Genomic DNA, 90,947 nt, shown 5'->3' with positions numbered 1-90,947 from the left:
GCGCGGGTGTTGGCGTCGGTATCGGTGTTGGTGGTGTGGGTGTTGGTTCCGGCGCGGGTGTTGGCGTCGGTATCGGTGTTGGTGGTGTGGGTGTTGGTTCCGGCGCGGGTGTTGGCGTCGGTATCGGTTCATTAAGGGGAATGAGAGAGACAGTGGCGACTGCCGCACTGGTGGCGCCGAGGTTATCTGTAGCGCTGTAGGTGAAGTTTGCCCCTGTGAAATTGCCGGATGCCTGGAAGAACAACTGGGTAATTTGCTCGGCTGTCAGGGTTTGACCTGCCGTGACCCGCACTCCCTGGCTGGGGTCGGCCAAGAACAGCGTGCCTTCATTGGCTGGCGGCAGGGTGCTGATGGTGAATGTAACCACTGTGCCGTCTGAGTCTCTGCCTCCGAGCCCGCTAATTTGGACAACGCTGTTGGGCGCTAGCGCTGCGTTGCTGCTGTAGGCTGATGGAGGTTGGTTGGGTGTGGGCGGCGCGAGTAAAATGGCGGTGGTGACAGTGGCTCTGGACTCGGAACCGTTGTTATTGCTGGGTTGGGGATCAAAAGTGGTCGATCGACTCTGGGAAGTATTGCTAATGCTGTCCGTCGCTGGAACGACTACTGTTACCTCGCGGTTGATGTTGCTGCCGCTAGTCAAACTGGGAATTGTTGGGAAGGTGACAACCCCTGTCACGGGGTCGTAAGTGCCGCCGTCCGATGCGCTGACTCCCGTTAAACCGGGAATGATGCTGTCTGTAATCACTACGTTTTCCGCAGCATTCGGCCCATTGTTTGCGGTAGTTATAGTATAAGTCACGGAACTACCAGCAAAAGCAGATGTGAGACCGCTCTTGGACGTAACCAGGTCGGCGCGGGCGGCCTCGATCGAAGTAACAACTCGCCCCCCCGCCTGACCGGGCACTGCGACTGTCGAGCCGTTGTTATTCGTCAAGTCCGGGTCAAAAGTGTCCGATCGACTTAATACAATATTGGTGATGCTCGTCAGAGTAGGCGGCGGTACAAAAATCAGGGTGCGGGTGACGCTGCTGCCACTGGCTAAAGTCGCGATCGCTGGGAACTCGATCGCCCCTGTGTCTGGATTGTAGGTTCCGTCATCGGACACGCTGACATTAGTTAAGCCGGGAATCAAGCTGTCAGTAATGACTACGTTGGTCGCAGGACTCGGCCCGTTGTTGGTAGTAGTAATTGTATAAAGTAGCGTGTCGCCCACCTGGATGCTGGCCGGAGCTGTTTTTTGGGTGACAACATCGGCCACAGCCGAGATCGAGGTAACAACTCGCCCCCCCGCCTCACCTGCCACTGCCACTGTCGAGCCGTCGTTATTCGTCAAGTCCGGGTCAAAAGTGTCCGATCGACTTAATACAATATTGGTGATGCTCGTCAGGGTAGGCGGCGGTACAAAAATCAGGGTGCGGGTGACGCTGCTGCCGCTGGCTAAAGTCGCGATCGCTGGGAACTCGATCGCCCCTGTGTCTGGATTGTAGGTTCCGTCATCGGACACGCTGACATTAGTTAAGCCGGGAATCAAGCTGTCAGTAATGACTACGTTGGTCGCAGGACTCGGCCCGTTGTTGGTAGTAGTAATTGTATAAAGTAGCGTGTCGCCCACCTGGATGCTGGCCGGAGCTGTTTTTTGGGTGACAACATCGGCCACAGCCGAGATCGAGGTGGTGACGGTGGCGTTGGGGTTTGTACCGTTGTTGTTGGCCGGAGTGAAGTCGGGAGTGATGGAGGTACTTCTGGCCGTGTTGCTGATGGAAGTTAGAGTAGGCGGTACTGTGAAGTCGATCGTCCGGGTGACTGTCTCCGCGTTGCCTATTGCCACGGGCGCGAAGGTGACAATCCCCGTCACTGGATCGTAAACGCCACCGTTAGATGCCGTGACTCCGGTTAACCCCGGAACTATGCTGTCAGTGATGGTTACGGCTTCTGCAGGACTCGGCCCTAAGTTGACTGTGGCGATCGTATAGCTGACCGAACTACCGGCCGTAGCACTCGTAGAACCCGTTTTCGTGGTAACAATATCCGCGTTGGGCGCAATACTTGTCGTAACCGTAGAGTTAGTGGGAGTGCCGTCTTTGTTGGTTGTCGAGCCGTTGTTGTTAGTGGCGATCGGATCGAAAGTCGCCGAGCGGCTCCGGGCCGTGTTGCTGATGTCGGTACGGGTGGCTGGGGCAATGAAACTGACGGTGTGGGTCGCAGTAGCCGCATTGGCCAGCACCGTCAGTGCTGGGAAGGTGACAATGCCCGAAACTGGGTCGTAACTCCCCCCGTCCGATAGGCTGACTCCTGTTAAACCCGGAATAATGCTGTCCGTGATGGTCACATCGGCAGCGGGGTCTGGCCCCATGTTAGTCGTAGTCAATGTGTAGGCGACGCTTGAGCCAGCCGAGGTAGTCACAGGCCCACTTTTGGTAGTAACTAAATCCGCGACTGTATCGACAACTGTGGTAAACACTACACCAGGCCCCTCGATTTGCCCTGGCGCGAGTACACCGCTGTTGTTGCTGAGGTCGGGGTCGAAAGTCGAGCTAGTGCTGAATGCAACGTTGGCAAAACTGCTACCGCTGGTTAAACCGGGCGGCAAATCAATAGTCAGGGTGTAAGTCACAGTCTCGCCGGCATTGAGAACCGGAATTAACGGCCAGGTGACAGCCTTCGTTTCGTTCACGTAAGTGCCGTTGTTGGAGACAATCAGATCCGGCGGCAATCCGCCCGGACGCAGCAGTTCTAAAGGTATTTCGTCCTGAATCAGAACATTTGTAGCGGGCGCTGGCCCCTTGTTTACTGTAGTAATCGTGTAGGTAATGCTGCCTCCAGGCTTGACGAACTGCGGGCCGGTTTTAATAGTGGCAACCTCTGCGGCGATACTGGGAGGATTGATAGTTTCAACTACTACGTTTTGAAGTTCGTGAATGTTGTTGGCGCCTCCTGTGGAACTGCCAAAACCAAATTTGAAAAGTGGCGGTACTGGGCCGTTTGTGGTGACCAAGTTGGGGATGTCGATCAATGTAGTTTCGTAGATGTCGTCGAAATTTTCATCGAAGGCCACGGTGAGGCGAGAGGGATTCACCGGATCGTTAGATGGATTCAGCGTAATTTGAACGGATCTTTTGGCTAAATTGCGATCGCTCGTGAACGTATTGCTGAAATTAAAATTGTTGCCGGCAACAGGGCCACTAAAGTCAATGCTCGTAGGAATGTTATCGATGCCGAAGGGAACGATCGCATTTGTTAAAAACCGATAACCATTTGCTTGATTTCCTCTAACAGTCACCGAATCAGGTCTGAAAGAACCAATAGAAGAACCCGGAATCGGAGGTGGCTCAGGGCCAGAGCGCCCTTCTGTAGACGTTGAAAAATTGCCAAACTCGTCAAGCCCAATGCCTAAATAACCTCCCTCAATACCGGGTATATTCGTTCGTGGAGCGTAAGCCAGAGAACCGCCATAACCCCCAGTCCTGGTTGGGCTAACAGTGCCGTCAATCAAGAAGAAACCCAGCCCGTCCCCTGGCTGAGGGCTAATAAAGGGTTGCGGGGACGGAAATTGCTGGTTTGAACCGTAAGAATAAAAATCAAACTGGACTCTGATACCGTCGGTTGAAGGAATGGGGTTGTTGTAGATGACGAAGGCTTCCCGACGGTTTACTGCTGGAGTTAATAGCAGAGCGCCCTCGCCGGGACTCGCACCGCCCAAAGCCGGAAGTACGCCGGATACTGTGCCTCCGGTAATGCCGGGGATAAGTTGATTGGCTGCTGGAATCCCGCTGGTGGGATCGAACAGTGCCCCGTTGTTTCCCCCGTAAATCCAAGGCCCCCTAACTGTGGAGTTTTTGAAAGTTTCGTTAACTAATGTGCCGAGGGCGTAAGGGTAGGCTTCGAGCACTTCTTTTTCAATGGCGATTTTCGCCTTTATTTCCCCGGTCGCAAATTTTAATTCCCAGTCGCCACCGAGTGCCGCACTCCCCGTCAAGTTGTCGGAAGCTGCAATATCTGCACCCACCATCAAGCTCAGCCGCCGCACGAAGGCCTCGCCGCTTTCCCCCGCTGCGACGCTGCACCCGAATAACAAGATATCTCCTCTCTGGCTGAGGGCTTTTCCCCACTGCTGTAACAAATGGCTGTAGGTTTGTAAGTTGTCGTTGCAGAGTTCGATCGACCCTAGCTGCACTCCTGCTTCTCGACCGTGAGAAACTATCTGAAGGCTGTCTAAATCGCTGCAAACCGCCAAAATTCTAGTAATTTGCTCGACTCCATCCCGCGTCGAGTCCAGTACAAATACCTCTGTATCGGCTGTTGCTCCTCTTGCCAAGCTGTCACCGTTCTCTACTCTGGCATCGAGGAACAGTACATTTTTTATAGTCCGAGGGGGCAACCACGGGGGGTTTTCCCTTACGGTTGCTCGCAAAACTTCTCTGTGGGAATGCCCAATTCTCGTGCCGCCACGAAGTTTCTGGGACAGGAAACACTCCTCTATTTTTACTTGTTTTATTGATTTTTTATGATAATAAGTTGCTGTTGTTCGGGAGTTTGTGTCCGCAATCATTTCAGTGGAATCACATATTTGTGGGTTGAGAAAAATTGGTTTGTTGCAGATGCTTTGCATGGTCAAATTGGCTCACGAATTGTAGATGATGTACCCACTTCAAGATGATAATTATCACCTATTGACAAGGTTTAATTGCAGAGTAAGAGGCTCTGCTGCTTGACTTAGATCAAGAGCAAAAAGCAAATTTTACTCAGCACAAAGCAGTGCTATATAGATATTTGATAGCATTGCAAATATCGCCGGCAGAAGCGCTGAGGATTTGGGGTTTCAATCCCAATAATCTCTCTATCGGGTGATATTTTGCCTTCGGCTTTTTTCTTTTCTTTTAGGGAGTGTATCTGTTACACGCCTACAGCATTTCTCAATCTTGGTGAGGTATGCCCACGGAGGCCACGGAGGCCTATTCCCACGGAGGCCACGGAGGCCGCTTATCAAGCGTGCACCTCATGTTACTGAGAAAGGCTATATCTCTTACATCGCGCAGTAGATAATAACAGGAGTTCTCAAAAATTTACTTTATGAGGTTTTCTGTACATCGTCTAATGCACTTTATTTGCAGAGAAAATTCACTATTTCTGGACGTATAAACCTGGTTTGAGGGACTAAAAGACTTCTTTGTAGCCTTCGCTCCCGGTAAAAAACTCGGTTTCTTTGGTTTTGGCGCGCAAACCCTGTTCACAATAGCAACTAGACATTAATTAGGGAGTGATAGCCGTCACATAATTATGTCGGCCGTGCCCGAAGTGTCATTCAACTGAGATCTTTTACCATTCTCAATAACCCTTCTATGGGGGGTTCTCCTGCCCGGCCCATAAGAAAATTCACTGGTTGTGGAACAGGCCAGCGTCGCCTATTCTTGAAAATGGTGCAACATATGAGATTCAATTGAAATCGGCATACCCTGTATCGACGAGGCGTCTTAAAAATTCATGACTTGGAGTCTGGAGATAGCAATCTAGGTTTGAGACTGTTTCGCTACGATCGCAAAAACAGATTAGTGCCGCCCACAAGCAACTTCTCAAGTTGTCAACTTAGAGTCTTCGAGCTGGTTTCTGTTTAAGATAAATGCTCGGGACAATGTTTCGTGCAGAATTTTTCATGATGTTTTGGAGAAACTGATTGGGAGATGTGCGCCTCAGCTACTTACGATTTTTGTTGGCTAATTTTCTTAACTGCAGGAGTTACGCCCCGGAGACTAGAAACCTAATTTGTGCCTAGATTTCTCGCCGCCTAACCAAAATTTATCATCTAAACCTGGTTTTTGATCGTAAGTCCTCAACTAGAAAAACACCGATCGCAATCCGCCAGTTATGGCAACTGTAACCAAGCAATAATGCTCGATTAGGTTTTAACTGCTGAGTTTGGGCGTGGGTAGTCCAAAACAAGCTTCAACAAGAATCCTTACACGTAAGTACATCTTAACTCATTGATTATTACATCCGCAAATAGACGTAGATACAAGCACCAATATAAGCTATATCTTTTGGTCTCCAACGTCAAGAGTTTTGGCTTGGTAGTACGGACAATCTTGACAGGGCCCAGAAGGATTGACAGCGCAGCGAATGTAATGAGAGCGGGCGTTATACTCGCAAGTGATATCGCCTATCGCATAACCGAGGCTTTGTATGTAAGTGCGATCGGCAGTTGGTAGTTGAGTTCGGATTGGTCTATTCGCTACCGCAAGTCTGGCTGCTGCAATTCTATCGCGGGCTTGGCTCTGGGCATAGCGCATCACCCACAAAGACAGCAGCGACGGAGCTAAACCTATGAAAATAATCAGGAGAGCAGTTAGCACATTTTCAGAGCTGATGTGGAGAATATTTGTTTTAATTTAGGCTATGGCAACAGAAAATCCTTGCCTAAAAGACGGTTTTAAATAAGAAAAGTTCCCGATTAAGTCTCAAACTAGGCCGCCCCTGTGTTAACTGTTAGCTGGCGGCTGAGGAGGGCGAATTAAATAACTTACAATTTCAATTGTTATTGTGGGATGGGCGTCCCGCCCGTCCAAAAAAGACGGGCGGGACGCCCATCCCACAAACTTTTTGAGAAACCCCGTTGCTCTCCAAAACCAAAACTGTTAAACCTTAGCAATATCCCCCGCTAAATCCATCAAGGAACCCGCACCTTCTACCTTAGCAACATCTAACAAAGTCTTCAAAACCGAATCGGGATTCAAACTAATCGAATCAATTCCCAACTCTACCAAGAAACGAGCAAACTCAGGATAATCGCTGGGGGCTTGACCGCAAATCCCAATTTTGCGATCGTACTTCTTGGCGGCTTTAATGGCAATTGCTACCATTCGCTTGACAGCTTCATTCCGTTCGTCAAAAATGTGTGCGACTAAAGCAGAATCCCGGTCTAATCCTAATGTTAGCTGAGTTAAATCGTTAGAGCCGATCGAGAATCCGTCAAAAACTTGGGCAAATTCGTCAGCAAATATGACATTGCTGGGCAATTCGCACATCACATACACTTGCAAGCCGTTCTCGCCCTTAACTAAACCGTGTTTTGCCATCTCGGCTAACACTTTTCGCCCTTCCTCCGGGGTGCGACAAAATGGAATCATCGGAATCACATTTGTCAAGCCCATTTCGTCGCGAACTCGCTTTAATGCTTTGCATTCCAAAGCGTAAGCTTCGCGGTAATTTGGGTCGTAATAACGAGAGGCGCCGCGCCACCCGATCATCGGGTTTTCTTCCTTGGGTTCAAACTGCCGCCCTCCCAAAAGATTAGCATATTCATTGCTCTTGAAATCGCTCATCCGCACGATAACTGGGTTTGGATAAAATGCGGCGGCAATTGTGGCAATTCCGTGGGCGAGTTTGTCGGTGAAGAAATCGGGTTTGTGTGGATAAAGTGCTGTCAGTGCTGCAATTTCTTCTTTGACTGATTCATCTACCAATTCGTCAAAGTGAATCAGTGCCAGCGGGTGTGCTTTAATGTGATTGGCAATGATGAATTCCAACCGCGCTAAGCCTACGCCGTCGCAAGGAATGGCTGATAAACCAAAGGCTTCTTCTGGGTTCCCGACATTCATTAAAATTTGAGTGCGGGTGCGGGGTAAATTCTCGATCGCAGTTTCTTGAATTTCAAAAGGAAGCAAACCGGAATAAACTTTGCCTTCGTCTCCTTCCGAACAAGAAACAGTGATTTCTTGCCCGTTTTTCAAGATTTGGGTGGCATCGCCGGTGCCGACAATGGCGGGAATTCCCATTTCTCTGGCGATGATGGCGGCGTGACAAGTGCGGCCGCCGGAATTGGTGACGATCGCACTTGCTTTTTTCATAATCGGTTCCCAATCCGGGTCTGTTTTGTTGGTAACTAAAACTTCTCCTGATTGAAATTCAGCGATTTTGTGCACATCTAAAATTACGCGGGCTTTGCCTTGTCCGATTGATTCGCCAACGGCGCGTCCTTTTGCTAAAACTGCACTGGTGCCTTGCAATTTGTAGTTTCGCAAAACTTTAGCAGACTTTTGAGATTGTACTGTTTCGGGTCGCGCTTGGACAATAAACAATTCGCCCGTATTGCCGTCTTTTGCCCACTCAATGTCCATCGGGGTGTAAGTCCCGCGCACTTTAGAGTAGTGTTCTTCGATGAGTACGGCCCATTTTGCTAGTTGCAGAATTTCATCATCTTGTATGGCAAATTTATTTTTTTCGGCTGCGATCACGGAGACGTTTTTGGTGTATTTAGAACCGCCGATATCGTACACCATTTTGAGTGTTTTGGTGCCGAGTCGTTTGTCTAAAATCGGGAGAAAACCTTGTTTTAATGTTGGTTTAAAGACGAAGTATTCGTCGGGGTTGACGGTGCCTTGGACGACGTTTTCGCCTAATCCGTAGGCGGCGGTGACTAATACGGCGTTTTTGAATCCGGTTTCGGTGTCGATGCTGAACATGACGCCGGAGGATGCTAAGTCCGATCGCACCATTTTTTGGACGCCGACTGATAGGGCGACTTCAAAGTGGTCGAAACCCCGCTGTTGGCGGTAGGAAATCGCGCGATCTGTGAATATGGAAGCAAAGCATTTGTGACAGCATTCGAGGACGCCAGCGCAAGCTTGGACGTTGAGGTAGGTTTCTTGCTGTCCCGCGAAACTGGCGTCTGGTAAGTCTTCGGCCGTGGCGGAGGAACGCACTGCTACGTCTGTACTGTCGCCGTAGCGATCGCACAATTTTTCGTAAGCATCGGCGATCGCCGCTTGGAGTTCTCGCGGAAATGGTGTGTCGAGAATCAGTGCCCGCGCTTGCTTGCCTTTTTGTCGCAGGTTCTGCAGATCTTCTACGTCTAAATCGGCAAAAATTTCGCGCAATTTAGCTTCTAAACCCGCTGACTGGATGAAGTATCGGTAAGCGTGTGCTGTAGTTGCAAATCCGTTGGGAACTCTGACTCCTTGGCCAGTTAATTGTTGAATCATTTCGCCCAAAGAAGCATTTTTACCGCCTACTAATGGGATGTCGGCGATGCCGACTTCATCAAACAACAATACTAAGGCTTTTTCTTTGGGAATTAAATCGGCTTTTTGATCAATTGCTAAATTTTCGATCATTGCTTTTTTCCTCTCCACTTCATCTCAGTTCGGTCAAAGGACAGTAAACAAAAGACAGTTTATTGGAAATTGTAATTTTGTTACAAAAATTCTCAAAATTTTTCCTAGGCTGTATCAACCGAGTTTTCGATTGCCTCTATTTCAATATTATCACTTTTTGGCTAAATAGCAAGACCTGTGGAGATATTTTATTTGATTGCAAAAAGTAAAGAAATCGCAGTAATGAGTTTATGTAAGGTATTATAAAAGAAGTGGTAAAAATATGAATAGCAAAGATAGTTCCCACCGCTTTTTTGGCGTTGAGCGCTCGTTGGTGTGGGGAGATCGCTCGGATTGTGTTGGTAGCGGAATTGAAGGACAACAAAGGGTGGGGTTCGATCGCGCGATCGGCTGAACCCGCCCAAAAACCGATACTTACCTTCCGACAAGAGTCGTGAGTCGCCCAAAATTTTAGATTCTAGTTCAACCTCCCCGATTCATCTGTGGACTAAATCTAAAATCTAAAATCTAAAATTGGGTGACAGGGGCGATCGCAAAAAAAAAACACCCAGCAGCTTAGTTTCCTCCTGAAACCCAGCTTCTAAAAACCTTAAAAATTTTCCCTCTGATTGCGTTGACCTATTTAGAGCAAAAACACAGTCGCATAGATATTAGATATTGCACCATTTTCAATAACCCTTTTACGGGCGGGTTAAAATAGTGCAGCCCCAGAAAATTTACTCTTTGTGAAACGGCCCTAAAAGCCAGTTTTTGAGAATAGTCCAACCTATGACATAGAGTGCATTGTAATTCTTGAACCAAAGAGTTTTTAACTGGAAACGGCGGGATTTGTGGCTATACAATTCTTTATATGCTATAATAGTTGGCTAGACTGCCTTATGACAAAGAACAAGGTATATGATATCAGTTTTGAGCCCAGCCGCAAAGCGAAACGGCTTTAAAGTTCTTCTAGTCGAAGACAATCAAGCCGAAGCCGATCTGATCGAAGAATTATTATTAGAAACAAATGTCAGTAGAGCAGAACCCCAAAGGCTATCAGTAAGTTGTACAGACCGTCTCAGCAAAGCGCAGGAACTTTTGGTCAGCGAACATTTTGATGTGATTTTACTAGATCTTTCGCTGCCCGACAGCCAAGACTTAAGTACAATTGTCAAAATACAAGAATACAGCCTAAATACTCCGATTGTCGTATTGACCGGACGCAACGATGAAGAGCTTGCCGTGCAGTCAATCCAAGCCGGAGCTCAAGATTATCTAGTCAAGCGAAAAATCGACAGCGAAGTGTTAATTAGATCGCTTCGCTACGCAGTCGAGCGACAGCACAACCAAGAAGCTTTGCGAAAAAGCGAAGAAAAATATCGCTCGGTAGTCGAGAATTCTCTCGTCGGAATTGCCATTCTTGCTCCTCCGAGATCCCCCTCAGCACCAGAAAAATGCGAGTGGTTGGAAGTAAACGATGCTTTGTGTGATTTGCTGGGATACGATCGCCAAGATTTTTTGCACGACAATTGCCAGAGGTGGGTTTTTTCTGAAGACGTGCAGCCTAGTTTAGAGCAGTTAAATAGAATTTTGGCAGGGCAGAGTGAAGGCTATGTTTTAGACCAAAGGTGGCGCAGAAAAGATGGAAGAACCGTTTATACTAGAGTTTACCTTCGCTGTATTCGCGCCCTTGACGGCTCGATAGACCGCCTGATTAAAGTAGTCTTGGACGTGAGCGATCGCTACCGTTACGAAGCTCAATTAAAAGCATCAGAAGAGTTTTTAAATCACACGATAAATTCAACTCCTGATCCAATTTTTGTCAAAGATGATCAGCACAAATGGATCGTTGTAAACGATGCTTTTTGCAATTTGATAGGAAAAAGGCGATCGGAACTGATTGGCAAGTCAGGATACGATTTTTTACCCCCAGCACAAGCGGCTTTTTTTTGGCAACAAGACGAGCAAGTATTGCAAAGAAGTCTGGCTCAGCAAACAGAAGAAATTTTTACCGATGGCGACGGTCAAGAACGCATTATTTCTACTAAAAAAACAGTATTTAACAACGCCGATAATCGTCAAATGTTGGTGGGAACAATGCGAGATGTGACTGACTATAAACGCCAGCAAATTGCGTTGCAGGAAAGCGAAGCTCGATTTCAAATCATGACCGACAACGTGCCGGGAATGATTTATCAATATCGGCTTTATGTAGATGGTAAAACATCTTTTACTTACGTTTCTTCCGGCAGTTTGCAGCTCTACAATTTAAAACCAGAACAAATAGAAGAAAATGCCACTTTGGCTTTTGCAACAGTTCACCCAGACGACATCTCAGGCTTGCAGCGATCGATGGCAACTTCAGCGGCGACTCAGCAAGCTTGGCAACACCAGTGGCGGCAAGTTATGGGAGATCGAGTGAAATGGCTTCAAGGCGCGTCGAAGCCAGAAAAGCAAGCCAACGGCGATATAGTTTGGGACGGTTTGGTGATGGATGTTACCGAATTGAAACAAACCCAGCAAGACCGCGATCGATTTTTTAATCTCTCGCTGGATTTACTTTGCATTGCAGGTTTTGATGGCTATTTCAAACGCTTAAACCCTGCTTGGTCAAATGTATTAGGTTATAGCAGTGATGAAATGTTAGCCAAACCTTTGATAGAATTCGTGCATCCAGAAGACCTAGAAATTACTGTAGCGGAATTAGAAAAACTTAAAAAAAGCCACCCCGTTATTAGCTTAGAAAACCGCTATCTTTGCCAAGATGGTACTTATAAATGGCTGTCGTGGACAGCATCGCCGTTTGCAGAAGAAGGTTTGATTTATGCAGTTGCTCGCGACGTTACATTTAGCAAGCAAGCTGAAGCTGAATTGCGTAAGAGCGAAGCCACTAACCGCGCTCTTTTAAATGCGATACCAGATATGATATTTCGCTGTCGGGCAGACGGCACTTTTGTAGACTTCAAACCTGCCAAAGATTTCGAGAATATCTTACCACAAAAAGCACTAATTGGCAAAAAAGCACAAGACATATTGCCGGCTGCTTTTGCTGACAAAATCTTGTCGGGCAATCAACAAGCGATCGCCACCGGCGAGATTCAAGTTGTAGAATATCAAATGCCAGTTAATGATGAACTGTACGATTTTGAAGCGAGAATTGTCTTCTGCACAGAGGACGAAATTATCGCGATCGTCCGCGACATCACTAATCGTAAACGTTTTGAGTCAAAACTCCACAGGCAAGCAGCAGCAATGGCTGCTGCTTCCGAAGGTATCGCCATATTCAGTGCCGACAAAGAGGTGATTTATTGCAACGCAGCCATACTAAATATCTACGGTTACGACTCTCTCGAAGAAATCTTAGGTAAAAGTTGGAAAATATTCTACCAAGGTGCAGAACTGCAAAGGTTTGAGCAAGAATTCCTGGCGACTTTAGTGAAGAAAGGTTCTTACAGCACCGAAGCAGTAGGATGCCGTCGCGATCGCTCGGAAGTCCCTATAGATGTCTCGCTGACAATGCTGCCCGACGGGGAAATCATTTGCATTGTTCGCGATATTTCCCAAAGAAAAAAAACAGAAGCAGCACTGCGGGAAAGCCAGCGATTTATTCAACAAATTGCTGGGGCAAGTCCTAATATTTTGTATGTTTGCGACTTAATTGAAAAAAAAAATATCTATGCGAACGCTTCTATCTACCACATTCTTGGCTATACAGTAGAGGAGATTCAGGCAATGGGGCCGTGGATGATGTCAAGTTTAATCCACCCCAAAAATTTAATCAAAATGCCTGATTATTTACAGCAAGTCGAAACAGGCAGCGAAGGGGATATCTTTGAAATTGAATACCGAATTAGGCACAAGGATGGTTCTTGGCGCTGGATGGTTAGCCGAGATACTGTATTTGCGAAAACAGCAGACGGTAAGTTAAAACAAATTCTCGGCACGGCAACTGATATTACAGAAAGCAAGCAAGCAGAAGATGAAATCAAGCTGTTGCTGGCCGCAACTCAAGCTATTAGTCAGTCTGCTGATTTTCACAGCGCCCTCCCAGATATTTTGCGGTTGCTGTGCAATGCGATCGGCTGGAATTTTGCGGAAGCTTGGATACCGACTGCTAATGGTACTTTTTTGGAACACAGCGAAACTTGGTACGCTAGCGATCGCGATTTAGATAGATTCGGCCGCGAAAGTAAAAAAATTAGATTCGCAGCCGGAGTGGCAGTACCGGGACGGATTTGGTCAACCAGAAATGTAGAATGGATTGAAGATATTTCTCTAGCCAAAAATCATCTTTTTGCCCGATCGCAAATGGCGAAATCAGTCGGATTGAAAGGTTGTTTCGGAGTGCCAATTCACGCTAGCTCAGAGGTGCTGGCAGTTTTAGTATTCTGCAAGCGCGACCGCTCGATTATGGAACCGCGTATTGTAGAGTTGGTCAAGGCTGTAGCGACTCAGTTGGGCGATCATATTCAGCGCAAACAAGCCGAAGAAGAATTGCGTAAAAGTGAAGAACGCTGGCAGTTAGTTCTCAAAGGCAATCAAGACGGAATTTGGGATCTGAATCTTCAAACAAATGAAGCTTTTCGATCGGCCCGCTGGCAAGAAATTATCGGTTACGCAGAGGGCGAAATCGACAGCACCAACAGCGCATGGATCGAGCGCATCCATCCAGACGATCGCTCACGAGTGCAAGCAGCGATCCAAGGTTATCTCGATCGCCAAACCCCCAATTACGCCGCCGAATACCGCTTGCAGTGCAAAGACGGTAGCTATAAGTGGGTGCTCGCCCGCGCTCAAGCAGTGTGGGACGAAGCCGGAAACCCTCTGCGGATGGTGGGTTCGATGACGGATATTAGCGATCGCAAAGCAGCCGAATTAGCTTTACTGCAGGTCACTCAAGCCGTCGAAAGTACCAGCGATGCGATCGTGATCGCCGACTTGAAAGGGCGGTCTATTTACCACAATCAAGCCTTCATTCAGCGCTACGGCTACACGGTGGAAGAACTCAATGATATTGGCGATATGACCGCGCTTTATGTCCGGCATAAAAATTACAAACAAATCTATAAAAGCCTTCGCCAAGGTCGCTCTTGGTGTGGCGAAGTTGCGCTGCAAACTAAAAGCTACGAAGCAGTAACTGCTCTGGTGCGAGCCGACAGTATTCAAGATATTAATGGTAATTCCATCGGCTTAATTGGAGTAATTACCGACATCACAAAACGCAAAGAAGCTGAACTGATTTTGCGGCAGAAGTTAAAGCGCGAACAGTTGGCGGTAGCCATGCTGGAACGCATTAGGTCTTCTCTCAATCTGGAAGAAATTCTTACCAAAAGTGTCGAAGAAGTGCGACATTTTTTGCAAGTAGATCGCACTATTATTTACCAATTTAATCCGGATTGGAGCGGGTTTATCGCTGTTGAGTCGGTTGCCGAAAATGTCCGACCAATTGTAGGAATGGAAATTTATGACCCCTGTTTCGGGGCAGCCTACGTTCATCTTTACCAAGACGGTAGAGTTAGAGCTATAGAAGATGTTCACAATGCCGGCCTCGCCGACTGCCACTTGAGTTTGTTGACTCGGCTCGATGTGAGAGCGAATCTGGTAGTACCAATTTTGCAAGGCGAAAACTTGTGGGGGCTGTTAATTGCCCACCACTGCACGGGCCCGCGTCCCTGGCAGCAATTGGAGGGAGAGTGCCTAAAACAATTGGGGGTGCAGTTGGCGATCGCCATTCAGCAATCGGTGCTATTTGAACAAGCACAAACCGAAATTGCCGATCGCAAACTTGCAGAAGCCGCCCTGCAATTAGCTAAAGAAGCCGCCGAATCCGCCAACCGCGCTAAAAGCGACTTTCTCGCCAACATGAGCCACGAATTGCGGACGCCTTTGAACGGGATTTTGGGATACATTCAACTGCTAAAAGTCGATAAAAATTTTACCGCCGACCAACAGGAAAGTCTTAACAACATTCACCAGTGCGGCAACCACCTGTTGATGCTGATTAATGACGTTTTAGATCTCTCAAAAATCGAAGCTAGCAAAATGGAGCTGTCGCTGACAAACGTGCATTTTTCCAGTTTTGTGAAAAGTATTATTGATTTGTTCCACATGCGCTCTGCTCAAAAAGGAATTGCCTTTAATTACGATCAGGTTTCAGCGCTGCCAGACGCCATTTTGGCAGACGAAAAAAGGTTGCGTCAAGTTTTGATTAATTTGCTCAGCAATGCCGTTAAGTTTACGAACAGCGGCAGCGTTACATTCAAAGTCGGTTATGCAGAAGATTTCCCCGATAATTATCCTCAAACCAACTGCGAAAATTCTAGTTTGACAGCGGAGATTGCCACTAAAACAATTAATTTGACCGCGAATTTAGACGCGCAGCAAATGTCTAACCCGCCGCGTGGAACAACAGAAGCGCGCTCGGTGACAACAGACAATACTGGCCGTGCCCCTACCCCTAAAATTCGCTTTCAAATCGAAGATACCGGCATTGGCATTTCTCAGAATAAATTAGAAGAAATATTTTTGCCTTTTCATCAAGTCGGCGATCATAACAATTTCGTCGAAGGTACGGGACTGGGACTTTCCATCAGCCAAAAATTAGTCAAAATGATGGGCAGCCAAATTCGCGTCCAAAGTACCTCCGGCAAAGGCAGCATATTTTGGTTGGATCTAGACTTGCCAGCAGTCGCGCAGTGTTCGGAACTTCCCTCCCGACAAGAAAAAAGGCGGCTTGTAGGTTTTATCGGCCCCCAGCGGAAAGTGCTAATCGTGGACGATCACGAAGTAAATCGCGCCATGTTGCACAGGCTGCTTTTTCATTTAGGCTTTGAAATTGCAGAAGCTACAGACGGCGAAGACTGCTTGCACAAAGCACAGGAATTTCTACCGGATATAATTTTAATGGATTTGCTGATGCCCGTAATGAACGGTTGGGAAGCTACCAGGCGGCTGCGACAGTTGCCGGAATTAAAAGATACGGTTATCCTTGCTTTGTCCGCTAACGTTTACGAGACTACGAAGCAAGAGAGCATACTTGCAGGTTGCGATAATTTTCTCACCAAGCCGATTCAAACTAACGAGCTTTTAGAATTATTGCGCCTGCATTTGAGCCTAGAATGGGTTTACGAAGAAGGATCACAAACCAAAAAGCGGACAGATCAAACCGCAAAAGCATCTTCTGAGATTGCGGCTGCTGGCTCAACGATGGTGTCTCCGGCCTCAGAGTCTGTCTTGGCGTTGTTAAGATTGGCTGCAATGGGCGATATTGAAGCTATTCTGGAAGAAACTGCTAAACTCGAACATTCTGACCCGACATTAGTGCCTTTCGTTCATCACCTGCGCCAACTTGCTAAAGGATTTCAGCTCAAGCAAATTCGAGATTTTTTGAAGCAACATTTGTCCTAAAATTGACGGTAGCTAACAGACCACTCAAAATCAGTTAAATCTCGCGCCCTGGGTATCATTCTCAATCTGGGGTTCTGGCCTCCCGCGAAGCGACAACTTAATTCGCTTGGGCTGCCCGGACTCGCAGCCGGCTCCTCAAACGGTTATTGCAAATAGAAGCATCTAGGAAGCAACCGGGTTTCTAGAGCCGCCAAAAATTCATTGAATCCGATTTAACGTCACAACCCACAACTCAAAAATCAAAAATTTGAATGTTTCCATTGAATATGAACGATAAGAATTCCGAAAGAAGCATCATACTAATTGTCGATGACAACCAAACAAATCTTGACGTACTTTTCGAGTTGTTAAGGAATTACGGCTTTAAAGTATTAGTGGCTCTAGACGGCGAAAGTGCGATCGAGCAAATTGACTACATCCATCCAGACTTGATTCTTTTGGATATCATGATGCCAGGAATTGACGGTTTTGAAACTTGCCGACGTTTGAAAGCAGACCCGTCAACGCAAGATATTCCCATCATATTTATGAGCGCCCTTTCCGATACGCCTGATAAAGTAAAAGGCTTTCAGACAGGAGCCGTTGACTACATCACTAAGCCTTTCCAGCACGAAGAAGTTTTGAGCCGGATTCAAACCCACTTGACAATCCGCAGCTTGCAAAAAAAACTCGAAGAAAAAAACCTCGAGCTTGCCCACCTCAACCAAAACCTTGAAAGACTTGTTGAACAAAAAACCAAGCAATTAATAAACCAGGAAAAAACAGCCATCATCGGACGTTTGACTCAGGGCATGGTTCACAATCTCAAAAGTCCGCTGCAAGTGATCCAGACTAGCGTCGATTTGATTGAAACAAAAGCCACACAAATTCAAGAAGACTCTCTGTTTAATTATACTAAGTATATTTTTCAAGCTGTCACAAAAATTAATCAGATCATGGATACTCTGATGATGAAAAGCCGAAACGAGCAAAAGCAAGATTTGCACCCGGTGAATATCAACGATTTAGTGCAGCGAGAAATTCAGCTATTGGAAGGCAACCTGTATTTTAAAAATAAGATTAGAAAAAAATACTTTTATGACGAAGAAATTGCCAGCATTCCCTTAATTTATTCCTATCTTTCTCAAGTATTTTATAATTTAATCAATAATGCAATGGATGCTATGTGGGAAAAGAAAAGCAGAGAAATAACTATCGTGACTCGGCAAGACGACTCGAACATATACATGGATATTGCAGATACGGGATGCGGCATATCATCTGAAGATTTGTCAAAACTTTTTGACCCTTTTTACACATCAAAGCCACCTAAAGGCGAGGAAAAAACCGAAGGCGAACCGACAGGAACGGGTCTAGGACTTTATACTTGTATTGAACTTTTAAAACCTTTTAACGGTGAAATTGCTATTAGCAGCAATGTCGGTCAAGGCAGCGTGTTTACAGTTGTGCTGCCAAAACCGCAGAAAAATGGAGCGACTCAACAGAGTTAAATTGTGTCCGGTTAGACAACCGTAATTAAGTTTGTAATTAGGTTTGTAGCAAAAAATACAAGTCTTGGTTCCTCGCTCGAGAGAGGACTTGCATTGCTCAAAACAAACAGGCGCTAATTACGCGCAATTAACCGGACACAATCTCAGGCCGTATCTTGTAAATCAACGGTAATTCTCGTAGCTTAGTAGTAATACCATTTTAAAAAAATAATGCAACTTTAGGCAAGCTTTAAACGGCAATTTATAATCTAAAGTTTCAAAGGCTATCAGCAATGCAAATCCTGATTACTCCGCGCTCTTTTGACTTGCCTCTTGCTATTCCCCAGCCAAAGGTTGTAAATTAAAATAGAGTTGAGTTGCAATATGGGTAAGAGGATGATAGTTTTGGGCCACTAGGTTTGGGGCGAGGCGGAAAACTTGCAGCGAACAACTCAATTCTACAAATAAATCTGCGGGGTTTGCAAGCACACAGCGCACTCTAAAGGCTGCGCTTCAAGTTCCCCAATCATGAGCTAGGTAGCTGCATCCGCTGCTGAGATTTTATAATTACTAAAAAATAGCAAAAGGATACCAGTAAAAAAAATGCCACTGTACGCAAGAACCAAACCGCGATAGTCATCAGTCATTCCAAATCTCCAATCTCAAATCTAAAATATAAAATGGTATGACATCTGTTTTTGAGTCCACTTTAACGCCTGGTTTAAAAATTCTTTTAGTAGAAGACTGTGCAGAAGATGCAGAACTCATTCAAGAACTGCTGTCTGAGGGCCAACTAGGACAATCAATTGATGTCACCAATGTAGTCCGCCTCCGGGAAGCGATAGAAATTTTAAGCGACAAAATTTTTGATGTAATTTTATTAGATCTTTCACTTCCTGACAGCCCAAAATTTAATACTTTTTTCCGACTTCAAGATTGCGGTATAAATATTCCGATCGTCATTCTGACAGCCGCCGATGACGAAGAACTGGCTGTGGAGTTAATTGCCGCTGGGGCCCAAGATTATCTGGTGAAAAGACAGGTAGACAGTCGGCTGCTGGTGCGGACGCTTAGGTGCGCGATCGCCCGCCAGAAACGGCAAGCAGAATGGCAAAAAAGTCAAGAAAAATACCAGCAGGTTGTTGGCAATATCAAAGAAGTCGTTTTTGAAACAAATACTGCTGGCAATTGGACTTTTCTCAATCCGGCTTGGACGGAAATTACCGGATTTACCGTTGATGAAAGCTTAGGAACTTCCTGTTTGAGTTACATTCATTCTGAGGATCAATACCAATATTTAAATTCGTTTAGAGGTCAGAGACCAAATCAACAAGCCTCCTGTTGTTACCAAAGTCGATATATTACCAAAAATGGCGAAATTCGGTGGGTAGAAGTGCAAGAATTTTTTATTTTGGGCGGGAACGGCGAGGCGCAGGGGACGACAGGAACTATCAATGATATTACAGATAAAATTTTAGCACTTTCCGAACTCGAAGCTAGTAAAAAGTTTTTGAATTATACAATCGATGCAGTTGCAGACCCACTTTTTGTCAAGGATGAACAGCACCGCTGGATACTGTTAAATGATGCTTTTTGCAAGCTGATCGGGAAGCAGCGCGAGGAACTGCTGGGCAAATCGGATTATGACTTTTTCCCAAAACAAGAAGCTGAAATTTTTTGGCATACTGACCAACAAGTGTTTAGGACGGGGAAAGAAAACGAGAGTGAGGAAATATTTACGGACGCCAACGGTACAAAGCACATTCTGTCTACTAAAAAAACTGTCTTTGAAAATACCGACGGCAGTAAAATGCTCGTGGGGATAATTCGAGATATCACTGAGGATAGGCGCAAACAATTAGCGCAGCAAGAAAGCGAAGCTAGACTTCGGCAACTTGCTGCCAATTTACCGGGAATAATTTATCAATTTCGTCTCTCAACCGACGGCCAAAAAAGTTTTCCTTATATTTCTTCGGGCAGCAACTATTTATTTGAATTGGAACCAGAAAATATTCAGCAAAATCCTCAACTACTTTTTAATTTTATTCATCCCGACGACCGTCAAAAATTTGAAGAATCTATTGCTGTTTCTGCCGCCAATATGCAGCCCTGGCAGCAGGAATGGCGCGCGATTGTACCGTCGGGAAAAGTTAAGTGGATGCAAGGGGTTTCGAGACCGGAACGAGTTGATTGTCCGACGGAAATAGGGCAGGAGGGGGATATAGTTTGGGAAGGCATGGTGCTGGATATTACTGATTTAAAACAGGCCGAAGCAGCTTTGCGGGAGAGCGAAGCCAGATTTCGATCGCTCGTTGAGAATATCCCAGGCGCTATCTGCCGCAGCTTGTACGATGCTAAGTGGACGATGGTATTTATTAGCGATGAAATTGAGGTAATTAGTGGGTATCCTGCTGGGGATTTTATTCGCAATAACGGCTTGAGTTTTGCGACCATTGTTCACGAGGCAGACAAGGAAATGGTCGATCGACAAATCAGCGCAGCAGTAGAGTCGAAACAGCCGTACAATCTAGAATACCGGATTGTTCGCGATGATGGGGCGGTGCGGTGGATGTCGGAAAGAGGTAGGCCAACTTACAATCTAGAAGGGCTGGTTTTGTGGCTCGACAGAGCGATTTTTGACATTACCGATCGCAAACAAGCCGAACTGACTCTGTGCCTGGTAACTCAAGCTGTAGACAGCGCTAGTGATGCGATCGCGATCGCCGATTTGGATGGTTATTCCGTTTATCACAATCAAGCATTTATTCAGCGCTACGGCTATACAGTTGAAGAACTAAATAATGCCGGCGGCCCAGCAGTAATGTACCCCAAATCTCAAGATTTGAGAAAGTTATTTAGGGTACTGCGGAAAGGTTTTTCCTGGGAAAGTGAAATTGAAATAAAGAGTAAAAACGGCCATATTATAGAAACTTTCTTGCGAGCAAACTGCATTAAAGATAGCGCTAGTCAACCGATAGGAATGATAGCCATCATTGCCGACCTCACAGAAATAAAACGCACCGAATCGGCATTAAAACTCAGTCAAGAGCGATTGCAGTTGGCGGTTTCAGGCAGCTCTTTGGGGCTGTGGGATTGGAATATAGCTACTGGCGAAACTTATTTCGATTTTTATTGGAAATCAATGCTAGGCTATGCAGAAACCGAAATTGAAAATAACCTCAAAAGTTGGGAAAGTTTGGTGCATCCCGAAGACCGAGTGAAGGTAATGGAATGTTTAAATGCCTATGTGGAAGGTGAGACTGATATTTATGAATTTGAATTTCGGATGCTCAACAAAGCGGGCAATTGGCAGTGGATTCTGGCGATGGGCAAGGTAGTCGAGTACGACGAATGGGGTGCGCCGTTGCGGATAACAGGCACTCACAAAGATATTAGTGCCCGCGTGGCAGCAGAAGCCGAAAAAACTCAGTTGATCGCATCTTTGCAACAACTTGCCGAACAGTTGCAAGCAGCGCAAAAAATAGCCCGCATCGGCAATTGGGAATTCGATAGGGAGGCCGGAGTTATTACTTGGTCGGAAGAACTGTTTCGAGTTTACGGCCGAGAAGTGAATCGGCCACCGACAATGGAAGAACTTTTAGAGCAAATTCATCCCGATGACAAAGAAAGGTTTTCACAAGTTGTGCAAAACGCAGTGACTGAAGGGACAGCTTACGATATCGACCACCGCATCTATTTTCCATCAGGAGAAATCAGGCACGTTAACGCTAAAGGACAATCTGTTAAAAATGAGTTGGGTCAGGTGGTGCGGCTGTTTGGCACGGCAATGGACATTAGCCATCGCAAAAAAGCAGAAATTGCTTTACAAGAAAGCGAACAGCGATTTCGCGCTGTATTTGAACAAGCGGCGATTGGCATTGTTAAAGTGTGGCGCGACGGTCAATTTTTGAACGCAAATCAAGGGTTTTGCAATATTGTCGGCTACTCAGAATTAGAGCTAAAATCGCGAAATGTTGGGGATATTTCTCACCCACAAGATGTAGCTGCAGATGTCGAGTCGCGGGACAGACTGTTAGCTGGGGAAATTTTTAATTATTCTATTGAGAAACGCTTTATTCGCAAAGACGGTTCATTTGTTTGGACTAATATGACTGTATCTTTAGTGCGGGATGGGTTTGGGGAACCTAGCTATGTAATTGCTGTGATTGAAGATATTAGCACTCGCAAACTTGCCGAGGCTATCTTGCGGCAGCAATTAAAGCGAGAACGCTTGGTGGTAAAAATGCTGGAACGCATTCGCTCTTCTCTCAATTTAGAAGAAATTTTGACAAAAACTGTTGCTGAAGTACGGCAATTTTTACAGACAGATCGGACAGTAATTTATCAGTTTAATCCCGATTGGAGCGGTTTTGTAAATGTCGAGTCAGTGGGCAAAAATTGGCAGGCTATTCAGGGGATAATTATTGACGATTCCTGCTTTGAAGACCGCTATGCTTCTGCTTATGAACACGGTCGTACTGTAGCTGTGGATGATATTTACCAAGCTGATCTTTCCGAGTGCTACATTAATTTATTAAGTCAATTTCAGGTGCGAGCTAATTTGGTAGTGCCAGTTTTGCAAGGTGAGAAGTTGTGGGGCTTATTGATTGCCCACGAGTGCGCGGGCCCCCGCCACTGGCTGGAAATTGAGGTCGAGTGTCTCAAACAAATTAGCGTGCAGTTAGCGATCGCGATCCAGCAATCAATGCTGTTTGAGCAAGCACAAAGTGAAATTGCCGATCGCAAACAAGCCGAGTCAGCTTTGCAGGAATCGGAAGCGCGAGAACGTTCCAAAGCGCTAGAGTTAGAAGCAGCTATTAACAAGCTCCGAACGACTCAAGCTCAGCTCGTTCAAAATGAAAAAATGGTGAGTTTGGGTCAGTTAGTTGCTGGTGTTGCTCACGAAATTAATAACCCTGTTAGCTTTATTCACGGAAATATCAATCCGGCTCGCAATTACACTTTAGATTTGCTGGAATTGATTAAACTTTACCAGCATTACTTTCCTAATCCTCCAGTTAAAGTCTTGGAGAAAATTGATGAAATAGACTTGGATTATATTGCTGAGGATTTCCCGAAATTGTTTAATTCGATGCAAGTAGGAACCGAGCGAATTGTCGAGATTGTGAAATCGTTGCGTAATTTTTCCCGATTGGACGAGTCCGCTGGGAAGTCGGTTAACATTCACGAGGGAATTGATAGCACTTTGATGATTTTGCAAAATCGGTTAAAATCTCACAGCAGTCATGGAGAAATTAAGATAGTTAAAGATTACAAACTATTGCCACAAATTGAATGTTTTCCTGGCGAGTTGAATCAGGTATTTATGAATATTTTAATTAATGCGATCGATGCTTTGGAAGAACGGGACAAGCTGCGTTCGATCGAGGAGTGCGATCGACATCCCAGCACGATCGCTATTCGCAGTTATCAGGCGGCTGCCGGCTTCGTAGCGGTATCGATTGCCGACAACGGGGGGGGGATACCAGAGTCAGTGCGATCGAGGCTGTTTGACCCGTTTTTCACGACTAAACCTGTGGGCAAGGGTACGGGTTTGGGACTGTCGATTTCTCACTCGATTATAGTCGATCGCCACGGCGGCCGATTGAGCTGTATTTCGACACCGGGAGAGGGAGCGGAGTTTTTGATTGAAATTCCAGTGCGGCCGAATTTAACAACTACAAATTCAAATTTGGGGCAATAAATTAGCAATTGGTAATTGGAAATTAGGAAGTGGAAATGGTTACTATCTCACATCTTGCACCATTCTCAAGGACAGGCTTTTCGGCCTGTTCCACAAGAAAATTTACTCTTTGTGGAACAGGCCGAAAAGCCTGTTCCTAAACAAGTAATTGAGAATGGTGCAACATCTCAGTAATATCAAATACCGTAACATCGGAATTATACCCTGCAAGCGAGCATTATCCTTGCTCCGGGTCACTCGATCGCATCGCGCTGGCAGTGCACTCAGAAAATTATTATTCTGATGCAAAGGTCAACAATACAGGGCTGTTTCATTCTCCGTAGGGGCCGCGCCCCCGTGCCGGCCCTCTTGGTCTGATCAGCCGATCGAATCGTCTAGGTCGGGGGTAGGCACGGGGAGTAGGGGTCGCACTACCCCTACAAAATTCATGTTTTTGGTGAGAATGAAACAGCCCTGGTCAACAATATGAGTTATGAGTCGTGAGTTAAAAATCAAACACGATATTACAAATTACCAATTACCTTCAACTTTTACATAAAAATCGGGGAAGATTCCGAGTTAGTGCTGGCGTGACAAATGCGATTTTTACCTTCGGTTTTGGCTTGAAAAAGGGCGCTGTCAGCGCTGCGAATTAGGGCATTGGGAGATTCCTGGGCAGAAGGAATCGCTGTCGCAATGCCGCAACTGAGGGTAACGTAGGGGCCGATCGACGATCGCGCGTGGGGCAGTTTCAAGCTGGCGATGCCGTCGCAAATTTTCCGGGCGACAGCGTTTGCCCCTTGGGCGCTGGTGTTGGGCAGCACTAGGCCAAATTCTTCGCCACCGTAGCGGGCAGTCAAATCCCCAGGCCGGTTGGTGGCGCTGGCTATCGCCCCGGCAACTTGGCGCAAACAATCGTCCCCGCCGAGGTGTCCATAAAACTCGTTGTAAAGTTTAAAAAAGTCGATGTCAAACATAATTAAAGACAGCGGCAGTTCCTCTCTTGCCAATCTCCGCCACTCTAATCTCAAAATGCGATCGAACTGGCGGCGATTGGCAATGCCAGTCAGTCCGTCAGTAGTTGCCAGTTGCTGCAATTTTTGATTGGCTATTGCTAGCTTGCGGTAAAGTTGAGATTGTTCGATCGCGATCGCCACTTGATTTGCCAAGTGCTGTAAAAAATCTATTTCCCACTGCTGCCATTCCCGGACACCGCTGCAATTGTATGCTGTCAGCATTCCCCACAAACTATTGCCATTTTCTGCGATCGAATCCGGCAAATTTTTACTGTGCGCCTGCGGTTTGCCACTCGCGTGGTGCCAGATATAATTTTCCGCTGCATCTTGATTGTTCTCGACTTCCCAAACACTGGCTTCTTGTGTTTCTTTTGCCGTTTCCCAATCGCCTGATTGCCAAATTGGTACGCTGATAACTGCTGCAATTTCACAATCTGTCAACAATTCTTTGCAACTGCCAGCCAAGGGGGCAGTGTTGACATCTGCTATTGCTTGTACCGACTGGGATTCGACTAAAACAAAGCATGACACCGCCAAAGCAGCACTAATATTTTGGTTTTCAATATAACCTTCTGGCAAACCGTCACCGGCGACGATCGCACCTTTTTGCTCTTCCCCGTCCAATTGAGACACCCAATCCTGACAGCGATAAATTAAAACGCGGTCTGTTTGGAGAAATTGGCGCACTTCTGCGACGGTACTTTGGAGAATGCTTGCCGGATCTATTGACGATCGAATATGTTCGATCATTTTGCCCAACAGCCGCTCTCGCAGAGCCTGCTGCCGCAATTGTTCTTCGATTTGCTGGCGTTCGATCGCGTAATGGATTGCCCGCACCAGCAGAGTTCGGTGAAATCTTCCCTTTACCAAACAATCTTGAGCGCCCCAGCGCAATACCAACCGGGCAATATTTTCATCGTTGATATCTGTCAGCACCACAATTGGCAATGTGGGCCATCGCCCTTTCAAAACTGCGATCGCCTCCCTTCCCCTCAAGCTGTCTGACAGTGACAAATCTAATAGTACGGCGTCAAACTTGTCTACTTCCAGACGCCCAACTCCTATCTCCAGAGACTTAACAGTTTGGAGAAGAAATAGAGACTCGCTGAATGACCCTAGAAGGTCTTCGATCATTGTCGGATCTCCGAGGTCATCCTCAACCAACAAAATTTTCAGACATTGGTTACGTGTTAACACAACTATAGCGTTCGGAGCGAGTCGAAGGCAACTTTTTTGTTTTGAAAGCGATACTTGCGATCGGCAAATATTTCTGCTTATCAAATTCACTATACACTCAAACTAGGCATTTAGCGCTCCCTTAATGCTTACATATCCGGCGGGAGTGAAACGATTTCAAACCAATACTCACATAAAGTCTTCATTACTTCAAGCAAGCCTTCAAAAGTGACTGGTTTGGATATGAAAGAATTGGCTCCCAAGCGGTAGCAAAGCAAGATATCTCCTCTGCGGTGGGAAGTTGTGAGCATTACAACTGGAATTTGTTGCAAATGGGGGTCAGATCTGATCGAACTTAGTGTTTCTCGTCCGTCCAGCCTCGGCATATTCAGATCCAAAAGTATCAAGTCTGGCTGATGCCAATTGCTGCTACCAAGATATTGACCGCGACGGTACAAGTAGTCTAGCACTTGTTCTCCATTTTCCACAAATTCGCTCGTAATTGCTAATCGAACTTCTTTCAGTGCTTCCTTAACCAAAAAGCGCGTGTCCTCGTCATCGTTTGCTATTAAAAGAGTAAATTTTTTCTTTTTATTATTCACGGCTTTGCCTCACTACGAACGTCTTTTGTGAGGTTGTGGGACTTTGAGCCGTGTCTGAGTACCTGCAAAGCATCTCTTGCCATCATCCGGTAAATCTGGCTGAGAACACTGAAATTGTGTTGCAGTAATTTACCGTTTTTCTCCATTTGCAAAGGTTTGCGAATCATGCTTGTTTCACTTGGCAGTCTGTCCGAGAACCTGCAAACTGCAAACACATCACAAATCCTTCTCCGCGAACTACTAGGGAAACTACTGCATCCCAAAGCAAGATGCTCTGGATACAGTTGAAAAAAATTAACAAGTCTTGCACGCACCGCTGATTTATAAGTTGTATAAGGATAGAGCTAATAGATTTATATTGATAGATTTTTAGCTCGATGTCATCAGTGAATATGCTACACTTTATAAGCCTTTTTGTAAAGAAAAGATAAAGATATTTAAAGCTTAAGTAAAGGACGGGTGACAATCAAGTAATTGGGTGACAAGCCCCCGGATTCATCCGTGGATCGAGAAAAAAGCTCCGAATCCTCATCACAAGCCCCCGGATTTATCAGTGGAGTCGCTTTCTTCAATTCTAAAATCTAAAATCTAAAACCTCAAATATAAAATCTACAATCTAAAATCTAAAACCTAAAATCTGCAATCTAAAACCTAAAATCTAAAATCTAAAATCTAAAATCTAAAATCTAAAATCGATTGACTTCACTTTGGTATAGGAATAGAAAAATAAAAAGTCGAGCCTCGATTGGGTTCTGATTCTACCCACAGGCTGCCACCATGCCGATCGACAATTCTTTGACAAATAGCTAAACCGATACCAGTTCCCGAATACTGTTTTTGGGTGTGCAAGCGCTGAAAAATCTGAAAAATTCGCGGATGGTACTGTGAGGCAATCCCAATACCGTTATCCTGCACTGAAAAAACCCAGCTATCCCCCTGATGCGAAGCGTCCACCTGCACCACCGGCGTCTCACTGCTGCGGTACTTAATAGCGTTACCAATTAAATTTTGAAACAGTTGCAGCAGTTGAAAACAGTCACCTTTTACCCTTGGCAAATTCCCCCTAGTAACTGAAGCTTGATTCTCGCGGATGGCCAAATGCAAATTAGCACAAGCATCCTCAAAAACCCGATTGCAATCTATCATCTCAAAAGGTTTCTGGCTGCGACCTACCCGCGAATACTCCAGCAAGTCATCAATCAGCGCCTGCATCCGCTCGCAAGAATTAACAATATGGCGGATAAATTTATTCCCTTGGGCATCAAGTTGGTTGGGAAAGCGTTTTTCTAATAGTTGAGCGTAGCCGGCAATCGTGCTCAAAGGCGCTTGCAAATCGTGAGAAGCCACGTAAGCAAACTGTTCTAGTTCGGCATTAGAACGAGTTAATTCTTGAGCGTACCGGGTTTGAGTGTCTAAACTCTCTTGCAGCAGTTCTTGTACCAGCTTGCGTTCGGAAATATCCTCGATCGCACAAATCAAATACTGCAGCGTCCCCTTGACATCGCGCATTGCCGAAACAGTAACATTGGCCCAGCGCACGGCCTCATCTTTGCATAGCAAACGCTTTTCCACCGAAAAAGTTTGAATCTTCCCGGATAACAGCGATCGCAGGTATTCTCTGTCCGCTTCTCTGTCCTCTGGGTGAGTAATTGCCTCCCAATTTTGCTGTAACAATTCAGATTGTGCATAGCGGACAATTTGACAAAAGCCAGGATTTACCCGCATAAATTTACCACAAAGTGCGGTTTTAGCTATGCCGACCGCAGCTTGCTCGAATATCGCGCGGAAGCGTTCTTCGCTGTCTCGTAGGGCAATTTCTGCTCGTTTACGCTCGGTAATGTTACGAAATATTACTGCCAGACCATCGTTTAATTTGACCGCCACAATGTGCAGCCAAACAATTGTATCTCCCTCCTGTTCATAATAAAATTCTTGGTCTACAGTTTCTCCTGTTTCTACTACAGAAACATACAAATCAAATAACCTGTTATTGCTAACTTGGGAAACTTTGGCTAACAAATTCTTGCCAACTATCTCATTTAATAGCAGACCATAAAATTTTTCAGCAGCAGGGTTAATCAACAGCCACTGGAAATCTACAATATTTCCCTCACTGTTGCGGACCGCAGAATAAGCCACCACACAGTCTAAGGAACTATTTAATATGCTAGCCAGCAGCGACTGCGACTGTTGCAGTTGATAATTTTGTTCTTTTAATTGCTGTTGCAGCTTTTGCAAGCGGACTTGCTTGTCGATGCGCGCTAAAACTTCTTCTACTTGAAAGGGTTTAGTAATATAGTCAGCGCCTCCTACTCGAAAAGCTTGTAATTTATCGTTCATTTCATCTAATACGCTTAAAAAAATTACCGGAATTTGTTCAGTTTCCGGTGTCGCTTTCAGTCTCCGACAAACTTCATAACCGTTCATTTCCGGCATTCTAATGTCGAGCAAAATTAAATCCGGGCAATGGGCGATCGCAACATTCAACGCCAGTTGACCGGAAATAGCTCGGTAAACTTGATACCCCTGGGATGTTAGCAGTTTGGATAAGAACCGCAGATTGCTCGGTTGGTCATCAACCACCAATACTTTAATTTCGCTATTATCCATTTATTTTAAACTCGATTGAGTTAAATCCATTATCTTGTCGAGTCGGTAATCGGCAAGCAAATCTTTTAAAGCCTCAGCTAAAGTTGGATGACTTTCCCAAATGCGATCGACAAGTTGAATCGCCAGCTCTTCATTAACATCATTAGCTGCGTCATAGAGCTCCTGCACCCAGCTTTGAGGCATCTGAGCCAGCAGCCCTCCGAAAAATGAATCGGGTTTTTCGTTCACACAATAACGCCGTAAAGCCCCGACAGGGAGCCGGGGCAACTCTTGATAAAGATAGCGCACTCCCAAGTAGCAAGCCATCTTATCAAAAAGGATTTGTTCTTGAAAAGGTTTCCGCACAAAATCGTCGCAACCTGCGGCGAGAATTTCGCCTTTTTTTTCCTCAAAAGTGCTAGCAGTCAGAGCAATAATTATAGTTCGCCACTGAGTTTGTTTCTCTTTCGCTCTAATTTGTCGGACTGCTTCAAAACCGTCCATTACCGGCATTCGCGTATCCAGCAAAATTAAATGAGGCTGCCAACTTTCCCAAAGTTCAACCGCTTGGTAGCCATTTTCCGCTTCTCGGACTTCAAAACCAATTGGTTGCAACATTTTAACCAGCAGCAGCCGATTTTCTTGATTGTCGTCAACTGCTAAAATCCGATAAACCGGTTGATCTGCTTCTAGTCCGATCGCCCGCTGCAATGTCGCCACGGTTATTTCAGACGAAATAGCCGCAAATACTCGGATATTAAATTTAAAACTGGTTCCCTCACCTAAAACACTTTTTACCCAAATATCCCCGCCCATTATCTGCACGTATTTTTTAGTAATTGTCAAACCCAATCCCGTACCATCACCCGCTTTTCTCCCCGCTTGTGTTTGCACGAAAGCATCAAATAAAGTATCAATTTCTGCTGTTGCTATGCCAATTCCCGTGTCTTCAACTTCAAACAAAATTAACAAGGGTTCGACCGAGGTAGAGTTAGGATGACTTTCCGATTCGGCCGGCTGCTTCTGGTTACTTTCCACGCTCACCCGCAGCCAAATACTGCCCCCGTCGTGAGTAAATTTCATGGCATTTCCCAGCAGGTTAATTAAGCAGACGCGCAGCTTTTTTTCGTCACTTTTTATATATTGGGGAACATTAGCCTCGACGGAAAATTTCAGTTGCAAATTCTTAGTTTCAGCTTTGATTTGAAACATTTCCTCGATAGAATCGAGGAGTTGATAAAGGTCAAAGCTGCGTTCATCTAAGCCAATTATCCCGGCTTCTATTTTCGACAAGTCTAAAACATCATTAATTAGTTCCAGCAAATGTTGACCGCTGCTGTTAATAATTCGGAGATTTTCGAGATTTTCGTGGCTGAGCAAAGAGTCGCGGCTCATGACTTGGGTAAAACCCAGGATGGCGTTCAGGGGAGTCCGCAATTCGTGGCTCATGTTGGCAACGAATTGACTTTTTGCGAGCGATGCAGCGGCCGCTGCTTCTTCGGCTTTTTTGCGTTCTATTATTTCTTCTTGCAGTTCTTTATTGCGAGCGAGCAATTGTTTTTTCAGTCTCTGGATAGTCAGTTGGTGTTCGATTCGCGCTAAAACTTCTGCTACATGAAACGGTTTTGTGACATAATCAACCCCTCCCACTTGAAATGCGGTTAGTTTGTCCAATACTTCATCTAAAGCGCTGATAAAAATAACCGGAATTTCGGATGTCTTCGGATCTTCCTTGAGCTGTGTGCAGACTTCGTAGCCGTCCATTTCTGGCATTTTGATGTCGAGCAAAATCAAATCGGGAGAACCAGAGCGCGCCGCTCTGATTGCCATTTTGCCGTTAATTACGCCGCGGACTTTGTAGCCCCGATCGCACAGCGTTGCTGATAAAACTTGCAAATTTTCTGGAGTATCGTCAACAATTAATATGTTGCCTTTATTTTCTTCTATTTGATTGTTGGTCATCGCTGGCTATTTTTTGTTAATTTAAGAATTATTGAAATTAGGAAAACTGGTTAAATATTCATTATAGCACTCCCTCCTCAATCAACTCCTTTTATATTTACAGAACTTATCCTATTTAAGATTTGAGATGTGAGATTAAAGAATTGGGAATGACTGATGATTACCACGGTGTGGAGCTGGGCTACAAGTAAATTAGCCGATCGCCCGCAGGCGAGTTTACAAATAGGCGATCGACCTACATCATCAATAATCCTGAACCTGCCCCTATTATCTCTTCTTCTTTCATCCTTCAACAATTTCTAAACTCCTCAATCAAATCGATAATACGATCACATCGGAAGTTATTCGCCAAATCAGCGATCGCGCTGCGGAAACTAGAATTAATAGGAGGAATCGACAACAACAGCCGAAAAATTTCCTCGTTATCAACCGCATCCGCCGCAGAATATAATTCATCAATCCATTCAGCAGGCATAGCTTCCAAAAATGAAGTATTGAGCGTAAAAGCCAAATCAGCCGTTTCAGTTGCCGTGGAAACCTCGGCGGACACCGCACCATCAGAACTTAGCGAAGCTTCTCGATCGTAAACATAGCGGACTCCCAGATACTTAGCCATCTTTTCCAGAATCACTTGCTCCCGAAAAGGCTTCGCTACAAAATCATCGCAACCTGCAGACAAAATCACCGATCGCTCCTCATCAAAAGCACTTGCAGTCAAAGCAATAATCACCGTTGCTTGACCTTTCAAATGCGCTTTAATCTGTTTAGTAGCTTCGTAACCGTCCATCACCGGCATCCGCATATCCATCCAAATCAAATGAGGTTCCCAACTCGACCACATTTCCACAGCTTGAACGCCATTTTCAGCTTCCTGCACCGCAAAGCCAAGGGATGTCAGCATTCTGACCAACAGCAAGCGACTTTCCAGGCGATCGTCAACAGCTAAAATCCGGTATTCTGGCTGTCCGGGTTCCAGACCCACAACTCGGCGAGCTGTTTGAGCCACCTGAATTTCCACTGCATTAGGGAGCGAAACTTTAACATCAAATCTAAAAATGCTGCCTCGACCGAGGGTGCTTGTTACCGTCATCTTCCCTCCCATTAACTTAACGAACTGCTTGCTGATTGGCAAGCCCAAACCTGTTCCTTCTTGAGCTTTTTTCCCGCTTTCTGTTTGCGCGAAAGGTTTAAACAAATTCTCCATTTCTTCCGCAGAAATTCCTGAACCAGTGTCTTCCACTTCAAATAGCAAAGAGCAACACTCACTTGGCGGAATCTCTCCATGAGTTTTAGTTTTTAACAACTCATGTTTGATTCTCAAATTAACACCACCTTCAACCGTAAACTTAATAGCATTTCCTACGACATTTATCAATACTTGTCGCAACTTGCTTTCGTCAGTTTCTATATATTGAGGTAGAGCGGGTGGGCAATCAAAAATTAACTGCAACCCTTTTTTTTCGGCTTGCAGCTTCAGCATATTTTCAGTATTTTTTAGCATTTTATGCAAGTCAAAGGTACTGTTATTAAGTGTCACCAGCCCGACTTCGATTTTTGACATTTGCAGAATATTGTTGATCAGAACGAGCAAATGTTCCCCGCTCTGGGTAATAATTCCTAAGTATTGCTGTTGGTCGGCACCGAGGTCTGGGTCGCGGGCCAGCAGTTGGCTGAAACCGAGAATTGCGTTGAGGGGAGTTCGCAATTCGTGGCTCATATTCGAGAGAAATTCGCTTTTGGCCCTGTTCGCTCTGTCGGCTTCTTCTTTGGCTTTTTGCAGGACTATTTCAGCTTGTTTGCGTTCGGTAATATCGCTAGCAGTGCCTGTTGTGCCGATGATGTTTCCTTCAGCGTCCATGCGCGCGATCGCCTTGGTATTTACATCAATCTTTCTGCCATCTTTTCCTAATACTATATTTTCGTACTGAAACACAGTTTTTCCCGTCAGCAAGCGCTGCTGAAGTTCCCATTTCCAGTCTATTTCTCCTGGAGCCAAGAAATCGCTAAAAGAACAGCCCAGCATTTCTTCAGGCTCGTAACCGTATATTTGTTTAACTGCTTGGTTCACAAAAGTAATGTGCCCTTGAGCATTGCAAGACCAGATAATATCTTGGGAAGTTTCAACTAAATGACGGTATTTTTCTTCACTCTCTGCTAGGGCTATTTCTGCCAGCTTGCGTGGGGTAATGTCCATCAAAGTTGTGAATAGTTTTGTCACTTGCCCTTGTTGGTTGACAACTACTTCTCCTCTGGCTTCGATGTAGCGAATGAAGCCGGCTTCACTTATTTGTGACGGAGAATTATCCGCAGCAATTTTCGCTTCCGGGCGCAGAATTCGATATTCCAAAGTGTAAGATTGCCCGCTAGCAATAGCAGTGTCGATCGTTGTTTGCCACTTTTGTCGATCGTCGGGATGCACGTATTGCGAAAACTCAGTTAGTGTTGGCGCAGCCTGGGTTGGCTCGATCCCAAAAATCCGAGATAACTCTTCCGACCAAGTAGTTGTGTTGGCCGATAAATCGCATTCCCAATTACCGACACGGGCGATTCTTTGCGCTGCTGCTAAAGAAGCCGCTACAGCTCGGAGTTTTTCTTCGGCCAATTTGCGATCGCTAATATCTTGAATCACAGAAATCACGCAGGTTTCGCCATGAATGTCAATGATTTCTGCTGACAGCAGCCCGGTTCGGATTTCCCCTGTTTTAGTGCGAAAATCAAATTCGTAGTTGAGAATAATTTGTTTTTCATCTAACATTTTAAACAACTCGGATCTGGCTTGTATATTTTCCCAAAGATTCAAATCAAGCGCCGTGCGATCGAGAATTTCTGCGGCTGAATAACCGATTGTCTGGCAAAAAGCCTCATTAATTTCTAAATAACGACCGTCATTAAATCTGGTAATAGTAATCGGGTTGGGAGAAGAACGAAAAGCTTTAGCAAACTTTTCCTCAGACAAGCGCAGTTGTGCAGTCCGCTCCTCGACTAAAGTTTCCAGTTCTTGATTCAGCTTTTGGAGTTGAGCATTTTGTTCCGCTAATTGCTTCTCCATAAAATAGCTGTTGATCGCTTCTTTTACCGTCAACTTCAAATCTTCTGACTGCCAAGGCTTCGATATGTATCGGTACAATTTAGCATATTTAATAGTATTCGCCACTGCTTCTAGGTCTGCTTGCCCCGTCAGCATAATTTTGATAGTTTTTGGCGAAATTATGTGAAGCTGCTTCAGCAATTCGTCACCTTTGATATTCGGCATCAGATAGTCGGAAATTACTGCAACGATTTCGCAGCCCTCTGCCAGTAATTCCTCGATTAACTCTAAAGCATCTTCGCCCCCTTCAGCCGTTTCTAATAAGTGTTCTTCCCCCAGGGTTTTTTTTAACTCAATTTTCAAACTTTCAAGAATTATCGGTTCGTCATCCACGCAAATAATCACAGGTTTATTGTTCATATTTTTGTCAAACCAGATTTTATAGTTTCTACTAATTCTTTGCGTTCCCAGGGCTTGTACAAACAACGGTGCAAGTTTGCTTGCTCTTTCACCCGTGCTATTGCTACTTCGTCTGCTTGCCCGGTCAGCATGACTTTCACAATCTTAGGATATTTTTGGTGAACCATAATCAAAAATTCATCTCCTTTAATCCCTGGCATTAACCAGTCAGACACTATGACCAAAATATCACTTTCATCTTCTTTTTGAATTTCCTCCATAATTTCCAGAGCTTCATCTGCATTTTCTGCTACTTCATAGAGGTAAGCATCCCCAAATTCTTTTTTAAGTTGAATTTTTAAACTATTTAAGACCACAACTTCATCGTCAACGCACAAAATTACTGGTTTCGGCATAAAACTTTACTTCTATTAAATTTTAAGACTGGGTGCATTTACCTATTTCTTTAAGTGCTATCAAGGGATTCCGACAGGCAAGGATATAGTAAATTTTGTTTGACCAGGCACGCTTTCTACTTGCAGTTCACCTTGGTGTTTTTCCAGAATTTTTTGAACTATATCCAATCCCAAACCGCTGCCTTCCCCTGGAGGTTTAGTTGTGAAAAACGGTTCAAAAATTCTCGGCATAATCTCTGGAGGAATGCCGGGCCCACTGTCGGTAATACTGACTGATATTGCGTTCGCTTCGTGTTTGATATCAATTTTTAACACGCCTTTGTTGCCCATCGCTTGTAAAGCATTGTGAACTAAATTTGTCCAAACTTGATTTAGTTCATCAGGATAGCATAGCACAGAGGGCAAATTAGTACCATAGTTTCTGACTACTTCCACACCGTGTTTGATTTGGTAGTGGTAAAGCGTTAAAACAGTATCAATACCGTCGGTAATATTAGCGATTACTTTGGAGCCAGACTGGTCGTAACGAGAGTAGCTTTTCAAAGCAAAAACGATTTTTGCTGCCCTATCGGTGGCAGTAGCAATATTTTTAGTGCTTTTTTGTACCGTAGCAAATTGGTAGGCTGTTTGTACAATATTTCGACTTTTACTGTCTTTCAACAAAGGTAAAAAAGGTTCTAAATTATTGCCGATGCCGATATCTAATAAAGTACAGGCAAGACTGGCGGCGTCGTCAATCTTTTCTGATTCTAGTTGCCCCTGCAAAACTTTTTTTAACTGACGTTTTTCTTTACTAGATAATGTATCTGTTTCTTGGCTGGACTTGTGTAGCAAAGCAAAGAAATCCTGCCGCCGTTCCGGGGATAGTTGTTGAAAAAATATCGGCAACTGCTGCAATTGTTCCGTCCAGAAGTCGGCGATGTTCTGCACAGAAGAGCGAATCGCCCCTAAAGGAGAATTGATTTCATGAGCAACTCCGGCAATTAACTGTCCGAGGGCTGCCATTTTTTCAGATTGAATAAGTTCTTTTTGAGTCCGCTTCAGTTCTTCTAAGGTATGAGATAACTCTGCATTTTTTTGGCACAGCGCTGACTCGGCTATTTTGCGGTCATTGATGTTGCGGGCTACCCAAATAACTGCATCTTTTGAGAACAGAGAAATGCAGGCCGAAAACCAAATTTCGCGACCACAAACTGTTAAGCTGTAGTCAAAATTGAGAGTTTGTTGTGTTTCTAACACTTGCTCAACTAACACCCACCAATCATCCGGGTGGTCGTCGTCAAAAAAATGTTCGATGGTCAAGCTGACTATATCACAATCAGGCTCAGAAACCGCTGCCACATTTGTTGGAAGAATTTCTATGTTCCGCTGACTGTCTAGCACGAGAACGATGTCTGTCATCGCTTCAAAAACGGCGCGGACTTTCCTTTCAGAAAAGTGCAATTTTTCTTCGAGCAATTTTCTATCGCTAATTTGTTGCTGCAATTCTTCGTTACTGGCTGCTAGTTGAACCGTGCGGTCTAGAACTCGCTGTTCGAGTTCAGTGTTGAGGCGGCGAACTTCAGCTTCAGCGGTGGTGCGGTCTTGTATTTCCTTTTTTAACTGACTGTTGGCATTAATTAATTCTAAAGTTCGCTGTTTGATTTGTTCTTCCAAATTATCATTTAATAGTCGCAACTTTTCTTCTATTTCTGTTCTCCGTAACGCTTCTTTTTGCAATTCTTCGTTCATTTTGTTCAACTCCTGAATTTTGTCAGCAACTGTTTCCTGCAAAAGCTCGACATTTGCGTGCATTTCTACCGGATCTAATGCCCGCAGCAGGCTCATTTCAGTCACAATTCCAGCTAAATATCCTTCCTCGTCCACCACCACCAAGCGCCGGATGCGGTGCTGCAGCATTAACTGGTGAGCCTGCCACAAGGTGGCTTTTACCTGCAACGGTATCAGCGGAAAACTCATCGCGGCGGTGACGGGAGTACGTGCGAAATCTAGTCCAGAAGCTTGGAATTTAACAATGTCGCGTTCTGTAATTATGCCCACAGGTTTCTGATTTTTGTTGTCGCTGTCCGTGCAAATGACTATGCAGCTTTTCCGCTGGGTTCTCATCTTTTTTGCGACTTCTAAAACGGAGGCGCTGCTTGAGGTAACTATTAATTCTGTAGTTATAATTTCTTCGGCGCGCCACATTTTCAGCAAGTCGGCCGGCTTGAGGATTTGACGGATGCTTTCGCAGGTGATAGCGCCTAGCAAGTTGCCACCTTCGTCTAGAAGGGGTAAATGACGGATTCTTTTCGATCGCAATATGCTCAATACCTTGAAGATATTCCCCCCTTGATCGAGGTTCAGGGCGATCGGGTTTTCAGTCATCACCTCAGAAATTGCCACCCCTGCTAGCGGTATTTCGCTAGCAGTTATTTTCACAACATCGCGTTCTGTAAAAATTCCGAGCAATTGCTGCTCAAACGCGATTAAAATGCAACTGGCACTCGCCTGAGTCATGGCAGCAATTGCGACTTTCAACGGTGTGTCTGGAGGCAGCACCGGCGGTTTGGGGTCGAGCGCCTGTTTTAGCAAGCTTTGGGTATCAGAAACTGTTGTTGACATGGGCAAATCAAGGGGGATAGATGCAGGCGGAACCGCCAATTCATACCATTTTAGATTTCCGATTTTACAGTCGCGGTACGCTCACCGCAATCGAGATTTGACATCGGTCTAAAGTTGCATTTTAGTCGCGCAGTGGTATGATTTTTACTGCGCTCGCGCTAAACGGCGATCGGAATTGACACAATACACGTCCTTTGACCGATAACTGATGTTACTTCTATTTTACCCGAATGTTTTTCCACACTTTTTTTAACAATCTCCTGTCCCAACCCGCTGCCTTCGTCGGCGGGTTTTGTGGTAAAGAACGGATCAAATATTCGTGGTAAAATTCCCGGCTAATTCAGTTGCCACTGACGAGCAGGCTCTGATTTTCTGCTCTCACCTCTACTTTTAAAACTAGGCAATTCTCTATCGCTTGTAAAGCCTTGTGCATCAGATTTATCGAAACTTGTTTTAGTTTGTCTGGCTCAGACAACAATTTAGGCAGTGTATCTTGATAATTTCTGACAACTTCTACTCTGTGTTTTTGTTCTTTTAATCCAAAGTTAATATATTTTTAATGCTGTAAGTAATATTGGCAATTACTTTTCTTCCCTACAGTTAGAGCGAGAATATTTATTTTGCCTCAAAAATTACTTTTGCGCCTCTATGTGTAGCAGATGATCTTCTTGGCAAGCGGTGAATAAATTGCAGAGACTATCTGCCTGACCAGGAATTTCAAAGGTGGTACCCGCCACGTGATTTATCCGTGGAATCAATCCCAAATCTCAAATCGAAAATCCTCAAGAAAGAGCATTTATCTCGCGCAAGTCAATCTCAAATCTCAAATCTCAAATCTAAAATCGATTGACTCAGCAAGTTAAGCACCCTTTGATGAAATATTTGATTGCAGTTCAAGTTTATGGATTCCTTCTGTTAATCAAGCTGGTTGCTAGATTCAGAAATTTCGCGTTTTATTTCTGTAAGTTCTTGACCTACCAAATAGGAATATTGAGATTTTTGGCACAATAACCGACAACTTCCAACTCAGCTTTTTGGAGAGTAATTTAATAGCTTTATTGGAACATTGGCAGGGTTTCCCTGACATGAAACTTGCTGTGAGCAATACAAGCTGGTACTAAATATAATATCCTGCCTCAGAGGCTGTGGGCATTGAACATCGATAACTGTAGCTACGTGTTGCAGTAACTAGCAGCCCAGAAAATCACGGTGCCTGCAATTGTAAATAATAACCCTGCCTTGGCGCGCAAGCATTCAAGGCAGGGTTATTATTGAGTATTCCGAATTCTCAAGGGTGAAGCGAGGACGCTGCTGCCGACTTCGGCTGCCCAGCAGTACACTACTCGCCTAATCGAGTTATTTTAGCGCTGCGTTGGGCCAACATCAGCAGTACATAAATAGTCATTACATAGCCGGCGGCCAGAATGGGAATAATTAGAGGAATATCGCGATAAATCATAATTAGAACCAAAAGTCAAGGACGATGAGGAGGAGGACAAGTTCAAGACCTACTACATTAAGTCAGCACGCAAGACCATGCCTTGGTTCTGAAGGCTGTTTTTCCATATCAAGCCTGCGGGAACATTTAGGCGTTCCCGGTCATCAATAATGATTTACTGCTTTACAGATGCTTAAACAGCCTAAAACCATCCACTTTAGCTGCTTTGAGCTACCGTGCACATAAGATGCGCTACTCTTAACTTCTGAAAACTTTTAGTCGCGAGGAACTAAAAATCTGTCCCAGAAATTTTGGCTGCGATCGACTAACAAGGCTGGCTCTACGAAACTTTTACAGGCACCTAAAAGCTACCTGCCAGTCTGGCTGTACTTAATGTATAGAATTGTTTAAATCCTTAATACCCATAATAACACAGGGTTTCTGAGATTTAGAGATTTTTTGGCAGTGTCCTTAACAATTCGATACAATAGGGGCAACCCCTCTGGCAGCCGGCTACTGGCCTCTGGCAGGCGGGTGACTCCCATCGGGGGCAGATGACAAATAACTGCCGATCTCCTAGATTTTTCTTTTCTATTGCAGAGAATTACCTTAAAATAAAGATATGATATGTAAAATTTTGTTACTTTACGGCTTGAGTCGGCGTATCCATGATCTCTAGCACTCTCCTATTTTCCTCGGTTGAAGAAGACCTGCGACTGTTGACAGAAAACTTAAAACAGTTAGTGGGTGCCCGTCATCCCATCTTGTACGCGGCTGCAGAATACTTATTCGGCACAAAGGGAAAACGAGTGAGACCCGCAATCGTTCTGTTGATGGCCAAGGCGACTATGCCCGATCGGGAAATCACGGAAAAACACCGCCGCCTCGCTGAAATCACGGAAATGATCCACACAGCTAGTCTCGTACACGACGACGTGGTGGACGAGTCGGATCTGCGGCGGGGAGTGCCGACGGTTCACAGTCGGTTTAACAACCGAGTGGCAGTATTGGCGGGAGACTTTCTGTTTGCTCAATCTTCCTGGCATTTGGCAAATCTCGACAACCTGCCAGTAGTCAAACTGCTTTCAGAAGTGATTATGGATTTAGCTGAGGGGGAAATTCAACAGGGCCTCAATGGATTTGACACCAGCTTGTCGATCGAAGCGTACCTGGAAAAAAGTTATTACAAAACAGCGTCTTTAATTGCCAACAGTTCCAAAGCAGCGGGCTGTTTGAGCGAGGTTTCAGCGGAAATAGCAGACGATTTGTACAACTACGGTCGGAACATTGGTTTGGCATTCCAAATAGTAGATGATATATTAGATTTCACCGCTTCAACGGAAACTTTGGGGAAACCTGCAGGCTCGGATCTCAGAAGCGGTAATCTGACAGCACCAGCACTATTTGCCCTAGAAGAAAAACCTTACTTGGAAGTTCTCATAGAACGCGAATTTGCCCAAGAAGGAGATCTAGAGCAGGCCCTGGCACTGGTAGAAGATTCTAGAGGCATAGATCGATCGCGAGAACTAGCCACAAATCACGCACAGAAAGCCGTCGAATACTTAGCTGCGCTGCCCCATTCAGAGTCCCGTCAAGCTTTGATTGATTTGGCTGAATACGTTTTGAGTAGACTTTATTAGAGGCTAAAAAGTTACACTTTATTGGTAATGGGGAATTGGTAATGGGAAATTCCCAATGCCTAATGCCCTGTTACCAATTAATAAGAGAAAATTGAGTTTTTAGGCAATATCCGACGGGGGAGCCGATCGATACTGTTGCAAGTAAACGTTAATTAAACTCTGTACTTGCTCGCGAGGAATTTCCGTCCCGACTTCCTGATTTCCGGGACTTTCAAAAAAAACAATGCTGTCAAGACCTTCCAGAGCTATCATCTGAAATAAAATGTGAGTGACAGGCAAAAGCACCGGTCTGAGACGATCGCCCCCAGCAGCCGCAGCCTGCGACGCATCTTTAATACTGCTCCAAGCATAAATCACCTTCTTCTCCCGTCCCGGTTGCTTGAGATTGCTCAAAACCACGATCGCCCAACTTTGGTCTACCGCTTGCAGGATCGAGTATTTGAGGTGCTGTAGCTGTTGGGCAATTAACACCAGTGCCGGGGCGATCGCCTTTAAGATTTGTGGCGTCGAACCGTCGGGCGGAGCTTTTTCGATCAATGCTTGAATCTGTTGGTCTAAATCCATCAGTCAGTTCTTTGATATCTAAAATTAAAAATTTCAGGTTAGCAAGTCCGCCTCCAAGTATATATTACCCAGCACTGCCCTATTAAAGATAAGCTGACACCCCTCTAAATTTAATATTTAGCAGCCTAGAGCCCTTGTAGCGAGCATTTGGGCAAAAAAATTAAGTGCGTAACAGCTTACACAATGTCATCCAAAAAGTCTAACCATAGGGTGCTGAGCGCTAGCGCTGTCAAGGTGTGTTAAATCTGAGTCCCCTAAAAAGCCGAAAACTACTATTTCACGTTCGGATTTTTCAAACTTAAAGCCATAAAAACTGCTTGGGGGACCTGGGTTTCCAAATCACAACGCCCAAAGTTAGTAAATTCGTTGTGTACTGAGTCCACCGGCGCTTACGGCGCACTCATGAGCGGGGTGGGTGCTGATGGCGCACCTTACCCCAGATGGCGCCTCAAAGGATTTGTTGGCCCTACTCCTATATATCTATTGTTCATATTTATAGTGGGTCGATCGTCCTTGACCAGGAATTTCAAAGGTGGTACCCGCCACGTGATTTATCCGTGGAATCAATCTAAAATCGAAAATCAAAAATCCTCAAGCCCCCGCATTTATCCGTGGGGTCGCCTCTAAAATCTAAAATCTAAAATCTAAAATCGATTGACGCTACCCATACCTGCCGCTGCACCTCGGCCTCATCAGCTACACCCCTAACTTTTTCGTTGTTAACTGCCCCAGAGTCACCTCAAATGTAACGAAATATTACAAGATGACGCTAAAGCAGCATAGAGGCTTGACAGCAAAGAATTAAGCGGCTAATCTGATATACATACCCGGGTAAGTCAATTCACTGTCATATGCAAGAAAAGCAAAAAGTTACATTGTATCTTCCACCAGAACTGCATCGCCAGCTCAAAATCCGAGCCGCAGTCGAAACTGAACCGATGTCATCAATTGCAGAAAGGGCAATTGTCTTCTACCTAGGAAATCCCGAACTGGTTGACGAAGTAGAAGCATCCTACGGACAAACCCATCGGGTATACAACTGTCCAGAATGCACGGGTTCAGTAGTAATGCGAGATGGAGAACTGGCATCCGTAAAAAGTCAGCCGAGCGTATTGGCTGAACAGGATCTTCCAGTAAAGCAGGTGTCGGGCGTCAGTGCCAGCACGGCCAAACCTGGAGAGGAAGAATTGGTTCCCTGCTAAGAATGCCTTGCTTCCCCAAAAAGCTAAAACTGAAATTTTCAGTAAGAGGGCGAAGGGCAGCATTGAGATTCAGCAAAGATAGCACCGTCTCTAGTGGGTCGAGGACTATGCAAGAAGAGATAAGTATTCTAATCCAAGCTCAATATCCTCTGATCTACCTCGTGACATCCGAGGAAGAGCGGTGTGAGCAAGCAATTTCGACAATAGCTCAAGCGAAACCACAGCGACGAGTATTTATCTGGACTGTAACTCACGGCATTGTGGAGTATGGTCAACCCCGCACCACCACCCAACACAACACCGTCTCGCCAGAGGCAGCAATTGAATGGGTGATCAGGCAGCGAGAACCCAACAGTAACGCTAGCATCTACATTTTCAAAGATTTGCATCCTTTTATAGATTCTCCTCCGGTAACGAGGTGGTTGCGCGATGCGATCGCCAACTTCAAAGGAACGCAAAAGACAATTATACTGATGTCTCCTTTGCAGCAAATTCCGATCGAGCTAGAAAAGGAAGTAGTGGTGTTAGACTTCGCGTTGCCCGACATGAAGGAACTCAACCAAGTATTGTCTGGTCAGTTGGAGCAAACGAAATCGCGACGCATTACCACAGAAGCGCGAGAAAAACTTTTAAAAGCAGCCTTGGGATTGACCAAGGACGAAGCTGAAAAAGTTTATCGTAAAGCCCAAGTTTCGACTGGGCGCCTCACAGAAGAAGAAGTAGACATAGTTCTTTCGGAGAAAAAGCAATTAATTCGGCGCAACGGCATTCTAGAGTTCATTGAAGAAGACGAAACCCTGGATGCAGTCGGCGGTTTAGAAGAGCTGAAGCGGTGGCTGAGACAGCGTTCCAACGCCTTTACAGAAAGGGCGAGAGAATACGGCCTGCCCCAACCAAAAGGGATGTTAATTCTCGGCGTACCCGGGTGCGGAAAATCGCTGATTGCCAAGACCACCTCCCGCCTCTGGGGACTGCCCCTGCTGAGGCTAGATATGGGTAGAGTCTACGACGGCTCGATGGTGGGTCGATCGGAAGCCAATCTCCGCAATGCCCTCAAAACCGCAGAATCCATCTCTCCAGCCCTCCTCTTCATCGACGAACTAGACAAAGCCTTTGCAGGAGGCACTGGTTCGGCCGACTCAGACGGAGGCACCTCCAGCCGGATTTTCGGTTCCTTCCTCACTTGGATGCAAGAAAAGACTTCCCCAGTCTTCGTAATGGCAACAGCCAACCGAATCGAGCGGTTGCCGGGAGAATTCTTGAGGAAAGGTCGGTTCGACGAACTCTTCTTTGTTGACCTGCCTACCAAAGAAGAACGCCAAGATATATTTAAGATTCACCTGTCCAAGCGCCGTCGGGAAATTACTCGCTTCGATTTAGAGCAACTTTCCACTGTTTCCGAGGGCTTTTCAGGTGCAGAGATTGAGCAAGCGCTAGTAGCCGCAATGTACGAAGCCTTCGCTCAAGATCGAGAGTTTACGCAGCTAGACATCATCGCGGCCATTAAATCCACAATGCCACTGTCTAAAACAATGACCGAACAGGTCACCGCCCTGCGAGATTGGGCTAGACAGCGTGCACGGCCCGCTGCGTCTTCCGTCGCTGAATACCAGCGAATGGAATTCTAAAAGCTTTCTCCTGGTCCAAACAGGAGCAAAGGCTAGCAACAGCTAGCAGTTCGATTCAAGAGCCGCCCAGCGGCACCGTTAAATCCAGACCGTTGTTGTTTCTCTCTCAGTTTTATTAGGAGGAAATCCAATGTCTCACTTTAGCACTCTGCGTACCAAAATCACCGACGCCGAAATCCTGAAAGCTTCCCTGCGTGACTTGGGCATTTCAGTCAAGTCAGAAGCTGATGTTCGTGGCTATAATGGTCAGCGCGTTCGCTCCGACATCGTAGCGATTCTCGAAGGCGAATATGACCTGGGTTGGTCTCGCAATAGCGATGGTTCTTTTGACCTGATTGCCGACCTCTGGGGTGTCGCCAAAAAGCACAATCAAACTGAGTTAATCAACTCCATCAACCAGAAGTACGCAGTTAACAAGACCTTGGCAGCAGTCAAGCAGCGCGGTTTGCAAAATGCCAACGTTAAGCTGGTAGTGCAAAACTAATTGATCTGCATGTTTCCAAGCTCGCGGGTTAACCAAACAAACGGGTTAACCCGTTTTTAGCTAGCTAGGATGTAGAGGGGGGTCTTTGGGCCGCCACATACTTTTTTAGCACCCCCAAGCAGCAGCTTTCAGGTTGAAAGCTGCTGCTTTATGCTTTAATGGTCGGCTACCTAATGCTTGGGGCAATCGTGGATCGTTTGTTGATAAATTTCAAGTATTCGATCGACTTTGCGTTCCCAATCAAAATGCTGCCGGACTCGTTCCCGTCCCGCACAACCCATACTCTGCCGCAATTCTGGTGACTGGGCGAGCTTGAGCATCGCATCTGTCAGTCCCTTGACAAAGCCTTCTCTGGAAGCGGGTTCTACTAAAATACCGCAAGTGGAATTCAGATAATCTGCAGGGCCGCCCCAGTTCGTTGCTATGACGGGCAAGCCCACTGCCATTGCCTCCATCACCACAGCCCCCCCAGGCTCCCGCAAACTGGGGAAAACCATTGCATCAGCTTGTTGCATTTTGAGAGCGCACTCCTCCTGAGACAGCCAGCCACTAAATACAACGCTGCTGTCGATGCCTAAACGAGCTGTTTGAGCTTCGAGTTCCCCTCGGATGTCCCCATCACCGATGATTTCCAAGACTGCATCAGTTTGAGCCACGACGGGCGTGAAGGCTTCCAGCATCAAATCTACAGCTTTCCAGTCGATCAGCCTGCCTAAAAATATAAAATGAACCTGCCCAGTCGCGGCTCTTGATAAGCTAGAGTCCGATCGCCACACCGAGAAATCCACGCCGTTTTCCACAAGTTCAATAATTTTACCGCCCACTCCTGATGGAAGTGCCTGCTTCGTGCGATCGTTTGCCACTAACAGCGTCTCGGCTTTGATTTTACCGGGAAAAAGACGATTGAAGAAATCGACGCACTGGTGACCGATCTCGATTAAAATATCAATCGTAGGATTTTGGCGCGATCGAAAAGCCAGAGGAAATTTAACCGACGTGTTCATCGGCCCGATAACTACCGGCACTCCCAATCCGAACATCAACGAAGGAACTGTTGCCGAGACAGGTGTCGGTTCGTGTACAATATCAATCTCGTGTTCGCTCACCAGCCGCCGGACAATACGACGCTGTAGCACTTGGGTGTACAGGTGAGAGAGCAGCCCAAAAGTAAATTCATTCACTCTTGCAGGGATAAATCGCCCGCAATTGTTAAGCAGCCGGTGCAGCCAAGTGTCGGGTACAAAGTGCATTCGATCGCGCTCTTCTGGAAACAGCGCGGTGAGTTCTGCCTGGGTGCGCGCGTGCACCACTAACCATGTCTCTATTTGGCGCGAGCGAAGTATCCTGAAGTAGTTCAGTGGCAGCAATGCCTCGCCACCGAATTTAGTTGAGGCATTCTGAGCAACAATTAGAATTCGCATAACTTCTTTTGGGCCCAACTGGATTTATGTAATCTTAGATTAAATTTGTTCTTTGGAATAACTAAGGAATGAAAAATCAATAACTTGATGAATTATCAGATACAAGGAAGAACAAGGCAACAATGAACAAGGCTAGAGCGCTGAGTTTACCAAAACACCAGAGCAACTTGCAACAGTTTTTTTATTACCGTACACTATTTTACCTTTAAACCCATGTTTTACTCGATTTCAATTGAGTCGGAAATGAAGAAGTTTTATAACTCTTTCTCAGAGAAGGATAAAAGAAGGTATAGCCTTTCTCATAAAGATGAGCTACAATAACAGCAGTGAGTAAACCAATTCCAAATATTTTCGCTCTGTAACTTCATTAAATGCAAACTTTATGGCTTTTGCTAACTCTTGATAATTAGTCGTTTTGATAGAACGGAGAAGATTTTTAAGTTTTGACCATAAATTATCAATTAGGGAGAAGTCCGGCGAATAGGGCGACAAGTATATTAATTTTGCCCCTTTTTTTTGAGGGCTTTTTCTACTTCTTCTCCGGTATGAATAGTACAATTATCGTATCCCCTCAATAATCCGTGGGTAGCCAATCAAGAGAAATGCTATGACCACAACCGCTTGCGTAGGTCATCATCAAGTCAGGCAATAAATAATTGGGGTTACTTGTCCTATCCGGAATTCGGGGAAAGCGGCAATACCTGAAGCCATGACTCTCCTCGTGGGGAAGCATTAGCTTTTTCCCGAATTATTTGAGCGAGTGGTTTAATTAGGGCTTGCTGGATAAGTGCAGAAAGGTTACACGGCGCGGTTATACGATCGCGCGAGCGAGAGTAAAGTCGCCGTGATAAACAGGTAAAATAGGTCAAAACCCGTGCATCACCACCTGCGATCGTGTACAGAAAAGCTGAGCTTGCCCCAAGCCCCTCATCCGAGTTTGAACGGCCCTTCGGAGGAAGGTTGTCTGCTGACAACCGTTGGGTAAAAATGGCTCAACTAATCCCGTGGTCAGAATTTGACTCAGAATATGCCCAAAACTTCCCCACCGAAAAGGGTGCACCAGCCAAATCATTTGGGATGGCATTGGGGGCATTAATTATTAAAGAAAAATTAGGGATTAGCGATCGTCCAAGAGTAGAACAGATCCGGGAAAACCCCTATCTACAATACTTAATCGGTCAATCAAGCTACAGCAACGAACTCGCATTTCACCCATCTTTATTAGTGCACTTTCGCCAAAGAATTAGTCCCAACCTAATTAATAAAGTGAACGAACGCAGGGTCGAAAAAATGCGATAAATTACCCCAATCCAACCCGAAAAAAAAAGGATTCGGGCGCCAAAAATGAGTCAACCAATCGCGGTAAACTAATCGTAGATGCAACCTGCGCTCCCGCCGACATTACCTATCCGACCGACTTAGGACTATTAAACAGAGCCAGAGTTCATACAGAAAAAAGCCTAGACATCCTGTATAAACAAATCAAATAAAAAATCCAGAAAAAACCAATAACCTACCGTAATTTAGCAATAAAAGACTACTTAGCAGTAGCGAAACAAAGACGATCCACCCGCAACAAAAGAAGACAGGCAATTAAAAAACAACTTCAATACATCAAAAGAAACTTAGCTCATATTGAACAGCTAATTGAGGCGGGTGCGACTCTAGAATCTTTGACCAAAAAGCAATATAAAACCTTGCTAGTCCTCACAGAAGTCTATCGTCAACAGCTCTGGCTATTTGAAAATAACAAACAGAGTATTGAGGATAGAATAGTAAGTTTGAGCCAACCCCACATCCGTCCCATAGTCAGGGGAAAAGCATCTTAAAGCGTAGAGTTTGGAGCCAAAATATCAGCCAGTTGTTGTGAAGGATATGTATTTCTAGACCGAATGAGCTGGGATAGCTTTAACGAATCAGGGGACTTAAAAGCACTCATTTGAAGCATATCATAGGTTCACGGGTTACTATCCAGAGTCGGTTCATGCTGATCGCATTTACCGTAAAGCGTGAAAACCGAGCATGGTGTAAAGAAAAAGGAATTAGAATCAGTGGGCAGCCCCTAGGAATACCGCCAGCAAACGTCAGTAAATCAAAAAAGAAGCAAGCCGCTGATGATCAAAGAATTAGAAATGCGATAGAGGGAAAGTTTGGGCAAGGTAAACGAAGATTCGGTCTGAACCCTTGTGATGGCAAAACTTGATAATACATCTGGTACAGTTATTGCAATTACTTTTTTAGTCATGAACCGATGCTTCCTGGTGGCGCCGGGTTTTTTTTGTTTTTATGTCTATTTGGAAAAAGAACACCTGTTTTTAGGTTGAAGATAATCTACAATTATAACTGGGTGTAATCAATACCGAAACAACTTATCTTTAATCGAGCTTTCAGATATCGTGAGCTCCTGCTCTTGGTTGGCGAGCGATTATTCAGCAAACCCTACCTAAGTTCTTTACCAGTGGATGCTCAGCTTAATGGCCGTGCCATTCGTCAACATTGGGGGATTGAAAACCAAGTTCATTGGACTTTAGATGTCACTTTTAATGAAGACCAATGCCGCATTCGGTCGTTAAACAGCCCTCACAACTTAGCTCTTCTAAGACAAATGGCACTTAATGCCATCAATCAAGAAAGGTTCTTCCTTACTTGGTAAGTAAGGAGGTGAGAAAAAATCCAACTATGTTAAAATAAGTAAACATAGAGAATACGTCTACTAAGGTAACTCAATATATGGGCGCTAGATTAAGGGTATTTCTCAGTCAAGAGCAAGATAAAACCCTATTAAAACTGAGAACTACGGATGTTCCACAAAAAGTCAAAGATCGAGCAGAAGTAATTAGATTAAATGCACATGGCCCGTAGGTGGAAAAAATAGCTGCTCATTTTAATTGGACTCCGCAAACAGTGAGAGAGGTTTTACATAGATGGCAAAAGCTGGGCATGGAAGGGCTTTGGGAATTACCGGGTCTCAGCCGTGAAAGCCAAAGTGGAAAGAAGAAGACATAGAGTTTTTAACGGAATGCCTCAAAAATGAACCACGCACGTACAACAGCCTTCAATTAGCCCAGAAATTAGAAAAAGAGCGTTCTATTAGACCTCTTGCAAAATAATTTTATGATATAATGAGAACTTTTGCTTTACTTGATTAATACCAATTTAATATGAAGCTGCATAGAATAGGGCTTCAAGAATAAACTTGTAAGATGACAACGAACTAATTTGCTCAGGTGTGATTTTTTCAAGAACTTGTTTCAATCGCTCTCGCAATTGATCCAGTGTTGTAAAAACTTCTCCAACAAGTTGCTGTTTGATATATTCCCAGACCCTTTCAATTGGATTAAGTTCTGGACTATGTGAGGGTTGACAGACAGGAATTAAATTTTCGGGTTAGGAAAGTTCATTAGTGATGTGAGCAACTGCTCTATCCATGTGAATCATGGCAATATCTTCACCCAGTTCTAGAGAAAGAGCGTCAATAAATTGCTGAAAATCTTCTCCGTTAAGCTCAGCATATTCTTGGCAAAAATGCCAGCCACTCAATGGTTCAACTACCCCATACAACCAAAAATTTTCACGTTTCCACAGTAGGGGAGCAACTGGTTTTACCCCCCTAGCTGTAATTAATTTTCCTGTCAATGTTTTCAATCCCAAACGGGTTTCATCTTGACACAAATATCGTAGCCTTTTGCCCTTACCCAAATATTTTTGAAACGTCAATACTGCTGGAATGATGTTTTTTTAAAAAGCTCCACTGCTTCTACGTCCTGTAAAGCACTTTGCGGACGTGGCACTTTCAGTTTTGCGATGTGACGATAATGCACCCAGGCATAGACTGTTGCATAAGTAAGGAATAGATTATACTCGCTTTTGAGCCATTCCACAATTTCCCCGTAGCTTTTGAAGGGGACTCCTGTTGCCAAACGTTCTTTTAGTCCTTCTAATACATCACCTGTCAAGTGTGGTTCTTGTCCTGGGGCTTTTTTTACCAACAATAATTCCGACAATCCACAAGTCGCTACTTTTGTAACCACCTGGTTATCGTAGATTTGTCTCTCCCCAAACGATTCGCTAATTCTTGATGCTGCTGTACTTGCCCTGTTTTTAACCACCATAATACTTGTATTCGTTCTCTTTGACTGGCAGTACGAGTATTTTTTAGTTGTTTTTCTAAAAATTCTACGCTTTATTCAATTGTGATTTTTAAAATACGAGCCATAAAACGCACCATCAACGCTACCTCTCTATTATATGCAACTTCACATAAAATTGGTATAAATCCCAGATCCTAACTTAATTTTCACAAACTTTTGCTAGAAACAAGATAAAATGCTAAAAAGTCCTGTTTGTAGTTACACAATAACTAAATTATGAAAAATCAATCTTATCTAAATTTGAAAACTCATGAATTTAAACTTAGATTTGGTGTCAAAATTCCCACCTTAAAAGCAATGCTTAATGCCTTAGATAACTTCAGGTTAGAAAAGCATAAAGACAGAAGAGGACGTCGCACTATCCTAACTCTCGAAGAACAAGTCTTAGTCGCCTTGGAATATTGGCGATCATATCCAACATATTTTCATATTGGGACAAGTTGGGGAGTATCTGAATCAACTATTTCCCGAATTGTAACTAACATCGAATCAACTTTAATGAAAACAGGAAAGTTCCGTATTCCTGGGAAAAAAGCATTACTCAAAAATTCTGAGCCTCCAGAAGTCGTGGTGATGGATGTCACGGAAACAGCTATTGAACGACCCAAAAAGAAGCAGATAAAATGTTATTCAGGCAAGAAAAAACAGCAGACGATAAAAACTAAATTAGTAATTAAGCCCGAAACAAAAGAGATTATTTGCACTGCTTTTGGACAGGGGGTTTGCCACGATTTCAGCTTGTTTAAAAAAAGTAAAACTAATTTTAATCCCGAAACAGATAGCTTACAAGATAGTGGCTATCAAGGCATAAAGGATTATCACCGGAATAGTTATATTCCTAGAAATAAACCTAAAAATGGGCAACTTTCTCTCTTAGAAAAAAACTATAATTGAACTCTAGCCCAGAAACGAATTGTGATTGAACACGTTAATCGGAGTCTCAAAATTTTTAAAATTTTGTCGAGTCGTTATCGGAATCGTCGTCGCCGTTATGGTCTGCGTTGTAATTTGTTGTCAGCAATTTACAATTATGAGTTAGCTCTAGGCGATTAAATTTAAAACTTTTCATTATAACATAGATTTTTTTTGCAAGAGGTCTATTAAACGCGCGTCCGGCTCGATTAAGACGAATACTAAAAAAAAAGGGTTTATTTGGAAATTCGCTTAGGAAGAGCCACAAAGGAAAACAAGAAAGTGCAGTACGCCAAATCAAACTCTTCAGACCTAGAGATGCTGGAATGGGCTGCTGCTGCGGGAGAAATCGACTTAAAATATTTAGATGAATCAGGATTTTGAGCTCCCAAGCGAACCTGGTTACACTTATTACAAACGAGGTGAGCAAAAACGGTTAGAACAAACCAAGAGGCGTGGTCGGAGAGTAAGTATTGTAGGACTTTTTCAACATGAATTAAGCTTTTTTTACGGTTTAGTCATAGGGGGTGTCGATCGAAAAGCTTATATCAGAATAATGGAATCCGAAGCACAGGAAGCCAGTCAGAGTAAACGAATGAGAGTAATAGTACAGGATAATGGCCCAATACATCGATGTCATGAAGTTCAACAATTATGGTCGAAGTGGGAAAGCCAGGGTCTATATATCTTATTTTTACCCAAATATTGTTCAGAAATGAATCCGATAGAATTGGAGTGGCAACATATCAAAAAAGACGAGCTAGCTGCGACATTTGTTTGAGGATGAATTAGAGCTGGCTTATGCCGTAATTAATGGGGTAGAAGTTAGAGGAAAAAGAGGAGATTACCCTACACAACGTATTAAATTCAAGTCCAGTCACCCGACTTAATATTTTGTTACATACTTAGGGATTTTTCCGCCGACCTACTTAGGACAACAAGTGGTATTGTTGAAGGTATTAACAACAAGCTTAAGTTAATAAAACGTTCTGCCTATGGCTTGAGGAATTTTGAAAAATACAAAAATAGATGTTTGCTTACTTGGCATTTTAATTGTTAGTTTGGCATACCAAGTAAGGAAGAACATAAAATATTTCTGACAAGTCCTACAGTAAAATTGGCGGCGTGGAACCTGCAAATAAACGGGTTGACCGAAAATTGATAGATCCCGTATCAATACCGGTCGATTTTGATTCAATTGATCACGCCCGATGCTCGCAGTGTGGACAATTACTGTCTTTCTTAAGAAAGCGCAGTTTTAAGAAAACATCAGGCGCTTCTTGGATGCAGCTTTCAACAGTAACATCGGGTAGATTAAGCAGTCTATCAAGATGAAGATCCATACGGTAGAAATCAATTAGGAATGAAAAATCAATAACTTGCACAATTAAACCCCAGAAGCATTGATCCAAGGTAAACTATTGCTCTATTAGTCACCTTATTTATTTTTCATTCCTTAGTGGTATCTCATTATACGGCTTTCACCAAAAACCCAGAAGAACCCGTTGCCGAACTTCCTTCTTCCTTCTTCCTTCTTCCTTCTTTCTACCCCCTTCTTCCTTCTTTCTTCTTCCTTCCCAATTCCCAAATTTTACTTTTTTTGTAGCAACCAATAAGTCATCATATCCCCCTTACCTTTTACCGGAATCACGCCTCGCCTCTCAAATAAATACTTATCTTTCAGAAGCTCATAAGTAACATCAGTAACTTGAATGCTGCCTGCAAAACCCGTAGCTTCCATCCTCGCCGCCACATTCACCGTATCTCCCCACAAATCATAGGTAAACTTGCTCACACCTATCACTCCCGCAACCACCGGCCCGGAATTGATGCCAACGCGAATTGCCAGTTTTTCCCCTGTCTCGGCGCACAACTTTGCTATTTTTGCCTGCATTCCCAGGGCCATTTGGGCGATCGCCTCGGCGTGATCCTGTCTCGGCGTAGGCAACCCCCCGACTACCATGTAAGCATCGCCAATAGTCTTAATTTTCTCCACACCGTACTTTTCAGCTAACTGGTCGAAGTGCGAAAAAATTACGTTCAAGCGCTTTACCAACTCGGTGGGAGACATTCTAGCAGACAACTCAGTAAAGCCAACAATATCAGCAAATAAAACACTTACTTGGGCAAAACTGTCGGCGATCGTGCTTTGCTCTGCCTTCAAGCGTTCTGCGATTGGTTTGGGTAAAATATTTAACAGCAACTTCTCGCTTTGTTCTTGTTGAACTTTTAGCGCTTCTTGCGCTAATTTGCGTTCTGTAATATCAGAAACAGTACCCTCATAGTAGATCAGATTACCTTTTGAATCTCGAACAGCCCGAACATTTTCTGACACCCAAATCCGGCGTCCGTCTTTGCGACATACCATAGATTCAAACCCAGAAACGGCATTTTCAGCATCCATAGCAGCTACAAATTCGAGGCGGCGTTCCGGGTCAACGTACAGTTGCTGAGCAATATTTTTAATCTCGGACATCAGTTCTTCTGGCGAGTCGTAACCGTACAATTTTGCCAAAGCTGGATTAGCGCTGAGATAGCCTCCTGAAGGCGTGCTTTGAAAAATGCCTTCCATCGCATTTTCTACAATGCTGTGATATTTTTCTTGAGCAATACGCAGCAATTCTTCTGCTTGTTTGCGCTGAATCAAAGAACCTAATTGAGTGCCGACCGCATTAAAAACGTCTATAAATCGTGCGTCTTTCCCACCAGACGAAAGTTTAAAGAAAACTAGCACTGCCAATACTTCATCGCCTACCAAAATCGGCACGCCAAAACCCGCTTTGAATCCGAGTTCTAGTGCTATCTGACTTCGGAAAAAATGCGGGTAGCCCCTGGAAATATCTTCTACCCATTCCGGTTGCTTGGATGCCCAAACTCGTCCCGGCAGTCCTATATTCATGGCAAATGTCAGTTGTTGGCTTTGGGTGCGGAACGATTCCATGCTGGGGTTGCTCGCATACCAGCCCCGGGCTGATTCTAGAAGAGTTCCTTCTGCATCGGGAATCCAAGCTTCTCCCACATCCCATCCGATTGTTTCGCCCACTTGGTGCAGAATTACTTCTAAAGCTGAGTGAAAGTCTACAGCTTCGCCGATCGCCCGCGTCGTTTCCAGCAAAAACCGGATTGATTCTTGGGCCCGCTGCCGTTCTGCGATTTCTTCCTGCAATCTAGAATTGCGATCGTGCAGTTCTCTAGCTTGCAGTTGCAGTTTGGATTGCAGCGAACGAAGGGAAAGTTGGTTTTGGACGCGGGCTAAGACTTCTTCTACTTGAAACGGTTTAGTAATATAATCTACCCCTCCTACTTGAAAAGCTTTAACTTTTTCCAGCACGTCATCTAGCGCACTAATAAAAATTACCGGAATATCTTGAGTTTTTTCGCTTAACTTTAACTGCTCACAAACTTCATACCCGTTCATTTGCGGCATATTAATATCTAGTAAAATTAGATCGGGAGGAGATATTTGTGCCCCTTGTAAAGCCAAGTGTCCGTTAATAGCCTTCCTGACATGATACCCATGAGATGTCAGCATAGTCGATAAAAGTCGCAAATTATCCGGCATATCGTCAACTATCAGAATGTCTTTAGGAGTCGCTGGTAATGGATGGTCGTTCATCATAATATAATTGAGTTAAATCGATAATGATATCTATCCGAAAATTATCGACTAAATCTGTTAAAGCGTTAGCGAGATTTGCCTCAGTTTCGGGAATTTCCTTGATCAGTTCGAGGATGCGGTTGTCGTCAACACAAAGTGCTGCTCGGTGCAACTCGACCACCCAGTCTGTGGGCATTACACTCAAATCCTCGGTGGTCAAACTTTTAAGCAGCGTCGGTGTTGAAAAAGAAGTAGATAAGTTTTCTTTCTCATAAATATAACGCAGGTTGAGATGATGCGCTATCTTTTCAAAGAGTACCTCTTCCCGAAACGGTTTACATATCAAATCGTTACAACCAGCAGACAAAATTATTTGCCGCTGCTCGTCAAAAGCACTAGCCGTCAAGGCAATAATTATTGTTTTTTTACCTTCTAGAGTTTTCTTAATCTGTCTGGTCGCTTCATACCCATCCATCACGGGCATCAGCATATCCATTAATATCAAGTGCGGCTTCCAAGTTGAATTCAAAGCAATTGCTTCTTGACCGTTAGTTGCTTCCCGGACTTCAAATCCCAGGGGGATCAGCAGCTTAAGCAGCAGTTGGCGATTTTCCGCTACATCTTCAACTATTAATATCCGATAAGTGTCTTGCCCTGCTTCTAAAGCAATAACTTGTTTAACCGTCGTTTTTTCTTGTTCATCACTTTCTGTTACTAAGTTAACCCAGATATTAAAGCTGAAAGTTGTGCCTTTGCCTAGTTGACTTTCTACAGCAATATCACCTCCCATAATCCGAACAAACTGTTGGCTGATCGGCAACCCCAGACCAGTTCCCTGCATTGATTTTCGACCTGTTTCGGTTTGTACAAAGGGCTTAAATAATGTGGAAAGTTCCAAGGGAGAAATGCCGGGCCCCGTGTCGGCAATTTCAAAATACAATTGGGATTTGTTTTCTTCTGTGGCGTCTTTTTCAGCTTTGCTGCTGACGCGCAAAGTAACGGTTCCCTGTTGAGTAAATTTAATCGCATTGCCGATTAGGTTAATTAAAACTTGCCGCAATTTAGCTTCGTCTGTTTGAATGTACTGCGGCAAATCATCGGCCTTTTCAAATATTAGGTGCAAACCTTTTGAGTTGGCTTTGAGTTGCAGCATTTCTTTGAGACTGTTGAGAAGGTTGTAGAGATCGAAGCGGCTGGGATTGATGGTAATTTGACCGGCTTCTATTTTGGACATTGACAAAACATCATTGATGAGTTCTAGCAAATGTTCGCCACTGCGGTTAATAATTTCTATGTATTCTTTTTGTTCTTCCGTGATAGAACTGTTGCGGGCCATGACTTGGGAAAAACCGAGAATGGCGTTGAGAGGTGTGCGGAGTTCGTGGCTCATGGAAGCTAGAAATTGGCTTTTGGCGCGGTTGGCAACTTCGGCGTTTTCTTTGGATTTCATCAGTTCTATGGACTGCCTTTGAGTGCGGGCGAGCAATTCCGCTTGCTGTAATGCTACTCCTAGCTGAGTACCGACATCAACTGCAACGTTGATTTCTGCTTCACTCCACTGGCGGGGAGCAGAATTTTGATAGGATGCTAGTAATCCCCAGAGCTTTTTGCCAGAAAAAATTGGTACAATAATGTAGGATTTAGCTTGAAATTTTTCTAGCAATTGGATGTAACAATTATCGAAACCTTGCTTGTAAATATCTGGGACACAAAGGTAATTTTTACCTCGGCTGTAGGCTCCGCCTTTGGTTTGTTGCAAATAGGTATCGTGGACTTCTGGTGAGATACTATCTAATTTTTGGACTAGACAAAGTTCGCCGTCTAAAGCGCCTTCCGTAAGGTTAGAATCGGTATCCTGTGCTTGGATGAATGAAACCCACTTGCGGTCAAGGGATTCGGCTACAAATTCGCCACTCCAGTCTGGATTGAAACGGTAAATAGCGACTCGATCGCACTTCATGGTTTGGCGCAATTCTCGGGTTGTGGCGTGAAAAATTTCTCGGATATCTAAAGTTTGCCGCATTCTTTCAATGATGCGGGCGATCGCTCTTTGTCGTAAAGCACTTTCTTGCAGTTCGGTTTCTGCTTGCTTGCGTTCGGTAATATCTACAGCCATTAAAGCAATGCCGATTGCTGTACCGTTATCGTCAATTAGTTGAGTATTGTACCACTCGCAGATGATAATTCTGCCGTCTTTAGTCAGATTTTCGGTAGTGCCGCTGGATTTGGGGTTCAAGTCGTGATTGAAAATCTCAGATAATTGCGGGTGGTAGCTTTCAGGTACGATCAAATCGGAGGCGACTCGACCAATCGCTTCTTGCTCACTGTAGCCAAAAATAGCAACGGCTGCGGGATTCCAAGTGATAATTTCTAAATTGAGGTTTAACTCGATAACTGCGATCGGCGTTTGCTGCAATAAAAATGAGATTCTTTGCTGCGATTCTAGCAGTTTTTCTTCGCCTAATTTGCGGTCTGTGATGTCATTAGCAGTGCCGAGAATTTGTTTGGGTTTACCATCGCTTGTTCTGAGAAATACTGTATCCCAACTGTGCATCCACCGCCATTCACCGTTTTTGTGTTTCATTCGGTATTGACATTCAATGACCTCACCGTCTTTAGCTTGATCAACTTTTTTGACGCTTTCCAAAAACTCTGGCAAATCATCGGGGTTGAGCAATTGTGGCATCATTGCTGTACCCATATCTTGTATTTCTTGGGCGGTATATCCGAGCATCGTAGAAATTTGTCGGTTGCTGTAGACATTCCGCTGTTCAATTACATCGTAAACGTACAATAGGTTGGGATTGGAGTCGGCGATCGCTTGAATGAAGTGCTGGCTTTCTCTGAGTGCGGATTCTGTTTGTTTGCGAACGCTAATATCTCGCGCCACGATAATCACTGAATCTGCCGTCAGCGGAGAAACTTTTGCGTCGAGGCAAAGTTCGCGATCTACGAGTTTAAAGCTATATTCAACATTGATGGTTTGCTTCGTTTTTAGAGCTTCGTGGATAGCCTTTAATACTAAATCTGCTATAGGTTTCGGCAAGACTTCGTGGGCTGTTTTGTTAATCATTTCGCTGGGAGGTTTCACCAAATTTGTTGATGCTGTAGGGGCGATTTTGATGCAGCGCCCTTCTGCATTTCTCACTAAAACTGTGTCAGTCATGGCGGCAAAAATCGCCCGCAATTCTGTTTCCGATTCTTGCAGAGCTTGCTCGGCGCGGACACGGGTGCGAATTTCTGCTTGCAGCACTTTATTTTGCCGATCGAGCTGCTGAATTCGGTTTTTTTCTCGTTCGATCAGTTTAGCTTGAGCGATAGCGAGCCCTACTTGAGCCGCCACCGCTTCTAATAAGTCGATTTCCTCGGAAGTCCATTCCCGGTAACGATCGCACTGGTGCAAACAGATAGCACCGTTTGCCCTGCCTTGGTAGGAAGTGCGAATTGCCAGCATCGATTTTAACCCAACCTTCTGGCAAATCGGTTGAACAGCTTGCAACAGAGGGTCTGAATAAACATTGTTGGAGGCGATCGCCAGATCTTGTATCATCATTTGTATGACGTGAGGATTGCCCCAAATTGGAACAGGTACGTTCCGAATAGATTCGCACTCGGGTTCGAGATACTCAGCCGCCAGAGGAATATCGACTTGGGGAGTAGTAACGTAAGTATGAATCAAACAGCGATTGACGCAGAATGCCAGACCGATTTGAGTGGCAGCTATTTGAAATATTTGTTCTGGCTGCAAGCTTGAGCGAATTTCTTGAGTTATTTTTGCAATCAGCAATTCTCGCTGAACTTGCCGTTCTAAAGCAGCTTTAGCTCCAGCCATTTCTATTTCTGCGTGCTTGCGATCGCTGATATCAAAAAGTACGCCATACCAAACAATATCGCCATTATCGCGCATTTCTGGTCGAGAATTAGATTGCAGCCATTTGAGTTTCCCCGACGGTGTAATAATCCGCCATTCAAAGGCAAAAGGTTCTAACGTTTTGGCGCTATTCGCAATTTTTTTTACCAGATATTCTCGGTCATCTGGATGATTTTGATAGAAGCAAAAATCAGGGTTTTTTAATATTTCCTCACTCTCTAATTCGTAAATCTCCCGACAAGCATAACTAATATATTCAAACTTAAAACTTCCATCGGGCTTCTTGATAAATTGATAAAGAACTCCCGGTATATTGACCGCCAATTTCTGCAACCGCGCTTTGCTTTCCCGGAGTGATTGTTCTGTTCGCTTGCGAAATTCTACCTCTTGTTGCAGTTGGGCATTCTGCTGTTTTAATTGTTTTGATAGCTGTTGTATAGTCAATTGACTTTCGATCCGCACTAAAAATTCTTCCAGTTGAAAAGGCTTAGTAATGTAGTCAACACCGCCGACTTCAAAAGCTTTGACTTTGTGAAATATTTCATCAAAAACACTCAAGAAAATCACCGGAATTTCCCTCGTTTTCTCGTTGGATTTCAGTCGGACACAGACTTCATATCCGTTCATTTTGGGCATGGCAATATCTAGCAAAATCAAGTCTGGGAGAACGGTTAAATTAGCATTGACCGCCATTTCTCCCGAAATAGCCCGCTGAACTTTATACCCTTCTTTCGTCAATATGTTTGATATGAACCGCAGGTTGTGGGGCTGATCGTCAATAATTAAAATGTGAATACTTTCTTTGTTAAATATCATTTCTTGTCGGATTATTGTGAAGTTTTTAGTGCTAGCAGATTGATGATTTAATAAATTTAGCAAGTCTTTCCGATCATTATTTATTAAACCTTTTCAGACTCAGCAAATAGAGGATTAACTTTAGATATTAGCCATCAACTAACGCACCTTCTATTTTTTTAAATTATTGGTTGCTTGTCTTAAGTTTGCCACGCCAATTAACCGTAGTTAACCATATTTTATTGCCGAAACAAATACCCTTATTTGATGTCTAAATTAACTTTGCATAAAAACAATCCTCGCTTAGGCACTCTAGACCAAAGCAAGCGGGTTTTTTAACTTTGTTCAAGGGCTGCGACCAAGTATTTTCGTACAACCCGGTTGATGCAGGACTGTTTTTTGCTTGACTTTTGCATTGCATTAAAAGTCCCAGGAGGATAACGCAAGTTTCTTGACATTTTGCTGCCACATTCAAAGGGTTTTAGCCGAGATACACACCGGGACATACGGCGAGGCGAAGAAACCGTTTTTTTTTTACTCTTGTCGCTGCAACGAAGTATGGCTGTGAAAAACCTCGGTTTTGACGCACCCGCCCATCAGTCTTAAGATATTTATAGGGGACTAAGAGTATAGATCCATCCACCCCGCACCCAAAGCCTACCATATAAACTATTTTCTCGGTCTTTTCTATGCCAGCAATTCCTTAAGTTTAGCAATATTTTCACTGCTAAGGTAAATTTTAATTTCTAGTTCTTGGTCAGATTCCCACAGCAGCAGCATATTATCTTCGCCCAAGGCGATTTCGGGATTGTTTAATTCAAGTGTTTGATATTTAACTTCGGGAATTCCTACGCGAATTACCAGTTCCGCTTCCAACTGAGGATAGATGTACAATTGCTGTTGCAAGTTGTCAAGTTCTAATTTGTCAACAGTGTTGTTACGTTGGACAGGAGAATCGGGTTTGTACCAATAGAGAGTTTGCTCCCGAATTTCGGGATTGACTATCACAAATTTTTCGTCAAAACGCTGGGGGTGCCAGTGAATTTCGCTCAGACCGCCGATTTGCGGAATCAGTCGCTCTACCCAGCTAATTTCTTTGCCGTTCAGGTTTCCCCACCACTGACTGATATTATCGAGATTGTCAGCATTTTCGGGGTGGCTGCTGCCGGACTGCCAGACTGTTTTTAGTTGTTGCATATACAGGTTCTCCAGCGAATTTAAATTTGAGATTGCAGGCTTTCAATTGGAGATTCATTCGTTATACAATAATTTTAATGGACTTACCAATTATTTACCACGAAGATTACGTTGCACCTCTGCCACCGGATCACCGCTTCCCGATGGCAAAGTTTCGGATGCTGTACCAGATGCTGCTCGCGGACGGGGTAGCAGATAAATCGCAATTTCACGCTCCCGAACTTCCGCCTCAAGAATGGATTGAATTAGTCCACGACCGCTGCTACGTTCAAGCTTACTGCAACGGGACGCTCGATGACAAAGCGACTCGGCGAATTGGTCTGCCTTGGAGTCGGGCCCTTGCTAATCGCACTTGCACTGCGGTTGCAGGAACTGTACTAACTGCCAAGCTCGCTTTAGAATACGGTTTGGCTTGCAATACTGCGGGCGGAACTCATCACGCCTTCCCTGCTTTTGGGTCTGGTTTTTGTATTTTTAATGATTTGGCGATCGCCTCTCGCGTCTTACAAAAAAATGGTTTAGTTCGCAAAGTTTTAATTGTCGATTTAGATGTCCACCAAGGAGACGGAACCGCCGTAATATTCCAAGATGACAGCAGCGTTTTTACTTTCTCGATGCACTGCGAAGTCAATTTTCCCGGCACTAAACAAAAGGGCGATTTAGATGTACCTTTGCCTGTGGGTATGGAGGACGACGAATATTTACAAACATTGGATAAATTCTTACCAGATTTGCTGTCAAATGTCAAGCCAGATTTAGTTTTGTACGATGCTGGAGTAGACCCTCATCACGGTGACAAACTGGGAAAATTAGCTTTAACTGATACGGGCTTATTTCGCCGGGAAATGCAAGTTTTGATGGCGTGTTTGGCTGGTGGCTATCCCGTTGCCTGCGTGATTGGCGGGGGTTATTCCGATGACGCTAAGGGGTTAGTTTACCGACATTCGCTGCTGCACCGAGCCGCCAGTCAAGCCTACAGGCAGTATCGACTTTGATCCAGAGGGGCGAGACTTCGGAAATATGGCACAAAAAACAGTCTCCCTCACCCAAACAAATAAAAATACTATTAGCGATCGCTCCAGCTTGCCAGATGGGTACAAATTGAGCTAAAAAGTGGTTACACAAACAACGGTACTTATGTCGAATGCCAGCGAGTCCAATCACCCGTATCCACTGCTGGTTGTCATTGTTAACTACCGAACCCCTAGTTTGACAATTGACTGCTTGCGCTCTCTAGTTAGCGAAGTGCAATCGCTGCCCGGTATGCGGGTTGCAGTTGCCGACAATGCTTCAGGCGATCGCTCCGTCGAAGAAATTAGTAGTGCGATCGCCACAGAAGGCTGGAACGAATGGGCATCCTTCGTGCCCCTAGACTGCAACGGCGGATTTGCCTTCGGCAACAACGCCCTGATCCGTCCCGCCCTCCAATCCACCAATCCCCCCCCTTACTTCCTGCTGCTCAACCCAGACACCATAGTTCGCCCCGGTGCCCTCAAAGCCCTCGTCGATTTCATGGACACTCATCCCGAAGCCGGCATCGCCGGCAGCCGCTTGGAAGACCCCGACGGCACCCCCCAGGAGTCAGCTTTTCGGTTTCACAACCTCTTGACGGAACTCGATTTTGGTTGGCGGACAGGCTTTATATCCAAGTTATTAGCCAACTGGGCCGCAGCGCCTCCCATTTCCCAAGAAACCTGTCAAACTGATTGGGTAGCTGGAGCCAGCATGATCGTCCGTCGCGAAGTATTTGAAAAGATTGGCTTGCTGGATGAAGCTTATTTCATGTACTGCGAAGAAATGGACTTTTGTCTGCAAGCGAACAAAGCTGGCTGGAGTTGCTGGTACGTACCCGAAAGTCGCGTTGTCCACTTAGTCGGCCAAAGCTCAGGCGTCACTGACACCCAAAAGCCCGCCAAGCGGCGGCCTACCTATTGGTTTGATTCCCGGCGTAGGTACTTTATCAAAAACTACGGCTTGGTTTACACAGCATTAACTGATGTATCCTGGGCTTCGGGTTTTGCAGCCTGGAGGGTGCGCCGCGTACTTCAAGGCAAACCAGATCGCGATCCACCACAATTACTGAGGGATTTTGTATTAAATAGTGTATTTTTTAAGGGGGGTAAGATTGAAAAATCCAAAAACTTTTAAAGGGAGTTGGTAAATCGGTCAAAGCCAACTAAACCAGGTTAACCTAGGCAAGCAAAATATTTTATGATGCAGCCGAGAAATTAGTATTCTCGATCGATACAACCGGATTGCTCCTTCCTCAAAAACCTGATATACCCATTAATATCGTCGGCATCTAGCAAGAGAGTAAACAAGAAATAGTGTGAATTAGAGCTTATGGTAACTGAGCAAAACTTAATCACGAGTGAAAATCAAGTAGAAGAACCCAGGCTGGGACTGTGGCAGCAAATTAAAGAAGACTGGATTGCTCATGGTCGAGATTGGACAAAACCGGGATTTCGCGCCGTAGCAGTTCAGCGTTTTGGCGTCTGGAGAATGCAGGTAGAACCGAAATTACTTCGGGCTCCTTTGAGCATTCTTTATCGATCGCTCTACCGAAAAGTCCGCAATAGTTACGGGATAGACTTGCCTTACACTGTGAAGCTCGGTCGTCGCGTGGTGATAGAACATCAAAACGCTATTATTATTCACGGATATTGTACGATCGGCGACGACTGCATTATCCGCCAAGGTGTAACGCTGGGAAACCGCTATTTGGACAAGCCTCTAGAATCCCCTCAATTGGGCGATCGGGTTAACGTCGGCGCTGGTGCAAAAATCCTCGGAAAAGTAAACTTGGGAGACGACGTAAATATCGGTGCCAATGCTGTAGTTTTATCAGACATTCCAGCAGGTCAAACTGCCGTTGGTATCCCAGCCAAAATTATCAAATCCCGCCCTGCTGAAAACAATACTTAAATCATTGTCTTCCTTATGCCTTTTTCTTCCTCCTATAACTCTGCGGAGATTCAATAAATCAATCTACCTAGTCAAGTTATATAGCAATCCTTGCAGGAGTAGTAAATTTTTTACCCCACCCCAGCCCTCCCCGAACTCGCGGGGAGGGAGTAAGAAATTCACAAATGATGCGAGAATTGCTATAGAGCCCTGTTAATGTAAACCGCACAAATAGGCACAATTGTCTACATCATCAAAACACTGCACAAACAATGATTGAGTCAATCACTAAGCCAACAGTTTCTGCTACTGAAGCAGACTGGAGCCGCGAAAAACCCAGCAAGTGGTGGGAGCCTAGTCGCCAACTGCTCAAATCTATCCGTAACTATCAAAAGTGGCAGCAGCAGGGTGGGATTTTAGGCTATTTTTTATGCCGTTTGAACATCATCGAGTATCGATTCTGGAGCGTTGTAACTGCAACAGACATCCCTTTAAACTGCCAAATACAAGGAGGACTGGTGCTGCCTCATCCTAATGGCATTGTCATTCATCCCAGTGCTTCCATTGGCCCTAACTGTCTGATTCTTCAACAGGTGACAATTGTTGCTGATGTCAAAATCGGCGGTCACGTCGATATCGGTGCAGGAGCGAAAATTATTCGCTCCGTAACGATCGGCGATCATGCTTTAATTGGTGCCAATGCTGTGGTGACTTGTGACGTGCCACCAGGTGCAACCGCAGTAGGAATACCGGCAAAAATAATCGAAAAAAAACCCAGGGAGTCTGAAAAATAATTTCTAGAAGTCGCAGAAAAATTATGAAATTAGCTCGACTTTTATTAAAATATAAAAGGAACTGCTCAGTAGTGGAATTCAAGAGGTAAAACTTGCAACAAATTGGATTAGTGGCGATCGGACGAAACGAAGGGCAGCGCCTCCGCCAGTGCCTAGTCTCGGCCACAGACAAAGTTGCCCGCGTCGTCTATGTCGATTCCGGCTCAACAGACGGTAGCCTAGAGTTAGCCCGATCAAGCGGAGCCGATACAGTAGAACTAGACTTATCTATACCATTTACCGCAGCCCGCGCCAGAAACGAAGGCTTTGCCCGCTTGCTGAAACTAGCACCCGACATCGAATTTGTCCAATTTGTGGATGGCGACTGCGAATTGGTTGACGGATGGATCGATCGAGCCTACAGCGAACTCACAGCCAAACCCAACGTAGCAGCAGTGTGCGGGCGCAGGCGCGAACGATACCCCGAAGCCACCATCTACAACCAACTGTGCGACATCGAGTGGGATACCCCCATCGGCGAAACCAAAGCCTGCGGTGGCGATTTCATGATGCGCGCAGCAGCATTTCAGCAAGTCGGCGGTTTCAATCCGGCACTCATCGCCGGCGAAGAACCAGAAATGTGCGTGCGGTTGCGCCAAAAAGGTGGGAAAATCCTCCGCTTAGATGCAGAAATGACCCTGCACGACGCGCAAATGACCAGTTTCGCTCAGTGGTGGAAGCGGGCTCAAAGAGCGGGTCACGCCTATGCCGAGGGTTCCTGGATGCACGGAAGCGAACCAGAGCGCCATTGGGTCAAAGAAACCCGAAGCACGTGGCTGTGGGGATTAGTTTTACCAGCCCTAGCCTTGGCAATGACATGGCCGACAAAAGGCTGGAGCTTGTTACTATTGAGTGGCTACCCCTTAGCAGCCTATCGCACCTATAACTATTATATAAAGCATCGGGATCTCACAACTAAAGACGCAGCCATCTACGCTTTGTCTTGCGTATTAGCCAAATTTCCCCAGCTACAAGGTCAAATCCAGTTTCACCAGCGCCGATTGCTGGGGCAGCAGAGCAAACTAATCGAATACAAAACAACCAACTCTATTAATTCAGCCAGCTAGAATTACAGCTAACGTCCCAGAAAGTCAACCCCTGAGTAGCAAAGAAATGAGTAATAAAAGATTAAAATTTTTACTAATTGTAGATCAGTGCAATCCTGACCACGAATTTCAAAGGTGGTACCCGCCACGTGATTTATCCGTGGAATCAATCCCAAATCGAAAATCGAAAATCCTCAAGAAAGAGCATTTATCCGTGGGGTCGCCTCTAAAATCTCAAATCTCAAATCTCAAATCGATTGACTGGGCATCTGTACCTTTGGTGGGCTACTATTTTTTTCAACAAATCAACAACTTAGTTGATGCAACCCTTGTTACCCATATTAGAAATAAACCTGCTATCGAAAAACACTCGGAATACGGAAAAATTTTATACATGGAAGAAGGAAACTTAAGCAAACAATATTATAAAATAGTCGCCAATATTACCGCAAATTGGCGAGTAAATTGGCCTCTTCATAATGCTTTGAGCTACCCAATTTATGAAGAATTTAATCAGTAAGTATATCCAAAATTTAAAGGAAAGATCCTCAACGGAGATTATGACATATAGCGGTTCTCAAGCATGGTGAGGTATGCCCAGGGAGGCCACGGAGGCCACGGAGGCCTATGCCGGATAGTACCTCATATGAGAGCTCGAAAGGCTATAGTTCATGCAATTACCCCGATGATGCCACGATATCCGTTTAAGGTAGTCAGTGTTTGTCAGCAGACTCCTTTTATTCTAGGGCCTGTGAATGGGGGTATTCCCTTTCCACCCGGCTTTAAAGAAACGGCCAGACAATAATTTGCTCAATTTAACTTTTTGAGAGCAGTTGGTCGAGCATTAATTCCCGGCTATGTAGAAACTTACAAAAAAGCCGACAAAATCCTAGCCGGTTCCACCTATACTTTAAATATGCTAAAGGATTTGTTTGCAATCCCTGACCAAAGAATTGATTTGTTCTACGAAAATGGCATTTCCGAGTAATTTTTAAATCAGACAAATATCCCCAAGAAAGATGTCAATCATATCAATTTGCTTTTTTTGGGCAGATTAGTGCTTTACAAATGCGCCGATATTGTCATAGAGTCTATTGGGAAATTAGCCCAGGCCATTAAAAGTAAAATAAGCTTAAAAATAGTAGGGGAAGGCTCGGAAAGAAATAACTTGGAAAATCGAGTGAAGGAGCTTAATTTAGGCGAAATAGTCAGCTTTTTAGGATGGGTAAATCAATCAGAAACTCTGGATTATTACAGGAAAGCCGATATTTTTTATTTTCCTTCGGTCAGAAAGTTTGGCGGCGCAGTGGTAATGGAAGCTATGGCTTGCGGACTCCCCTGCATAGTTGCCAATAACGGCGGTATTGGTGAATACGTGAATGAAGATACTGGTTTTAAGATAGAGCCGATTTCTAGAGAGTATCTCACTCAGGAGTTGACAAGTAAAATTCAGATGTTGGTCGAAGATGCTCGGCTGCGGGAAAGTATGTCAGCTAAGGCGATCGAAAAAGCCCAAAAATTTGCGTGGGAAAACAAAGCCATAAAAATCTTCGATATTTACGAAAAAATGCTCGGTGAGAAAAGGGTTAGTGCATCGACATAGTAGAGGGATATTGTTGAGTTAAAAATTTGAAAGCAGGTACGAAATGAAGGCAAAAATTGGATACTTTATTCCACAATTTCCCGGACAAACACACATTTTTTTATGGTCGGAGCGAAATTTTCTTGCAGAACTTGGAATTGAAACAGATTTAGGATCAACTCAACCGCCCCGAAAGCATCTCAATGAAAGCAGCTAAGCTAGAAATTGGAGTTTTGAGGCTCTCTTGCTGCGAGGCTCTCTTGCTGCGAGGAAAGAGACAGGAGGAAAGAGACAGGAGGAAAGAGGAAGAAGGAAGGAGCCCGAAGAAGTGTTTTTACAAATATGAGATGCTCCCACCGCCCCCCTGAGCGATCGCTTTTCACGTACTGAAGTCGGTCGGATTTATTATCAGTCTTCCCCTAGTAAGTAAACTCTTAAAAAAGCATGGATATGTCAAGCGAAAAGCACAAGACAAGCCCATAATAGGAACTAATAAAAATCGTAATGCTCAATTTTAAAATATTGCTATACTCGACACACAGTATAGACAAGTAGGCAATCCCATTAGTAGTTCTGATACCAAAAAGAAATAAGTTTTAGGTAATTTGTATCGTCCCGGTACTCTTTATACAACCGAACCTGTCATTACTTTAGACGATGATTTTTGGAGTTTAGGTTACGGGAAAGTGATGACACATGGAATTTACGATAGCAAAAAAAAACGAGGGGATGGAACATTAGGTAACAGTAAGGATACCAGTGAATTTGCTTGTGAATTCATCAAACACTGGTGGAACAATTATGGAAAAGCCGCCTATCCTAATGCCAATTCGATTTTAGCTAAGTGTGATGGTGGCGGCAGCAATAATGCTAATCATTATATCTTGAAACACAATTCACAAAAGTTAGTATATAAAATCGGAATTGAGCTCAGAATAGCTCATTATTTTCCCATCTATTTAAATAGAATTCCATTGAAGATCGACCCTTTATTTCAGATTAGCAGAGCTTGTCAAGGAGTGATTTTTACAAGTGTAGATTTAGTCACAACTATCAGGAAAAAACTCACACTAACCAGGGTATGTCTGTAGTTGTAAATGTGGTAAATAAAATCTATAAAATTGGTAGAAAGGTGACTGAGGATTTCAAAAAAAGTCTGAAAATTGTTTTTGATGAATATTTACCCAAATGGAATTATCGAGCCGTACCTCAACTCACTCATTAATCATGTTATTAATTTTTCATTCCTGATTTAATGTGATATCTTCCATCCTTCTCAAGAGTTGAATGTTCGTGTGTAGCGTTGCTCCGGCGCCGCCTGTAGAGGGATTGTGCTGCTATGATGAAAGAAGTTAACGAAAATTTACATTAAGAGCCGTGACTGCACAACAGCTAGTATCTGCAACGAGTTTTGAAAAGCTAATTTGGACTTGGAAAGGTCACAAAATCCAATATACCGTCCAAGGAACCGGCCGCCCTCTGATCTTGATTCACGGATTTGGGGCTTCGATCGGACATTGGCGGCAAAATATCCCCCCACTAGCGGCAGGCGGCTATCGCGTATTTGCTCTGGACTTGCTGGGATTCGGTGCTTCCGCCAAACCGGCCCTAGATTACACTCTGGAATTGTGGGAAGAATTGCTGACTGATTTCTGGGCGGATCTGGTACAGGAACCGGCGGTATTTGTCGGGAATTCGATCGGCGCTTTGCTGAGTTTGATGGTAGTCGCCAACCATCCAGAAATATCAGCAGGTGCAGTCTTAATCAACTGTGCCGGCGGACTCAACCACCGGCCCGACGAACTGAATTTCCCGCTGCGAGTAGTGATGGGGACTTTTACTAAATTAGTTCGATCGCCCCTGATCGGCCCCTTTGTCTTCAACAACATCCGCCAAAAACACCGCATCCGCAACACCCTGCGCCAAGTCTACGGGAACCGCGAAGCCATCACTGACGAACTCGTAGAACTCCTCCACGCCCCCTCCTGCGAGCCCGGAGCTCAACAAGTGTTTGCCTCGATTCTCACGGCCCCAGCAGGCCCTCAACCCTCAGAATTGCTGCCCAAAGTCGATCGTCCGTTATTGGTACTTTGGGGCGCAGACGACCCTTGGACACCCATCGCCGGCAGCCAGATTTATCAACAATTGGCCGCCAACGATAAACCCGTGAAATTTGTTTCCATTCCCAACACAGGGCACTGCCCCCACGACGAGCGGCCGAGTGAAGTCAACGCTCTGATTTTGGACTGGCTGCTGGAATTGAAGTGAAATTTTTCTGATCGAGGCAATGCTTGGGCGATCGACCAAAACCCTTGCAATGCAAGACTTTGGCCTCGCTCCACCGCACCTGCACGGCGGCACCAGCCGACTCAAAAAACAATTTTTGGAAAAAGTATTGACACAATTTACTGAGTCAGCTATATTGATGGACGTGTGAGGAGCGAACCAGAAGAAGCACCGAGACGAAACACGGCCAGTCGTCGGTGCTTTTTCTGTTGCAAGGCATTTTTAAAAGTTTCACATTATCTGTAATTCACATCCAGAAGATATGTAAGCTCGCCCCGCTTTCTTCAATTCTTCCTTCGCGTTCTTAGCGTCTTCGCGGTTCGTTAAATAAATATTTGATGTTGCAAAAAAAGTAATTGACCGAAAGCATCCAGGATACCCGCCACGTGATTCATTCCGAAAGCAGACTCAGGACCGGTGAAATAAAAAACCTGTATCCGATGAAACTTGCCACCCGAATTTATCTCGCGCAAGTCAATGCTTCAATTCTAAAATCTAAAATCTCAAATCTCAAATCTCAAATCGATTGACTACACTTGAGATCGAAAAATCCGAAAGTGTGGATTGTTTCTGATCATCAAAATTTGATTGCATAGAACTCAAAACTAGAGAGTTATATAATAAATTGTCGCTGGGTCGGGGCGGGTTAATATACATTTTTTCCCAATGTCGCTAAACCCGCCCCGGCGGTATTGGTGCTACAAATATCAACGATCGCCCAAAACAAATTGTTCGATCGCAACCGCCACCCCATCTTCCTCCACATCCGGCGCCACCCAATCAGCAGCAGCCTTCACTCCATCAGGAGCATTGCCCATTGCCACGCCCACACCCGCGTAGGTAATCATTTCCACATCATTAAAATTGTCGCCGATCGCCATCACATTCCCCGCCTGCAAACCCAAAAGTTCCTCCGCTAAATACTGCACCGCATCTCCCTTATTCGCCAAAGGATGCGTAGCTTCAAAAAAAGTAGCAACGGATCGAGTCAAATAAAGCTCCGCAGGCGTGTAGCGCAGCCGCATACTGCTGAGCAAGCCGTCGAGTACCCCCGGATTCTCGCACAATGCCAAAACTTTCGTCGGTTCCCCCGGAAGATCTCGCCGCAAATCTTTAATCACCATTGGTTCAATGCCCGATCTTTCGGCATAAATTCGGGTAGCTGCGGTAATTTCCGGCACGTAAAGTTGGTCGTCAATGTAGAAATGGATCGAAAGCAGCGGTCGCAAATGCGGTTCTTCAAAATAATCTAACAGTTGCAGAGCAGTTTGTTTCGACAGCGGCAAGTGCCGCAGCCGCTTTTGAGTAGCGTGATCTTGAATCCACGCGCCCTGGTAGCAAATCAGTGGCAATGTTGAGCCGATGTCGCGGTGAAAACGCAAAGCTGAGCGGTACATCCTGCCCGTAGCGACGGCCACTTTCACTCCCCGCGACTCGGCCGCCAAAATTGCCTGCTTGACTGGTTCTCGGATGTCATTTGACATACCTGCGATCGTGCCGTCTATATCCACTACCAGCAATTGAATGTCTGCGGTGCCAAAAGCGCGATCGGTCGCATTAGCTGGATTTGAGGCAGTTATATTCTGCATGATTTTTTTAGATTTTAGCTGTTGATTTGCACGCACCCGTTTATTTTGGCACTGGCGGGATAGCAAAGTGTGACTTCTGATTTTTTGAAGACTAAAATAATATATAGCAATCCTTGCAGGAGTCGTAAATTTTTGACCCCACCCCAACCCTCCCCTTATCAAGGGGAGGGAGTAAGAAATTTACAAATGATGCGAAAATGGCTATAGATAACTAAATAAGCGACAAAAAAAGTATCGAGGAGGACTCTTTAGGGATGGATTTAGCTAAGCTATATAATAGTAGCCAGTTTACTGCCGTAAAAACCGCCCTCGACCGATGTGTATTTTCACTTACTTAATAATACTTGTGATCAAAAATAATGCAACTATAAGCCGACGCTCCCAACCTTTATATAATCAATGCTTCCCAATCTAAAATCTAAAATCTAAAATCTAAAATCTAAAATTGTATAACCGCATCTTTGAAATTACCCCCAACTATCATGATTTTTCTTCCGGGATACCGCATTGATGGAGAACTTTATACAAACTCTCACACAGTTATTTATCGAGGTCTGCAGCTTGAGGAACAAAAACCCGTTATCCTCAAAACTCTCACCCCGGCATACCCTACCCCAGCCCAAATATCCCAACTGCTGCACGAATCCGAAATTCTTAAAAATTTGAATTTGCCCGGAATAGTCAAGCTTTACAAAATAGAAACATACAATCACTTTCCGGTTTTAGTTTTAGAAGATTTTGGTGGGATTTCCCTAAAAGACTTTCTCAGCAACAACCAGCTAGAGTTACAACAATTTCTGCATATGGGCATCAAACTAGCAGAAACTCTTGGGCAACTCCACGAACACCACATTATCCATAAGGATATTAAACCCAGCAATATTATTGTCAATATCGAGACAGGAGATGTCAAGATTGCTGATTTTGCGATCGCCTCCCTGCTACCGGGCGAAAACCCCGCCCCCAGCCATCCCCATTTACTCGAAGGCACTCTCGCCTATATGTCTCCTGAACAAACGGGACGCATGAATCGGGCGATCGACTACCGCACCGATTTTTATTCTTTAGGCGTCACCTTTTATGAGATGCTTTGTGGCGAATTGCCTTTTAAGGCGATCGATCCTATGGAACTAGTACACTGCCATATTGCCAAAACGCCAGTTTCTGCTTGGGAAAACAGAAAGCAAAAAGTAGAAAGCAGAAGCATCGAAGGCAGAATCAATCAAGTAGGAACCAAGGAGATTCCTCAAGTCGTTTCCGATATCGTCATAAAACTCTTAGCAAAAACAGCCGAAGACAGGTATCAAAGTGCTTTGGGAATTTTGTACGACTTGGAAAATTGTCTCGATCAACTGCAAACTACAGGCGAAATTTCCCACATAACCCTCGGCGAGCAAGATCAGTCAAGTCACCTGCAAATTTCCCAAAAATTTTACGGGCGAGAAGCCGAAGTTAATATGCTTCTCAGTATCTTCCAGCGTATGAGGCGGGGCACTACAGAAATCGTGCTGATTTCTGGTTCTGCAGGTGTGGGCAAATCGTCGTTAGTATATGAAGTTTACAAGCCGAGTCGGCGGGAAAACGGGTATTTTATTGACAGCAAATTTGAGCAATTTAAGCGCGATATTCCCTACGCTTTTTTGCTCCAAGCTTTTCAAGATTTGTTGCGGCAAATATTCACAGAAAATGCCGCCGAAATCCATGTTTGGAAACAAAAAATTTTAAAAGCACTCGGCGGCAACTGCCAAGTAATTATTGAAGCTATTCCCGAAGTAGAACTGATTGTCGGGCCGCAGCCCCCCGTCCCAGATTTAGGAGCAAATGAATCTCAAAATCGCTTTAATTTAGTATTTCAAAACTTCATCCGCGTCTTTGCTCAAAAAGAACACCCCCTAGTAATTTTCCTGGACGACTTGCAGTGGGTCGATTCAGCATCTCTCAAGTTAATAGAACTGCTAGCAACTGACCTGAGAACTCAATATTTATTAATAATTGGAGCTTATAGAGAGCAGGAAGTAGATGCAAATCATCCCCTAATGCTGACCGCCGAAGCAATTAAAAAAGCAGGCGGCACTGTGAGCGCGATCGCCCTTTCGCCTTTAGACATAAGCAGCGTCAACCAATTCATTGCCGATACTTTGAACTGCGCCCCCGAAAAATCCCTAAGTTTAGCAGAATTGCTTTGGCGAAAAACCGCTGGAAATCCCTTCTTTTTAACTCAATTAATAAAATTTCTTTACTCAAAAACTTTGATTCAATTTAAACTTTCACCCTCGAATAATTTGGTCAAGCTAGCTGAACCTAACCTGTCGGGATTAGCGCAACCAATCTCAGAGCAAATTGTGAAAAAATGCCATATCACAGGCGAGTGGCAGTGGGATATCGAACAAATACAAGAAATGGGAATAACTGACAATGTTCTAGAATTAATGATAGACAACATTCAGAAACTTTCAGAGAATACCCAGGAACTGCTTAAATTAGCCGCTTGTATCGGGAACAAATTTGATTTGAAAACTCTCTCGACAATCGCCGAACAACCTCTGGCGTCCGCAGCAACCGACCTCGGTGAGGCACTTCAGTCAGGTCTGATTTTACTCGTGAATAACACATACAATATTCCGATCGCACTAGCAGCAAGCACAGAAGTAACAGACACAATATCTAGAGACTTTACCGATAAATTTTCCCTGCCAGTGGCTGATGTTTCGAGCGCCATTTACAAATTTTTGCATGAGCGAGTGCAGCAAGCAGTTTATGCTTTAATATCGGATTATCAAAAACAAGAAATTCATCTAAGAATCGGCAATTTTTTACTAGAAAATGCACCGCCAGAGCAATTAGAAGAGCATATTTTTGATACCGTAAACCAACTAAATTCGGCCAAAGGAATCATCCGCAGCCAATTAGAACAATTTCAATTATCCCAATTAAATTTAATTGCAGGTCGCAAAGCAAAAGCAAGTGCAGCTTACGAACTTGCCCTCAAATATTTAACCGCAGGTATTGAACTGCTTCCCCCCGAAAGTTGGCAAAGTGACTACGACTTGACTCTTGCACTCTACGAGTCAGCAGCAGAAGCTGCTTACCTCAATACCGACTTTGAACCAATGGAAAAATGGGCGATAATTGTCCTGCAACACGCAAAAAATGAACTAGACAAAATCAAAGTGTTTGAAATCAGAATCATAGCTTGTGCGATGCAAACCAAACTTCAAGAATCGGTAAAAATTGGTCGGGAAGCACTAAGAATGTTAGGAATCAACTTTCCCGAATCGCCGATTCCCCTCCACATTCAGCAAGCACTGGCTAAAACTGCCGCTTATTTAACAGAAATAAAAATAGAAGATTTAATTAACTTACCGATTATGACAAATCCGCACAAATTAGCAACTATGCGCGTGCTTTCCAGTATGTTTTCAGCTACATTTATAGTTGAACCTGTGCTGCTGCCACTGATTGTGTGCGAGCAAGTTAATTTATCTATTAATTACGGAAACTCTACTTTTTCTGCTTTCGGTTATGCTAATTACGGAGCAATTTTAAAAGGAATAGTTAGAGATATTGAATCGGGCGATCGCTTTGGTCAATTAGCTTTAAATTTGAGCGATAGATTAAATGCGTTAGAATTCAAAAGCAAAACGCTTAATTTAGTAGCCTTCATTTTGATGAACGGCAAGCATCACGTTAAAGACTCTTTGCCGCTATTAGAGGAGGCCTATCAAAGCGCGCTAGAAAATGGGGATTTAGAATCTGTCGGATATTCAGCCGTAAATATTTGTCAGTCTTTGTATTTCATCGGTCAAGAATTGCCACAACTGGAACGGAGAATGGTAAGTTACAACCATTTGCTGTTTCAACTCAAGCAAGAAACTGTATTGACGTGGAATCAAATATATCGGCAAACTATTTTGCAATTGATGGGAAAATTGGAAATTCCACACCTTGTATTAGGAGAGGCATACAGCGAAGAAAAATTGTTGTCGCTGCTGTTGAAAGCTAACGATCGGGTGGGGCTACAGCACTTTTATTTGCAAAAATTAATACTAGCCTATTTATTTGGAGATACCGCTACAGCCCTAGAAAATGCAGCGCAAGCCGAAGTATATTTAGACGGAGTTGCAGGCTTTATTAATGTTTCTCAATACCAGTTTTACGATTCTCTAGCCCGCCTAGCAGCCTATCCATCTGCCACAAAGGAGGAACAAGAAGAGCATATTTTTTACGCTGTCAGTAACCGAAAAAAACTGCAAAAAAAAGCGCTTTCTGCGCCCATGAATCTTCAGCACAAATGCGACTTACTTACGGCAGAAAAAGCGCGTGTTTTGGGCAATATTGTGAGAGCAATGGAATATTACGATCGCGCAATTGAAGGAGCCGAAGAAAACGGATACATACAAGTACAAGCACTAGCAGCAGAATTGGCAGGAGCATTTTATCTATCCATAGGACGAGAAAAAAATTCTAAAACTTACTTGACAGAAGCGCGTTATTGCTATCAGCGCTGGGGAGCAACAGCCAAAGCAGCGCATTTAGAATCGAAATACTCGCACTTGCTAACTTCCGCCTCGATTTCAACTAATATTGAAAGTCACAAATCTACCAGCAGCGCTTCCACTACCAACGACAGTGCAGGCGTGCTAGACTTGACCACAGCAGTTAAAGCATCGCAAACCTTAGCAGGCGAAATAGTTCTAGACAAACTGCTGGCAAAAATGATGAAAATTGTTATTGAAAATGCCGGGGGGCAACGAGGGTTTTTAATACTAGAAAAAGAGGAGCAATGGGTGATTGAAGCATCAGGATCTGTAGATGTCGATCGCGTTGCTGTCATGCAATCAATTCCGATAGATTTTGTAGCCGACGATCGAGAATTAACTTTGCTGGCAGTTGCAGTTGTGAATTACGTCGCCCGTACCCAGGAAAGTATAGTTTTAAACGATGCCAGCCGCGAAGGACAATTTACTCGCACACCCTATATAATGGCAGTTCAACCTAAATCAATTCTTTGCACTCCGTTAATTAATCAAGGCCAACTCACGGGTATTCTATATTTAGAAAACAATCTGACTACAGGCGCTTTTACACAAGACAGGTTAGAAATATTAAAACTGCTGTCTTCTCAAATTTCTATCTCCATCGAAAATGCCCAACTTTACGCCAACTTGCACCAATTTAATCAGAATCTCGAAAATTTAGTACAGCAGCGTACCTCCGAACTTTCCCAAACTTTAGAAGACTTAAAATCGGCTCAAAATAAACTGGTAGAATCGGAAAAAATGGCTGCCCTCGGAGGGTTGGTTGCAGGTGTTGCCCACGAAATCAATACTCCCATCGGCATCGGCATCACCGCCGCCTCCCTGCTTGCTGAAAAAGCCACAAAGTTTTTTGAGGTTTACAGTAACGGCCAAATAAAACGTTCCGAGTTAGAAAAGTTTCTGGATACCGCCATGCAAAGCAGTAATATGATCTTATCTAACCTCACGCGGGCGGCCGACTTGATTCACAGTTTTAAAGAAGTAGCTGTGGATCAGTCAAGCGAGTTAAAACGCACGTTTAATGTTAAAAACTATCTAGAGGAAATTTTGACATCCTTAAGTGCCAAACTCAAAAGAACTAAGCACAAAATAGAGATTAAGTGTGATGAAAATATTGTTGTGGACAGTTACCCAGGCGTAGTGTGTCAAATTGTGACAAATCTGGTGTTGAATTCGCTAATTCACGCCTACGATGGAGAAGACGCAGGAGTTCTGGCTTTTGATTTCAAACTAGAGGGCGATCGGCTAATATTTGAATATGCCGATAACGGCAAAGGAATTGACCCAGAAAATCTCAGTAAAATTTTTGAACCATTTTTTACCACCAAAAGAGGTCAGGGAGGCACGGGATTGGGACTGCACATTATTTATAACCTTGTTACTCAAAAACTAAAAGGCACAATTAGCTGCACAAGTCAAGTAAATAAAGGGACAAGATTTATGATTGAATTTCCCGCTAAAATGAGCAGTTAGTTATTAGACCGCCAACATGGATATAATTTTTATATAGGAGAACGATATATGTCAGAAGCTAGTAAAAACCTGTTGGCTGCAGGCGATGACGAATTAATCGCGGCGGGGGACGATGAATTAATATTTGCCGAGGAAGACGAGGCGGAAGAAAAACCGCTAGAAGAAAGTTGGAAAATACTAATTGTCGATGATGAAATAGAAATTCATAATATTACTAAACTAGCGTTAAGCGATTTTAAATTTGAAGGTAAAACTATAACATTTATTAGCGCTTACTCAGGAAAAGAAGCTAAAGAAATAATCCAAAATAACTACGACATAGCATTGATTTTACTCGATGTAGTTATGGAAACAGAAGAAGCAGGCTTGGAAGTAGTTAAATACATCCGCGATATTTTAAATAATCAAGTAGTGCGAATTATTTTACGCACTGGACAGCCCGGACAAGTACCAGAAGATGTAGTAATTGTCAGCTACGATATCAATGATTACAAAACCAAAACAGAACTTACTAACAAAAAATTATTTACCACAGTAGTCACCGCACTGAGAGCATTTAGATCACTCAATCAAATCGAATCCAGCAAAAGCGAACTCGAAAAAATAGCCGCCGCATCAGCCCGTTTTGTACCGCGTGAATTTTTGAAGTTTCTCAAAAGAGAAAGCATCGTTGATGCCAGACTAGGAGACTCTGTACAAGCAGAAATGACGATTATGTTTGCCGACATTCGCTCATTTACAAGTCTGTCAGAAAGTATGTCTCCCCGAGAAAACTTTGAATTTCTTAACTCTTACTTAAGCCGAGTTGGCCCTGTTATCCGCCAGTACAACGGTTTTATAGATAAATACATTGGTGACGGGATTATGGCTTTGTTTCCTAACAGGGCTGAAGATGCTGTGCAAGCAGCAATTGAGATGCAGCAGCAAGTGAAAATTTATAACAGACACAGGCAAAACAGTGGCTATCAACCTATTTCGATAGGGATTGGCTTGCATACGGGGACTTTAATGTTAGGTACGATTGGCGAAGCGGAACGAATGGAAAGTACGGTAATTTCTGATGCCGTTAATTTAGCTTCCCGCGTGGAAGGATTGACAAAGCTTTATGGAGTTGGTATTGTAGCTAGCGTCCAAACCCTTTGCCGGATAGACGATCCTCAACATTACAAGTGCCGGTTTCTCGATCGCGTTCAAGTAAAAGGAAAACAAACACCCGTTGCTGTATTTGAAATTTACGATGGCGACTCGGCGACAATGATCGAACTAAAAGCACAAACTCAAACTTATTTTGAACAGGGAATTTTTTTTCACTACCAGCAGCAATTCGCGCAAGCAAGGCAAATGTTTCTGCGCGTTTTGCAAATCAACAAGTATGATAAGGCAGCAGCTTTTTATGCAGAAAGGTGCGATATGTTGATGAAGAATGCAGTCATCATGACTCTGGAAGGTATTGAAATTTAGTTAAGGGCTAATGGGTACTTGGTAATTGTAATTAGTAGTTTTTATTTCTTCCCTCTTCCTTCTTCCTCCTCCCTTCTTCCCCATGCGCTTCAAATCCCTTGATGTTTTTCGCGGAATTGCGATCGCCTCGATGATTCTAGTCAACAACCCCGGCAGTTGGGAACAGGTGTATCCGCCACTAGAACACGCAGAATGGCACGGCTGTACGCCGACAGACTTAGTATTTCCCTTTTTCCTGTTCATAGTTGGCTGCGCGATGTCTTTCTCGCTGTCTAAATATCTTCAAAATCATCCAAAAATTGGAATAGAAACCTCAATAATTACACAAACAAAGGAAAAATCCGAATCCGCCAAAAACCCTCTTCCTTTTTCCTCCTTCCTTCTCCCTTCTTCAAATATTTACTGGCGAATTGCGCGCCGGGCCGCGATTCTATTTCTATTAGGATTGCTGCTAAATACATCTTCGATCGCCCTTGACGTGCTTCTCAACAGCGCCCCGGTCGAAAACTTCGGTAAAATCCGCATCATGGGAGTATTGCAGCGCATCGGCTTAGCTTATTTCATCAGTGCGATCGCCATTCTCAACCTTTCCCCCCGCAATCAAAAACTGCTCGCTGTTGCCGTGCTTTTGGGCTATTGGGCTGCATTAACCGTATTTGCTGTAGGGGGGTACACTGCCGGCGAACTCACGCCAGAAGGAAATTTAGGAGGATATGTCGATCGGCTAATTCTCGGTAGCCAACATCTGTACAAAGGTGGCCCCTTCGACCCCGAAGGATTATTGAGTACCTTACCCGCAGTTGTCACAGTCCTGAGCGGCTACTTTACCGGAGAATGGCTGCGAGTACAGCCAATCAAAACCCGCACCAGTATCAACTTAGCAATCTGCGGCCTCAGTTGCGTGGTAATCGGCCACTTGTGGGGATTTTCCTTTCCGATCAACAAACAACTTTGGACAAGTTCTTATGTAGTTTTTACTGCTGGTTGGGCGTTGCTATTGCTAGCCGCTTGCTACGAAACAATTGAAGTGCGAAATTGGAAATGGGGGAGGCCGTTTGAAATCATGGGATTGAATGCTATTTTCCTGTTTGTTGCTTCCGGTATTGTCGCCAGAATTCTCTTAAAAACTCATATCGGTACTGGTGCAAATGCTCCAACAACTTACACTTGGATTTATGAAAACTGGTTTGTGCCGTGGGCGAGGCCGCTCAATGGTTCTCTAGCATTTGCCGTGACTGCGGTATTATTTTGGTGGTTAATTTTGTATGGAATGTATCGCCGTGGTTGGGCGATTAAAATTTGAGTAGTTTCGTCTGTAGTGGATATAACTCTTTTCGGGGTAGCGCCTGATCTACTTGAATCGGAGTGTGGGAGGTACTAGATGCTTGAAAGGGAGACTTCCTCTGGCAAGTAGTAGCTAATGGGGCTTGACATACAAAAGCCTTTTGCGGTACTATACACCCATAAAAATTATCCTCCAATTACTATATAAAAAGTTACAAACAAAGTAGTAGTCATCTAAAAAGAGAAGAGGTGAATAGTTATGGCAAGAATGATTCCTAAAAAATTATCATCAACAACGAAGAGCAACGCAGAAAAGACTCTATTCCAAATTTTTGAAAAAAATCTGAGTGATGACTACGTTGTTTTTCATGGAGCATGGTGGCAGCACATCAAATATATCGTTCAAGATAGGGAAGCTGACTTCATCATTATTCATCCCGATCGAGGAATTATTATACTAGAAGCCAAAGGAGGGCAGATCGCCTACGATCATCTGAATATGGCATGGTATCAGAACCCATACAAAATGAAGATATCTCCTTTTCAACAAGCTAGAGAAATTAAGTATAAGTTTTTGGATTTTCTCAGTAAACACGACGAATTTAAAAATAAAGATTTTTGTATTGGACAATGTGTGGCTTTTCCTGATATGGATGACGTGGCCAATAATCTACCCTCGGAAGCACCTCAAGAGATATTACTTTTACGTCCTCAGTTAGGAAATATTAGTGGCTGGATATCTTCTGTTTTCGATTATTATAGAGCGGCAGGAAATTTTCCAAAACTTGGACAGCAGCGGACAGATTCAATCATTAACCTCATATCTCCAAGTACAGTGTTTAAAAAATATATTGTTAATGATATTGGTGAAAACAACCAAGAAATTCTTCAATTAACAGAACAGCAATTCGATACCTTGAATAATTTGTGCTTACATTCTCAGTGTATTGTTCTGGGCTGTGCTGGTTCAGGGAAGACTCAGTTGGCAATAGAAAAAGCAAGAAGGTTATGCCAACATAAGGTTAGAACGCTCGTAATATGTAAATCTCATAACCTTTCTCTTTATCTCGCTGCTGCTTTACAAGATGAAATTACAGTGGGTTACTGTGTAGTTTATAGTTATGAAGAAATACAACCACAAAACTCTCAGTTAACATTTGAGTTTACAGCAATCATCGTTGACGAAGGACAAGACTTTGAGCAAAAGGAAATTAACGATTTGAAACAGTTGATTCCTGATGATGGAATATTCTACATTTTTCAAGATAGTCATCAAAAAATTTTAAATAATAAAAATATATTTGCTCTGAAAGTAAGCCCAAATGTTTTACATAAAAATTGTCGAAACACTCACAATATATTCAAATATGCGGAGCCATTCGTATCTTGCATCCATCCAATAAAGAGTTCCTTAATTGAAGGAAGAGAAGTAATACATCGGATATATGAAGAGACAGATGATATCTTTAGTCTAGTAGAAAAAGATATTACCGATCTAGTTAATAATGATAAGGTTTTCCCCGATCAGATTGTCATATTAACTGATATGTATCCATCATCAAAGTCCATATTTTCACAATATTCATATATCGAGTGTTTTGATCTTAAGCCCTATTCATTTTCCCATAAAGATAAAAATACTATTCATTGGTCGAATATAGGGATGTATAAGGGACTAGAAAGTGATGTTATAGTTTTAGTTTTTGAAAAACCAAACAAATTGGTATTAAGCGATTGGGATATCGTAGATAGGTACGTTGGAGCAACAAGAGCAAAAAGCTTTCTTATTATTTATGAACCTCCTGAGCAAGATATTGATTTTTAAGATTGCAATTTTACTTAGAATTCAAGCCTTCAGATTCATCTTCTATTTCACTCTCCTCCAAAATCTCTTCAAAAGAAACTAACCCTGAAGAATTATTTTCACGTAAAGTTCCTATCTGATAAACAGCCTGTTGGATCGGTTTTGGTATTGGACGTTTTAAGTTATGAGATACAAAGTCTTGCAACTGTCCATGATCGCTATCTCTGAAAATTAGATAGTAAGCATATATACAATTCAACTGCAATGCGATACAACTAATTTTCATTAGCTTAGTTATATGTTCAATAATTCTATTTCTGAGTTTTGTATTCATCCCTATTCTTTCTATATAGGTTAGGGCTCCCTTTCGTGGCTTAACTAGGTGATGAATAATTCTAGTCTTGATAAATATATTAACAAGTTCATCATCAAATACTTTAAAAAGATATTTAATGCTGATTTTTTGAATATCATTACTATAATCTAGTGCTATAAATTTTACAAACAACCAAGAGTAATTTTTCCAATATTGGGGGTACTTTTTGGACAATATATAAAGAGATTCCATCTGCTTAGTAAATGTTTGATTTTCTAATTTTGCATTAAATTTAATTCTTTTCATAAAAATACAGAATTTTTCTGCTTCATCTTCATCAAAATCGTCTATTCTTAGAACTTTTTTGGGATATTTTAAAAAATATAATTCCTCATATTGGTCGCTTGCTTTGTGAGAATCAATTTCTTTAATAATTTGGGTTTTATCTAGCCTTTTTTCTGGCTTATTTTCACTATCAGCCTCTTCTTCACAAGGCATTCCATAAACTCCCCTTTTATCTGAATGTTTGATGAATTTAAGGATTTTTTCTTGAGCTTCTATAATTTTGGTTTTGGAAGTATTTAAATTTAGTCCTATTTTTAGCAGAAATTCTTGTAGAATTATTAAAGCTTTTAATGATTCAGTTTTATTGTTGGTAAAAAATCGAAAATCATCTACATATCTGCCAAACTTTACACCTAGATTGAATAAGGCTTCATCAACTTCATGTAGTAATACATTAGCTATAAAGCCTTCTGCTGAATTGCCTATCGGTATACCTTGGGTATTGTATGTTTCACATAATTTTCCATCCACTATTGAATAGTAACAACTTGTGAATTTCAACGTCTTACTAAAGAGAATTATAAAATGACTTTCATTACTTATGTTGAGTTTTCGGGAAATTGCTGACAGGAGATATTCATGAGATATAGAATCATAAAAAGATGATATGTCCGTTTTAAGCATACAAGTGCTATTCTCGACTTGAGCTCGTTGCCAAGCTATAAATTCTTTAAATCCTTTATAGTAAGGCTTATATAAATATCCCTTGGATTTCTTATTTTTTTCAAATTTTCTATCAAAACGATGTGAAAAGCAATTTTGAACAAACGTAAAATCCAATAATTCAGCTAAGACAGATACCAAAATAAATTTGATTACCAAGTCTTTGAATGGAGTGTATATCATTCTCCTGAAGAACATATCTGATTTGGGCAGATAAAAAGAGAAGGCTGTTTCAGGTTCATATAAACTGGGATTTTCAAGAGATACTTCAATTTCTTTAAATAATTTCTCTTTATGTTGTCTATAGTAAGTTATTTCAATAAAGTTGCAGTAGGCATCTTCTTTGATTTGGTAGTAAATAGCATAGACATAGGCTCTTTCAAAAACTTCTCTTTTTTTAATTTGTTCAAGCCAAAAATTTTTATTCATTAGTTGGATTAATTTAAATGTTACCTATCAGCAATGGATTCAAGGGGTTAGGGCAAATCCCGAACGACAGAGGGCATCAACGGAAGGATTGCCGATCGCACTTCTAATGATATGAGAAAAGGGGGATCGATATTCCGATCGAGACACCAGTTTAGGTTAATTTTCAAGGCAGGATGATGTATTATGCCGACTACCGCTCAGTAAATCTATATCCAAGTTGTCCGCACTTTGTCACTAACAGAGCGGCTGCGCTTGGCAACTCTTATGCTCAACAAGTTATCACAGCCAAATCTCGCTGTAGTCGAGCTAAGTGATACCTGGACTGAAGAAGATTGTCTCGATGTCACAACCTTTTCTTTGCAATACGCAGCTACTATCGTTCATAGCGACCCCGAAATTTTAGAGGGAAATCCTGTCTTTATCGCCACTCGCGTCCCGATCGAGACTCTACTTGATTATCTCGAAGCTGGTGATTCGGTCGATGAATTTTTAGATTATTTCCCTAGTGTCAGCCGCGATCGAGCGATGGAAGTTCTGGCAATGATACGATCGCCACATAACAACATTTAACGTTTATTGATGTCCGCTTCCTCAACATCGATCGCCTGCAGGATCGGAAATCCGATCGCACCCCCGCCACAATTTCGACAAATTACCGCGCCAACCCCGCCCAGTTCAAGGATTTTGCCGATTTCTCCCTCCCACGCCACCGATCGCTAACTATAACTGAGCCCTAATCGCTAAAATTAAAAAAAGATACGTAATAGGCAGGCAGGCGTCAATGATCCCAACAGTTATAGAACAATCCGGTCGCGGCGAACGCGCCTTTGACATTTACTCGCGACTCCTGCGCGATCGCATCGTCTTCTTGGGCCAACAGGTTGACTCAGACTTGGCTAACCTGATCGTTGCCCAATTGCTATTTTTAGATGCAGAAGACCCCGAAAAAGATATTTACCTCTATATCAACTCCCCAGGGGGTTCGGTAACAGCAGGTATGGGCATTTTTGACACGATGAACCACATCCGCCCCGACATTTGCACTATTTGTCTCGGTTTGGCCGCCAGCATGGGCGCTTTTCTGTTGAGTGCCGGCGCTAAAGGCAAGCGGATGAGTTTGCCTCACTCCCGGATTATGATCCACCAACCTCTAGGCGGAGCTCAAGGACAAGCAACCGATATTGAAATTCAGGCAAAAGAGATTTTGTACCACAAACGCCGCCTGAACGAACATCTTGCCAACCATACCGGTCAACCGCTTTCCCGCATTGAAGAAGATACCGAACGGGATTTCTTCATGTCGGCTGAAGAAGCAAAGGACTACGGATTAGTCGATCAAGTGATCGATCGCCGTCCTTCCGCCAGCCGCCCGATCGCCGCTGTCGTCTAAATGAAAAGTTAAAAATCAAAAATGAGGAAATATTCTTCATTTTTGATTTTTAATTTTTAACGGTCATATAGCAATCCTTGCAGGAGTCGCAAATTTTTTACCCCACCCCAACCCTCCCCTTACCAAGGGGAGGGAGTAAGAAATTCACAAATGATGCGAGGATTGCTCTATAGCAGTTTTCTGTTAATTGAAGTACAGATGCTGGGGCGGAGGACACGGCACAGTGTCCCGTGTTCCTACTGTATTTCATACAATTGAAAACTGCTATATGTAGCTTTTTCTCAAAAAACATCACACCTAGAAACCCTACATAATTACTAGGGCAAAGATTCGAGATATTGCAGAAAGTCGAGCAATTCTACTTGATTTAAGAAATGGCGCGCTTCTTTGCCATAACCTTGTTTGAGATAATCTTTTCCTTGGTTGGGAGTCCAGCCCAACCGCTTGATTTCCTCAGTAGTTCTGCTGTAGATTTCCAGATATTCTAGGAAATCTACCAACTGTTCGCTAGAAAGCTCTCTCTGCGACGACTTGCCGTAATTGTGTTCGAGACAGTCGCTTTCCTGTTTTTTCTTCCATTGCAGGCGTTTGAGGATGGCGTCTATTTGGGCGATCGTATCAGAATTATCCTCGATCGCATCGCTGGGGATTCCCACTGCGATCGGTTGCAATTCCCTGACTTCGGCCGCACCCTGTAGCAGTTCACTTTGGCTAGAAGTAGGCACATCCAGTTCCTGAAGTGGTTCGCCGTAGCTAGAAGAAAGCCAAGCGTCCGAGTCTAACTGCTTCGGTACAAACCCAGTAGCCTCGACGCGATCGACCGTTGGCGGCAGCGGTTCCGGTACAGGTGCGATCGGCTCTTCATTTAATTTCGCTTCAGTCTTGACAAAATTGCTTTGATGTGGTTCAGGCAATTTGTCAGCAACAGGCATTTCTAGAACCGGAAGAGGAACACTTGTCGGCCCAACCGGAACCGGAACAGCAGGAGGAGGAGGAGGGGGAACGGCAGCAACCGAAGCAACCGGAGCAACCGGAGCAACCGGAGCCGGAGGAGAAACACTCGCGATCGCACTCGCAGGCTGAGCAGATCCAAGAACAGCGATCGCTCGCAACCGGGCGCGGTCTTCAGCATCCTCAACAGACTCAGCAGCCGACATAGCCGTAGCCAGAGTTTGGCCGTCAACCTGAACCAGACAGCGAACAACAAACTTACCGTGATGAACAGTCAGCAACTCACAAATTAACTGTCCAGCGGGATAAAGGGCGCGAAATTCAGCAAACATAATTTTTTGACCCCGAAACCAGAAGGGGCTTATGACTTAAGTGTAGTACAGCCCTGAGAAAACAATTTTCTGAAAGCACCTATTCAACATACAATAAATTAAAGGTGAGTCATCCGCGCAACCTTTCACGCCACTAAACCCCATCCCACATCCGGCAGTTTAAGCTAACAAGCACCGGGCGTCATTTCTACCTATAGGAGATGACACAGCAACTAAGCAAAAGTAGTAAAAGTCTCCGGTTTGCGTACCTGCACTTTCTACAGCACAGATTGCTCCCGACCCGCTCGTTGCACCTCCGTCCGCAAGGGCCGATCGCGTGCAAAAAAACAGGGGCATCGCAGCAGCGAGCTACTAGCAATTTTGCCTTAAAGATCCGGTAAATTCTTTGCTAAAGCAAGAAGCAAGAGGCACTTCAAAAGGAAGAAGGAACAAGGCAGAAGGAACAAGGCAGAAGGAAGAAATGCAAATTTTATCCCTCTCCATCCCTCCATCGGCTCATCCTCGACTCAAGCCGTCGCTTTCAGTATCGAGCCATCTTTTAAGAACCGACAGGGGCTTTCTAATTCGCGAAGTGCTCGGCGCTGCTGACCTAAAAGCAAACAAACCAACGCTAAAAAATTGTATTGGGGAATAGCGTGCGGGACAGTTGTCTGCACCGTCAGCAGTCAGTTCAAGACAGACAGCAGACAATTAGCACGAAGCCGGTGTCGGGAGAGAATCTCAAAAAAACCTCGCGATGAAACAAGGTGGCTGTGCTCGCGTCTCCACCTATCAACCCGCGTATTTGTTGGGAAGCAGGCACTGCGAGGGCCCGAGGGGGTGCGGCTGATTTCGCCAAAATTTAGACTAATTGCTGGAAACAAGAGGATCGATCGCTACATGGAATTTTCTATCGCTGCACTGCTGGCAAATTTTACAGAAGACAAATTAGTGGCTCCTAAAGCATTGGAGAAAAAACTCGACTGCAACGACGCCACCAGTCAACTCAAACTTCAAATCGCATTAGAAGCTCTAGAGAAAATTGGCATATTAGTCAAAGACAAAGGCCGCTATCGCCGAGTAGCTGAAGACGACGTAGTAGAAGCAAAACTGCGCTGTTCGAGCAAAGGATTTTGCTTTGCAATTCAAGACGCCGAAGGCTCAGAAGACGTTTACGTGCGGGAAAGTCACCTCTCGACAGCTTGGAATGGCGATCGAGTCTTAGTCAAAATTATCAAAGAAGGTAGCCGCCGCCGATCGCCCGAAGGCGAAGTCATGCTCATCCTCGAACGCGCCAACCCCTCGGTACTGGCGCGAGTCAAGCAAACCGCCACCCCCACCGGCCGCGTCAGCTACAGAGCAATCCCCCTGGACGATCGCCTGTTGTTTGAACTAGACTTGCTCGCAAATGGCACAAATCTCCAAGAGGCGATCGACCACCTAGTACACGTCGAAGTCAAACGCTACCCCCTCGGCACGCACCGCCCAGTCGGCAAAGTAGTACAGGTACTCGGTTCCGACGCCGAAGCCGCTGACGACCTCGACATCGTATGCTGCAAACACGACTTGCCGCGATCGTTCCCCGCCGCCGTCATCAAAGCCGCCGAAAATTTGCCCAGCAAAGTCAAAAAAACCGACATCAAAAAACGCCTAGATTTGCGTAACATTCTGACTGTTAGCTTCAGCAAAAACGAACCGGGAACAAGCAACAGCGAAAACGATGCCCCCCAAGTTGAGGAGGAAAATCTCTCCGAAGAAGGAGGCGAAAAGGAGTTTGATCCAACATCATTCCTGTCCGATCCGCCAGTGGAACGCGCATTGTCGATCGAAACCCTGAAGCCCGGCCGCTGGCAAATAGGAATCCACATCAGCGACGCAGCCGAGTACGTGCAGCCAGAAACCCCGATCGACCGCGAAGCCCGCAAGCGAGGCACCGCCGCCCATCTGGGAGAAAAAATCATCGCCGTACTGCCAGAAACCCTCAACGAGCGCTGCTCCCTGCTGCCAGACACAGAACGGCTGGCCTTCAGCATACTGCTCACCCTAGACGAATCAGGAGAACTCCTAGAATACGAGATTCAAGCCAGCGTCATTCAAATTGACTACCACCTCACCTACGAGCAAGCTCAAGCAATTCTCGAACCAGGCGATGCCGAAGAGCACCCTTTATCCTCCGCCCTCCGTCCTTTCCTAGATCAAATCGGGGCCGCCTCACAGGCAGCCAGACAGACAAGGCTCAAGCGGGGAGCTTTTGAACTAAATTTGCCCGACGCTAACTCTCACTTCGACGACGAAGGCGAATTAGGAGCTTTTGCAACGGCTCCCCCCGCCCAGTCGGCTGTCTCCGAGTTGATGGTACTTGCCAACCAAGCCGTCGCCACTCACCTGCAAGCCTTGGGAGTCCCAGCAATTTACCGCGTCCAGCCGATGCCAGACCCGGCCGACATTCAAGAGTTCATCAAACTCTCCAACAACCTCGGAGGCGAACTGTATCTCGAAACCGAAGAAGAAGTTTTGCCCTTGGACTTTCAGCGATTTACCCAGCAGTTTGCCGGTCTTAAGTCCGAAAGAGTTCTCACCTACCTGCTAGAAGACACCATGAAGCCCGCTGTTTACAGCACAACTCCCAAGCCGCACTTCGGTTTGGGGCTGTCAGAGGGTTACACGCGCTGCACTTCGCCGCTTTCCCGCTACGCCGATTTGCTGGTGCTGCGGGTGTTGCAAGCGGTGTTCGAGCAAGGCCGCAGCAGTCGCACAACACGGGCTAAGGAAAAAGTTGACTTGCACCATTCCTCCTGTCACGGTCAAATTACTTGGAATGTTCTCCCCCCAGATTTGCACCACGAATTTGAGACTGAGTTTGCATCGGTAGTAGTACACCTAACCGAACGCGAAAGAGTTGCTGAGGATGCCGAAAGCGATTTGCAGGGATTGAAGAAAACCGGATTGATGAAAGAACGCACCGGCCAAACTTTCCAAGGTTTGATTACAGGCGTGCAGTCTTACGGTTTCTTTGTGGAAATAGAGGTGCGGCCACCGGAGAGCGACATCTTGCGTGTTGAGGGACTGGTACACGTTTCTTCGCTAAAGGATGACTGGTACGAATATCGATCGCGCCAGCAAACTTTGGTGGGCCGCAAAAACCGCAATCAGTACCGTTTGGGCGATCGGGTAGAAGTTCAAGTCAAGAGTGTTGACTACTACCGCCAGCAAATTGATTTAGTTGCAGTTGGTGGCGGCAGTCAAGCTTTTGATGATGATGAATAATCTGTTGACAGTTGACAGTTGACAGTTGACAGTTGACTGTTGACAGTTGACAGTTGACAGTTGACAGTTGACAGTTGACTGTTGACAGTTGACTTTTCTAAATACTTAGTTGTCATTTTTTGGCAACTAAGTATTTAGAAGTGGGCGACAAACTATACTCAGCAATCATCAATAAATAATTAATGCCTAATATCCCATCCGATAACATCGTCGGGCGTCAAATCCGGTCAAAACTAAAAAATCACGGACGGTGCAACCGGAATGGATAGAATTTATCTGTGTTAATGGGCCATCATCTGCGGTACAAAAAAGAGAACTCATTAACCGCCCATGACAAGGGATAGACGAATATAAATAGAATAGAGATAGGAATAATTGTGATGCTAACATATTTGATATAACAACTAATTACTAACCACAGTCAACCGTCAACTAACAAATAACTAATGACGAATAATTACCCCCTAATTGTAGGAGTTACTGGAGCATCTGGACTGATTTATGCGGTGCGAACCCTAAAATATCTCTTGGAAGCCGATCGCGCGATCGAACTGGTAGCTTCCAAATCTACCTACATGGTTTGGCAAAGCGAACAGAACACCCGAATGCCCGCAGAACCGACGCTACAAGAGGAATTCTGGCGGGAACAAGCAGGAGTAGCCACAATGGGTAAACTCCGATGCCATCCCTGGCAAGATGTCGGTGCTAATATTGCTAGTGGCTCCTTTCGTACCCAAGGGATGATGATTATTCCCTGTAGCATGAGTACGCTGGGGAAATTGGCGGCTGGCTTGAGTTCGGATTTGCTCGAAAGAGCGGCCGACGTTCAGCTCAAGGAAGGGCGAAAATTGGTACTTGTGCCTCGCGAAACGCCTTTTAGCTTGATTCACCTGCGGAATTTGACTACCTTGGCGGAATCTGGAGCTAGAATTGTACCAGCGATTCCTGCTTGGTATCACAATCCGCAAACTATTGAAGATTTGGTAGACTTTGTGGTGGCTCGCGCTTTAGACCAGTTGGGGATTGATTGCGTTCCTCTCAAACGCTGGAAGGAAGAAGAAGGAAGTTAGTTGACAGTTGACAGTTGACAGTTGACAGTTGACAGTTGACAGTTGACAGTTGACAGTAACAACCAATAACCAATAACTAATAACCAATAACCAATAACTGACAACATACAACTGACAACATACAACAAACAAATTCTTAATATTTTTAATATGCGACCTGTATTGTTGCTAGTAATTGTGGTGGGGCTAACTATTTTTGCCCTGCAAAATGTGGAGCCGGCATTATCGCTGGTGTTTTTGGGAGTTCGATCGCCTGCTGTGCCCTTATCTATCTGGATTTTGCTGAGTATGGCGGTGGGAGCTATCACGTCTTTATTGATTTCTGGTTTGCTCGCTTTTTCAAATTATCTATCTCCAAGGCGAGAGCGCACCGGCCGCGACAGTCGCAGCGGTCCCGATACTTTCCCAGAGGACAGGAGAACACCTTACACGCCACCTCCCCCTCCTAGAAAACAGGGAATTGACCCGGAGATGAATAGGGAAAATAGCCAAACTCAGGCTACTGGTTCCTACCGAACTGAGTACGGCACGTCGGCGGGTTACAGTGCCCGGACTTTCCAGCAAGAAACTCCGAACCCGGATGGGGCGAAGGATTACGCTCAACCGGGGACTTATGCAGCGGCAGACGATGAGGACGATTGGGTCTCAGATGCCTCAAAATCAGGCTCTCAAGGGGGCGATGACGATTGGGGGGACGATCGCGATTTTCCCGATCAACCCCAGGCAAATGATGTTCCAGCGGCAAATCCGAGGGCTTACGAAGCTCAGCAGGAACCGAAAAGCAAGTCTTGGGCTGGCTCAGTATATTCTTACGGCTATCGAGATCCGAGTCAGTCTGGGGTGGGGCAAACTGAGGCTGTATACGATGCGGAGTATCGAGTGCTGGTTCCTCCGGGAGGGGATATTCCTAAACCGGCTGATGAAGCACCAATAAATCCTATGGCAGAAGCAGAGGATGATTGGGGATTGGATGAGGGTGATGAGTTTGATGAGTGCGATTCGTTGAAACGTGAATCACGGTAATCAGTCCGTACATAGCGTTTCCAGCCACAAGGCTGAACTCTCGG

The 90,947-nt window shown here is 44.4% G+C and carries 53 protein-coding genes and 6 pseudogenes; 36 read left to right on the top strand and 23 right to left on the bottom strand.

The genetic code is table 11. The annotated features are described in order from the left end of the window. The 3 genes from QUB24_RS17730 to ppsA all read right to left on the bottom strand — a co-directional run. The coding region (locus QUB24_RS17730; RefSeq protein WP_333154499.1) for a DUF4347 domain-containing protein at positions 1 to 4,549 on the bottom strand (4,549 nt) is incomplete at its 3' end. 1,477 nt (positions 4,550 to 6,026) lie between these two features. Continuing rightward, the gene (locus tag QUB24_RS17725; protein WP_333154498.1) at positions 6,027 to 6,347 is read right to left on the bottom strand and encodes a DUF6464 family protein; all 321 of its coding nucleotides are present in this window, start codon (positions 6,345 to 6,347) and stop codon (positions 6,027 to 6,029) included. A 282-nt stretch (positions 6,348 to 6,629) separates the two neighbouring features. Next, a complete protein-coding gene (gene ppsA, locus QUB24_RS17720; protein ID WP_333154497.1) occupies positions 6,630 to 9,107 on the bottom strand; it encodes a phosphoenolpyruvate synthase in 2,478 nt (825 codons plus the stop codon). Positions 9,108 to 9,369: 262 nt separating this feature from the next. On the opposite strand from ppsA, the gene QUB24_RS17715 reads away from it, so the two are divergent. The 5 genes from QUB24_RS17715 to QUB24_RS17695 all read left to right on the top strand — a co-directional run bounded on the left by QUB24_RS17715 (position 9,370) and on the right by QUB24_RS17695 (position 23,840). Further along, on the top strand, positions 9,370 to 9,501 hold the full coding sequence (locus QUB24_RS17715; RefSeq protein WP_333154496.1) for a hypothetical protein: 132 nt from the start codon (positions 9,370 to 9,372) through the stop codon (positions 9,499 to 9,501). 503 nt (positions 9,502 to 10,004) lie between these two features. Then, complete coding sequence (locus QUB24_RS17710) at positions 10,005 to 16,493, top strand: PAS domain S-box protein (protein ID WP_333154495.1); 6,489 nt, start codon at positions 10,005 to 10,007, stop codon at positions 16,491 to 16,493. A gap of 251 nt (positions 16,494 to 16,744) precedes the next feature. Further along, on the top strand, positions 16,745 to 17,983 hold the full coding sequence (locus QUB24_RS17705; protein WP_333154494.1) for a hybrid sensor histidine kinase/response regulator: 1,239 nt from the start codon (positions 16,745 to 16,747) through the stop codon (positions 17,981 to 17,983). A gap of 664 nt (positions 17,984 to 18,647) precedes the next feature. Then, complete coding sequence (locus tag QUB24_RS17700) at positions 18,648 to 23,666, top strand: PAS domain S-box protein (RefSeq protein ID WP_333154493.1); 5,019 nt, start codon at positions 18,648 to 18,650, stop codon at positions 23,664 to 23,666. 15 nt (positions 23,667 to 23,681) lie between these two features. Then, the gene (locus tag QUB24_RS17695) at positions 23,682 to 23,840 is read left to right on the top strand and encodes a hypothetical protein (protein WP_333154492.1); all 159 of its coding nucleotides are present in this window, start codon (positions 23,682 to 23,684) and stop codon (positions 23,838 to 23,840) included. Between the two features lie 356 nt (positions 23,841 to 24,196). On the opposite strand, the gene QUB24_RS17690 is transcribed toward QUB24_RS17695, so the two are convergent. The 9 genes from QUB24_RS17690 to QUB24_RS33635 all read right to left on the bottom strand — a co-directional run bounded on the left by QUB24_RS17690 (position 24,197) and on the right by QUB24_RS33635 (position 37,766). Next, positions 24,197 to 25,858, bottom strand: a complete 1,662-nt coding sequence (locus QUB24_RS17690; RefSeq protein ID WP_333154491.1) for a diguanylate cyclase domain-containing protein — start codon at positions 25,856 to 25,858, stop codon at positions 24,197 to 24,199. A 128-nt stretch (positions 25,859 to 25,986) separates the two neighbouring features. After that, complete coding sequence (locus tag QUB24_RS17685; RefSeq protein WP_333154490.1) at positions 25,987 to 26,439, bottom strand: response regulator; 453 nt, start codon at positions 26,437 to 26,439, stop codon at positions 25,987 to 25,989. Beyond that, positions 26,436 to 26,606: a hypothetical protein gene (locus QUB24_RS17680; protein ID WP_333154489.1), complete on the bottom strand. Its 171-nt coding sequence runs from the start codon at positions 26,604 to 26,606 to the stop codon at positions 26,436 to 26,438. The genes QUB24_RS17685 and QUB24_RS17680 overlap by 4 nt, the downstream gene beginning before the upstream one ends. A gap of 535 nt (positions 26,607 to 27,141) precedes the next feature. Beyond that, entirely contained in the window at positions 27,142 to 29,049 is a 1,908-nt protein-coding gene (locus QUB24_RS17675) for a PAS domain S-box protein (RefSeq protein WP_333154488.1), read from the bottom strand. Continuing rightward, complete coding sequence (locus QUB24_RS17670; protein WP_333154487.1) at positions 29,050 to 30,990, bottom strand: response regulator; 1,941 nt, start codon at positions 30,988 to 30,990, stop codon at positions 29,050 to 29,052. A 289-nt stretch (positions 30,991 to 31,279) separates the two neighbouring features. Continuing rightward, positions 31,280 to 34,438, bottom strand: coding sequence for a PAS domain S-box protein (locus QUB24_RS17665; RefSeq protein ID WP_333154486.1), 3,159 nt, complete (start codon positions 34,436 to 34,438; stop codon positions 31,280 to 31,282). Beyond that, positions 34,435 to 34,833: a response regulator gene (locus QUB24_RS17660; RefSeq protein ID WP_333154485.1), complete on the bottom strand. Its 399-nt coding sequence runs from the start codon at positions 34,831 to 34,833 to the stop codon at positions 34,435 to 34,437. The genes QUB24_RS17665 and QUB24_RS17660 overlap by 4 nt, the downstream gene beginning before the upstream one ends. 60 nt (positions 34,834 to 34,893) lie before the next feature. Further along, positions 34,894 to 37,437: a CBS domain-containing protein gene (locus tag QUB24_RS17655; protein ID WP_333154484.1), complete on the bottom strand. Its 2,544-nt coding sequence runs from the start codon at positions 37,435 to 37,437 to the stop codon at positions 34,894 to 34,896. Positions 37,438 to 37,595: 158 nt separating this feature from the next. Further along, positions 37,596 to 37,766 carry an ATP-binding protein gene (locus QUB24_RS33635; protein WP_445300416.1) on the bottom strand — a complete coding sequence of 57 codons (171 nt, stop codon included), beginning with the start codon at positions 37,764 to 37,766 and terminating at the stop codon, positions 37,596 to 37,598. 1,777 nt (positions 37,767 to 39,543) lie between these two features. Between QUB24_RS33635 and sds the strand changes: the two genes are divergently transcribed. Next, entirely contained in the window at positions 39,544 to 40,515 is a 972-nt protein-coding gene (sds, locus tag QUB24_RS17650) for a solanesyl diphosphate synthase (RefSeq protein WP_333154483.1), read from the top strand. Positions 40,516 to 40,614: 99 nt separating this feature from the next. Here the strand turns inward: sds and QUB24_RS17645 are convergent, their stop codons facing one another. Next, entirely contained in the window at positions 40,615 to 41,079 is a 465-nt protein-coding gene (locus tag QUB24_RS17645) for a hypothetical protein (protein ID WP_333154482.1), read from the bottom strand. Between the two features lie 851 nt (positions 41,080 to 41,930). Here QUB24_RS17645 and QUB24_RS17640 point away from each other — a divergent pair. From QUB24_RS17640 to QUB24_RS17630, 3 genes are all read left to right on the top strand, one after another. Next, on the top strand, positions 41,931 to 42,281 hold the full coding sequence (locus QUB24_RS17640) for a hypothetical protein (protein WP_333154481.1): 351 nt from the start codon (positions 41,931 to 41,933) through the stop codon (positions 42,279 to 42,281). A gap of 107 nt (positions 42,282 to 42,388) precedes the next feature. After that, positions 42,389 to 43,909, top strand: coding sequence for a stress-responsive protein Ycf46 (ycf46, locus tag QUB24_RS17635; RefSeq protein ID WP_333154480.1), 1,521 nt, complete (start codon positions 42,389 to 42,391; stop codon positions 43,907 to 43,909). Positions 43,910 to 44,039: 130 nt separating this feature from the next. Further along, the gene (locus QUB24_RS17630; protein ID WP_006635781.1) at positions 44,040 to 44,393 is read left to right on the top strand and encodes a DUF1257 domain-containing protein; all 354 of its coding nucleotides are present in this window, start codon (positions 44,040 to 44,042) and stop codon (positions 44,391 to 44,393) included. 170 nt (positions 44,394 to 44,563) lie between these two features. Here QUB24_RS17630 and QUB24_RS17625 read toward each other — a convergent pair whose 3' ends face one another. Continuing rightward, on the bottom strand, positions 44,564 to 45,814 hold the full coding sequence (locus tag QUB24_RS17625) for a glycosyltransferase family 4 protein (RefSeq protein ID WP_333154479.1): 1,251 nt from the start codon (positions 45,812 to 45,814) through the stop codon (positions 44,564 to 44,566). 894 nt (positions 45,815 to 46,708) lie between these two features. Between QUB24_RS17625 and QUB24_RS17615 the strand changes: the two are divergent. From QUB24_RS17615 to QUB24_RS33630, 3 genes and pseudogenes are all read left to right on the top strand, one after another. Further along, positions 46,709 to 48,138, top strand: a pseudogene (locus QUB24_RS17615) (IS5 family transposase). Positions 48,139 to 48,254: 116 nt separating this feature from the next. After that, positions 48,255 to 48,455 (top strand): annotated as a pseudogene (locus QUB24_RS17610) (ISAs1 family transposase); the annotation flags it as partial. A gap of 221 nt (positions 48,456 to 48,676) precedes the next feature. Further along, entirely contained in the window at positions 48,677 to 48,820 is a 144-nt protein-coding gene (locus QUB24_RS33630; protein WP_445300415.1) for a helix-turn-helix domain-containing protein, read from the top strand. A 150-nt stretch (positions 48,821 to 48,970) separates the two neighbouring features. Here QUB24_RS33630 and QUB24_RS33625 read toward each other — a convergent pair. After that, positions 48,971 to 49,486: pseudogene (locus QUB24_RS33625) on the bottom strand (IS630 family transposase). 41 nt (positions 49,487 to 49,527) lie between these two features. Beyond that, on the bottom strand, positions 49,528 to 49,926 hold the full coding sequence (locus QUB24_RS17600) for a winged helix-turn-helix domain-containing protein (RefSeq protein WP_333154477.1): 399 nt from the start codon (positions 49,924 to 49,926) through the stop codon (positions 49,528 to 49,530). Positions 49,927 to 50,181: 255 nt separating this feature from the next. On the opposite strand from QUB24_RS17600, the pseudogene QUB24_RS17595 reads away from it, so the two are divergent. The 4 genes and pseudogenes from QUB24_RS17595 to QUB24_RS17580 form a co-directional block, all read left to right on the top strand. Continuing rightward, positions 50,182 to 51,018, top strand: a pseudogene (locus tag QUB24_RS17595) (IS5 family transposase). A 99-nt stretch (positions 51,019 to 51,117) separates the two neighbouring features. After that, positions 51,118 to 51,261, top strand: a complete 144-nt coding sequence (locus tag QUB24_RS17590) for a hypothetical protein (RefSeq protein WP_333154476.1) — start codon at positions 51,118 to 51,120, stop codon at positions 51,259 to 51,261. After that, positions 51,245 to 51,658: a transposase gene (locus QUB24_RS17585; RefSeq protein WP_333154475.1), complete on the top strand. Its 414-nt coding sequence runs from the start codon at positions 51,245 to 51,247 to the stop codon at positions 51,656 to 51,658. Before QUB24_RS17590 ends, QUB24_RS17585 begins: the two co-directional genes overlap by 17 nt. Before the next feature lie 150 nt (positions 51,659 to 51,808). Next, positions 51,809 to 51,937: pseudogene (locus QUB24_RS17580) on the top strand (transposase); the annotation flags it as partial. Positions 51,938 to 51,988: 51 nt separating this feature from the next. Here the strand turns inward: QUB24_RS17580 and QUB24_RS17575 are convergent. From QUB24_RS17575 to QUB24_RS17560, 4 genes and pseudogenes are all read right to left on the bottom strand, one after another. Beyond that, positions 51,989 to 52,075: pseudogene (locus QUB24_RS17575) on the bottom strand (transposase family protein); the annotation flags it as partial. Positions 52,076 to 52,468: 393 nt separating this feature from the next. Continuing rightward, complete coding sequence (locus QUB24_RS17570; RefSeq protein ID WP_333154474.1) at positions 52,469 to 54,496, bottom strand: adenylate/guanylate cyclase domain-containing protein; 2,028 nt, start codon at positions 54,494 to 54,496, stop codon at positions 52,469 to 52,471. Further along, entirely contained in the window at positions 54,462 to 59,162 is a 4,701-nt protein-coding gene (locus QUB24_RS17565; protein WP_333154473.1) for a response regulator, read from the bottom strand. The genes QUB24_RS17570 and QUB24_RS17565 overlap by 35 nt, the downstream gene beginning before the upstream one ends. A gap of 666 nt (positions 59,163 to 59,828) precedes the next feature. Continuing rightward, positions 59,829 to 60,338 (bottom strand): hypothetical protein, encoded by a 510-nt coding sequence (locus tag QUB24_RS17560; protein WP_333154472.1) that lies wholly within the window; start codon positions 60,336 to 60,338, stop codon positions 59,829 to 59,831. Between the two features lie 77 nt (positions 60,339 to 60,415). Here QUB24_RS17560 and QUB24_RS17555 point away from each other — a divergent pair, with 77 nt between their 5' ends. The 11 genes from QUB24_RS17555 (at position 60,416) to QUB24_RS17505 (ending at position 68,971) form a co-directional block, all read left to right on the top strand. Beyond that, positions 60,416 to 61,333: a histone deacetylase gene (locus tag QUB24_RS17555; RefSeq protein WP_333154471.1), complete on the top strand. Its 918-nt coding sequence runs from the start codon at positions 60,416 to 60,418 to the stop codon at positions 61,331 to 61,333. Positions 61,334 to 61,475: 142 nt separating this feature from the next. Next, positions 61,476 to 62,486, top strand: a complete 1,011-nt coding sequence (locus QUB24_RS17550; protein ID WP_333154501.1) for a glycosyltransferase family 2 protein — start codon at positions 61,476 to 61,478, stop codon at positions 62,484 to 62,486. Between the two features lie 195 nt (positions 62,487 to 62,681). After that, a complete protein-coding gene (locus tag QUB24_RS17545) occupies positions 62,682 to 63,263 on the top strand; it encodes a serine acetyltransferase (RefSeq protein WP_333154470.1) in 582 nt (193 codons plus the stop codon). A gap of 251 nt (positions 63,264 to 63,514) precedes the next feature. Then, complete coding sequence (locus QUB24_RS17540; protein WP_333154469.1) at positions 63,515 to 64,036, top strand: serine acetyltransferase; 522 nt, start codon at positions 63,515 to 63,517, stop codon at positions 64,034 to 64,036. A gap of 92 nt (positions 64,037 to 64,128) precedes the next feature. Then, positions 64,129 to 65,142: a glycosyltransferase family 2 protein gene (locus QUB24_RS17535; protein ID WP_333154468.1), complete on the top strand. Its 1,014-nt coding sequence runs from the start codon at positions 64,129 to 64,131 to the stop codon at positions 65,140 to 65,142. A 46-nt stretch (positions 65,143 to 65,188) separates the two neighbouring features. Further along, complete coding sequence (locus tag QUB24_RS17530; protein WP_333154467.1) at positions 65,189 to 65,641, top strand: hypothetical protein; 453 nt, start codon at positions 65,189 to 65,191, stop codon at positions 65,639 to 65,641. A gap of 303 nt (positions 65,642 to 65,944) precedes the next feature. Further along, positions 65,945 to 66,109: a hypothetical protein gene (locus tag QUB24_RS17525; protein ID WP_333154466.1), complete on the top strand. Its 165-nt coding sequence runs from the start codon at positions 65,945 to 65,947 to the stop codon at positions 66,107 to 66,109. A gap of 18 nt (positions 66,110 to 66,127) precedes the next feature. After that, positions 66,128 to 66,724 (top strand): glycosyltransferase family 4 protein, encoded by a 597-nt coding sequence (locus tag QUB24_RS17520; protein ID WP_333154500.1) that lies wholly within the window; start codon positions 66,128 to 66,130, stop codon positions 66,722 to 66,724. Between the two features lie 584 nt (positions 66,725 to 67,308). Beyond that, a complete protein-coding gene (locus QUB24_RS17515) occupies positions 67,309 to 67,794 on the top strand; it encodes an ISAzo13-like element transposase-related protein (protein ID WP_333154465.1) in 486 nt (161 codons plus the stop codon). Then, entirely contained in the window at positions 67,785 to 67,928 is a 144-nt protein-coding gene (locus tag QUB24_RS17510; RefSeq protein WP_333154464.1) for a hypothetical protein, read from the top strand. The genes QUB24_RS17515 and QUB24_RS17510 overlap by 10 nt, the downstream gene beginning before the upstream one ends. Positions 67,929 to 68,080: 152 nt before the next feature. Next, a complete protein-coding gene (locus tag QUB24_RS17505) occupies positions 68,081 to 68,971 on the top strand; it encodes an alpha/beta fold hydrolase (protein WP_333154463.1) in 891 nt (296 codons plus the stop codon). A 725-nt stretch (positions 68,972 to 69,696) separates the two neighbouring features. Here the strand turns inward: QUB24_RS17505 and QUB24_RS17500 are convergent. Next, positions 69,697 to 70,578, bottom strand: a complete 882-nt coding sequence (locus QUB24_RS17500; RefSeq protein ID WP_333154462.1) for a Cof-type HAD-IIB family hydrolase — start codon at positions 70,576 to 70,578, stop codon at positions 69,697 to 69,699. 482 nt (positions 70,579 to 71,060) lie between these two features. Between QUB24_RS17500 and QUB24_RS17495 the strand changes: the two genes are divergently transcribed. The 4 genes from QUB24_RS17495 to QUB24_RS17480 all read left to right on the top strand — a co-directional run bounded on the left by QUB24_RS17495 (position 71,061) and on the right by QUB24_RS17480 (position 81,159). Further along, on the top strand, positions 71,061 to 76,589 hold the full coding sequence (locus tag QUB24_RS17495) for an ATP-binding sensor histidine kinase (RefSeq protein ID WP_333154461.1): 5,529 nt from the start codon (positions 71,061 to 71,063) through the stop codon (positions 76,587 to 76,589). Between the two features lie 48 nt (positions 76,590 to 76,637). After that, a complete protein-coding gene (locus QUB24_RS17490; protein WP_333154460.1) occupies positions 76,638 to 78,050 on the top strand; it encodes an adenylate/guanylate cyclase domain-containing protein in 1,413 nt (470 codons plus the stop codon). 82 nt (positions 78,051 to 78,132) lie between these two features. Continuing rightward, a complete protein-coding gene (locus tag QUB24_RS17485; protein WP_333154459.1) occupies positions 78,133 to 79,353 on the top strand; it encodes a heparan-alpha-glucosaminide N-acetyltransferase domain-containing protein in 1,221 nt (406 codons plus the stop codon). A 240-nt stretch (positions 79,354 to 79,593) separates the two neighbouring features. Continuing rightward, entirely contained in the window at positions 79,594 to 81,159 is a 1,566-nt protein-coding gene (locus tag QUB24_RS17480) for an NERD domain-containing protein (RefSeq protein ID WP_333154458.1), read from the top strand. Between the two features lie 10 nt (positions 81,160 to 81,169). Here the strand turns inward: QUB24_RS17480 and QUB24_RS17475 are convergent, their stop codons facing one another. Further along, positions 81,170 to 82,891 carry an RNA-directed DNA polymerase gene (locus QUB24_RS17475; RefSeq protein WP_333154457.1) on the bottom strand — a complete coding sequence of 574 codons (1,722 nt, stop codon included), beginning with the start codon at positions 82,889 to 82,891 and terminating at the stop codon, positions 81,170 to 81,172. 228 nt (positions 82,892 to 83,119) lie between these two features. On the opposite strand from QUB24_RS17475, the gene QUB24_RS17470 reads away from it, so the two are divergent. Both QUB24_RS17470 and clpP read left to right on the top strand, forming a co-directional pair. Further along, on the top strand, positions 83,120 to 83,461 hold the full coding sequence (locus QUB24_RS17470; protein WP_333154456.1) for a DUF433 domain-containing protein: 342 nt from the start codon (positions 83,120 to 83,122) through the stop codon (positions 83,459 to 83,461). A gap of 211 nt (positions 83,462 to 83,672) precedes the next feature. Further along, positions 83,673 to 84,281: an ATP-dependent Clp endopeptidase proteolytic subunit ClpP gene (clpP, locus tag QUB24_RS17465; RefSeq protein ID WP_006635758.1), complete on the top strand. Its 609-nt coding sequence runs from the start codon at positions 83,673 to 83,675 to the stop codon at positions 84,279 to 84,281. A gap of 317 nt (positions 84,282 to 84,598) precedes the next feature. On the opposite strand, the gene QUB24_RS17460 is transcribed toward clpP, so the two are convergent. Continuing rightward, a complete protein-coding gene (locus tag QUB24_RS17460) occupies positions 84,599 to 85,564 on the bottom strand; it encodes a hypothetical protein (RefSeq protein ID WP_333154455.1) in 966 nt (321 codons plus the stop codon). 879 nt (positions 85,565 to 86,443) lie between these two features. Here QUB24_RS17460 and QUB24_RS17455 point away from each other — a divergent pair. From QUB24_RS17455 to QUB24_RS17445, 3 genes are all read left to right on the top strand, one after another. Then, positions 86,444 to 88,810, top strand: a complete 2,367-nt coding sequence (locus QUB24_RS17455) for a ribonuclease R family protein (protein ID WP_333154454.1) — start codon at positions 86,444 to 86,446, stop codon at positions 88,808 to 88,810. Positions 88,811 to 89,256: 446 nt separating this feature from the next. Next, positions 89,257 to 89,880 (top strand): flavin prenyltransferase UbiX, encoded by a 624-nt coding sequence (locus QUB24_RS17450; RefSeq protein WP_333154453.1) that lies wholly within the window; start codon positions 89,257 to 89,259, stop codon positions 89,878 to 89,880. 150 nt (positions 89,881 to 90,030) lie between these two features. Next, the gene (locus QUB24_RS17445) at positions 90,031 to 90,903 is read left to right on the top strand and encodes a LapA family protein (protein WP_333154452.1); all 873 of its coding nucleotides are present in this window, start codon (positions 90,031 to 90,033) and stop codon (positions 90,901 to 90,903) included. Positions 90,904 to 90,947 lie beyond the last annotated feature (44 nt).

The sequence above is a fragment of the Microcoleus sp. B9-D4 genome, assembly GCF_036705105.1.
In the GTDB taxonomy this organism is placed as follows: domain Bacteria; phylum Cyanobacteriota; class Cyanobacteriia; order Cyanobacteriales; family Microcoleaceae; genus Microcoleus.
Note: the sequence above shows the minus strand (reverse complement) of the source record. Positions and strands in the feature narration are given on the sequence as shown.

Excerpts from the sequence above, each read along its gene's own strand:
- QUB24_RS17530 (WP_333154467.1), top strand. The coding sequence starts at position 65,189 with ATGAGTAATAAAAGATTAAAATTTTTACTAATTGTAGATCAGTGCAAT.
- QUB24_RS17480 (WP_333154458.1), top strand. The coding sequence starts at position 79,594 with ATGGCAAGAATGATTCCTAAAAAATTATCATCAACAACGAAGAGCAAC.
- QUB24_RS17675 (WP_333154488.1), bottom strand. The coding sequence starts at position 29,049 with ATGGATAATAGCGAAATTAAAGTATTGGTGGTTGATGACCAACCGAGC.
- QUB24_RS17550 (WP_333154501.1), top strand. The coding sequence starts at position 61,476 with ATGTCGAATGCCAGCGAGTCCAATCACCCGTATCCACTGCTGGTTGTC.
- ppsA (WP_333154497.1), bottom strand. The coding sequence starts at position 9,107 with ATGATCGAAAATTTAGCAATTGATCAAAAAGCCGATTTAATTCCCAAA.
- QUB24_RS17660 (WP_333154485.1), bottom strand. The coding sequence starts at position 34,833 with ATGCCGAAACCAGTAATTTTGTGCGTTGACGATGAAGTTGTGGTCTTA.
- QUB24_RS17710 (WP_333154495.1), top strand. The coding sequence starts at position 10,005 with ATGATATCAGTTTTGAGCCCAGCCGCAAAGCGAAACGGCTTTAAAGTT.
- QUB24_RS17585 (WP_333154475.1), top strand. The coding sequence starts at position 51,245 with ATGAATCAGGATTTTGAGCTCCCAAGCGAACCTGGTTACACTTATTAC.
- QUB24_RS17450 (WP_333154453.1), top strand. The coding sequence starts at position 89,257 with ATGACGAATAATTACCCCCTAATTGTAGGAGTTACTGGAGCATCTGGA.
- QUB24_RS17455 (WP_333154454.1), top strand. The coding sequence starts at position 86,444 with ATGGAATTTTCTATCGCTGCACTGCTGGCAAATTTTACAGAAGACAAA.
- QUB24_RS17630 (WP_006635781.1), top strand. The coding sequence starts at position 44,040 with ATGTCTCACTTTAGCACTCTGCGTACCAAAATCACCGACGCCGAAATC.
- QUB24_RS17680 (WP_333154489.1), bottom strand. The coding sequence starts at position 26,606 with ATGATTCGCAAACCTTTGCAAATGGAGAAAAACGGTAAATTACTGCAA.
- QUB24_RS17500 (WP_333154462.1), bottom strand. The coding sequence starts at position 70,578 with ATGCAGAATATAACTGCCTCAAATCCAGCTAATGCGACCGATCGCGCT.
- QUB24_RS17555 (WP_333154471.1), top strand. The coding sequence starts at position 60,416 with ATGGACTTACCAATTATTTACCACGAAGATTACGTTGCACCTCTGCCA.
- QUB24_RS17665 (WP_333154486.1), bottom strand. The coding sequence starts at position 34,438 with ATGAACAATAAACCTGTGATTATTTGCGTGGATGACGAACCGATAATT.
- QUB24_RS17640 (WP_333154481.1), top strand. The coding sequence starts at position 41,931 with ATGCAAGAAAAGCAAAAAGTTACATTGTATCTTCCACCAGAACTGCAT.
- QUB24_RS17545 (WP_333154470.1), top strand. The coding sequence starts at position 62,682 with ATGGTAACTGAGCAAAACTTAATCACGAGTGAAAATCAAGTAGAAGAA.
- sds (WP_333154483.1), top strand. The coding sequence starts at position 39,544 with ATGATCTCTAGCACTCTCCTATTTTCCTCGGTTGAAGAAGACCTGCGA.
- QUB24_RS17655 (WP_333154484.1), bottom strand. The coding sequence starts at position 37,437 with ATGTCAACAACAGTTTCTGATACCCAAAGCTTGCTAAAACAGGCGCTC.
- QUB24_RS17700 (WP_333154493.1), top strand. The coding sequence starts at position 18,648 with ATGACATCTGTTTTTGAGTCCACTTTAACGCCTGGTTTAAAAATTCTT.
- QUB24_RS17645 (WP_333154482.1), bottom strand. The coding sequence starts at position 41,079 with ATGGATTTAGACCAACAGATTCAAGCATTGATCGAAAAAGCTCCGCCC.
- QUB24_RS17705 (WP_333154494.1), top strand. The coding sequence starts at position 16,745 with ATGTTTCCATTGAATATGAACGATAAGAATTCCGAAAGAAGCATCATA.
- QUB24_RS17570 (WP_333154474.1), bottom strand. The coding sequence starts at position 54,496 with ATGATGAACGACCATCCATTACCAGCGACTCCTAAAGACATTCTGATA.
- QUB24_RS17445 (WP_333154452.1), top strand. The coding sequence starts at position 90,031 with ATGCGACCTGTATTGTTGCTAGTAATTGTGGTGGGGCTAACTATTTTT.
- QUB24_RS17625 (WP_333154479.1), bottom strand. The coding sequence starts at position 45,814 with ATGCGAATTCTAATTGTTGCTCAGAATGCCTCAACTAAATTCGGTGGC.
- QUB24_RS17475 (WP_333154457.1), bottom strand. The coding sequence starts at position 82,891 with ATGAATAAAAATTTTTGGCTTGAACAAATTAAAAAAAGAGAAGTTTTT.
- QUB24_RS17510 (WP_333154464.1), top strand. The coding sequence starts at position 67,785 with ATGTCTGTAGTTGTAAATGTGGTAAATAAAATCTATAAAATTGGTAGA.
- QUB24_RS17490 (WP_333154460.1), top strand. The coding sequence starts at position 76,638 with ATGTCAGAAGCTAGTAAAAACCTGTTGGCTGCAGGCGATGACGAATTA.
- QUB24_RS17600 (WP_333154477.1), bottom strand. The coding sequence starts at position 49,926 with ATGGTGGTTAAAAACAGGGCAAGTACAGCAGCATCAAGAATTAGCGAA.
- QUB24_RS17460 (WP_333154455.1), bottom strand. The coding sequence starts at position 85,564 with ATGTTTGCTGAATTTCGCGCCCTTTATCCCGCTGGACAGTTAATTTGT.
- QUB24_RS17715 (WP_333154496.1), top strand. The coding sequence starts at position 9,370 with ATGAATAGCAAAGATAGTTCCCACCGCTTTTTTGGCGTTGAGCGCTCG.
- QUB24_RS17670 (WP_333154487.1), bottom strand. The coding sequence starts at position 30,990 with ATGACCAACAATCAAATAGAAGAAAATAAAGGCAACATATTAATTGTT.
- QUB24_RS17560 (WP_333154472.1), bottom strand. The coding sequence starts at position 60,338 with ATGCAACAACTAAAAACAGTCTGGCAGTCCGGCAGCAGCCACCCCGAA.
- QUB24_RS17540 (WP_333154469.1), top strand. The coding sequence starts at position 63,515 with ATGATTGAGTCAATCACTAAGCCAACAGTTTCTGCTACTGAAGCAGAC.
- ycf46 (WP_333154480.1), top strand. The coding sequence starts at position 42,389 with ATGCAAGAAGAGATAAGTATTCTAATCCAAGCTCAATATCCTCTGATC.
- QUB24_RS17485 (WP_333154459.1), top strand. The coding sequence starts at position 78,133 with ATGCGCTTCAAATCCCTTGATGTTTTTCGCGGAATTGCGATCGCCTCG.
- clpP (WP_006635758.1), top strand. The coding sequence starts at position 83,673 with ATGATCCCAACAGTTATAGAACAATCCGGTCGCGGCGAACGCGCCTTT.
- QUB24_RS17565 (WP_333154473.1), bottom strand. The coding sequence starts at position 59,162 with ATGATATTTAACAAAGAAAGTATTCACATTTTAATTATTGACGATCAG.
- QUB24_RS17495 (WP_333154461.1), top strand. The coding sequence starts at position 71,061 with ATGATTTTTCTTCCGGGATACCGCATTGATGGAGAACTTTATACAAAC.